Source organism: Paraburkholderia phymatum (assembly GCF_038900715.1).
GTDB lineage: Bacteria > Pseudomonadota > Gammaproteobacteria > Burkholderiales > Burkholderiaceae > Paraburkholderia > Paraburkholderia phymatum_A.
Map to the genome: position 1 here is coordinate 55,301 of NZ_JAYMRZ010000021.1, position 101,978 is coordinate 157,278.

100 protein-coding genes, 1 tRNA gene, 1 pseudogene and 1 riboswitch (1 of these 103 cut by a window edge) are annotated in these 101,978 nt (G+C 63.5%); of the genes and pseudogenes, 63 read left to right on the top strand and 39 right to left on the bottom strand.

Annotated elements, in window-relative coordinates; genetic code table 11:
- The 4 genes from VSR68_RS31130 to VSR68_RS31145 all read left to right on the top strand — a co-directional run.
- Positions 1-269, top strand: partial view of a type IV pilus secretin PilQ gene (locus VSR68_RS31130; RefSeq protein ID WP_342943478.1) — the 3' end only. 1,381 nt of this gene lie to the left of the window's left edge; 269 of the gene's 1,650 nt are visible here — the last part of the coding sequence; the start codon falls outside the window, past its left edge; its stop codon occupies positions 267-269.
- A 138-nt stretch (positions 270-407) separates the two neighbouring features.
- Positions 408-959 (top strand): shikimate kinase, encoded by a 552-nt coding sequence (locus VSR68_RS31135; protein ID WP_342943479.1) that lies wholly within the window; start codon positions 408-410, stop codon positions 957-959.
- Between the two features lie 16 nt (positions 960-975).
- Positions 976-2,058, top strand: a complete 1,083-nt coding sequence (gene aroB / locus VSR68_RS31140) for a 3-dehydroquinate synthase (protein ID WP_428983631.1) — start codon at positions 976-978, stop codon at positions 2,056-2,058.
- Between the two features lie 57 nt (positions 2,059-2,115).
- Positions 2,116-3,318, top strand: a complete 1,203-nt coding sequence (locus tag VSR68_RS31145) for a deoxyguanosinetriphosphate triphosphohydrolase (RefSeq protein WP_428983632.1) — start codon at positions 2,116-2,118, stop codon at positions 3,316-3,318.
- Between the two features lie 323 nt (positions 3,319-3,641).
- On the opposite strand, the gene VSR68_RS31150 is transcribed toward VSR68_RS31145, so the two are convergent.
- Positions 3,642-4,025 carry a DUF883 family protein gene (locus tag VSR68_RS31150; protein WP_342943481.1) on the bottom strand — a complete coding sequence of 128 codons (384 nt, stop codon included), beginning with the start codon at positions 4,023-4,025 and terminating at the stop codon, positions 3,642-3,644.
- Between the two features lie 373 nt (positions 4,026-4,398).
- Complete coding sequence (locus VSR68_RS31155; protein WP_342943482.1) at positions 4,399-5,121, bottom strand: OmpW/AlkL family protein; 723 nt, start codon at positions 5,119-5,121, stop codon at positions 4,399-4,401.
- A gap of 185 nt (positions 5,122-5,306) precedes the next feature.
- On the opposite strand from VSR68_RS31155, the gene VSR68_RS31160 reads away from it, so the two are divergent.
- From VSR68_RS31160 to thpR, 4 genes are all read left to right on the top strand, one after another.
- Positions 5,307-6,014, top strand: coding sequence for a transposase (locus VSR68_RS31160; RefSeq protein ID WP_342943483.1), 708 nt, complete (start codon positions 5,307-5,309; stop codon positions 6,012-6,014).
- 322 nt (positions 6,015-6,336) lie between these two features.
- Complete coding sequence (locus VSR68_RS31165; protein WP_342943484.1) at positions 6,337-11,040, top strand: glutamate synthase-related protein; 4,704 nt, start codon at positions 6,337-6,339, stop codon at positions 11,038-11,040.
- A gap of 115 nt (positions 11,041-11,155) precedes the next feature.
- Complete coding sequence (locus VSR68_RS31170) at positions 11,156-12,622, top strand: glutamate synthase subunit beta (RefSeq protein WP_342943485.1); 1,467 nt, start codon at positions 11,156-11,158, stop codon at positions 12,620-12,622.
- 438 nt (positions 12,623-13,060) lie between these two features.
- Positions 13,061-13,693, top strand: a complete 633-nt coding sequence (gene thpR / locus VSR68_RS31175; protein WP_342943486.1) for an RNA 2',3'-cyclic phosphodiesterase — start codon at positions 13,061-13,063, stop codon at positions 13,691-13,693.
- A gap of 162 nt (positions 13,694-13,855) precedes the next feature.
- Here the strand turns inward: thpR and VSR68_RS31180 are convergent.
- Both VSR68_RS31180 and VSR68_RS31185 read right to left on the bottom strand, forming a co-directional pair.
- Positions 13,856-14,234, bottom strand: a pseudogene (locus tag VSR68_RS31180) (SDR family oxidoreductase).
- Positions 14,231-15,964: an ABC transporter ATP-binding protein/permease gene (locus VSR68_RS31185; protein WP_342943487.1), complete on the bottom strand. Its 1,734-nt coding sequence runs from the start codon at positions 15,962-15,964 to the stop codon at positions 14,231-14,233. Before VSR68_RS31185 ends, VSR68_RS31180 begins: the two are co-directional and overlap by 4 nt.
- Before the next feature lie 320 nt (positions 15,965-16,284).
- Positions 16,285-16,395: riboswitch (TPP riboswitch) on the top strand.
- A 222-nt stretch (positions 16,396-16,617) separates the two neighbouring features.
- Here VSR68_RS31185 and VSR68_RS31190 point away from each other — a divergent pair.
- The 29 genes from VSR68_RS31190 to tatC all read left to right on the top strand — a co-directional run bounded on the left by VSR68_RS31190 (position 16,618) and on the right by tatC (position 39,123).
- Complete coding sequence (locus tag VSR68_RS31190; protein ID WP_342943488.1) at positions 16,618-17,778, top strand: FAD-dependent oxidoreductase; 1,161 nt, start codon at positions 16,618-16,620, stop codon at positions 17,776-17,778.
- A 9-nt stretch (positions 17,779-17,787) separates the two neighbouring features.
- Entirely contained in the window at positions 17,788-17,985 is a 198-nt protein-coding gene (gene thiS / locus VSR68_RS31195) for a sulfur carrier protein ThiS (RefSeq protein ID WP_342937040.1), read from the top strand.
- Positions 17,986-18,225: 240 nt separating this feature from the next.
- Positions 18,226-19,062 (top strand): thiazole synthase, encoded by an 837-nt coding sequence (locus VSR68_RS31200; RefSeq protein WP_342943489.1) that lies wholly within the window; start codon positions 18,226-18,228, stop codon positions 19,060-19,062.
- Entirely contained in the window at positions 19,059-20,156 is a 1,098-nt protein-coding gene (gene thiE / locus VSR68_RS31205; protein WP_342943490.1) for a thiamine phosphate synthase, read from the top strand. The genes VSR68_RS31200 and thiE overlap by 4 nt, the downstream gene beginning before the upstream one ends.
- A gap of 109 nt (positions 20,157-20,265) precedes the next feature.
- A complete protein-coding gene (locus VSR68_RS31210) occupies positions 20,266-21,087 on the top strand; it encodes an ABC transporter ATP-binding protein (protein ID WP_342937043.1) in 822 nt (273 codons plus the stop codon).
- Complete coding sequence (gene mlaE / locus VSR68_RS31215) at positions 21,084-21,851, top strand: lipid asymmetry maintenance ABC transporter permease subunit MlaE (protein ID WP_342943491.1); 768 nt, start codon at positions 21,084-21,086, stop codon at positions 21,849-21,851. The genes VSR68_RS31210 and mlaE overlap by 4 nt, the downstream gene beginning before the upstream one ends.
- Positions 21,852-21,959: 108 nt before the next feature.
- Positions 21,960-22,514 carry an outer membrane lipid asymmetry maintenance protein MlaD gene (mlaD, locus tag VSR68_RS31220; RefSeq protein ID WP_342943492.1) on the top strand — a complete coding sequence of 185 codons (555 nt, stop codon included), beginning with the start codon at positions 21,960-21,962 and terminating at the stop codon, positions 22,512-22,514.
- A 12-nt stretch (positions 22,515-22,526) separates the two neighbouring features.
- Positions 22,527-23,504 carry a VacJ family lipoprotein gene (locus tag VSR68_RS31225; RefSeq protein ID WP_342943493.1) on the top strand — a complete coding sequence of 326 codons (978 nt, stop codon included), beginning with the start codon at positions 22,527-22,529 and terminating at the stop codon, positions 23,502-23,504.
- Positions 23,505-23,642: 138 nt separating this feature from the next.
- Complete coding sequence (locus VSR68_RS31230) at positions 23,643-24,275, top strand: ABC transporter substrate-binding protein (protein ID WP_342943494.1); 633 nt, start codon at positions 23,643-23,645, stop codon at positions 24,273-24,275.
- Positions 24,272-24,592 carry an STAS domain-containing protein gene (locus tag VSR68_RS31235; RefSeq protein ID WP_342943495.1) on the top strand — a complete coding sequence of 107 codons (321 nt, stop codon included), beginning with the start codon at positions 24,272-24,274 and terminating at the stop codon, positions 24,590-24,592. Before VSR68_RS31230 ends, VSR68_RS31235 begins: the two co-directional genes overlap by 4 nt.
- A gap of 281 nt (positions 24,593-24,873) precedes the next feature.
- Positions 24,874-25,800, top strand: coding sequence for an ABC transporter ATP-binding protein (locus VSR68_RS31240; RefSeq protein WP_342943496.1), 927 nt, complete (start codon positions 24,874-24,876; stop codon positions 25,798-25,800).
- Positions 25,797-26,552 carry an ABC transporter permease gene (locus VSR68_RS31245; protein ID WP_342943497.1) on the top strand — a complete coding sequence of 252 codons (756 nt, stop codon included), beginning with the start codon at positions 25,797-25,799 and terminating at the stop codon, positions 26,550-26,552. Before VSR68_RS31240 ends, VSR68_RS31245 begins: the two co-directional genes overlap by 4 nt.
- Before the next feature lie 11 nt (positions 26,553-26,563).
- Entirely contained in the window at positions 26,564-26,803 is a 240-nt protein-coding gene (locus VSR68_RS31250; protein WP_087736373.1) for a BolA family protein, read from the top strand.
- 235 nt (positions 26,804-27,038) lie between these two features.
- Positions 27,039-28,301 carry a UDP-N-acetylglucosamine 1-carboxyvinyltransferase gene (gene murA / locus VSR68_RS31255; protein WP_342943498.1) on the top strand — a complete coding sequence of 421 codons (1,263 nt, stop codon included), beginning with the start codon at positions 27,039-27,041 and terminating at the stop codon, positions 28,299-28,301.
- The gene (hisG, locus tag VSR68_RS31260) at positions 28,298-28,996 is read left to right on the top strand and encodes an ATP phosphoribosyltransferase (protein ID WP_342943499.1); all 699 of its coding nucleotides are present in this window, start codon (positions 28,298-28,300) and stop codon (positions 28,994-28,996) included. The genes murA and hisG overlap by 4 nt, the downstream gene beginning before the upstream one ends.
- Positions 28,997-29,050: 54 nt before the next feature.
- Positions 29,051-30,373, top strand: a complete 1,323-nt coding sequence (gene hisD / locus VSR68_RS31265) for a histidinol dehydrogenase (protein WP_342943500.1) — start codon at positions 29,051-29,053, stop codon at positions 30,371-30,373.
- 164 nt (positions 30,374-30,537) lie between these two features.
- Positions 30,538-31,608: a histidinol-phosphate transaminase gene (hisC, locus tag VSR68_RS31270; RefSeq protein WP_342943501.1), complete on the top strand. Its 1,071-nt coding sequence runs from the start codon at positions 30,538-30,540 to the stop codon at positions 31,606-31,608.
- Between the two features lie 56 nt (positions 31,609-31,664).
- On the top strand, positions 31,665-32,252 hold the full coding sequence (gene hisB, locus VSR68_RS31275; RefSeq protein ID WP_087736369.1) for an imidazoleglycerol-phosphate dehydratase HisB: 588 nt from the start codon (positions 31,665-31,667) through the stop codon (positions 32,250-32,252).
- Between the two features lie 43 nt (positions 32,253-32,295).
- Positions 32,296-32,916 (top strand): MarC family protein, encoded by a 621-nt coding sequence (locus VSR68_RS31280; RefSeq protein WP_152764661.1) that lies wholly within the window; start codon positions 32,296-32,298, stop codon positions 32,914-32,916.
- Positions 32,913-33,554: an imidazole glycerol phosphate synthase subunit HisH gene (gene hisH / locus VSR68_RS31285; RefSeq protein ID WP_342943502.1), complete on the top strand. Its 642-nt coding sequence runs from the start codon at positions 32,913-32,915 to the stop codon at positions 33,552-33,554. Before VSR68_RS31280 ends, hisH begins: the two co-directional genes overlap by 4 nt.
- Positions 33,555-33,752: 198 nt before the next feature.
- Positions 33,753-34,505: a 1-(5-phosphoribosyl)-5-[(5-phosphoribosylamino)methylideneamino]imidazole-4-carboxamide isomerase gene (gene hisA, locus VSR68_RS31290; protein ID WP_342943503.1), complete on the top strand. Its 753-nt coding sequence runs from the start codon at positions 33,753-33,755 to the stop codon at positions 34,503-34,505.
- A gap of 157 nt (positions 34,506-34,662) precedes the next feature.
- Positions 34,663-35,436 (top strand): imidazole glycerol phosphate synthase subunit HisF, encoded by a 774-nt coding sequence (hisF, locus tag VSR68_RS31295; RefSeq protein ID WP_342943504.1) that lies wholly within the window; start codon positions 34,663-34,665, stop codon positions 35,434-35,436.
- Position 35,437: 1 nt separating this feature from the next.
- Complete coding sequence (gene hisI, locus VSR68_RS31300; protein WP_342943505.1) at positions 35,438-35,848, top strand: phosphoribosyl-AMP cyclohydrolase; 411 nt, start codon at positions 35,438-35,440, stop codon at positions 35,846-35,848.
- A complete protein-coding gene (locus VSR68_RS31305) occupies positions 35,845-36,219 on the top strand; it encodes a phosphoribosyl-ATP diphosphatase (RefSeq protein ID WP_152764655.1) in 375 nt (124 codons plus the stop codon). The genes hisI and VSR68_RS31305 overlap by 4 nt, the downstream gene beginning before the upstream one ends.
- Positions 36,220-36,329: 110 nt before the next feature.
- The gene (locus VSR68_RS31310; protein WP_090871810.1) at positions 36,330-36,725 is read left to right on the top strand and encodes a DUF4870 family protein; all 396 of its coding nucleotides are present in this window, start codon (positions 36,330-36,332) and stop codon (positions 36,723-36,725) included.
- 46 nt (positions 36,726-36,771) lie between these two features.
- Positions 36,772-37,137, top strand: a complete 366-nt coding sequence (locus tag VSR68_RS31315) for a histidine triad nucleotide-binding protein (RefSeq protein ID WP_152764651.1) — start codon at positions 36,772-36,774, stop codon at positions 37,135-37,137.
- 323 nt (positions 37,138-37,460) lie between these two features.
- Positions 37,461-37,697 (top strand): Sec-independent protein translocase subunit TatA, encoded by a 237-nt coding sequence (gene tatA, locus VSR68_RS31320; protein ID WP_087736360.1) that lies wholly within the window; start codon positions 37,461-37,463, stop codon positions 37,695-37,697.
- Between the two features lie 58 nt (positions 37,698-37,755).
- Complete coding sequence (tatB, locus tag VSR68_RS31325) at positions 37,756-38,304, top strand: Sec-independent protein translocase protein TatB (protein ID WP_342943506.1); 549 nt, start codon at positions 37,756-37,758, stop codon at positions 38,302-38,304.
- Between the two features lie 42 nt (positions 38,305-38,346).
- Entirely contained in the window at positions 38,347-39,123 is a 777-nt protein-coding gene (gene tatC / locus VSR68_RS31330; RefSeq protein ID WP_342943507.1) for a twin-arginine translocase subunit TatC, read from the top strand.
- A gap of 186 nt (positions 39,124-39,309) precedes the next feature.
- Here the strand turns inward: tatC and VSR68_RS31335 are convergent, their stop codons facing one another.
- A complete protein-coding gene (locus tag VSR68_RS31335) occupies positions 39,310-40,524 on the bottom strand; it encodes a Do family serine endopeptidase (protein WP_152764645.1) in 1,215 nt (404 codons plus the stop codon).
- Between the two features lie 20 nt (positions 40,525-40,544).
- Between VSR68_RS31335 and VSR68_RS31340 the strand changes: the two genes are divergently transcribed.
- The 8 genes from VSR68_RS31340 to VSR68_RS31375 all read left to right on the top strand — a co-directional run bounded on the left by VSR68_RS31340 (position 40,545) and on the right by VSR68_RS31375 (position 46,985).
- A complete protein-coding gene (locus tag VSR68_RS31340) occupies positions 40,545-41,291 on the top strand; it encodes a Nif3-like dinuclear metal center hexameric protein (protein ID WP_342943508.1) in 747 nt (248 codons plus the stop codon).
- Positions 41,292-41,510: 219 nt separating this feature from the next.
- Positions 41,511-42,128, top strand: a complete 618-nt coding sequence (petA, locus tag VSR68_RS31345) for a ubiquinol-cytochrome c reductase iron-sulfur subunit (protein ID WP_342943561.1) — start codon at positions 41,511-41,513, stop codon at positions 42,126-42,128.
- Positions 42,128-43,510 (top strand): cytochrome bc complex cytochrome b subunit, encoded by a 1,383-nt coding sequence (locus tag VSR68_RS31350; RefSeq protein ID WP_342943509.1) that lies wholly within the window; start codon positions 42,128-42,130, stop codon positions 43,508-43,510. Before petA ends, VSR68_RS31350 begins: the two co-directional genes overlap by 1 nt.
- 23 nt (positions 43,511-43,533) lie before the next feature.
- Positions 43,534-44,286 carry a cytochrome c1 gene (locus tag VSR68_RS31355; protein WP_342943562.1) on the top strand — a complete coding sequence of 251 codons (753 nt, stop codon included), beginning with the start codon at positions 43,534-43,536 and terminating at the stop codon, positions 44,284-44,286.
- 95 nt (positions 44,287-44,381) lie between these two features.
- Positions 44,382-44,993, top strand: a complete 612-nt coding sequence (locus VSR68_RS31360; protein WP_006052302.1) for a glutathione S-transferase N-terminal domain-containing protein — start codon at positions 44,382-44,384, stop codon at positions 44,991-44,993.
- Positions 44,994-45,063: 70 nt separating this feature from the next.
- The gene (locus tag VSR68_RS31365) at positions 45,064-45,540 is read left to right on the top strand and encodes a ClpXP protease specificity-enhancing factor (protein WP_342943510.1); all 477 of its coding nucleotides are present in this window, start codon (positions 45,064-45,066) and stop codon (positions 45,538-45,540) included.
- Between the two features lie 19 nt (positions 45,541-45,559).
- Positions 45,560-45,635, top strand: a tRNA-Thr gene (locus VSR68_RS31370).
- A gap of 225 nt (positions 45,636-45,860) precedes the next feature.
- Positions 45,861-46,985, top strand: a complete 1,125-nt coding sequence (locus tag VSR68_RS31375; protein ID WP_342943511.1) for a class I SAM-dependent methyltransferase — start codon at positions 45,861-45,863, stop codon at positions 46,983-46,985.
- A 134-nt stretch (positions 46,986-47,119) separates the two neighbouring features.
- Here the strand turns inward: VSR68_RS31375 and VSR68_RS31380 are convergent, their stop codons facing one another.
- Positions 47,120-48,391 carry a TIGR03862 family flavoprotein gene (locus tag VSR68_RS31380; protein WP_342943512.1) on the bottom strand — a complete coding sequence of 424 codons (1,272 nt, stop codon included), beginning with the start codon at positions 48,389-48,391 and terminating at the stop codon, positions 47,120-47,122.
- Between the two features lie 459 nt (positions 48,392-48,850).
- Between VSR68_RS31380 and VSR68_RS31385 the strand changes: the two genes are divergently transcribed.
- Complete coding sequence (locus VSR68_RS31385; protein WP_342943513.1) at positions 48,851-49,066, top strand: DUF1059 domain-containing protein; 216 nt, start codon at positions 48,851-48,853, stop codon at positions 49,064-49,066.
- A gap of 128 nt (positions 49,067-49,194) precedes the next feature.
- On the opposite strand, the gene VSR68_RS31390 is transcribed toward VSR68_RS31385, so the two are convergent.
- A complete protein-coding gene (locus tag VSR68_RS31390) occupies positions 49,195-49,515 on the bottom strand; it encodes a DNA-binding protein (protein WP_087736351.1) in 321 nt (106 codons plus the stop codon).
- Positions 49,516-49,919: 404 nt separating this feature from the next.
- Between VSR68_RS31390 and VSR68_RS31395 the strand changes: the two genes are divergently transcribed.
- The gene (locus VSR68_RS31395; RefSeq protein ID WP_342943514.1) at positions 49,920-50,750 is read left to right on the top strand and encodes an SAM-dependent methyltransferase; all 831 of its coding nucleotides are present in this window, start codon (positions 49,920-49,922) and stop codon (positions 50,748-50,750) included.
- 21 nt (positions 50,751-50,771) lie between these two features.
- Here the strand turns inward: VSR68_RS31395 and VSR68_RS31400 are convergent, their stop codons facing one another.
- Both VSR68_RS31400 and VSR68_RS31405 read right to left on the bottom strand, forming a co-directional pair.
- Positions 50,772-51,332 (bottom strand): DUF1415 domain-containing protein, encoded by a 561-nt coding sequence (locus tag VSR68_RS31400; protein ID WP_428983633.1) that lies wholly within the window; start codon positions 51,330-51,332, stop codon positions 50,772-50,774.
- 56 nt (positions 51,333-51,388) lie between these two features.
- Positions 51,389-52,021 carry a TetR/AcrR family transcriptional regulator gene (locus VSR68_RS31405; protein ID WP_342943516.1) on the bottom strand — a complete coding sequence of 211 codons (633 nt, stop codon included), beginning with the start codon at positions 52,019-52,021 and terminating at the stop codon, positions 51,389-51,391.
- Positions 52,022-52,176: 155 nt separating this feature from the next.
- Here VSR68_RS31405 and VSR68_RS31410 point away from each other — a divergent pair, with 155 nt between their 5' ends.
- Together VSR68_RS31410 and VSR68_RS31415 are read left to right on the top strand one after the other, a co-directional pair.
- Positions 52,177-53,463, top strand: a complete 1,287-nt coding sequence (locus tag VSR68_RS31410; protein WP_342943517.1) for an MFS transporter — start codon at positions 52,177-52,179, stop codon at positions 53,461-53,463.
- Between the two features lie 261 nt (positions 53,464-53,724).
- Positions 53,725-54,318: a nitroreductase family protein gene (locus tag VSR68_RS31415; protein ID WP_342943518.1), complete on the top strand. Its 594-nt coding sequence runs from the start codon at positions 53,725-53,727 to the stop codon at positions 54,316-54,318.
- Positions 54,319-54,388: 70 nt separating this feature from the next.
- On the opposite strand, the gene VSR68_RS31420 is transcribed toward VSR68_RS31415, so the two are convergent.
- Positions 54,389-55,858, bottom strand: coding sequence for an MFS transporter (locus VSR68_RS31420; protein WP_342943519.1), 1,470 nt, complete (start codon positions 55,856-55,858; stop codon positions 54,389-54,391).
- A 272-nt stretch (positions 55,859-56,130) separates the two neighbouring features.
- Between VSR68_RS31420 and VSR68_RS31425 the strand changes: the two genes are divergently transcribed.
- Positions 56,131-57,399 (top strand): Hsp70 family protein, encoded by a 1,269-nt coding sequence (locus tag VSR68_RS31425; RefSeq protein ID WP_342943520.1) that lies wholly within the window; start codon positions 56,131-56,133, stop codon positions 57,397-57,399.
- 92 nt (positions 57,400-57,491) lie between these two features.
- Here VSR68_RS31425 and VSR68_RS31430 read toward each other — a convergent pair whose 3' ends face one another.
- Positions 57,492-57,695, bottom strand: a complete 204-nt coding sequence (locus VSR68_RS31430; RefSeq protein WP_012402098.1) for a cold-shock protein — start codon at positions 57,693-57,695, stop codon at positions 57,492-57,494.
- A gap of 525 nt (positions 57,696-58,220) precedes the next feature.
- Between VSR68_RS31430 and VSR68_RS31435 the strand changes: the two genes are divergently transcribed.
- Positions 58,221-59,813, top strand: a complete 1,593-nt coding sequence (locus VSR68_RS31435) for an APC family permease (RefSeq protein WP_342943521.1) — start codon at positions 58,221-58,223, stop codon at positions 59,811-59,813.
- A gap of 84 nt (positions 59,814-59,897) precedes the next feature.
- Here VSR68_RS31435 and VSR68_RS31440 read toward each other — a convergent pair whose 3' ends face one another.
- The 7 genes from VSR68_RS31440 to VSR68_RS31470 all read right to left on the bottom strand — a co-directional run bounded on the left by VSR68_RS31440 (position 59,898) and on the right by VSR68_RS31470 (position 66,058).
- The gene (locus VSR68_RS31440) at positions 59,898-60,683 is read right to left on the bottom strand and encodes a class III extradiol ring-cleavage dioxygenase (protein WP_342943522.1); all 786 of its coding nucleotides are present in this window, start codon (positions 60,681-60,683) and stop codon (positions 59,898-59,900) included.
- Between the two features lie 165 nt (positions 60,684-60,848).
- Entirely contained in the window at positions 60,849-61,448 is a 600-nt protein-coding gene (locus VSR68_RS31445; RefSeq protein ID WP_342943523.1) for a UbiX family flavin prenyltransferase, read from the bottom strand.
- Between the two features lie 25 nt (positions 61,449-61,473).
- Entirely contained in the window at positions 61,474-61,785 is a 312-nt protein-coding gene (gene grxD / locus VSR68_RS31450) for a Grx4 family monothiol glutaredoxin (protein WP_342943524.1), read from the bottom strand.
- Positions 61,786-61,886: 101 nt separating this feature from the next.
- Complete coding sequence (prmC, locus tag VSR68_RS31455; RefSeq protein ID WP_342943525.1) at positions 61,887-62,735, bottom strand: peptide chain release factor N(5)-glutamine methyltransferase; 849 nt, start codon at positions 62,733-62,735, stop codon at positions 61,887-61,889.
- A 9-nt stretch (positions 62,736-62,744) separates the two neighbouring features.
- Complete coding sequence (prfA, locus tag VSR68_RS31460; RefSeq protein ID WP_342943526.1) at positions 62,745-63,827, bottom strand: peptide chain release factor 1; 1,083 nt, start codon at positions 63,825-63,827, stop codon at positions 62,745-62,747.
- A 140-nt stretch (positions 63,828-63,967) separates the two neighbouring features.
- Positions 63,968-65,257 (bottom strand): glutamyl-tRNA reductase, encoded by a 1,290-nt coding sequence (gene hemA / locus VSR68_RS31465; RefSeq protein ID WP_342943527.1) that lies wholly within the window; start codon positions 65,255-65,257, stop codon positions 63,968-63,970.
- A 54-nt stretch (positions 65,258-65,311) separates the two neighbouring features.
- Complete coding sequence (locus VSR68_RS31470) at positions 65,312-66,058, bottom strand: response regulator transcription factor (protein ID WP_342943528.1); 747 nt, start codon at positions 66,056-66,058, stop codon at positions 65,312-65,314.
- A gap of 195 nt (positions 66,059-66,253) precedes the next feature.
- Here VSR68_RS31470 and VSR68_RS31475 point away from each other — a divergent pair, with 195 nt between their 5' ends.
- From VSR68_RS31475 to VSR68_RS31490, 4 genes are all read left to right on the top strand, one after another.
- Positions 66,254-66,514: a hypothetical protein gene (locus VSR68_RS31475; protein WP_342943529.1), complete on the top strand. Its 261-nt coding sequence runs from the start codon at positions 66,254-66,256 to the stop codon at positions 66,512-66,514.
- A 20-nt stretch (positions 66,515-66,534) separates the two neighbouring features.
- The gene (locus VSR68_RS31480; protein ID WP_342943530.1) at positions 66,535-68,349 is read left to right on the top strand and encodes an aminopeptidase P family protein; all 1,815 of its coding nucleotides are present in this window, start codon (positions 66,535-66,537) and stop codon (positions 68,347-68,349) included.
- Between the two features lie 110 nt (positions 68,350-68,459).
- Positions 68,460-69,011: an isochorismatase family protein gene (locus VSR68_RS31485; protein WP_342943531.1), complete on the top strand. Its 552-nt coding sequence runs from the start codon at positions 68,460-68,462 to the stop codon at positions 69,009-69,011.
- Complete coding sequence (locus VSR68_RS31490) at positions 69,008-69,631, top strand: HAD family phosphatase (RefSeq protein ID WP_342943532.1); 624 nt, start codon at positions 69,008-69,010, stop codon at positions 69,629-69,631. Before VSR68_RS31485 ends, VSR68_RS31490 begins: the two co-directional genes overlap by 4 nt.
- Before the next feature lie 32 nt (positions 69,632-69,663).
- Here the strand turns inward: VSR68_RS31490 and VSR68_RS31495 are convergent, their stop codons facing one another.
- From VSR68_RS31495 to ychF, 7 genes are all read right to left on the bottom strand, one after another.
- Positions 69,664-70,812: a DUF748 domain-containing protein gene (locus tag VSR68_RS31495; protein ID WP_342943533.1), complete on the bottom strand. Its 1,149-nt coding sequence runs from the start codon at positions 70,810-70,812 to the stop codon at positions 69,664-69,666.
- A 98-nt stretch (positions 70,813-70,910) separates the two neighbouring features.
- Positions 70,911-72,578, bottom strand: coding sequence for an energy-dependent translational throttle protein EttA (gene ettA, locus VSR68_RS31500; protein WP_342943534.1), 1,668 nt, complete (start codon positions 72,576-72,578; stop codon positions 70,911-70,913).
- A 928-nt stretch (positions 72,579-73,506) separates the two neighbouring features.
- On the bottom strand, positions 73,507-74,595 hold the full coding sequence (locus VSR68_RS31505; RefSeq protein WP_342943535.1) for a sn-glycerol-3-phosphate import ATP-binding protein UgpC: 1,089 nt from the start codon (positions 74,593-74,595) through the stop codon (positions 73,507-73,509).
- A 103-nt stretch (positions 74,596-74,698) separates the two neighbouring features.
- Complete coding sequence (gene ugpE / locus VSR68_RS31510; protein ID WP_342943536.1) at positions 74,699-75,544, bottom strand: sn-glycerol-3-phosphate ABC transporter permease UgpE; 846 nt, start codon at positions 75,542-75,544, stop codon at positions 74,699-74,701.
- Positions 75,541-76,425, bottom strand: coding sequence for a sn-glycerol-3-phosphate ABC transporter permease UgpA (gene ugpA, locus VSR68_RS31515; RefSeq protein WP_342943537.1), 885 nt, complete (start codon positions 76,423-76,425; stop codon positions 75,541-75,543). The genes ugpE and ugpA overlap by 4 nt, the downstream gene beginning before the upstream one ends.
- An 84-nt stretch (positions 76,426-76,509) precedes the next feature.
- Positions 76,510-77,835 (bottom strand): sn-glycerol-3-phosphate ABC transporter substrate-binding protein UgpB, encoded by a 1,326-nt coding sequence (gene ugpB, locus VSR68_RS31520; protein WP_342943538.1) that lies wholly within the window; start codon positions 77,833-77,835, stop codon positions 76,510-76,512.
- Positions 77,836-78,105: 270 nt separating this feature from the next.
- The gene (gene ychF, locus VSR68_RS31525; protein ID WP_342943539.1) at positions 78,106-79,200 is read right to left on the bottom strand and encodes a redox-regulated ATPase YchF; all 1,095 of its coding nucleotides are present in this window, start codon (positions 79,198-79,200) and stop codon (positions 78,106-78,108) included.
- A gap of 277 nt (positions 79,201-79,477) precedes the next feature.
- Between ychF and VSR68_RS31530 the strand changes: the two genes are divergently transcribed.
- From VSR68_RS31530 to VSR68_RS31550, 5 genes are all read left to right on the top strand, one after another.
- Positions 79,478-80,164, top strand: a complete 687-nt coding sequence (locus VSR68_RS31530; RefSeq protein ID WP_342943540.1) for a hypothetical protein — start codon at positions 79,478-79,480, stop codon at positions 80,162-80,164.
- A 302-nt stretch (positions 80,165-80,466) separates the two neighbouring features.
- Entirely contained in the window at positions 80,467-81,639 is a 1,173-nt protein-coding gene (locus VSR68_RS31535) for a UbiH/UbiF family hydroxylase (protein WP_342943541.1), read from the top strand.
- 196 nt (positions 81,640-81,835) lie between these two features.
- Positions 81,836-82,561, top strand: a complete 726-nt coding sequence (locus VSR68_RS31540; RefSeq protein ID WP_342943542.1) for a DsbC family protein — start codon at positions 81,836-81,838, stop codon at positions 82,559-82,561.
- A gap of 128 nt (positions 82,562-82,689) precedes the next feature.
- On the top strand, positions 82,690-84,480 hold the full coding sequence (locus VSR68_RS31545; protein ID WP_342943543.1) for a M61 family metallopeptidase: 1,791 nt from the start codon (positions 82,690-82,692) through the stop codon (positions 84,478-84,480).
- 165 nt (positions 84,481-84,645) lie between these two features.
- Positions 84,646-85,242, top strand: coding sequence for an FMN-dependent NADH-azoreductase (locus VSR68_RS31550; protein WP_342943544.1), 597 nt, complete (start codon positions 84,646-84,648; stop codon positions 85,240-85,242).
- Positions 85,243-85,581: 339 nt separating this feature from the next.
- Here the strand turns inward: VSR68_RS31550 and VSR68_RS31555 are convergent, their stop codons facing one another.
- The 8 genes from VSR68_RS31555 to rpe form a co-directional block, all read right to left on the bottom strand.
- A complete protein-coding gene (locus tag VSR68_RS31555; RefSeq protein WP_342943545.1) occupies positions 85,582-86,391 on the bottom strand; it encodes a uracil-DNA glycosylase in 810 nt (269 codons plus the stop codon).
- 87 nt (positions 86,392-86,478) lie between these two features.
- A complete protein-coding gene (locus tag VSR68_RS31560; RefSeq protein ID WP_342943546.1) occupies positions 86,479-87,117 on the bottom strand; it encodes a CYTH domain-containing protein in 639 nt (212 codons plus the stop codon).
- A 27-nt stretch (positions 87,118-87,144) separates the two neighbouring features.
- Positions 87,145-87,930: an indole-3-glycerol phosphate synthase TrpC gene (gene trpC / locus VSR68_RS31565; protein WP_342943547.1), complete on the bottom strand. Its 786-nt coding sequence runs from the start codon at positions 87,928-87,930 to the stop codon at positions 87,145-87,147.
- A gap of 51 nt (positions 87,931-87,981) precedes the next feature.
- Entirely contained in the window at positions 87,982-89,010 is a 1,029-nt protein-coding gene (gene trpD, locus VSR68_RS31570; protein WP_342943548.1) for an anthranilate phosphoribosyltransferase, read from the bottom strand.
- 26 nt (positions 89,011-89,036) lie between these two features.
- On the bottom strand, positions 89,037-89,624 hold the full coding sequence (locus VSR68_RS31575) for an aminodeoxychorismate/anthranilate synthase component II (RefSeq protein ID WP_342943549.1): 588 nt from the start codon (positions 89,622-89,624) through the stop codon (positions 89,037-89,039).
- Between the two features lie 12 nt (positions 89,625-89,636).
- The gene (gene trpE / locus VSR68_RS31580; RefSeq protein ID WP_342943550.1) at positions 89,637-91,130 is read right to left on the bottom strand and encodes an anthranilate synthase component I; all 1,494 of its coding nucleotides are present in this window, start codon (positions 91,128-91,130) and stop codon (positions 89,637-89,639) included.
- Positions 91,131-91,520: 390 nt separating this feature from the next.
- Complete coding sequence (locus VSR68_RS31585) at positions 91,521-92,261, bottom strand: phosphoglycolate phosphatase (RefSeq protein ID WP_342943551.1); 741 nt, start codon at positions 92,259-92,261, stop codon at positions 91,521-91,523.
- Position 92,262: 1 nt separating this feature from the next.
- Entirely contained in the window at positions 92,263-92,946 is a 684-nt protein-coding gene (rpe, locus tag VSR68_RS31590) for a ribulose-phosphate 3-epimerase (protein ID WP_087732413.1), read from the bottom strand.
- A gap of 308 nt (positions 92,947-93,254) precedes the next feature.
- Between rpe and apaG the strand changes: the two genes are divergently transcribed.
- Positions 93,255-93,629 (top strand): Co2+/Mg2+ efflux protein ApaG, encoded by a 375-nt coding sequence (gene apaG / locus VSR68_RS31595; RefSeq protein WP_342943552.1) that lies wholly within the window; start codon positions 93,255-93,257, stop codon positions 93,627-93,629.
- Positions 93,630-93,653: 24 nt separating this feature from the next.
- Here apaG and VSR68_RS31600 read toward each other — a convergent pair whose 3' ends face one another.
- A complete protein-coding gene (locus VSR68_RS31600; RefSeq protein ID WP_342937595.1) occupies positions 93,654-93,824 on the bottom strand; it encodes a hypothetical protein in 171 nt (56 codons plus the stop codon).
- On the opposite strand from VSR68_RS31600, the gene mltA reads away from it, so the two are divergent.
- Complete coding sequence (mltA, locus tag VSR68_RS31605; RefSeq protein ID WP_342943553.1) at positions 93,745-94,977, top strand: murein transglycosylase A; 1,233 nt, start codon at positions 93,745-93,747, stop codon at positions 94,975-94,977. The two genes, VSR68_RS31600 and mltA, sit on opposite strands and share 80 nt — an antisense overlap.
- Positions 94,978-95,102: 125 nt before the next feature.
- Here mltA and paaK read toward each other — a convergent pair whose 3' ends face one another.
- The 5 genes from paaK to paaN form a co-directional block, all read right to left on the bottom strand.
- Positions 95,103-96,407, bottom strand: a complete 1,305-nt coding sequence (gene paaK / locus VSR68_RS31610; RefSeq protein ID WP_342943554.1) for a phenylacetate--CoA ligase PaaK — start codon at positions 96,405-96,407, stop codon at positions 95,103-95,105.
- A 77-nt stretch (positions 96,408-96,484) separates the two neighbouring features.
- Positions 96,485-96,946, bottom strand: coding sequence for a hydroxyphenylacetyl-CoA thioesterase PaaI (paaI, locus tag VSR68_RS31615; RefSeq protein ID WP_342943555.1), 462 nt, complete (start codon positions 96,944-96,946; stop codon positions 96,485-96,487).
- A gap of 1 nt (position 96,947) precedes the next feature.
- On the bottom strand, positions 96,948-97,739 hold the full coding sequence (paaG, locus tag VSR68_RS31620) for a 2-(1,2-epoxy-1,2-dihydrophenyl)acetyl-CoA isomerase PaaG (RefSeq protein WP_342943556.1): 792 nt from the start codon (positions 97,737-97,739) through the stop codon (positions 96,948-96,950).
- 43 nt (positions 97,740-97,782) lie between these two features.
- Complete coding sequence (pcaF, locus tag VSR68_RS31625) at positions 97,783-98,985, bottom strand: 3-oxoadipyl-CoA thiolase (RefSeq protein WP_342943557.1); 1,203 nt, start codon at positions 98,983-98,985, stop codon at positions 97,783-97,785.
- 138 nt (positions 98,986-99,123) lie between these two features.
- Entirely contained in the window at positions 99,124-100,815 is a 1,692-nt protein-coding gene (gene paaN / locus VSR68_RS31630) for a phenylacetic acid degradation protein PaaN (RefSeq protein WP_342943558.1), read from the bottom strand.
- 136 nt (positions 100,816-100,951) lie between these two features.
- Here paaN and VSR68_RS31635 point away from each other — a divergent pair, with 136 nt between their 5' ends.
- Positions 100,952-101,728 carry an enoyl-CoA hydratase gene (locus VSR68_RS31635; protein WP_342943559.1) on the top strand — a complete coding sequence of 259 codons (777 nt, stop codon included), beginning with the start codon at positions 100,952-100,954 and terminating at the stop codon, positions 101,726-101,728.
- The last annotated feature ends 250 nt before the right edge of the window (positions 101,729-101,978 follow it).

The following is a 101,978-nucleotide window of genomic DNA, read 5'->3' on the forward strand; positions in this document are numbered from 1 at the left end:
TCGATGTCGCGAAGGACAGCGTCGGCGAGCAGACGGCGTCCGGTCCCGCGATCAACACCAAGCACGTGCAGACGCGCGTCGAGGTGGAGGACGGCGGGACGGTGTCGATCGGCGGAATCTACGAGGCCGACGACCGCGATGATGTGACGCGCGTGCCGCTCCTGGGCAAAATACCGCTTCTGGGCGCACTTTTCCGTCACCGCGCTCATCGCGATCTGACCAGCGAGCTCGTCGTTTTCATCACGCCGAGGGTTGTGCAGACGAATTGACGGATCGGCGGGCAAAGGGCCACGGGCGGGGGCCGAACGCAGGACGGGGCGCAAGCGCGCGGGCCGTCAGGCTCGACAAGGCAGGCGCTTTGCCAGTAAGCTGCCGCACGAACTACACCGGATTAGCCAGAGGATAAGTTGCAAGCGCGGGACGCACACGCCAACGTTTTTTTCGTAGGGCTCATGGGGGCGGGCAAAACCACCGTGGGCCGGGCCGTGGCGCGCCGGCTGGATCGCCCGTTCTTCGATTCCGACCACGAAATCGAGGCGCGCACGGGCGCGCGCATCCCCGTGATCTTCGAGCTGGAAGGCGAAGCGGGCTTTCGCGACCGAGAGGCGCAAGTGATTGCCGAGCTAACCGGCCGCGAAAACATCGTCCTCGCGACGGGCGGCGGCGCGGTGCTGCGCCCTGAAAACCGCGAAGCGCTGCGCCAGCACGGTATCGTCGTCTATCTGCGCGCGAATCCGCACGACCTGTGGCTGCGCACGCGCCGCGACAAGAACCGGCCGCTCTTGCAGACCGAAGATCCGAAAGGGCGCCTCGAGGCGCTCTATGAAGTCCGCGATCCGCTCTACCGCGAATGCGCCGATTTCGTGATCGAAACGGGCCGTCCGTCGGTCAACGGGCTCGTCAACATGGTGCTGATGCAGCTCGAGATGGCGGGCGTCGCCAGGTCTCCTGCGTCATAATGACGAGATGACCTCCATGATTACCGTCAACGTCGAACTGGGCGAGCGCGCCTATCCGATCCACATCGGCGCCGATCTGATCGGCAAGACTGAACTGTTCGCCCCGCACATTCGCGGCTCGTCCGTCACCATCGTCACCAATACGACTGTCGATCCACTGTACGGCGACGCGTTGCGCAAGGCGCTCGCGCCGCTCGGCAAGGACGTGACGACGGTCGTGCTGCCCGACGGCGAAGCGCACAAGAACTGGGAAACGCTGAACCTGATTTTCGACGCGCTGCTCGGCGCGCGCGCCGATCGCAAGACCACGCTGATCGCGCTCGGCGGCGGCGTGATCGGCGATATGACAGGTTTTGCCGCCGCCTGCTACATGCGCGGCGTGCCGTTCATCCAGGTGCCGACGACGCTGCTGTCGCAGGTCGATTCGTCGGTGGGCGGTAAGACGGGCATCAATCACCCGCTCGGCAAGAATATGATCGGCGCGTTTTACCAGCCGCAAGCGGTGATCGCAGATATCGGCGCGCTGCGTACGCTGCCCGCGCGCGAACTCGCGGCCGGCATCGCGGAAGTCATCAAGACGGGCGCAATCGCCGACGCAACATTCTTCGAGTGGATCGAGGCGAACGTCGAAGCGCTCAATCGTTGCGAGCCACAGGCGCTCGCGGAAGCCGTCAAGCGTTCGTGCGAAATAAAGGCATCCGTCGTGGCTGCCGACGAACGCGAAGGCGGTTTGCGCGCGATCCTCAATTTCGGTCACACGTTCGGTCATGCAATCGAGGCGGGCCTCGGCTATGGTGAGTGGCTGCACGGCGAAGCAGTCGGTTGCGGGATGGTGATGGCAGCCGATCTGTCGGTGCGGCTCGGTCATCTGGACGAAGCCGCGCGCGAGCGACTCGTTGCCGTCATCAAGGCCGCGCATCTGCCGACCCGGGCACCCGCGCTCGGCGCGTCGCGTTATGTCGACCTGATGCGCGTCGACAAGAAAGCGGAAGCGGGCGAAATCAAGTTCATCCTGCTGAAGCGTTTCGGCGACACACTGATCACGCGCGCACCAGACGACGCCGTGCTACAGACGCTCGACGCCAGCGTCGGCGCCTGACGCGACGCGCAGTCAGCGCAACGGCATGAGGGCGTCGCTTCGGATTCGGAGACATCGGTGAGTGAAATACGCAGCGACAATCTGATCGGATCACGTGACGTCACGGGCGCAGCGTCGTTGCCCACCATCGGCGCGCTCGAAGCGCATCTTGCGCCGTATGCCGCGCACTCTTCGCAGTCGCGCGGCCGGCGCCATTACGAACCGCCGCCGAGCGCGCGTACCGAGTTTCAGCGCGATCGCGATCGCATCGTCCACTCCACGGCTTTTCGGCGGCTCGAATACAAGACGCAGGTATTCGTGAACCACGAGGGCGACCTGTTTCGCACACGGCTCACGCACAGTCTCGAAGTCGCGCAGATCGCGCGTTCCGTCGCGCGCAATCTGCGCGTGAACGAGGATCTCGTCGAAGCGATCTCGCTTGCGCACGATCTCGGACACACGCCGTTCGGCCACGCGGGGCAGGACGCGCTCAACGAATGCATGCGCGAGTACGGCGGCTTCGAGCACAATCTGCAGAGCCTTGCTGTCGTCGACGACCTCGAAGAGCACTATGGCGCATTCGATGGCCTGAATCTGTGCTTCGAAACGCGCGAAGGCATCCTCAAGCATTGTTCGCGCGAAAACGCGCGGCGTCTGGGCGAATTGGGCGAGCGTTTTCTGCAAGGACGCCAGCCGTCGATCGAAGCGCAGATTGCGAATCTCGCCGATGAAATCGCGTACAACAATCACGACGTGGACGACGGTCTGCGCTCGGGATTGCTCACCATCGACCAGCTTGCCGAAGTCGAGCTATGGCGCACGCATGACGAGGCGGCGCGCCGCGACTATCCGAACATCGAAGGGCGCAGGCTGATTCACGAGACGGTTCGCCGCATCATCAACACGCTGATCGTCGATCTGATCGACACGACGACGCGCAACATCGCGCGCCATGCGCCGGCATCGCTCGACGATGTGCGGCGTGCGCCGCCGCTCGTCGCGCACAGCGCAGCCATCGCCGCGCAGGCCACGGCGCTCAAGCAGTTTCTGTTCAAGAACCTGTATCGGCACTATCGGGTGATGCGCATGGCGAGCAAGGCGCGGCGCGTGATCATCGGTCTTTTCGATGCGTTCATCGACGACCCTCGATTGTTGCCGCCCGATTACCAGACAACGGATGCAGCGAAGCAGCCGCGACTGATCGCGCATTACATCGCGGGCATGACGGATCGGTACGCGTCGAAGGAATACCAGCGGCTCTTCGTCGTCGACGGTAATTGATGCCATACGTGCGCCGCGTTTGACACGCGATGCTCAACGTGTGTCGGCCTCGAAGGCGATGCAAGACGCTCACGCGCAAAGCACAAAGGGAGTCCACGCGCTGCGCAATATACGTTGCGCGCACGCACACGCGCGATCACAACGGATCGCAACGAGTCAAGTCAACACACATCAACACGTGGGCCCGCACAACCGCGCACCGGCGCGCGGCTGTGCATAAGCGTCCCGTTTTCTACAGCGATCCAGGTCCTGCCGATCCAATCGCCTGACCGTTCAGCCAGGTCCGTTCAGTGAGCGCATCCGCATTTACATCGGCACGCACATCAACGCATGCCGCCTCGTGCGATGAGCGCTCCCGCGATCAGCGCGACGCCGCCGACGAGCGCGATCGTCCGCCACGGATTTTCATGCACGTAGTCGTCGGCATCGTGAAACGCTACTTGTGCGCGGTCGCGCATCGCGTCGCGTGTGTCGTTCAGGCGTGAGCGCGCATCGTCGAGGCGTTTGCGGAATTGCGTCTTGATAGCCTCGGCATCCGCCTGCGTGCCGTCACCGAGTGAATTCTCGAGTTCCGTCATCAGTCTGCGCAGTTCACTGGCAATGTCTTCAGCGGCATGCCGGCTATGGCGCGCGATTCGGCGCGCACGACGCCCCGTCGTTGTCCAGGATTCGCCGATGGCATCTCGCGTATTAGGTAGTGCTGTCATGGTCGCTCCGTCGATGAGGGTGTTTCAACATGCCCGCAACACAGCGCGGGAAGTCTCCTCTGACGCAACTTCGGTGCCCGCCTGGCGCGAGGCTCACAACCTGCGCCATAACATGCATCGACGACGCGCTTTGCGTCAGATGATGCGCACGGCATGCGGCAGAAATTGCGTCGACAGGCCTTGCGCGTCAGTCAAATTTACAACGAGTCGCGCGCGCGAGCAGACATGGTCGCAAGTGGGGAAACGATGTCGCGATACGCCGGAGACGAAGCCATGTCCATACGAGTATCGTGATGGGATTGAAAGCAAAACGCCGTCACGGTTTAACGTGACGGCGTTGTTCAAGCCCGAAAATCTCGACTAACCTGTTGTGTTAGAAGCGGTATCCGATGTTCACGTACGTGACGATCGGGTTCAGCCGGATCTTCGTTTCGGATTGCACGGTCAGCGGGCCGACGGGTGTGCTTGCCGTGGTGTTCAGCTTGGCAGTCGTGCTGAGCGGCAGGTACGAGATCGAGAAGCCGGCGAACCAGTGATCGGTGAACGCGTATGTGAAGCCGGCATTAAACACGGGCTCCCACGAACTATCCGTGGTCACCGTGGTCGGACCATGCAGGACGTTGTTCTGGAAAGAGCCGTTCGTGATGTGCTCGTCGGTGAACCAGATGCGGCTCACGCCGATGCCGACATATGGGCGGAACTTCGCTTGCGGCTGATTGAAGTAGTACTTCAGCAGCAGTGTCGGGCTCCACTGTTTGGCCGAGCCGATCTTGCCGTACTGCGCAAATGCGCCTGTGCCTTTCAGATCGAATTGCGGCGGAATGCCGATGTCGAACTGGGTGGCGATGTGGTCGGTAATGAAATAGCCGGCCGTGAAACCAAGGGTGTCGCCATCGCCGAGCGAGGCGCCAGAGTTAGGTACCGTGATGTTGACGGGCGAACCGCCGACGTTTGTCTCTCTCAACGGCTGACTGCTGGACTGCGGCGCGACATGGAACCACCCAGTTGTGACGTAGATACTACCGGCCGATTGCGCGTGCGCTGCCGTTGTTATGCAAGCTAGCGTCGCGATCCCCAAGGCCTGTTTTAATTTCATTTGTGCTCCTCCAGAAAAGGCCCGCTAATTATGACCACAACGTTTCAAACAAACCATGGCGCCCGTTAGAGCGTTCTGCCTGGGCTTTATGCTGTTTCCGGCAGACCCGCATTGCGCGTGAGGCCGCGCCGGCGCAGCTTTTCGGACCTTCGGGTATGTACCAACGCGACTTTGGATAATCCAGCATGGCACGGCTTGCACGTCTTTATGTCCCCGACCAGCCGCAGCACGTGATCCTGCGCGGACTCGACCAGCAGCCCGCATTCGTCGACGACCAGGATTACGAACTGTTCATCGATTGCCTGAAGGCGGCTTCGCGCGATCACCATCTGTCCGTTCATGCATACGCGCTGATGCCAGGCGCGGTGCAACTGCTCGTCACGCCCACCGACGAATCAAGCTTGCCGAAAGCAATGCAGGCAGTCGGCCGGCGCTACGTCGCGCACTTCAACCGTCGTTACTCGCGACGCGGCACGTTGTGGGAAGGCCGTTATCGCGCGACGGTCATCGAAGGCGAGAAGTACTTCCTGCTCGCGAGCCGCGTCGTTGAAATGTCGCCGCTGCGCAACCAGCTGGTGAGCACGCCCGAAGACTATCGCTGGTCCAGTTATCGGCATCACATCGGCCTGACCTTAGACAGTCTCATCACCGACCATCGTTTGTACTGGTCACTCGGCAATACGCCGTTCGAACGGCAGCGCGCTTACCGCGAACTGTGCGAGCAACCGCTCGACGAACGCGAAGCGAGCCAGCTCCAGCAGGCCACGCTCAAGGGCTGGGTGCTCGGCAGCGACTCATATCGGGAGTGGGCGGCGCGCGCGGCGAACCGGCGCGTGTCGCCGCTGCCGCGTGGCCGGCCGCGCAAGGTCCGCGAGACGCCGCAAACCCAATAAAGCCTTTGTGGATCAAGGGTTTGTCGGCAGCAAGAGAAAGCGAACGGCATTTGCGAATGCCGTTTTCTTTTGCCCTGTTTTGATGTGGAACCAATTAATTTGAAGAAAAATGCACCACATTGATAATAGGGGCCCGACCATCAGATTTTGTTTGCTATTCCTTTGATTCGTCGCGTATATTTCGACTTCCGGCGTCCGAATGTGCAACTGCAATATCGCGCATGTCGCACGACTAAGCGGCCGCCCGCGCAGTTGAGCTTGAAACTGCGGGCAACAAGAAAATGGATTAACGGCCCCACGGCCCCTGACAGACGGTGTCCCCATGAACGACCACCAGCAGCCGATTTCCACGGTTCCCGCCGCGCAGGGTCTTTACGACCCGCAGAACGAGCACGACGCATGCGGCGTCGGCTTCGTCGCGCATATCAAGGGCAAAAAGAGCCACGAGATCATCCAGCAAGGCCTGAAGATCCTCGAGAACCTCGATCACCGGGGCGCCGTCGGCGCCGATCCGCTGATGGGCGACGGCGCGGGCATCCTGATCCAGATTCCGGATGCGTTCTATCGCGAGGAAATGGCGAAGCAGGGCGTGACGCTGCCGCCCGCCGGCGAATACGGCGTCGGCATGATCTTCCTGCCGAAGGAGCATGCATCGCGTCTCGCGTGTGAACAGGAGCTGGAGCGCACGGTGAAGGCCGAAGGCCAGGTCGTGCTCGGCTGGCGCGACGTTCCCGTCGACCACAACATGCCGATTTCGCCGACCGTGAAGGCGAGCGAGCCGCTGATCCGCATGATCTTCATCGGCCGCGGCAAGGACATCATGGTGACGGACGCGCTCGAGCGGAAGCTGTACATCATCCGCAAGACGGCGAGCCACCGCATTCAGGCGCTCAAGCTCAAGCACGGCAAGGAATACTTCGTGCCGTCGTGCTCGGCGCGCACGGTTGTCTACAAGGGTCTGCTGCTGGCAGGCCAGGTCGGCGTGTACTACCGCGACCTGCAGGACGAGCGCGTCGTGTCGGCGCTGGCGCTCGTGCACCAGCGCTTCTCGACCAACACGTTCCCGGCGTGGGAGCTGGCTCACCCGTACCGGATGATCGCCCACAACGGCGAAATCAACACGGTGAAGGGCAACGTCAACTGGCTGAACGCACGCACGGGCGCGATCGCGTCGCACGTGCTCGGCGACGACCTGCCGAAGCTGTGGCCGCTGATCTATCCGGGTCAGTCGGATACGGCGTCGTTCGACAACTGTCTCGAACTGCTCGTGATGGCGGGCTACCCGCTCGTCCACGCGGTGATGATGATGATTCCGGAAGCGTGGGAACAGCACACGCTGATGGACGACAACCGCCGCGCGTTCTACGAATACCACGCCGCGATGATGGAGCCGTGGGACGGCCCCGCCGCGATCGCGTTCACCGATGGCCGCCAGATCGGCGCGACGCTCGACCGTAACGGCTTGCGTCCGGCGCGCTACATCATCACCGACGACGATCTCGTGATCATGGCGTCGGAAGCGGGCGTGCTGCCGATTCCCGAATCGAAGATCGTCAAGAAGTGGCGCCTGCAGCCGGGCAAGATGTTCCTGATCGACATGGAGCACGGCCGCATCATCGACGACAAGGAACTGAAGGACAACCTCGCGAACGCGAAGCCGTACAAGAGCTGGATCGACGCCGTGCGCATCAAGCTCGACGAAATCGAGCCGAGCGCGGAAGACGTCGTCACGGAGCGCCGTGAAGCGGCTGCGCTGCTCGACCGCCAGCAGGCGTTCGGCTACACGCAGGAAGACCTCAAGTTTCTGATGGCGCCGATGGCGCAGGCAGGCGAAGAAGCAGTCGGCTCGATGGGCAACGACTCGCCGCTCGCCGTCATGTCCAACAAGAACAAGACGCTCTATCACTACTTCAAGCAGCTGTTCGCGCAAGTGACGAACCCGCCGATCGACCCGATCCGCGAAAACATGGTGATGTCGCTGGTGTCGTTCGTCGGTCCGAAGCCGAACCTGCTCGACACGAACAACATCAACCCGCCGATGCGTCTCGAAGTGTCGCAGCCGGTGCTCGACTTCAAGGACATCGCGAAGATCCGCGCGATCGATCAGTACACGGGCGGCAAGTTCAGCTCGTACGAGCTGAACATCTGCTATCCCGCTGGCTGGGGCAAGGAAGGCATCGAAGCGCGCCTTGCGTCGCTGTGCGCGGAAGCCGTCGATGCCGTCAAGTCCGGCTACAACATGCTGATCGTGTCGGACCGCAAGACGGACCGCGACAACGTCGCGATTCCGGCGCTGCTCGCCACGTCCGCAATTCATACGCACCTCGTGCAGCAAGGTCTGCGCACGAGCACGGGCCTCGTCGTCGAGACGGGCTCGGCGCGTGAGACGCACCACTTCGCGTTGCTCGCGGGCTACGGCGCGGAAGCCGTGCATCCGTACCTCGCAATGGAAACGCTCGCGCAGATGGCCGCGGGCATGAAGGGCGACCTGTCGGCGGAGAAGGCTGTCTACAACTTCACGAAGGCAGTCGGCAAGGGCCTGCAAAAGGTCATGTCGAAGATGGGCATTTCGACGTACATGTCGTACACGGGCGCGCAGATTTTCGAAGCGGTCGGTCTCGCCGAAGACCTCGTGAACAAGTACTTCAAGGGCACGGCGTCGAAGGTCGGCGGCATTGGTCTGTTCGAAGTGGCCGAAGAAGCGATTCGCCTGCATCGCGAAGCGTTCGGCGAGAGCCCCGTTCTCGCGAACATGCTCGACGCGGGCGGCGAGTACGCGTATCGCGTGCGCGGCGAAGACCATATGTGGACACCCGATGCGATCGCGAAGCTGCAGCACTCGGCGCGCAGCAACTCGTATCAGACGTACAAGGAATACGCGCATCTGATCAACGACCAGACGAAGCGTCACATGACGTTCCGCGGCCTGTTCGAATTCAAGGTCGATCCGTCGAAGGCGATTCCGCTCGACGAAGTCGAATCGGCGAAGGAAATCGTCAAGCGCTTTGCGACGGGCGCGATGTCGCTCGGCTCGATCTCGACGGAAGCGCACGCGACGTTGGCTGTCGCGATGAACCGTATCGGCGGCAAGTCGAACACGGGTGAAGGCGGTGAAGACGAAAACCGCTATCGCAACGAACTGCGCGGCATCCCGATCAAGAACGGCGACACGATGAAGACCGTCCTCGGCGATGAGGTGGTCGTCGACATCCCGCTGAAGGACGGCGATTCGCTGCGCTCGAAGATCAAGCAGGTCGCGTCGGGCCGTTTTGGCGTGACGGCGGAATACCTCGCGTCGGCGGACCAGATCCAGATCAAGATGGCGCAAGGCGCGAAGCCGGGCGAAGGCGGCCAGTTGCCGGGCCACAAGGTGTCGGAGTACATCGGCAAGCTGCGTTACTCGGTGCCGGGCGTCGGCCTGATTTCGCCGCCGCCGCACCACGACATCTACTCGATCGAAGACCTCGCGCAGCTCATTCACGATCTGAAGAACGCGAACTCGTCGGCGAGCATTTCGGTGAAGCTCGTGTCGGAAGTGGGCGTCGGCACGGTCGCTGCGGGTGTCGCGAAGGCGAAGGCCGATCACGTCGTGATCGCGGGCCACGATGGCGGCACGGGCGCATCGCCGCTGTCGTCGATCAAGCACGCAGGCACGCCGTGGGAACTGGGCCTCGCGGAAACGCAGCAAACGCTGGTGCTGAACCAGCTGCGCGGCCGTATCCGCGTGCAGGCCGACGGCCAGATGAAGACGGGCCGCGACGTCGTGATCGGCGCGCTGCTTGGCGCGGATGAATTCGGCTTTGCGACGGCGCCCCTCGTCGTCGAAGGCTGCATCATGATGCGCAAGTGCCACCTGAACACGTGCCCGGTCGGCGTCGCGACGCAAGACCCCGTGCTGCGCGCGAAATTCCAGGGCCAGCCGGAACACGTCGTGAACTTCTTCTTCTTCATCGCCGAGGAAGTGCGCGAAATCATGGCGCAACTGGGCGTGCGCAAGTTCGACGACCTGATCGGCCACAGCGAATTCCTCGATATGAAGAAGGGCATCGAGCACTGGAAGGCGAAGGGTCTCGACTTCTCGCGCGTGTTCTATCAGCCGAACGTTCCGGCGAGCGTCGCGCGTCTGCACGTCGAATCGCAGGATCACGGTCTGGACCGCGCGCTCGATCACACGCTGATCGAAAAGGCGAAGGCCGCGATCGAGAAGGGCGAGCACGTGTCGTTCATCCAGCCGGTGCGCAACGTGAACCGTACGGTCGGTGCGATGTTGTCCGGCACGATCGCGAAGAAGTACGGCCACGACGGCCTGCCCGACGACACGTTGCACATCCAGTTGAAGGGCACGGCGGGCCAGAGCTTCGGCGCGTTCCTCGCGAAGGGTGTCACGCTCGATCTCGTCGGCGACGGCAACGACTATGTCGGCAAGGGCCTGTCAGGCGGCCGCATCATCGTGCGTCCGACCAACGATTTCCGCGGCAAGTCCGAAGAGAACATCATCATCGGCAACACGGTGATGTATGGCGCAATCGAAGGCGAATCGTTCTTCCGCGGCGTCGCGGGCGAGCGCTTCTGCGTGCGCAACTCGGGCGCGACGGCAGTCGTCGAAGGCACGGGCGACCACGGCTGCGAATACATGACGGGCGGCACGGTCATCGTGCTCGGCGAGACGGGCCGCAACTTCGCGGCGGGCATGTCGGGCGGCATCGCTTACATGTACGACCCGGACGGCACGTTCGCCGCGAAGTGCAACAAGTCGATGGTCGCGCTCGAGCCGGTGCTGCAACAGGCCGAGCAGGAACGCACGGTCGACAAGGCGCTGTGGCACACGGGCCAGACCGACGAAGCGCTGCTCAAGGGGCTCATCGAACGTCACTTCCAGTTCACGGGTTCGCCGCGCGCAAAGGCGCTGCTCGAAAACTGGGATGCGTCGCGCCGTCAGTTCGTGAAGGTGTTCCCGACCGAATACAAGCGCGCGCTGGGCGAAATGGGCGCGAAGAAGGCCAGCAAGGAAGTGCTCGCGGCCTGATCGTTTCCCGATAAACCCGCTCACGACATAACGAAGCGCACTCGCCGCCTGCGAACGAAAACGCAGGCGGCGGGCGCCGATCCCCTCACCGATTCAGATAGACATAGAGAACCACATGGGCAAGGCAACCGGTTTTCTCGAGTTCGAACGCCGCCACGAGGCGTACGAAGCACCCCTCACGCGCGTGAAGCATTACAAGGAATTCGTCTCGGCGCTGACCGACGACGAAGCGAAGATTCAAGGCGCCCGTTGCATGGACTGCGGCATCCCGTTCTGCAACAACGGCTGCCCGGTGAACAACATCATCCCGGACTTCAACGATCTGGTGTTCCGCCAGGACTGGAAGAACGCGATCGAAGTCCTGCACTCGACGAACAACTTCCCCGAATTCACGGGCCGCATCTGCCCGGCGCCGTGTGAAGCGGCGTGTACGCTCGGCATCAACGACGACCCGGTCGGCATCAAGTCGATCGAGCACGCGATCATCGACAAGGCGTGGACCGAAGGCTGGGTCGCACCGCAGCCGCCGAAGCACAAGACGGGCAAGAAGATCGCGATCGTCGGTTCGGGCCCGGCGGGTCTCGCCGCCGCGCAGCAACTCGCGCGCGCCGGTCATGACGTGACGGTGTTCGAAAAGAACGACCGCATCGGCGGCCTGCTGCGTTACGGCATCCCCGATTTCAAGCTGGAGAAGTGGCTGATCGACCGCCGCATGCGCCAGATGGAAGCCGAAGGCGTGACGTTCCGCGCGAACGTGTTCGTCGGCAAGGACGCGATTCCGGCGCACATCGCCAACACGGCGAAGGAAACGATCACGCCAGACCAGTTGAAGGAACAGTTCGACGCGGTGATCCTGACGGGCGGCTCCGAAACGCCGCGCGATCTGCCCGTGCCGGGCCGCGAACTCGCGGGCATCCACTACGCGATGGAGTTCCTGCCGCAGCAGAACAAGATCAACGCGGGCGACAAGGTGGCCGATCAACTGCTCGCGAAGGGCAAGCATGTCGTCGTGATCGGCGGCGGCGATACGGGTTCCGACTGCGTCGGCACGTCGAACCGTCATGGCGCGAAGGGCGTCACGCAGTTCGAGCTGCTGCCGCAACCGCCGGAAGAGGAAAACAAGCCGCTCGTGTGGCCGTACTGGCCGGTGAAGCTGCGCACGTCGTCGTCGCATGAGGAAGGCTGCGAGCGCGACTGGGCTGTCGCGACGAAGCGCTTCGAGGGCAAGAACGGCAAGGTCGAGAAGCTGATCGCGGCGCGCGTCGAGTGGAAGGACGGCAAGATGCAGGAAGTGCCGGGCTCCGAGTTCGAAATGAAGGCCGATCTCGTGCTGCTCGCGATGGGCTTCACGCAGCCGGTTTCGCCCGTGCTGGAGGCGTTCGGCGTGGACAAGGATGCGCGCGGCAACGTGCGCGCGTCGACGGAAGGCGACAAGGCCTATTACACGTCCGTCGACAAGGTGTTCACGGCAGGCGATATGCGCCGTGGCCAGTCGCTCGTCGTGTGGGCGATCCGCGAAGGCCGCCAGTGCGCGCGTTCCGTCGATGCGTACCTGATGGGGCACTCGGAGCTGCCGCGTTAAGTGTCGCGTTCGGGCGTGGCCGCGCGGCATGCATCGCGCGGCTCGCTGTTCCCAATGCGCTATGCGTGGGACGGGAGTACGTGCTCTGCACGGGGGCTGGAGTCAGTGCTAAAGCACTAACTCCGGCCGACCGCTCTGCGTGGGACCGGAGTAAGCGCTAAAGCGCCAACTCCGGCCGACAGCTAAAGCGCCAACTCCGGTCGACCGCTCTGCATGGGACCGGAGTCAGTGCTAAAGCACTAACTCCAGCCGACAGCTAAAGCGCCAACTCCGGTCGACAGAGGACAGAGTAAGGGGAGACAGACGCGGACGCATTAAACCGTACCGCACAGCAGTCGAAGCAGGACAAAAACCGGGCGCTCGCAAGAGCGACCCGGTTTTTTCTTTGCATCAGGCGATAATGTGTCGATGAGCGGGAAAGCGTACGGAGACAGAACGATGCAACGCACCGATCCGCAGCCTGATCCAGAAGAAAGCGCAGACGCGGCATTCGACAATGCGTCCGCGAACGGCGCGCCGGCCGGGCAGGACACGCAGCAAGACTATCAGCGCTGCTTCATCGCGCTCGTGCCCGATGCCGCGACGCGCGATGCGCTCACGTCGATCGCCGTTCCATCGACGGCGCGCCGCGTGCCTTACGAACAACTGCATCTGACCGTGACGTTCATCGGCGTGCTGCCGCACGAGAAAAGCGCGGCGCTGATCGACGCACTGACGCGCGAGACGGTGCCGCTGCAACTCACCCCCGTCACGAAGATCGAGCATTGGCCGCGCGCATCGCATCCGCGTCTGACGGTCGCGACGCTCGCGATGTCCGATGAGTTCGTCGCACTGGACTGGCGCGTGCGCTCGTCGATGATCGCGCTCGGCTTGCCCGTCGATGCCCGCACTTTCCGGCCACATGTGACGCTCGCGCGATATCGGCACGACGCAGCGGCCGTCGGTCCCGCAACCGAGTTGCAAGGCGAACTGATGGCGCAGTTCGATTCGCTGACGCTGTATTCGAGCACATTGGCCCGCAACGGCGCGCGCTATCGGTCGCTGGCGAGCGTGCCTGTCGTCTACGCGTGAAGTGCGGCGCGGGCCGCGACGCAATCCGTTCGAGCGCCGTCACGCGCGTGTCGAAGCGAAAGCACACGCCGTTCGCGACTTTGCGCGGAAAACGCATCGACGGGCGTAGAGGGTGCGTTTCGAGACGAACGAACAAGCAGGCGTTCCCACGCGGCACTTCGATCAGCCGAGCGTCAGCCCGCCGTCGATATGAATCACTTGTCCAGTGATATGACGCGGCTCGTCGGAGAGCAGAAATGCGATCAGCGCGGCGATGTCGGCGGCTCGGCGATCTTCCCGAGCGGCGTTACTTCGGCCGCGCGTGCTCACGCGGCCGCATTGTTCGCGCTCGGCCCGCGCCGTAGACCGTCGAGCACGTTGCGCCGCTCGATGCGCAGGTGGCCGCGACCTGCTCCAGCCGTTCGCGAGATGCCGCGTCCGCGCCGCGCGCATGCGGCATCAGCGCGACACGCGGCGCGGCAATCCGCCGGGCGAGCGCGGCGCCGATCCCGGCGCCCGCGCCAGTGACGAGCATCACGCGATCGAACGGCGCGTCGCTCATGCGGCCACGCGCTCGACGGCGCGCTCGACGAACAGCGTCTGATCGTGGAACGATTCGAGCGTCTTGCGATGCGCGACGCTGACGATCGCCGCATTCGGCAGACGCTCGATCAGCGCGTTGTAGATGATGCTTTCGTTGTCCGGATCGAGCGCGCTCGTCGCTTCGTCGAGGAACAGGAAATCGGGCTTTTGCAGCAACGCGCGCGCTGCGGCGAGGCGCTGCTGCTCACCCGGCGACAGCGACCGCTCCCAATGCGCCGCTTCGCCGAGACGGTCCGCGAACTCCGCCAGGCGGCAGACGGTGAGCACTTCGCGGCACGCTTCATCGGAGAACGCGGACGCCTCCGACGGATAGCAGAGCGCGGCCTTCAGCGTGCCGATGGGCAGGTAGCTTCGCTGCGGAACGAAGAGCAGCTTCGCGCCGGCGGGCATCTCGATCGTGCCTTCGCCGAACGGCCACAAGCCCGCGAGCGTGCGCATCAGCGTGCTCTTGCCCGCGCCCGACGGACCGCGCACGAGCCAGCGCGACTTCGGCGCGATGCGGAACGAGCCGATGTTCGCCATTGCTTCGCCGTTCGGGCGCTGAAGGCCCAGGTTCGTCACGTCGAGCGAATCGGTGTCGGTGAGGTGAATGTTGATGCCGCCGTGCGCGGTGCCTTCGACCACCGATTCATGCAGATGCTGCGAGCGCATCACGCGATTGAATTCCCGCAGACGGTTGACCGTGGCGCGCCATTCGGCGAGCGAATCGTAATTGTTGATGAACCACGAAAACGAATCGCTGACCGTGCCGAACGCGCCCGTCAGCTGCTGATAGACACCGAACGAGATGCTCTTCGAAAAATACTTCGGCGCGGCCGCGATATACGGAAAGACGATGGCCAGTTGCGAGTAGCTGATCACGACGATGTTGAAGCGCCGCGTGAAGCGCATGATCAGACGCCAGTTGTCGCGGATATGACCGAACACGCCCTTGAGCGCGCGCTCTTCCGACGGCTCGCCCTGGTACAGCGCGATCTGGTCGGCGTTCTCGCGGATGCGGATCAGCGAGAAACGGAAATCTGCCTCGACGCGCTGCTGCTGGTAGTTGATCGACACGAGCGGGTGGTTCACCTTGTGCGTGACCCACGAGCCGAGCGCCGCGTAGATCAGCGCGACCCACACCATGTAGCCGGGGATCGACATCTGCGTGCCGAGGAGGTTGAACGACAGCGCGCCCGACAGGTTCCACAGGATCACGATGAACGAGAACAGCGTGACGGTGGTCGACAGCAGGCCCAGCGACAGATTCAGCGTCGTGCTGGCGAGCCCTTGCAGGTCGGCGGACACACGCTGGTCGGGGTTGTCGGCGAGGCTGTCGCGTTCGATCCGGTAGTACGCGCGGTCGCCGAGCCATTCGTTCAGATAGCGGTTCGTGAGCCATTGCCGCCAGCGGAATTCGAGCATCTGGCGGAAGTACGTGCGGTACGAGCCGAGCAGGATCAACGCGAGCGCGATGACGGTGAACTGCAGCAGCGAATACTTGAAGACGGGGTAGTTGTATTGCTGGATCGCGTCGAAGAACGTGCGCTGCCAGGTGTTGAACCAGACGTTGGCCGCGACCATCGTCATGTTCATCGCAATGACGAGCGCGAGGAGTCCCCACGCTTTCCATTTGTCCTCGGAGACCCAGTAGGGCTTGATGAGACCCCACGCGGTGATGTCCGCGGAGCTGGTCGAGTTGTTGGCCATATGCGTCCTTTCAAACGGTCGTCGCGAGTGGCGGCGCGGTGCCTTCGAAATGCGGTTTTGTGTCGCGCTTCGTCGCGGTGCGGCTCGGGCTGCGATTGTCCCGGCAGCGGCTTAATCTGAACTTAAGCAGACGATGCGCAGCGCCGCGAGTTCACCGCCCGTAGCCGGGCAGCGGCCTGACAGCGGGGCGTGACTCCGTCCGCATTGACGCGTGCCATTGTGCCAGACGCGGCGAATACCACGACAAATCGAAAATAAGCCCCGGCCGATTGCGTTCCTTCCGGGTTTGCGGCGCGCGCGGCTTTTATGGTCTAATGGTCCGGACGAAACAGGGGTGCTTCGTGCGCAAGCAGTCGTTGCAGCGAGGCTGAGAGAGACCCTTCGCACCCGATCCGGGTAATACCGGCGCGGGAAGTTTTCGGGAAGTTTTTCCTGGAAGTTCTCCTTCCGCTGGGCGGCGTTCCCGTTCAACCGTGAACGCCCATGCCCGGCCGGCCTCGCCCGCCGGTTTCGTCCTTGGGTACGTGCGCACGTCTGCCGTACGGAAAGGATTCGATGACCGCTCATTCTTCAGTTATTTGCTTCGTTGGCCCGGCTTCCGCCGGTTGCTTCGTCATGCGTGCGCCGTTTGCGGCGCGCCGGGGAGCCGCGCGATGACGATCTCTGCTCAACCGGATTTCGCCGTGATCGGCGGCGGGCTGTGCGGGCGTCTCGTCGCCTGGCAGCTTGCGGGCGACGGGTATCGCGTCGCGCTGTACGAGCGCGGCGATGCGTCGGGCTCGCAGGCGGCCGCGTGGGTCGCTGCGGCCATGCTCGCGCCGCTCGCCGAGGCGGCCAGCGCCGAACTGCTGATTACGCGGCTGGGCGCGGCGTCGCTGGAAACGTGGCCGACGCTGCTCGACCAGTTGCCCGAGCGCGTGTTTTTCCAGCGCACCGGCTCGCTGATCGTCTGGCATCACAGCGATCGCGCCGAAGCGCCGCTGTTCGAGCGCCGCCTGCGCGCGAATGCGCCCGCCGAACTGCTCGACGGCGGCCTCGTGGCGCTGGCGGGCGCCCAGATCGGCGCGGCCGAACCGGCGCTCGGCGGCCGTTTCAACCAGGGCTGGCTGTTGCCGCACGAGGGACAGCTCGACAACCGTCAACTGCTGGCTGCGCTCGCGGCGGGCCTCGCGGCGCGCGGCGTCGAGACGCACTGGAACACGACCGTTAACGACAACGCGCTACCGGCCGCGCGCATCACGATCGATTGCCGCGGGCTCGGCGCGAAGCCGGTCATGCCGACGCTGCGCGGCATTCGCGGCGAGGTCGCGCGCGTGCGCGCGCCCGGCATCGGCCTGACGCGCCCGGTGCGGCTGCTGCATCCGCGCTATCCGCTCTATATCGCGCCGAAGGAGAACGATCTGTACGTGATCGGCGCGACGGAAGTGGAGGGCGAGGACATGTCGCCCGTCAGCGTGCGCTCGGCGCTCGAATTGCTGAGCGCGGCGTTCTCGGTCCACCCCGCTTTCGGCGAGGCGCGCATTCTCGAACTGAATTCGCAGTGCCGGCCGACGCTGCCCGACCATCGTCCCGCCCTGATGTGGGACGGCGCGCGCACGCTGCGCGTGAACGGGCTGTACCGGCACGGATACATGATCGTCCCCGAAGTCGCAGGCGAAGCGGTGCGCTTTGCATCGGCGCTGCTGGATGGCCGCGTCGCCGATGAAGACGCTTTCGCCGACTGGCGCAGCAACGCGCGTTGGAGCGAGCTGTTCCAGCTGGATCGCGGGCAGGTCCATGGCGATGCCCAGCCGGCCGCCTCTCTCAACGTTTGAACGAAAGACATGGATATCCAGATCAACCAGAAGCCGCTGTCGCTGCCCGAGGGCGCGACGGTCGCCGATGCGCTCAACGCTTTCGGCGCGCGGCCGCCGTTCGCCGTCGCGCTGAACGGCAATTTCGTCGCGCGCGCGCAGCATGCCGCGCGCGCCTTGCAGGCAGGCGACAAGCTCGACGTCGTGCACCCCGTCGCGGGCGGCTGACGACGGGCGAGACGCCGCCCTGCCTGCCGCAAGTGGCATGAGCAGGTGGCACAGCCAGGTGCCACGAGCAGGTGACACAGGCAGGTGACACAGGCAGGTGACACAGGCAGGTGACACAGGCAGGTGACACAGGCAGGTGACACAGGCAGGTGGCACAGGCAGATGCCACAGGCAGATGCCACAGGCAGGTGCCACAAGCAGGCGAGACACAAGCAGCTGACACAAGCCAAGGACACACGCATGAACTCACACGCGAACCCATCCGCGCTGGCCCCCGCCGACGCGCTCACGCTGTACGGCGAAACCTTCCAGAGCCGCGTGCTGCTGGGCACATCACGCTATCCGTCGCTGCAGTCGCTGTCGGATTCGATCGCGGCGGCGAAACCGGGCATGGTGACGATCGCGCTGCGCCGGCAGATGAGCGAGGGCGGCGCGGAAGCCGGTTTCTTCGATCTGATCAAGCGCCACGGCGTGCCGCTGCTGCCGAACACGGCGGGATGCCAGACGGTCGGCGAGGCGGTCACGACGGCGCACATGGCGCGCGAGATCTTCGAGACCGACTGGATCAAGCTCGAGCTGATCGGCGATGACTACACGCTGCAGCCCGATCCCGTCGGCCTGATCGAAGCGGCCGCGCAACTGGTCAAGGATGGCTTCAAGGTGCTGCCGTATTGCACCGAAGACCTCGTGATCGGCAGGCGCCTGCTCGATGCCGGCTGCGACGCGCTGATGCCGTGGGGCGCGCCCATCGGCACCGGGAAAGGCGTGCTGAATCCGTATGGCTTGCGCGTGCTGCGCGAGCGTCTGCCCGGCGTGCCGCTGATCGTCGACGCGGGGCTCGGCGTGCCGTCGCATGCGAGCCAGGTGATGGAGTGGGGCTTCGACGGCGTGCTGCTGAACACGGCAGTGTCGCAGGCGACGCACCCCGAGACCATGGCGCGCGCGTTCGCGCTGGGCGTCGAAGCGGGCCGCGAGGCTTATCTGGCCGGCCCGATGGCCGAACGTGAAACCGCCCATGCGAGCACGCCCGTCGTCGGCATGCCGTTCTGGCACCAGGATGGGAGCGCCGCAGCATGACCGAAACCCTGAAACTCGGGGGCCGCGACCTGTTCTGGCCGCCCGCCGACGAACTCACGGAAGCGGTCGAGCGCATCCGCGCGCGTCTCGGCGACTGGCCCCCGACGCACGTCAACTGGCGCATCTGCCTGACGGCGCCCGATGACGCGAACGGCGGCGATCTGATCGTCGTCGCCGATCTGCAGCAGCACGGCGAGCAGATCGCGCGCTGGATGACGCAGGGTGCGGGCGTGATCGAAGCGGCCGCGGGCCGCGCGGTGCTGCACCTGGGCGGCGTGCGCTATCAGCTCGAAGGCCATCTGGCCGAAGACTGGATTCCCGCGCTCGCGGCGTTTCTCGATTGCGGCTTCGATCCGCATGATGCGCTGGTGCTCGCGCTCGCATGGCGCGACGGCGATGAGACCCAATCCGACGATGCATGGCCGTGCGATCTGTCGCGCTTTCCGCGCGTCGCCGGTTTGCCCGACGCGCCCGCGCAACCGTTCGCCGCGTGCCCGGACGCGCTCGGCCTCTATTCCGTGCTGCCGACGGCGGAGTGGGTCGAACGCGTAACCGGCTTCGGCGTGAAGACGGTGCAGTTGCGCCGCAAGACGGCCGAACCCGACGAGCTGAAAAAGGAAATCGCGCGCTCTGTCGCGGCGGGCCGCGAGCACGACGCACAAGTGTTCATCAACGATCACTGGCAGGCCGCCATCGACGCGGGCGCTTACGGCGTGCACCTCGGCCAGGAAGACGTGCACACGGCCGACCTGCACGCGCTCGCGGCAGCGGGCGTGCGCCTCGGCCTCTCGACGCACGGCTACTACGAGATGTTGGCGGCGCTGCATTTCCGTCCGAGCTACATCGCGCTTGGCGCCGTGTTCCCGACCACGACGAAGGCGATGCCGACGGCGCCGCAAGGTCTCGCAAGGCTCGCGCGCTACGTGAAATTGCTGGATCGCGTCGTGCCGCTCGTCGCGATCGGCGGCATCAGCGGCGATGTGCTGCCGCAAGTGCTCTCGACGGGCGTGAAAAGCGCGGCCGTGGTGCGCGCTGTGACGGAAGCCGCCGATCCCGCTGCCGCGGTTGCATCATTGCAGCAGGCCTTCGCGTAGTCCAAAGGTTGGGAGAAGGGTTCGAAAGGTTAAATCGTGGCGCCGTCAAGGCAGGGTTTGCACGAAGGCCCTATAATTCGGCCTTCCGTGTAAAAGGACTGACCGTTACGTGCCATCCTCTTCCGAGACCCTTCTCGAGCTGCGCGACGTCGACTTCGGCTATGGCGAGCGCCTCGTCCTGTCAAACCTGAATCTGCGCTTCAAACGCGGCCAGGTGGTCGCGGTCATGGGCGGATCGGGGTGCGGAAAGACCACCGTGCTGCGGCTGATCGGCGGCCTCGTGCGCGCGAAGCGCGGCCAGGTGCTGTTCCACGGACAGGACCTCGGCGCGCAGACGCGCGACGGCCTGTACGCGCTGCGCCGCAAGATGGGCATGCTGTTCCAGTTCGGCGCGCTGTTCACCGACATGTCGGTGTTCGAGAACGTCGCCTTCGCGCTGCGCGAGCACACCGATCTCCCCGAAGAACTGATCCGCGACCTCGTGCTGATGAAGCTGAACGCGGTCGGCCTGCGCGGCGCGCGCGATCTCGCGCCATCGGAGATTTCGGGCGGCATGGCGCGCCGCGTCGCGCTTGCCCGCGCAATCGCGCTCGATCCCGAACTGATGATGTACGACGAGCCGTTTGCCGGTCTGGACCCCATCTCGCTCGGCGTCACCGCGAATCTGATCCGCGCGCTGAATCAGGCGCTCGGCGCCACGTCCATCCTCGTCACGCACGACGTTCCCGAATCGTTCGCGATTGCCGATTACGTCTACTTCCTCGCGAATGGCGGCGTTCTCGCCGAAGGCACCCCCGCAGAACTGCGCGAGTCGACCGATCCCACCGTGCGCCAGTTCATCGACGGCGCGCCCGACGGTCCGTTCAAGTTTCACTACCCGAGCAGCACGCCGCTCGCAGCGGATTTCGGCATTGGCGGAGGCCGCGCATGATCAGCACCATCGGTCGTACCGTCCTCTGCGGACTCGGTCAGACGGGTTATGCAACTCGCATGTTCGTGCGCCTCGTGCTGGAATTTTTCCCGCTGCTGCGCCGTCCGCGTCTTGTCACGAAGCAGATCCACTTCGTCGGCAATTATTCGCTGGTGATCATCGCAGTGTCGGGGCTGTTCGTGGGCTTCGTGCTTGGGCTGCAGGGCTATTACACGCTCAACCGCTATGGTTCCGAGCAGGCGCTCGGCTTGCTCGTCGCGCTGTCGCTCGTGCGCGAACTCGGGCCCGTCGTGACGGCGCTGCTGTTTGCGGGGCGTGCGGGCACGTCGCTGACGGCTGAAATCGGCCTGATGAAGGCGGGCGAGCAACTGACGGCAATGGAAATGATGGCCGTCGATCCGCTCAAGGTGGTCGTCGCGCCGCGCTTGTGGGCGGGCATCATCGCGATGCCGGTGCTCGCGGCGATCTTTAGCGCCGTCGGCGTGCTGGGCGGCTACATCGTGGGCGTGCTGATGATCGGCGTCGATGCGGGCTCGTTCTGGTCGCAGATGCAAAGCGGCGTCGATGCATATCGCGACGTCGGCAACGGCGTGATCAAGAGCATCGTGTTCGGCTTCGCGGTGACGTTCATCGCCCTCTACCAGGGCTACGAAGCGAAAGCCACGCCGGAAGGCGTGTCGCGCGCGACGACGAAGACGGTCGTCTATGCGTCGCTCGCGGTGCTCGGTCTCGATTTCCTGCTGACCGCTCTGATGTTCAGCTAGGCGGTATTCAGCCAAGACTTTGCGCGGTGTGAACCGCGATGCGGCGCGCAGATCGAACGGCGCCGCACGGGTGTCACGCCGCTGCGACAGATTCTCTTTGGGATGACGATGAAAAAAACTGCTCTCGATTTCTGGGTCGGTCTGTTCGTGGTGCTGGGGTTCATCGCGCTGCTGTTCCTCGCGCTGAAGGCCGGCAACATGAGCTCGCTGTCGTTTCAGGCGACGTATCCCGTCAAGCTGAAATTCGACAATATCGGCGGACTCAAGCCGCGCGCGCCCGTCAAGAGCGCGGGCGTGACGGTGGGCCGCGTGGCGTCGATCGGCTTCGACACCAACTCATATCAGGCGGTCGTGACGCTCGATATCGACAAGCAATATCAGTTTCCGAAGGACACGTCCGCGAAGATTCTGACGGCGGGCTTGCTGGGTGAGCAATACATCGGTCTCGAGCCGGGAGGCGACAGCGAAATGCTGAAAGCCGGCGACACGATCACGATGACCCAGTCGGCCATCGTCCTGGAGAATCTGATCGGGCAGTTCCTCTATAGCAAGGCGGCGGATTCGGGGGCCGCCAAACCCGGTGCGTCTGCTGCGGCGCCCGCGCCCGGAGCGCCGGCTCCCGCGGCTCCGGCTGCGGCTGCTTCGAGCGCGTCCGGTCAATAAGGAGAACAAGAAATGACGACGACACGCCGACGTGTCGCGGCGCTCACGCTCGCCGCGACGATGCTCGCAGGTTGTGCAACCGTTCAGAATCCGACGAAGGAAGATCCGCTCGAAGGTTTCAACCGCACGATCTTCACCTTCAACGACACGGTCGACCAGTACGCCGTGAAGCCCGTCGCGAAGGGCTACGTGTTCGTGACGCCGCAGCCGGTGCGCGATAGCGTGACGAACTTCTTCTCGAACATCGGCGACGTGTACATCGCCGCGAACAACCTGTTGCAGCTGAAGATCGCCGATGGCGTGTCGGACATCATGCGGATCGTGATCAACACGGTCTTTGGTGTCGGCGGCCTGTTCGACGTCGCGACGATTGCGAAGCTGCCGAAGCACGACAACGACTTCGGCCTGACGCTCGGTCATTACGGCGTGCCGTCGGGACCGTATCTCGTGCTGCCGCTGTTCGGGCCGAGCACGGTGCGTGACGGCGTCGGCATGGTGGGCAACTACTTCATTAATCCGCTGACTTACGTGAAGCCCGACAGCGTGAGCTGGGCGCTCTATGGCCTGAACCTCGTCAACGTGCGCGCGAACCTGCTGGGCGCGAGCGACGTGCTCGAAGGCGCGGCGCTCGACAAATACTCGTTTGTGCGGAATGCGTACCTGCAGCGCCGCCGCTATCTGCTGTCGGATGGGAGCGCGGCGACGGGCCTGCCGGACTACGGCAACGAAGCGCCGCCGCCGAAGTACGAAGACGTCGATGGCGGCGCAGCGGCGGCAGCGCCGGCGGCTGGCGCCGCGCCGGGCGCGGGAGCGGCCGCGAAGCCCGCTGCGCCCGCGTCCGCGCCGCAAGCGGCTTCGGGCGCGACGGCAGGCGGCGCCGAACCGGCCTCGGGCGCGCAGCCGACGTCTCCCGAGGTGCCGCCGACCGTCCCCGGCGGCCAGATCGTGCCGCCCGCGCATTTCGGCTATCCGTCGCTGAAATTGCGCTAATGTCAGACAATTGAGAGTCGCCCGTTGGGCTACCGTAACACTCGGATACGACTCTCGCAGTTTGCACGTGGATTGCGGCTGAACTCGCGTGGTATCGTCGCCTCCAAGGTTAAGCTTATTTTTTTGGCAGGACTGGAAATGAAAAAATTCTTCTTCTTTATCCCGTTTTTTGCAGCTCTTTTTGCGTTCGGCGGCGCAGCGTCCGCACAAGCTGTCGATACGAGCAATCCCGACGTGATGGTCAAGACGGTCACGCAGCAGGTGATCGACGCAGTGCGCGCCGACAAGACGATCCAGACCGGGAACATCTCTGCCGTCACGAAGCTCGTGAACGAAAAGATCCTCCCGTACACCGACTTCCGCCGCACGACGCAGCTGGCGATGGGCCGCAACTGGCGCACCGCGACGCCGGAGCAGCAGAACGCCGTCGTCGAGCAGTTCAAGACGCTGCTGATCCGCACTTACTCGGGCGCGCTCGCGCAGGTGAAGGACCAGGAGATCCAGTACAAGCCGTTCCGCGCGAGCCCGGAAGACACCGACGTCGTCGTGCGCTCGGTCGTGATGAACAACGGTTCGCCCGTCGAGCTCGACTACCGTCTGTACAAGACGGCGCAAGGCTGGCGCGTGTATGACCTGAACGTGCTCGGCGCATGGCTGATCCAGGCGTACCAGCAGCAGTTCAACGAGCAGATCCAGAAGAACGGCGTCGACGGTCTGATCCAGTTCCTCACGGCACGCAACCAGCAACTGGCGAACGGCAAACAGTCGTGAACAACTTTTCGACCGCGCCGGTGACGACGTCGTCGGCCAATACGTCGGCCAATACGTTCGAAACAGGCGCCACGCTGACCCACGCGAGCGCGAAAGCCGCGCTCGCGGCGGGTCTTGCGCGCATCGGCGGCGGCGCGACGGCTGTCGATTGCGCGCCGCTCACGCAGTTCGATTCGTCGGCGCTCGCCGTGCTGCTCGCATGGCAGCGCGCGGCGACCGCCCGCGGCACGCCGCTTTCCATCGTCAACCTGCCTGCGGGACTGTCCAGTCTCGCGCAAGCCTACGGCGTCGACACTCTGCTATCGGCACGACATTGACGCTCGCGCGTCGGCGAGCATCGCGCAGCGTTTCACCGTTCGCGCCGGCTCGCGTTCTCCTCCAGGGCAAGCCGGCACTTGCGACTTTTGCCCTATAATCAAACGTTTTTTGGCGCCTGGCCGTTTCAGTTTGCAATGCGAAAACGGTTGGCAGCCGGTTCGTAGCGGCTCTCACGGCTGTTCGGGCGGTGGCCGCGCACCGGGCCCCAATTCCGTTTTCCCAGCTTTCGCGCCCTTGGCGGGCGATCTACAGGCGCTGTCGATGTCGACGGCGCACAGTCATGTCAGCGATCGAAATTCGTAACGTCAAGAAGCGCTACAAGGATCTGCAAGCGCTCAAAGGCGTCAGCTTTACCGTCGAGCAAGGCGAGTTCTTCGGGCTGCTCGGTCCGAACGGCGCCGGCAAGACCACGCTCATCAGCATTCTCGCCGGTCTCGCGCGCGCCGATGAAGGCAGCATCGCGGTTCACGGCCACGATGTCGTCGACGATTTCCGCCTCGCGCGCCGCGCGCTTGGCGTCGTGCCGCAGGAACTCGTGTTCGACCCGTTCTTCACCGTCCGCGAGACGCTGCGCCTCCAGTCGGGCTACTTCGGCCTGCGCAACAACGACGACTGGATCGACGAAGTGATGGCCAATCTCGATCTCACCGAAAAAGCCGACGCGAACATGCGTGCGCTTTCGGGCGGGATGAAGCGCCGCGTGCTGGTCGCGCAGGCGCTCGTCCACCGGCCGCCCGTGATCGTGCTCGACGAGCCGACGGCCGGCGTCGACGTCGAACTGCGCCAGACGCTGTGGAAATTCATCTCGCGCCTGAACCGCGAAGGCCACACGATCGTGCTGACCACGCACTATCTGGAAGAAGCCGAATCGCTGTGCGACCGCATCGCGATGCTGCGGCGTGGCGAAGTGGTCGCGCTGGAACGCACGAGCACGCTGCTTCAACGTTTCGCGGGCACGCAGCTTTTCATCCGCTTCGCGCAAGGCGTTCTGCCCGCCGAACTGCGCTCGCTCGAAGTCGATCCGGGCGCCGTCAACGGGCGTCAGCATCTGCTGCGCCTGTCGAGCTATGACGACGTCGAGCGCATCCTCGCGCAATGCCGCGCCGCGGGCTGCACATTCGAGGAAATCGAAGTGCGCAAGGCCGACCTCGAGGACGTATTCCTGCAGGTGATGAACGGACCGGAAATGGTCGAAGGACTGGCATGAGCGGCTTCCGTACCCTGCTTTACAAAGAGCTGCTGCGTTTCTGGAAAGTGTCGTTCCAGACGGTGCTTGCGCCTGTCATCACGGCGCTGCTGTATCTGACGATCTTCGGCCACGCGCTGCGCGATCACGTGCAGGTCTATCCGGGCGTGCTGTACACGAGCTTCCTCGTGCCGGGCCTCGTGATGATGAGCGTGTTGCAGAACGCGTTCGCGAACAGCTCGTCGTCGCTGATTCAATCGAAGATCACGGGTAATCTCGTGTTCGTGCTGCTGCCGCCGCTGTCGCACTGGGAGATGTACGCCGCCTACGTGCTCGCGGCCGTCGTGCGCGGGATGTGCGTCGGCTTCGGCGTGTTCATCGTGACGATCTGGTTCATTCCCATGAGCTTCACGGCGCCGCTCTATATCGTCGCATTCGCGGTGCTCGGTTCGGCGATTCTCGGCACGCTCGGTCTGATCGCCGGAATCTGGGCGGAGAAGTTCGATCAGCTCGCCGCGTTCCAGAACTTTTTGATCATGCCGCTCACTTTCCTCTCGGGCGTGTTCTACTCGACGCATACGCTGCCGCCTGTGTGGCGCGAAATCTCAAGGCTGAATCCGTTTTTCTACATGATCGACGGCTTTCGCTACGGCTTCTTCGGCATGTCGGATATCGATCCGCTGTGGAGCCTCGCGATCGTCGGCGGTTTCTTCGTCGTGCTGGCCGTGCTGGCAATGCGTATGCTCGCGTCCGGCTATAAGCTGCGTCACTGACAGGAGCACTCATGCTACCCACTCCCGAACAGGTCAAGAACTACATCGCGGCTGCCCTTCCTTGCGAGCATCTCGAAGTCGAAGGCGACGGCCAGCATTTCTTCGCGACCATCGTGTCGCCGAACTTCGAAGGCAAGCGACTGATTCAACGGCATCAACTCGTGTATGCGGCGCTCGGCGACCGCATGCGCGAAGAAATTCACGCGCTCAGCATGAAAACGCTGACGCCTGCCGAATGGCAAAGCGCCTGACCAGGCGTGTAGCCGAGGGCGAAAAAAACAGGCTGTCTGTCGGGGGGCAGCGCTCAACAACCCGGCTGCAAGAAAGAGCGGAACAACAAGCTGCACAATAAGCTTCGGATGTAGCACCCAATCAGTTGGAACATTAGTGCGAATTACAAATGAGAGTCGCGACGCCGCGTTTGGCGCCGCAGCAACCGCCCATAAGACGCCCGTTGGCGGACGGGCAGATCAGGAACAAACAGGCATGGACAAACTCGTGATTGAAGGCGGGCAGAAGCTCGCCGGTGAGATCGTCGTTTCGGGTGCAAAGAACGCGGCGCTGCCGATTCTCTGCGCTGGCTTGTTGAGCGCGGAGCCGGTTCACCTCGACAACGTGCCCGATCTGCAGGACGTGCGCACGACGCTGAAGCTGCTCGGCCAGATGGGCGTGCGCGCGGAAAGCGGCGACGGCAAGGTGTCGCTCGATGCGTCGAAGGTGGACAACCTCGTCGCGCCGTACGAACTCGTGAAGACGATGCGCGCGTCGATTCTCGTGCTCGGCCCGCTCGTCGCGCGTTTCGGCGAGGCGAAGGTGTCGCTGCCGGGTGGCTGCGCGATCGGCGCGCGTCCCGTCGACCAGCACATCAAGGGCCTGCAGGCAATGGGCGCCGAGATCAATATCGAGCACGGCTTCATCGAAGCGCGCGCGAAGCGTCTGAAGGGCGCACGCATCATCACCGACATGATCACCGTCACAGGCACGGAAAACCTGCTGATGGCAGCCGTCCTCGCGGAAGGCGAAACGGTCATCGAAAACGCGGCGCGCGAGCCGGAAGTCGGCGATCTGGCGAACCTGCTCGTCGCGATGGGCGCGAAGATCGACGGCATCGGCACCGACCGCCTCGTCATTCAGGGCGTCGACAAGCTGCACGGCGCGCGGCACACGGTCGTGCCGGACCGCATCGAAGCGGGCACGTTCCTGTGCGCGGTCGCGGCAGCGGGCGGCGACGTCACGTTGCGCCACGTGCGTCCGCAGATTCTCGAAGCCGTGACGGACAAGCTGCGCGACGCAGGCGTGTCGATCGAAGAGGGCGACGACTGGATGCGCGTGCGCATGAACCAGCGTCCGAAGGCCGTGTCGTTCCGCACGTCCGAGTACCCGGCGTTCCCGACCGACATGCAGGCGCAGTTCATGGCGCTCAACGCGCTGGCGGACGGCACGTCGCAAGTCGTCGAGACGATCTTCGAAAACCGTTTCATGCACGTGCAGGAGCTGAACCGTCTCGGTGCGCACATCACGATCGACGGCAATACGGCGCTCGTCAACGGCGTCGAGAAGCTGTCGGGCGCGAAGGTGATGGCCACCGACCTGCGCGCGTCGGCGAGCCTCGTGATCGCAGGCCTGTGCGCGGACGGCGAAACGCTGATCGACCGCATCTACCACCTCGATCGCGGCTACGACCGGATGGAATCGAAACTCACCGCAGTCGGCGCGAAGGTGCGCCGCATCAAGGGTAGTCAGGCATGAGCGAATTGCCGCAAACGTCGTCGTCGCCAGCAGCGGGCAAGCCGCTGACGCTCGCGTTGTCGAAGGGCCGCATCTTCGAGGAAACGGTGCCGCTGCTCGCGGCAGCGGGCATCGAAGTGACGGAAGACCCTGAAACGTCGCGCAAGCTGATTCTTCCGACCACCGATCCGAACCTGCGCGTCATCATCGTGCGCGCGACGGACGTGCCCACGTATGTCGAATACGGCGCCGCCGATTTCGGCGTCGCGGGCAAGGACGTGCTGATCGAGCACGGCGGCAGCGGCCTTTACCAGCCGATTGATCTGAATATCGCGCGCTGCCGGATGTCGGTGGCCGTGGCGGCCGGCTTCGACTACGCGAACGCGGTGCGCCAGGGCGCGCGCGTGCGCGTCGCCACGAAGTACGTGGAAACCGCGCGCGAGCACTTCGCGGCCAAGGGCGTGCACGTCGATCTGATCAAGCTGTACGGCTCGATGGAGCTCGCGCCGCTGGTGGGCCTCGCCGACGCGATCGTCGACCTGGTCAGCTCGGGCGGCACGCTGCGCGCCAACAATCTAGTCGAGGTCGAAGAGATCATGCAGATCTCGTCGCGCCTCGTCGTGAACCAGGCGGCGTTGAAGCTCAAGCGCGCCGCGCTGGCACCGATCCTCGACGCGTTCGAACGCGCGTCGCAACGCACCGACGCACCGGCCTGACGAAAGCTCTCGATTCGCGGCTCACTCGCGCGCCTTACCGAAACGGATACCAGCATGTCTATCAAGATTCGCAAACTCGATTCCAGCACTGAAGATTTCCAGAAGTCGCTGCATGCGGTGCTCGCGTTCGAAGCGAGCGAAGATGAAGCGATCGAGCGCTCGGTCGCGCAGATCCTGGGCGATGTGAAGGCGCGCGGCGATGCCGCCGTCCTCGAATACACGAACCGTTTCGACCGCCTGAACGCGCGGGATGTCGCCGCGCTCGAACTGCCGATGGCCGAACTGGAAGCGGCGCTGGAAGGGCTCGAGCCGAAGCGCCGCGCGGCGCTCGAAGCGGCGGCGGCGCGCGTGCGCGGCTATCACGAGAAGCAGAAGATCGAATGCGGCAGCCATAGCTGGCAGTACACGGAAGCCGACGGCACCGTGCTCGGCCAGAAAGTGACGCCGCTCGACCGCGCCGGTATCTACGTGCCGGGCGGCAAGGCGGCGTATCCGTCGTCGGTGCTGATGAACGCGATTCCGGCGCGCGTCGCCGGCGTGCGTGAAATCGTCATGGTCGTGCCGACGCCGGACGGCGTGAAGAACCCGCTCGTGCTGGCTGCGGCGCTGCTGGGCGGCGTTGATCGCGTGTTCACGATCGGCGGCGCGCAGGCCGTCGGCGCGCTCGCGTATGGTACGCAGACCATCCCCGCCGTCGACAAGATCTGCGGGCCGGGCAATGCGTATGTCGCGTCGGCGAAGCGCCGCGTGTTCGGCACGGTCGGCATCGACATGATCGCCGGTCCGTCGGAAATCCTCGTGCTGTGCGACGGCACGACCGATCCGCGCTGGGTCGCGATGGACCTGTTCTCGCAGGCCGAGCACGACGAACTCGCGCAATCCATTTTGCTGTGCCCGGACGACGGCTTCATCGCGCGCGTCGAAGAGGCAATCGACGAACTGCTGCCGGCGATGCCGCGCCGCGACGTGATCCAGGCTTCGCTCGAAGGGCGCGGCGCGCTGGTGAAGGTGCGCGACATGGAGCAGGCCTGCGCGATCGCCAACGACATCGCGCCGGAGCACCTCGAAATTTCCGCGCTGGAGCCGCAGCAGTGGGCGCAACAGATTCGCCATGCGGGCGCGATCTTCCTCGGCCGCTATACGAGCGAAAGCCTCGGTGACTACTGCGCGGGGCCCAATCACGTGCTGCCTACGTCTCGTACCGCACGTTTCTCGTCGCCGCTCGGCGTCTATGATTTCTTCAAGCGTTCGAGTCTGATCGAAGTGAGCGCGGACGGCGCGCAGACGCTCGGTGAAATCGCGGCCGAGCTCGCATACGGCGAAGGCCTGCAGGCGCATGCGCGCAGCGCCGAATACCGGATGAAGAACATGGGCTGATCCTGCGGCGAGTTTGCTGCGTCGGACGGGCATCACGCGTGCTCTCTCCGATGCAGACGCCGTTGCGAAAGCAATAGAGAACGACAGAAAACTCAACCCGGGCGGCCGGCGAGCCGCCCCATTTGCGCTATGGCCTGCCGGAGAGGGTGGCCGCGCTCCACGCCATGACGACACCTCAAGACATCATTCGCCGCGATGTGCTCGCGATGACGAGCTATCCTGTTCCCGACGCAACGGGCCTCGTGAAGCTCGACGCGATGGAAAATCCGTTTCCGCTGCCCGAAGCGCTCGCCGCGCAGCTCGGCGAGCATCTGGCGGGCGCCGCGCTGAACCGCTACCCCGCGCCGCGCCCCGAGGCGCTGCTCGACAAGCTCAAGCGCGTGATGAACGTGCCGGCGAACTGCGAGGTGCTGCTCGGCAACGGTTCGGACGAACTGATCAGCATGATTTCCGTCGCGTGCTCGAAGGAGGGCGCGAAGGTGCTCGCGCCTGTGCCGGGCTTCGTGATGTACGCGCTGTCGGCGAAGCTGGCGCATATGGAGTTCGTCGGCGTGCCGCTCAATGCCGATTTCACGCTCGACACGGATGCGATGCTCGCCGCGATCGCCGAGCATCGGCCCGCCGTCATCTATCTCGCGTATCCGAACAACCCGACGGGCACGCTGTACGACGCCGCCGACATGGAGCGCATCATCGTTGCGGCGAACAAGAGCCTCGTCGTGATCGACGAGGCGTATCAGCCGTTCGCCCAGCACAGCTGGATGCCCCGCGCGGGCGAGTTCGACAACGTCGTCGTGATGCGCACGGTGTCGAAGCTCGGGCTTGCAGGCATCCGGCTCGGCTATATGGCGGGCCGCACGGAATGGGTCAACGAGTTCGACAAGGTGCGCCCGCCGTACAACGTCAACGTGCTCACGCAGGCGACGGCCGATTTCCTGCTCGATCACATCGAAGTGCTCGACGCACAGGCCACGCAACTGCGCGACGAACGCGCGAAACTTGCGCAGGCCGTGGCCGCGCTGCCGGGCGCCGAAGTGTTCCCGAGCGCGGGCAATTTCCTGCTCGTGCGCGTGCCGGACGCGTCGGCGACCTTCGAAACCCTGCTCACATCGCGGGTTTTGATCAAAAACGTGAGTAAAATGCATCCATTGCTCGCGAATTGCGTGCGTCTGACGGTCGGTTCGCCGGAAGAAAACGCGCAAATGCTCGCGGCGCTGAAACTCGTGCTGAACTGAACCCGCTTCAGCACTTCTCAACCCCACACTTTCAAAGTCAGATTCGAGGAATTGCCATGCGCCTTGCGGAAGTCGTTCGCAACACCAGCGAAACGCAGATCCGTGTGAAGATCAACCTGGACGGCACCGGTCAGCAGAAGCTGGCCACCGGTGTGCCGTTCCTCGATCACATGCTCGACCAGATTGCCCGTCACGGGCTGATCGATCTGGACATCGAAGCGCATGGCGATACGCATATCGACGACCACCATACCGTCGAAGACGTCGGCATCACGCTGGGCCAGGCCATTGCGAAAGCGGTTGGCGACAGGAAGGGCATTCGCCGCTACGGCCATTCGTACGTGCCGCTGGACGAAGCGCTGTCGCGCGTCGTGATCGACTTTTCCGGCCGTCCGGGCCTCGAATTCCATGTGCCGTTCACGCGCGCGCGCATCGGCACTTTCGACGTCGATCTGTCCATCGAGTTTTTCCGCGGCTTCGTGAATCATGCGGGCGTCACGCTGCATATCGACAACCTGCGCGGGCTGAACGCGCATCACCAGATGGAAACGGTGTTCAAGGCCTTCGGCCGCGCGCTGCGCATGGCCGTCGAACTGGACGAACGCGCGGCGGGGCAGATTCCGTCGACCAAGGGCAGCCTCTGAGCGACAGAACCGGACCGGCCGCGCCGCGCGCGTCCGGCTTGCGATGGATATCCTCAAGTCGTTTATTTCGCTGCTGGCGCTGATCAATCCCGTCGGCGCCATACCGTTCTTTCTGAGCCTGACGTCGCAGCAATCGGCCGCCGAGCAGCGCCGCACGATCCGGATCGCATCGATTTCGGTGTTCTGCGTGATCGCCGTGACGACGCTGCTGGGGCAGCAGATCATCAGCTTCTTCGGCATTTCGGTCGGATCGCTTGAAGTTGGCGGCGGCATCATCATGTTGCTGATGTCGATCAACATGCTGAACGCGCAGATCGGCAACGCCCGCTCGACGCCCGAAGAGCGTCACGAAGCCGAGCTGAAGGACAACGTCGCCGTCGTGCCGCTGGCGATTCCGCTGCTCACGGGGCCGGGCTCGATCAGTACGGTCATTGTCTATTCGGCCAGCTTTCATCATTGGTACGACCGCGTTAGTCTGATCGTCATCGGCGCCGTGATTGCGGCGCTCTGCTTCGGGTCGCTGAGTCTTGCCGAACCGATCGCCCGCTGGGTCGGCCGGACGGGCATCAATATCGGCACGCGGTTGATGGGTTTGATGTTGTCGGCGCTGGCGGTGGAGTTCATCGTCGACGGATTGAAGGCGTTGCTGCCTAACTTGAAATGAAAACTTCGATTGCGATTGTGGATTACGGAATGGGCAACCTGCGCTCGGTCGCGCAGGCGTTGAAGAAAGCTGCGCCGGAAGCGGACGTGGCGATCGTCGACAAGCCCGAAGCCATCCGTTCGGCAGACCGCGTGGTGCTGCCGGGCCAGGGTGCGATGCCCGACTGCATGCGCTCGCTCGGGGAATCCGGTTTGCAGGATGCCGTCGTCGAAGCGTCGCGCACGAAGCCGCTGATGGGCGTGTGCGTCGGCGAGCAGATGCTGTTCGACTGGAGCGCGGAAGGGGACACGAAGGGCCTCGGCCTCCTGCCCGGCAAGGTCGTGCGCTTCGAGCTGGACGGCCAGTTGCAGGACGACGGCTCGCGCTTCAAGGTGCCGCAAATGGGCTGGAACCGAGTCCGTCAGGTCGTGCCGCACCCGTTGTGGGACGGCGTCCCCGACAACGCGTTCTTCTATTTCGTGCACAGCTATTACGTCGTGCCTGAGAATGCGTCGCACACGTCGGGCGAGACGGTGTACGGCGTGCCCTTTACCTCGGCAGTGGCGCGGGATAACATTTTTGCGACCCAATTCCACCCGGAAAAAAGCGCCGACGCGGGTTTGCGCGTGTATCGCAACTTCGTGCACTGGAATCCCTGATCCCTGTCGTCAGCGTCTTGAACCGTCCATGTTTCTCTTCCGGTCCAACTGCTTCGCTCACATGCATATGCATACGCTGCCCGTTGGCAAGCTCACCGAAAGACATGTACTAAACTAGCGGAACGGCCTGGCGTGGGCCACAGCCGGATTTCCCGCCAGCCGAACTTCAACTTTCTTCCCAGATACCACCCGATTGCTATGCTGCTGATCCCCGCCATCGACCTGAAAGACGGTCAGTGTGTACGCCTCAAACAAGGCGATATGGACCAGGCGACGATTTTCCACGAGGAACCGCAGGTGATGGCCCGGCATTGGGTCGACCGTGGCGCGCGGCGCCTGCACCTCGTCGACCTGAATGGCGCGTTTGCCGGCAAGCCGAAGAACGAAGACGCGATCAGAGCGATCATCGAGGAAGTCGGCGGCGAGATTCCCGTGCAGCTGGGCGGCGGCATTCGCGATCTGAACACGATCGAGCGCTATCTGGACGACGGCCTCGAGTACGTGATCATCGGCACGGCGGCGGTGAAGAATCCGGGCTTCCTGCTCGAAGCGTGCACGGCGTTCGGCGGACATATCATCGTCGGCCTCGACGCGAAGGACGGCAAGGTGGCCACCGACGGCTGGAGCAAGCTGACGGGTCACGAAGTGGCCGATCTCGCGCGCAAGTTCGAGGACTACGGCTGCGAATCGATCATCTACACGGACATCGGTCGCGACGGCATGCTCCAGGGCATCAACATCGAAGCGACGGTGCGCCTGGCGCGCGCGGTGAAGATCCCTGTGATCGCGAGCGGCGGCCTGTCGAACATGGGCGATATCGAAGCGCTGTGCGAAGTGGAAGGCGAAGGGATCGAGGGTGTGATCTGCGGCCGCGCGATCTACTCGGGCGACCTCGACTTTTCCGCCGCGCAGACGCGCGCGGACCGTTTGCGCGAATCGGACGACGCCTGAGCGTGGGGCGTTCCGCGCATACGGACGCGCCCGATATGTGTGCGCACCTTGCGCAGCGTCCCGCGCGCCGGCCCGAAGTCGGACTTTTTCCGCTCTCCTGCGAATCGCGAATGGATGAGCGTCCTCACCAGCGGTATTGGCAAGAACTCGCAAGATCATGGCTTTAGCTAAACGCATCATCCCCTGTCTGGACGTCACGGCTGGCCGCGTGGTCAAGGGCGTGAATTTCGTCGAGCTGCGCGACGCGGGCGACCCCGTCGAAATCGCACGCCGCTATGACGAGCAGGGCGCGGACGAACTCACGTTCCTCGACATCACGGCCACGTCCGACCAGCGCGACCTGATCCTGCCGATCATCGAAGCGGTGGCCTCGCAGGTGTTCATTCCGCTGACGGTCGGCGGCGGCGTGCGCGCTGTCGAAGACGTGCGGCGCCTTCTGAACGCGGGTGCCGACAAGGTCAGCATGAACTCGTCGGCGGTCGCGAATCCGCAGCTCGTGCGCGACGCGACGGACAAATACGGCTCGCAGTGCATCGTCGTCGCGATCGACGCGAAGCGCGTGTCCGCGGACGGCGAGACGCCGCGCTGGGAAGTGTTCACGCACGGCGGCCGCAAGAACACGGGCCTCGACGCAGTGGAGTGGGCGCGCCAGATGGCCGACTTCGGCGCGGGCGAAATTCTGCTGACCAGCATGGACCGCGACGGCACGAAGAGCGGTTTCGACATCGCGCTGACACGCGCCGTGTCGGATGCGGTGCCCGTCCCCGTGATCGCGTCGGGCGGCGTCGGCTCGCTGCAGCATCTCGCCGACGGCATCACGCAAGGCCGCGCGGATGCCGTGCTGGCCGCGAGCATCTTCCACTATGGCGAGCACACGGTCGGCGAGTGCAAGCGCTTCATGGCCGATCAAGGCATTTCGGTGAGGTTGTAACGTGATCAATCCGTCTGAAGTCAGCTGGCTCGACAAGGTGAGTTGGGACGCGAACGGCCTCGTGCCGGTGATCGCGCAGGAAGCGTCGACGAACGACGTGCTCATGTTCGCGTGGATGAACCGCGAAGCGCTGTCGAAGACGATCGAAACGGGCCGCGCGGTCTACTTTTCGCGTTCGCGGCAGCGCCTGTGGTTCAAGGGCGAAGAGTCGGGCCACGTGCAGCAGGTGCGTGAGGTGCGCCTCGACTGCGACGAAGACGTCGTGCTGTTGAAGGTCGAGCAGGTATCGGGCATCGCGTGCCATACCGGCCGGCATTCGTGCTTTTTCCAGAAATTCGAAGGCTCGGCCGATTCGGGCAACTGGGTTGCCGTCGATCCCGTGCTGAAAGATCCCGAACACATCTACAAATGACGCAAAATTCTCAATCGACGGGCGACACGCTTCAGCGCCTGGCCGCCGTCATCGACAGCCGCAAGGGTGGTGATCCCGACGTTTCTTATGTGTCGCGTCTTTTCCATAAAGGCGACGACGCGGTGTTGAAGAAGATCGGCGAAGAAGCCACGGAAGTCGTACTCGCCGCGAAGGACGTGCGCCTCGGCGCGGAACGCAAGGCGCTCGTCGGCGAAGTGGCGGACTTGTGGTTTCATTGCCTCGTGATGCTGTCGCACTTCGATCTGAATCCCGCCGACGTGCTCGCCGAGCTGGAGCGTCGGGAGGGGCTCTCCGGCATCGAGGAAAAGGCCTTGCGCAAGAGCCGCGAACGCGAGCGCAACGGCGACTGAGCCTGTCCGATTCAAGTCACGGCAGGCTCGGGGCCGGAATCGGCGAGACAACGCGACGCAGCACCGGCACAGCAACAGTATCCAGTCGCACCCTCGAGGAGGACGCATACATGGAACAGTCGCAGGGCGGATATCCGCCACCGTCGTATCAGAGCGCAATCGAAATCGACCGGCAGCGCAGCCTGCGCACGCTGACGCATATCATCTACGCGCTCTACGCCGTCTACTGGCTGACGGGCGGGATCTCGGTGCTGATCGCGATCATCCTCAACTACATCAAGCGGCCGGAGACAATCGGCACACCGTACGAAGCGCACTTCGACTGGCAGATCCGCACGTTCTGGATGGGACTGCTCGGGCATCTGATCGGCGTCGCGCTCTTTATTGTGCTGATCGGCGTGCCTATCCTGTGGGCTGTCGCGATATGGACGTTGTACCGTATCATCAAAGGCTGGTTGTTCCTGTACGACAACAAGCCGCTGACGAATCCGCGCAGCTGGTTCTGACAATCGCCGAATGCGGCGCACGCTGCGTTCGGCGTCCATCGAGACCATGAGCCACGATCCGAACTGCCTTTTCTGCAAGATCGCCGCGGGCGAGATCCCGTCGACGAAAGTTCACGAAGACGACGAGTTCGTCGCGTTCCGCGATATCCGCCCAGCAGCTGAAACGCATGTACTCGTGATACCGCGCAAGCACATCGAAACGCTGTCGAATTGCACCGAAGGCGATGCCGCTCTGCTTGGTAAAATGTTGATATTGGTTGCGCGTCTCGCCGAACAGCTGGGTGTCGCGTACAAGGGCGGCCAGACGGGCTTCCGCACGGTCATCAACACGGGACCGGGCGGCGGGCAGGAGGTCTACCACCTGCACGCCCATTTGCTCGCGGGGCCGCGTCCGTGGTTGCGGATGGGGTGAACGCGGGGCGAACGTGGGCCGCTCATGCTGCCGCACATTCGGCGCTGACCCAGACAGTATTAATTCGCCACCCAGGCATTTTGACTGCACACAATGGCGAAACCCGGAGCCGAAGTCGCTGTTTTATGTAGGGATGTAACGACAGCGACCCGCAGACGTGCTCATAATGAGCAAGGGTCCAGGCTAACGGGCGCCGACACGAATTCCGCCTGGTCGGCAGGTTTTACACACGGGGCGCATTCGGAAACCCGCGCTTCGATTCACGCCGCAAGGCACACGATTGCCGTCGCCAGGCACGACGGCGGGGGTTAAGGAGATTTTTCATGGGTTCGTTGAGTATTTGGCATTGGCTGATCGTTCTGCTGATCGTCGCACTGGTGTTCGGCACCAAGAAGCTGCGCAATATCGGCAGCGATCTGGGCGGCGCGGTGAAGGGCTTCAAGGAAGGAATGAAGGAAAGCGAATCGCCTGAGGCGCAGCAGCGTGACCAGCTGTCGCGCTCGAACACCGTCGATGTCGACGCGAAGGAAAAGGCGCCGCATTCCGGCGATTCCCGCTAATCCGGCGCAAGCCACACGCTTGCGCTGACGAGGCGCGCACTGACGGGAAGCTCAATCCATGCTGGACCTCGGTTTGACCAAGATGGCGTTGATCGGCGTTGTCGCGCTGGTCGTGCTCGGACCGGAGCGGCTGCCGCGCGTCGCGCGGACGGCCGGTGCGCTGTTCGGCCGCGCGCAGCGCTATATCAATGACGTGAAGGCCGAAGTCACGCGCGAAATCGAACTCGACGAATTGCGCCGCATGAAGACGGACTTCGAATCGGCGGCGCAAAACGTCCAGTCGTCGATTCACGAGAATCTGCGCAAGCACGAAGCCGAACTGAACGAGGCGTGGGCGCAGGGTACGTCGGTGTCGCCGAGCATTGCAGGCGGCGCGACGGAAAGCGAGGCGTCCGCCACGGCGGATTTTTCCGCCGCATCGGACGGCACGTCCTGGCGCAGCCACAGCGCGTCCGCAGCAAAACGCAAGAACTGGCGCGTCAAGCAGACAGCCACGCCGACCTGGTACAAACGCGCCACGTTGCGGCGCACGCGTGTCCAATCGGGCGCGGCGCGCGTTGCGCAGCATACGCCCGTCAGTCTGCGCCGACCGACACGCTTCTTCTGATCTTCCGATGTCTCGCGCATCAATCTCCTACCGAGGGCCGGTGTGAGCGACCCCCAAAACCAGAACGAAGGCACTGAAGAGACCTTCATCTCGCATCTCGTCGAGCTGCGCGACCGCATCATTCGCGCCGGCATTTCGGTGATCGTCGTGTTCGTCGGGCTTGTGTATTGGGCGCCGGATATCTTCCGGCTGCTTGCACGTCCGCTCATGACCAATCTGCCGAAGGACGGCAAGATGATCGTCACCGACGTCACCGGCTCGTTCTTCGTGCCGATGAAGGTGACGATGCTCGTGGCCTTCGTGATCGCGCTGCCGTTCGTGCTGTATCAGATCTGGGCGTTCGTCGCGCCCGGTCTCTATCAGCACGAGAAGAAGCTGGTCGGGCCGCTCGTCGGCAGCAGCTATACGCTGTTTCTGTGCGGGATGGCGTTTGCGTACTTCGTCGTGTTTCCGACCATCTTTCGCGTGATGGCGCATTACAACGCGCCGCTCGGCGCGGAAATGACAACCGACATCGACAACTACCTGAGCTTCGTGCTGACGATGTTCATTGCGTTCGGCGTGACGTTCGAAGTGCCGATCGTCGTCGTGCTGCTCGTGCGGATGGGCGTGCTGACGGTGAAGAAGCTCAAGGAGATCCGGCCGTATGTGATCGTCGGCGCGTTCGTCGTGTCGGCTGTGGTAACGCCGCCGGACGTGTTCTCGCAGCTGATCCTCGCGATTCCGCTGATCGTGCTCTACGAAGCGGGGATCATCGCGGCGCGTATCTTCGTGAGCAAGCCAGTGACCACGGAGAACGAAGAAAAGGCGGCGAGCTGACGGCCGGTTGTACCGACAAAGGCTCTTCCGGCCGAGTGAACCGCAGTCGCAAGTGAAAGGCGTACATTGACCGGACAGCAAAAAGGGCAGTGCTCCATCGGAGACTGCCCTTTTTCTTTGCGTTGCCGCCGGCTTCGCGGCTGTGGACCGCGTCATATCGCCGCGGCGGGTGGTTTCGGAGCAGGCTTAGCCGCCGTCGTCGCCCTGATCGTCGCCTTCGTCGGACGGCTGCTTCGGCGGCGGCGGGCGCTTGCCGATCATCACCGTCAGATCCATTTCCTTGTTCTTGCGCACCAGATGCACTTTCGCGCCCGTGCCGGGCTTGATCTGCGCGATGACGTTCAGCAGGCGCGTCGTATCGGTGATGTCCTGGCCGTTGACCGATACGAGAATGTCGCCGGGCTTGATGCCCGCCTTGTCGGCAGGGCCGCCTTTCAGCACGCCCGCGACGATCGCCCCCGATTTCTGGTCCAGCCCGAACGATTCGGCGATCTCAGGCGTCACGTCCTGCGGCTCGACGCCGATCCATCCGCGAGTCACGGTGCCCGTCGTGATGATGCTTTCCAGCACGCTGCGCGCCGTCGACACGGGAATGGCGAAACCGATGCCGAGCGAGCCGCCCGAGCGCGAGTAGATGGCCGTGTTGATGCCGAGCAGATTGCCGTTCACGTCGACGAGCGCGCCGCCCGAGTTGCCGGGATTGATCGGCGCGTCGGTCTGGATGAAGTTTTCGAACGTGTTGATGCCGAGATGATTGCGGCCGAGCGCGCTGACGATGCCCATCGTCACCGTCTGCCCGACGCCGAATGGGTTGCCGATCGCGAGCACGACGTCGCCCACGCGCGTCTGGTCCATGCGGCCGAGCGTGATGGTCGGCAGATTGGTCATGTTGACCTTGAGCACGGCCAGATCGGTTTCGGGATCGACGCCGATCACCTTCGCGTCCGTCGTGCGGCCGTCGGCGAGCGCGATTTCGATCTGATCAGCGCCGTCCACGACGTGCTGGTTCGTTAGAATGTAACCTTCCGAACTCACGATAACTCCCGAGCCCAGGTTGGCTGCGGGTTGCTCTTGCTGCTTGCGGTTCCGGTCGCCGAAGAAGTAGCGAAAGAGAGGGTCTTTGGCGCGCGGATCGGGCGGAAGCGATCCGTCCTTGCTGGAAAACACGTTGACGACGGCGGGCATCGCCTTTTGCGCCGCGTCGGCATAGGAATTTTGCACAGCGCCGCCGTTGCCGATCCCGGGTGCTACCTCTCGCAGCGCGACGATCGGCTCGGCCAGTTGCTTGCCGAACTGCCCTTGACGTTGCAGCCATTGCGGTTTGAGGGTCGCAATGATGAACATCAGCGCCAGCAGCACGGTCACCGCCTGGGCGAAGAACAGCCAAAAGCGTCTGAGCATCTGAAAAATTAGAGGGATATATGGATCGGATCGAACTCGAATTGTACTTGAACAATCTCCTTGAAACTCCGCGCTTCAAGGACTATTGCCCGAACGGCCTGCAGGTCGAGGGACGGCGCAAGATCGACAAGATTGCGACAGGTGTGACCGCGTCGCTGGCCTTTCTGGAGGCCGCGCTGGAGTGGGGCGCCGATGCCGTGCTGGTCCATCACGGCTACTTCTGGCGCAACGAGCAGCCGCAGATCACCGGCCGGAAATACCAGCGGCTCAAGGCGCTGATCGCCAACGATTTGAATCTGTTTGCCTTCCATTTGCCACTCGACGATCACCCCGTCTACGGCAACAACGCGCAACTCGGCGCGAAGCTCGGACTGATCGGTGACTCGCGTTTCGGCGAGAACGATATCGGCTGGATGACCACGCTGCCAATGCCGATCACGCTCGCTCACTTTGCCGCACAAGTCGAGCATACGCTTGCTCGGGCTCCCCTGGTGCTCGGCGATCCCGACCAGGAACTACGGCGCGTCGCATGGTGTACGGGCGCCGCGCAAGGCTATTTCGACGCCGCGATCGAAGCGGGCGCCGACGTTTATTTGACGGGCGAAATTTCCGAGCCGATCACGCATATGTCGGCGGAAAGCGGCGTCGCGTTTCTCGCCGCCGGCCACCACGCGACCGAGCGCTACGGCGTGCAGGCGCTCGGCGCGCATCTGTCCGAACAGTTCGAGATCGAACACCTCTTTATTGATATTCATAATCCAGTGTGAATAACAATCCGATTACGCGACAAAAAGGCTTTAAAAACGGAGGAAATGCTTAATAAAGGCCGCAAAAAAGTTTGCGATCCGTGCGGGGAAACCCTGATTTATCAATCACTTCGCACGGTTTTTGGCAATCGGCCCTTGTAAATGCTGACTCCATTCGAGCAAACTAGCGGCGGTAGAGCCGACGTGAAGGAAAAATCCAACTCAGAAGTGGGGCGTGTGATGCGAGACAAGGAAGATGAACGCGTCGATGGCAGCCGCCGTAGCTGGCTGATTGCGACGACCGTAGCAGGTGGCATCGGAGGAGTCGCCACCGTCGTACCCTTTGTTAGTTCGTTTGCACCATCCGAAAAGGCCAAGGCGGCGGGAGCTCCCGTCGAAGTCGATATTTCCAACCTGAAGCCCGGCGACATGATGACCGTCGCATGGCGCGGCAAGCCCGTCTGGATCATCAACCGCACCGACAAGATGCTGGCCGATGTCCAGAAGGCCGACAAAGAAGTCGCCGACCCCGAAACCAAGAACCCTTTTTCGCTGCCCGAACCGGACTACTGCAAGAACGAGTTCCGCTCGCGGACCGATCACAAGAATCTTTTCGTTGCCGTCGCGGTGTGCACGCACCTGGGCTGCACGCCGACGCCCCGCTTTCAGGAGGGCGCGCAGCCGAATCTGCCCGACAACTGGCCCGGCGGCTTCCTCTGCCCGTGCCACGGCTCGACCTATGACATGGCCGGCCGCGTCTTCAAGAACAAACCTGCGCCGCAAAACCTCGATATCCCGCCTTACATGATCACCGGCACCACGCTCGTGATCGGCAAGGACGAGAAAGGAGAAGCGTAATGGCGACAACCGAAAAAGAGTTGGAAGCGACGGGGCTGACCGGCTGGATCGATCGCCGTTTTCCGATGACGGCGACCTGGAAAGCGCACGTCTCCGAGTACTACGCGCCGAAGAACTTCAACTTCTGGTACTTCTTCGGCTCGCTTGCGCTGCTGGTGCTGGTCAATCAGATCGTCACCGGCATCTTCCTGACGATGAACTACAAGCCCGACTCGATGACGGCGTTCGCATCGGTCGAGTACATCATGCGCGAAGTGCCGTGGGGCTGGCTGATCCGCTACATGCACTCGACAGGCGCATCGATGTTCTTCGTCGTCGTGTATCTGCACATGTTCCGCGGGTTGCTGTACGGCTCGTATCGCAAGCCGCGCGAACTCGTGTGGATCTTCGGCTGTGCGATCTTCCTGTGCCTGATGGCGGAAGCGTTCTTCGGCTATCTGTTGCCGTGGGGCCAGATGTCGTACTGGGGCGCGCAGGTGATCGTCAATCTGTTCTCGGCGATTCCGTTCATCGGTCCGGACCTGTCGCTGTGGATTCGCGGCGATTACGTCGTGTCGGATGTCACGCTGAACCGCTTCTTCGCGTTTCACGTGATCGCGATTCCGCTGGTGCTGCTGCTGCTCGTGGTCGCGCACATCGTCGCGCTGCATGAGGTGGGGTCGAACAACCCGGACGGCATCGAGATCAAGGCGAAGAAGGATTCGAACGGCATTCCGCTGGATGGCATTCCGTTCCATCCGTACTACTCGGTGCACGACTTCATGGGCGTGTGCATCTTCCTGATGGTGTTCGCGGCGATCATCTTCTTCGCGCCGGAGATGGGTGGCTATTTCCTCGAAGCGAACAATTTCATTCCGGCAAATCCGTTGCAGACGCCCCCTGAAATCGCGCCCGTCTGGTACTTCACGGCGTTCTACGCGATGCTGCGCGCGACCACGGACCCGTTCAAGATCGTGTTGATGATCGTGATCGGCCTGCTGGGCCTGTTCGCGCTGGTGCGGGCGCGCGGCAAGTGGAAGCTCGGTCTGCCCGTGCTCGCGGTCCTCGTGATTCTGGCGATGGCGTTCACCGAGTCGAAATTCTGGGGCGTGGTGGTGATGGGCAGCGCGGTGGTGTCGCTGTTCTTCCTGCCGTGGCTCGACCGGTCGCCTGTGAAGTCGATCCGTTACCGGCCGTTCTTCCATAAGGTGTTTTACGCGATCTTCGTGCTGGCCTTCCTGACGCTGGCGTTCCTCGGAACGAAGCCGCCGTCGCCGGCCGCGACGCTGATCGCGCAGATTTGTGCGCTGATCTACTTCGCGTTTTTCCTTGGCATGCCGTTCTGGACGCCGCTTGGCAAGTTCAAGCAGCCGCCCGAACGAGTGCGGTTCAAACCCCACTAACTGCGAGCCAGGAGAAAACGAAGATGAAAAAATTGCTTTCGAAGCTCGCGCTGCTCGGCGCAACGGCGCTGGCGCTGTCCACGGCACCCGTTCGCGCGGATGAAATCCCGCTCGACCGCGCGCCCGACAACACCGAAAATATCGCCTCGTTGCAGCACGGCGCTCAATTGTTTGTAAACTACTGCCTGAATTGCCACAGCGCGAACCTGATGCGCTACAGCCGATTGCAGGATATCGGCATTTCGCAGAAGGAAATTGAAAAGAACCTGTTGTTCACGACAGATAAAGTCGGCAATACGATGACGGTCGCAATGCGCCCCGACGACGCGAAAGCGTGGTTCGGCGCGACGCCGCCGGATCTGTCCGTGGAAGCGCGCGCAAAGAACCGCGACTGGCTGTACACGTATTTGCGCGGTTTCTACCGCGATGACACACGGCCGACAGGCTGGAACAATATGGTGTACGAAAACGTGAGCATGCCTCACGTGCTGTGGCAGCTTCAGGGGCAACGAACGGCGAAGTTCGAAGACGAAGTCGACGAAGAGACGAAGGAAAAGGTCAAGAAATTCGTGGGCTTCCAGCAGGTGACGCCGGGGACGATGTCGCCGGTGGATTATGATTCTGCTGTGGCCGACCTCGTGTCGTACCTTTCATGGATGTCCGAACCGACGCAGAAAACCCGTCGTCAGCTTGGCGTGTGGGTGCTGCTGTTCCTCGGCGTTCTGAGCTTTTTCGCCTGGCGACTGAACGCCGCGTACTGGAAAGATATCAAATAGTCACACCGTGACGGGTGTGGGGCCGGCGCAAGGGAAGACCTGCAGGACGGTTTTCCCGCTCGCTGGCCCTTTAAGTTTTTTGAGGAAACGCAAACATGATGGTTCTGTATTCCGGCACTACTTGCCCGTTCTCCCAGCGCTGCCGGCTGGTGTTGTTCGAAAAGGGCATGGACTTCGAAATCCGCGACGTCGACCTGTTCAACAAACCGGAAGACATCGCCGTGATGAATCCGTATGGTCAGGTGCCGATTCTCGTCGAACGGGACCTGATCTTGTATGAATCGAACATCATCAACGAGTACATCGACGAGCGCTTCCCGCATCCGCAACTGATGCCCGCGGACCCCGTCCAGCGTGCCCGCGCCCGCCTGTTCTTGCTGAACTTCGAGAAGGAGCTGTTCGTCCACGTCGGCACGCTCGAAAACGAGAAGGGCAAGGCCGCGGAGAAGAATCACGAGAAGGCGCGCCTCGCGATCCGCGACCGCCTGACGCAACTCGCGCCGATTTTCCTGAAGAACAAGTACATGCTCGGCGAAGAGTTCTCGATGCTCGACGTCGCGATCGCGCCGCTGCTGTGGCGTCTGGATCACTACGGCATCGAACTGTCGAAGAACGCCGCGCCGCTGATGAAGTATGCCGAGCGTATTTTCAGCCGTCCGGCCTATATCGAAGCGCTGACGCCGTCGGAAAAGGTGATGCGCCGCTGAGTTTGAGATTGGCTTCGGGTGGGGCGCGTGGCGCTTCGTTTCACGCGTCTGCCCGGCACGAGGACAGTTGATGCAAGAGATTTCCACGAAGCCGTACCTGCTGCGCGCGCTCTACGAATGGTGTACCGATAACGGCTATACGCCGCATATCGCGGTGCGTGTCGATAACCAGACGCGCGTACCGCGCCAGTTCGTGCGTGACAACGAGATCGTGTTGAACATCAGCTTCGAGGCGACGAGCCAGCTGCAGATGGGCAACGAGTGGATCGAATTCCACGCGCGCTTTTCTGGCAAGTCGCACAAGATCGAGGTGCCTGTCGCGAACGTGCTCGCGATCTACGCGCGGGAGAATGGGCAAGGTATGGCGTTCCCGGTCGAATCGGCAGGCGGCGAGGCGACGGATTCCGAAGACGACGAAACCGTGATCGCTGACGAGCCGGAAGCGGCCGCGGCGGCGGAAAAAGTCAGCGAAACGGATGAAGAACCGCGTCCCGACGACGATGGAACGAAAGGCGGCGGCAGAGGCCACCTCAAAGTCGTGAAATGAAGTAGAATCGCGGTCTTATGCCGGCTTAGCTCATCTGGTAGAGCAGTTGATTTGTAATCATCAGGTGGCGGGTTCGAGTCCTGCAGCCGGCACCAGTATGACCAAAGGGTTGCAGACATTTCGTCTGCAACCCTTTTTCTTTTTGGGACTCCCCAGCCCTGGCTGATCTCCGACACGCTGCAAGTGCGTCGAATACTTGCCTGCCGCGTTCGCCTCGGCGTTGGCCCGCATCGATGTGGCGTTCGTTCAATACAATACGGGCATTGAAACGAGAGCATGCGGCGCGTAAATGCTTGCACCGCCTTCCGCGTCACAGACCTATGACCGATTTTCCCACCTTGACCTGGCCCGAAGCCGACGGCCCGCACTCCGCGCGTTGGCGCTCCGAAGCCGCGGTCCCGCCCGCCAAGCGCGTCGTCATTGTCGACGATCGCACGACGGCCGATGCTGCCTATCGCCTCGCCTGTGAGGGCACCGCGCTGCTGTGGCGCGGCGATTTCCAGAATGCACGCCAACTGTTGCAGGCGATGACTCGCCGGCTGGAGCGCAAGCCGCGCAAGCAGGCCGCCAGTCCGCTGGATGCGTTCAACCTCCACCGGCAAGCGCAGTCGCAGCGCGCACGCACGCTCGGCATGGTGCTGATTCCGCTCGATCGCGACTATACGATCCCGTTGCGCCGCGCGCCCAATGTTCACGAGGCGTGCGAAGAAGTCTACGGACCGCCGACACAGGACCCGTCAATCGTTTCGTTGCGCGAACTGCTTGGCCTGATCGGCGCGCACGAATGGCGCAAGAAGGGCGTCGAGATTCCCGCGCTTCAGGAGCGCATTCATCCGCACTACGGCGTGTTCTCGCCGGTGCGCGGCGAGTATGTAGATCTCGTCGCGCGCACGCCGTTGCCGTCGCTCGAAAAGGCGTTCGATATCGGCGTCGGCACGGGCGTGCTGTCGGCGGTTCTCGCGAAGCGCGGCGTCAAGCGTATCGTCGCGACCGATCAGGACCCGCGCGCGCTGACATGCGCGAAAGAAAACCTGACGCGCCTCGGCTATGACAGGCAGGTCGAGATCGTCGCAGCGGATCTGTTCCCCGAGGGACGCGCGCCGCTCGTCGTCTGCAATCCGCCGTGGGTGCCGGCGCGTCCCGCATCGCCGATCGAGAACGCGGTGTACGACTATGAGAATCGGATGCTGCTCGGTTTTCTGAACGGACTTGCCGATCATCTCGAGCCGCAAGGCGAAGGCTGGCTGATTCTGTCCGATTTCGCGGAACATCTCGGCATGCGCACGCGCGACTGGCTGCTCGCCGCAATCGACAAAGCGGGTCTTACCGTCGTTGGGCGCGAGGACATCAAGCCGCGTCATCCGAAGGCGACAGACACGACGGACCCGTTGCACACGGCGCGCGTCGCCGAGGTCACGTCGCTGTGGCGGCTCAAAGCCAAATGAAGCGCTGATTGCGCAAGCGGGCGCACGCAGACGGAAGCTGCCGCAAACAGACGGAAGCGGGCGCAAACGGAAGCGACCGCAAGCAGACGGAAGCGCGCGCAAGCAGACAAAAGCGGCCGCAACCGAGCCAAAGCTCAGCGCTTCAACGCCTCGACATAATCCAGCGCGCCGCGCCCCGCGACGAGTCCGCTCGCGAAACAGGCCGTCAACAGATAGCCGCCCGTCGGCGCCTCCCAGTCGAGCATCTCGCCCGCGCAGAACACGCCGGGCAACTGCCTCACCATCAACGCGCGATCGAGCGCTTCGAATGGAACGCCGCCCGCGCTGCTGATTGCTTCGTCGATCGGGCGCGTGCGCGCAAGCCGAAGCGGCAGCGACTTGATCGCGTGAGCGAGCTTTGCGGCATCGGTGAAATCGTTCTTTGACAGGCATTCGTGCAGCAAGCCGAGCTTCACGCCCGCAATGCCGATGCGGCTATGCAGGTGACTCGACATCGAGCGCGAGCCGCGCGGCCGCGTCACTTCATCGATCACGCGCTGCGCCGTCAAGCCAGGCGCGAGATCGAGCCGTATCGTCGCGCCGCCTTCGGCGAGCAGGCGGTCGCGAATCGTCGACGAGAGCGCATACACGAGACTCCCTTCAATCCCCGTCGACGTCACGACGAACTCACCTTGTCGATGCTGTACAACGCCGTCCACGCCTTCGACGCTGATCGACACCGACTTCACCGGCTGGCCCGCGTAGCGCTCGCGGAAGTAGTCGCTCCAGTCGGCGTCGAAGCCGCAGTTCGTGGGCAACAGCGGCGCGACCGGGACATCGCGCGCTTTCATCAGCGCGACCCACGCGGCATCGGAGCCGAGGCGCGCCCAGCTGCCGCCGCCGAGTGCGAGCACCACGGCGTCGGCGGCGACGTCCAGCTCGCCTGCGGGTGTCGCAAAGCGCAGGCTGCGCGCGTCGTCGGACGAAGACGACCAGCCGGTCCACTTGTGCCGCATATGAAAGCGCACGCCCGCTTCCCTCAGCCGATGAAGCCACGCGCGCAGCATCGGCGCGGCTTTCATGTCGGCCGGAAACACGCGCCCCGAACTGCCGACGAACGTCTCGACGCCAAGCTCATCGAGCCACGCGCGCAGCGCATGCGGTCCGAATGCGTCGAGCAGCGGCGCGATGTCCGCGCGGCGCTTGCCGTAACGATCGAGAAATGGCTCGATCGGCTCGGAGTGCGTGATGTTCATGCCGCCTTTGCCCGCCATCAGAAACTTGCGGCCGACGGACGGCATGGCGTCATACACATCGGCGCGCACGCCGCCGCGCGCCAGCGCTTCGGCGGCCATCAGCCCCGCTGGGCCGCCGCCGATAACGGCAACGCGGACATGATCCTGGACGTGATCGGGCGAGTTCGACATCGGCTTGAGGCGGTGACGGAGTGAGTGAGAAGCGCGGCAAAGCGCGCGGCGCGAAGGCCGGTATTGTCCCACCGGCCTGGGAACGCGGCAAACCGGCAGCAGACCGGCCGCAGACCGGCAGCAGACCCGCCGCAGACCCGCCGCAGACCAGTCGCAGACCAGCCGCAGACCAGCCGCAGACCCGCCGCAGACCCGCCGCAAACCCGCCGCAAACCCGCCGCAAACCCGCCGCAAACCCGCCGCAAACCCGCAGCAAACCCGCAGCAAACCCGCAGCGGCCTCGCGCGGCGACCCACGCGACCTATACTTTTCTCACATCCCTTCCGTTCCGGCGCACTTCGCGCCGTCCTGTCGCGCACGACTCACGCATTCGCCGCTGCCCACAGCTTCGCCGATCGATAAGGCGAGGCCGCGCCAGCACACGCGTCGCGCGCGATATTTTGGTCTGAGGAGACTGTCATGGGTCGCAAATACATCGATTGCCGCGAATTCCCGAGCGACATCAACTGCACAGTCACGCTATCCGCCGATTCGGAAAGCGAACTGCTCGAAGCCGCCGTCGGCCACGCAGTCCAGGCGCACAAGCACAGCGATACGCCAGAACTGCGCGAGCAATTGAAGTCGATGTTCCACGATGGGACGCCGCCGCTCGGCGGGCCTGCCGCCGCTGCATAGCGTATGTGTGGACTCAGGCGCGGCGTTCGGATCATTGCGCCCACCTGGCGAGAAAATACATGCAGCCGCAAGCGGGGCGCAGGCAAGAAGCAAGCGGCTGCGCGACGTGCCGCGCAGCCGGTGACGGACTAGCCAGGATAGGCTTCGTCGACCTTGAGTCCCGCGAGTTTGAAGATCACGCGCAGCGTTTGAGGCTTGATGTCGCGACGCGACGCGAGTGTCGTCATCACGAAGTCCAGCACTTTCGCATATTTGAGCAGCGTCAGGCACGTCTCGAGATCGACGCTGCCGTCGCGCATGGCTTCCGCGAGGTGCAACATCTCGACGGAGATGTCGCGCGCCATTTCGAGTTCCAGTTGCTGCTTTTCCGTCCATTCGGGCGTGGCCAGCAGTTTCGCCATGAGCTCCTGAAACTTCCGCTCGGCGTTTCCGTTGGGTGTGGTATCCATTTGCCGCCTCATGAGATCTGAGCGCGCTTCGTTGCAGTCCCGACGCACTTCAGGTTACGTAACGTTCGAACCATGTTGCCGTTCGACCCTCCCCACGCGTACCGGCGGTTTTTCGACGCCGCAGCGGCCGGTCGCTTGTCTCTTGTCATGCGTCCTGCGCCCTCAGGCGCACCGTATGGCTTGCCTCGGGTCCGCGACGGACGGTTCCTGCACGCGATACGCTTGCCCCGCAGATCCAGAGTCAGCCGCTTTGCTGCACGAACTGTTCCTGGCGGGGCGCGTTATCGCCGTCGACGCGGAAGAACCGGGACCGTCCACCGCGCTTTGGGTAAACTGACAGACACTTTTCCCTTTTTCCGTCACCTGACGCACGTTCGCGATGCAATCGGTGGCGCGCTTATTCGATGTCTAGCAAAACTTACGAAGTCCGTCCCAATCAGTCGATCGAACTGCTGAAAGAACTCCATATCCTGACGCGCGACGGCAAGATGAACCAGGACAGCCGCCGCAAGCTCAAGCAGGTTTATCACCTGTTCCAGTTCATCGAGCCACTGCTCCAGGACCTGAAAGAGACGAAGGGGGAACTGACCCTCGTCGATCATGGCGCGGGCAAGTCCTACCTTGGCTTTATTCTCTATGACCTGTTCGTCAAGGAACTGCGGGATAACTCGCACATCTACGGCATTGAGACGCGCGAGGAACTGGTTACGAAGTCCGAAGAGCTTGCCGCCCGCCTTGGCTTCAAGGGGATGTCGTTTCTGAATCTTTCCGTAGCAGAGTCGATTGTTTCGGACAAACTGCCGGTGAACGTCGACATTGTCACGGCCTTGCACGCGTGCAACACGGCCACGGACGACGCGATCCGCTTTGCGCTGGAAAAGCACGCGAAGTACATTGTCGTCGTGCCGTGTTGCCAGGCGGAAGTGGCGGGCGTGCTGCGTAAGAACAAGGGCAAATCGCTCGGCAGCGCGCTGACGGAGATCTGGCGGCATCCGCTGCATACGCGCGAGTTCGGCAGTCAGATCACCAATGTGCTGCGCTGCCTGCAACTGGAAGCGCACGGCTATCAGGTCAACGTGACGGAACTGGTCGGCTGGGAGCACTCGATGAAGAACGAGCTCATCATCGCGACCTATAAGGACTTGCCGCGCCGTCGTCCGACGGAACGGCTCAACGAAGTGATGGAAACGCTCGGCATCGGCGAGTTGCGCGAGCGTTTTTACGTCGAGGCTTGAGATGCAGCGGACGCTAGCCCGTCAGTCCTTGGCGGGCTCGCTCATCCACTCGCGCCAGCCGTCCGGGCCGAGGCGCCGCATGGTTTCCTCGTTGCGTTCGTAGATGTCGGCGGCGTCCGGAAAGGCGTCGACCGCGCGCGCGATGCTCGCTTCACGCAGCAGATGCAGGATCGGCCACGGCGAACGGTTCGTGTAGTTCTCGATATCGTCGGGGCCGCTGCCCTCGAACTGATAATGCGGATGAAAGCTCGCGATCTGCAGCGTGCCTTCCAGCCGCAACTGTTTCAGCATCCGGTCCGCGAAGAACAGGCAGTCGTTGTACTCGAGAAAATCGGCGAGCGCGTGCGGGATGATCAGCAGCGTCGTGTCGATGTCGGCGGGATCGGATTCCGCCAGCGTGCGCAGTTCGGTTTCCAGATCGGCGAGCACGCCTTCCGTGTCCGTTGCTTCGCTGATCGCGTAGCGAATCTGGTTCTTCACGTGCACCGCTTTCGCAAACGGACACAGATTCAGCCCGATGACGGCCCGTGTCAGCCAGTGGCGGGTGGCGTCGAGAATGGTGTCGTGTGATTCGGCAGGCATCGAAGGCATTGTGAGGCGGGCGGTAAAGCGGAGTTCAAACCGCGGAATTCAAACCGCTATTTTACCGGCGCTTTTCCGCATGCCTGTGCGACAAGCTGCACAGCGACGAGCGGCGCGACCTTGATCGGCCCGCAGCCCGGACCATACGTCTGGCTCGATGCATAAACGCCTTCGATCAGCAGCGCAAGCGCGTTCGCGAGTTCACCCGGATCGCGCGCGCCCGCGGCGGCGCAAAGCTCGTTCAAGCGCTGCATCAGCCTGGTCTTGTTGTTCAGCACGCATAGCCGGGCCGGATGCGAAGGGTCCGGAAATTCCGCCGACACATTGACGAACGGGCACCCGCGATAGTCGTCTTTCGACGCACGTCCCGACAGGTCCTCGAAATACTGCGCGATCTGCTTCTTCGGGTCGCCGGGATGTTTCGCGATGCTCTCGTCGAAGCGTTTGAAGAAATGCCGGTCCGACTGTTCGAGATAAGCGACCACCAGATCGTCTTTCGACGAGAACTGGCGATACAGGCTCATCTTGTTGACGCCCGCGCGCTCGACGACGGCGTCGACGCCCACCGCCCGCACGCCTTCCCGGTAGAACAGGTCGGCGGCGGCGCGTAGCAGGTGCTGCTGCGCTTCGGAACCGGCCGTCTGCGTGCGGCGGCTCGGCGCGGATTTGGTGGTGTCGGAATGGGCCATGGTCTTGTGATCCACGAGTAAGACGCCTTGACATGTTACCGATCGGTAACTAAGATCGCAAGACTGATTGTGACAGAGCGGTCACAAGTCCTTTACGAAGCTGGTAAGAATCCGTTCCGCGATGCATCGAGTACGGCGAACCGATTGGAGAACCGATGAACTGGGCAGCAAGAATGATACGTGGGCGTTTCCACTACGGCTGGCTGGCCGTGGCGGTGGTCTTTCTGGTGTTGCTCGCGGCGGCCGGCACGCGCGCGACGCCGAGCGTGATGATGGTGCCGCTCGAACAGGATTTCGGCTGGAGCCGCGCAACGATTTCGCTGGCGATTTCGGTGAATATCGCGCTGTATGGCTTGATGGGCCCGTTCGCGGCGGCAGCGATGCAGCGCTTCGGCGTGCGCCCGACCATTCTGGTGGCGCTCGGCACGATGGCGGCGGGCGTCGGCCTGTCGTCGCTGATGACGCATCCGTGGCAGATGATTCTCGTGTGGGGCGTGATGGTCGGCGGCGCGACGGGCGTGGCGGCGCTGACGCTGTCGGCGACGGTCGTCAACCGCTGGTTCACGACGCATCGCGGTCTCGTGATGGGCATACTCACCGCCAGTTCGGCGACGGGCCAGCTCGTGTTCCTGCCGCTGCTCGCGGCGATCGCGCAGCATCACGGCTGGCGGCCCGTCGTATGGACGGTCGCGGCAGCCGCGGCCGTCGTGCTGCCGCTCGTCGCGTTCCTGCTGCCGGAGCGTCCCGCCGACATGGCGCTGCGTCCGTACGGCTCACCCGCCGACGCGCCCATCCGCTCCGACATGAGCAAGCAGAACCCGCTTGCAATCGCATTCGGCACGCTGGCCTCGGCAAGCAAGACGCGCGACTTCTGGCTGTTGTTCTTCAGCTTCTTCATCTGCGGCGCGAGCACGAACGGCTATGTCGGCACGCACCTGATCGCGATGTGCGGCGACTACGGGATGACGGAAGTGCAGGGCGCATCGCTGCTCGCGGCAATGGGCATCTTCGATCTGTTCGGCACGACGCTGTCGGGCTGGCTGTCGGACCGCTTCAACGCCCGCGTGCTGCTGTTCTGGTACTACGGGCTGCGCGGGCTGTCGCTGATCTATCTGCCACACGCGTTCGGCATCGACTTTTTCGGACTGCCGCTTTTCGCCGTGTTCTACGGCCTCGACTGGATCGCCACCGTTCCGCCGACCGTGCGCCTCGCCACCGATGTGTACGGCAAGGACTCGGCGCCTGTCGTGTTCGGCTGGGTCGTCGCGGGGCACCAGCTCGGCGCGGCGTTCGCGGCGCTCGGCGCGGGCATGCTGCGCGCGAGCCTCGGCACATACACGGTTGCGTCGATGATCTCGGGCGGCTTGTGCCTCGTCGCGTCGATCATCGTGCTGCGGATCAATCGCGGCGAACAGCGCGTGGCGAGCCAGGCCGCCGTCTGACGTTTGCGTCGCGGCGTCTGCTTGCGTCCTCCCGTCGTCCCTTTTAGACGCCGCGTTTCGATGCAGAAGCAACCGGTTCGACCCACCTCATAGCGCGTCGCGGGCGAAGAGCCGCGGCGCGCTTTTCTCATGCGCTCGCGAGATCTGCATCTGCGTGACGCGCGAAGAGCGAAGAGCGAAGCGGGATCGGGACACCTCGGTTATTCTAGTGGGCCGTCGGGCTGCGGCCCGCCATTCATGAATTTCGACCGAGAGATGCGCATGACCAACAAACCCGCACCCACCGACGTTCCCATTCATGAAGTGATCGCCGGCCGCTGGAGCCCGCGCGCGTATTCGAGCGAGCCAGTGAGCCGCGAGCATCTGCGCGCGGTCCTCGAAGCGGCGCGCTGGGCGCCTTCGTCGTACAACATGCAGCCGTGGCGCTTCGTCGTGTTCGATCGCTCGACGGACGAAGTAGCGTTCAAGAAAGCATTCAACACACTCGTGCCGTTCAATCAGGCCTGGAACGCGAATGCGCCGGTGCTGATCTGCGTGACGACGCACACGCTGACGTCGAAGGGCGAAGTGAACCGCTGCGCGCCGTATGACGCGGGTGCGGCGGCGATGTCGCTGGTCTTGCAGGCGCACGCGCTCGGACTCGCCGCGCATCAGATGAGCGGCTTCGACGTGAACGCATTCCGCAAGGCGTTCGCGGTGCCCGACGACGTCGAAGTGATCGCGATGATTTCGCTTGCGCACTACGGCGATATCGACAAGCTAGATCCTGTGCTGCGTGAGCGCGAGAAGTCGGCGCGCGCGCGTCTGCCGCTCGGCGACATCGCCTATGCGGGTGCGTGGAACAAGGCGTTCTGACCGATCCGCAAAGCGCTTTCGCACGATGATCCGACGCGGCCCAAGGGCCGCGTTTTTCATGGGCGTGCGACTACTCGCTGTCGACGGCGGAGAGCGGCGTCGCGACGGTTTCGAGCGACCGCCGTTCCGCGTCGACGCCCCAGATCGCGGCGATTAGCGCGGCGGCGAGCATCAGCGCCGAACCGACCAGATAGCCGGAAAAGACTTCGCTGCGCTGGTGCGTGTCGATCAGACGGCCGAAGAAGGCGGGCCCCGCAATCCCGCCGAGCGCCGTTCCGAACGCATAGAACACCGCAATCGCGAGCGCGCGGATTTCGAGCGGGAACGATTCGCTGACGGTCAGATACGCCGAACTCGCGGCCGCAGAGGCGAAGAAGAAAATCACCATCCACGAGATCGTCTGCGTCGTCACGGAAAGCATTTCCTTTTCGAACATATAGCCGCTGACGGTCAGCAGGATTCCCGACAGCGCGTAGGTCGCGGCGATCATCTTGCGGCGGCCGATCACGTCGAACAGCCTGCCGATTAACAGCGGCCCCGTGAAATTGCCGAACGCGAACGGCAGGATGTACCAGCCGATGTGCTCGCCCGGCACGTGATAGAAGTCGGTCAGCACGAGCGCGTAGGTGAAGAAGATCGCGTTGTAGAAGAACGCCTGCGCCGTCATCAGCGACAGCCCGACCAGCGCGCGGCGCCTGTGCAGCATGAACAGCGTGTGGAAAACCTCGCGCAGTGTCGTGCGCTCGCGAGCCCGCAGAAGCAGGCGGTTCAGGCTGTCGTCGGCGAGCGTGTGATTGTCGGCGCGAAAGCGTGCTTCGATGCCTTCGACGATCGAGCGCGCCTCTTTCTCTTCGCCGTGCGTCAGTAGCCAGCGCGGGCTTTCGGGTATCCAGACGCGCATCGGCAGAATCGCCAGCGCGAGCGCCGCGCCGATGAAAAAGCACGCGCGCCAGCCCCAGTCGCCGGGCAGCAGATGAGGATCGAGCAGAACCAGCGAGCCGAACGCGCCCAGCGCCGCGCCGATCCAGAACGTGCCGTTGATCGCGAGATCGGTGTGGCCGCGCACGCGGGCGGGCGTGAACTCCTGGATCGTCGAATTGATCGCCGTGTATTCGCCGCCGATGCCCGCCCCCGTCAGAAAGCGAAAGACGAGAAAACTCGCGAGATTCCACGAAAAAGCCGTCGCCGCCGTGGCCGCGAGATACAGCGCGAGCGTGATGAAAAACAGCTTGCGCCGCCCGAGCCTGTCGGTCAGCCAGCCGAAGCCGAGCGCGCCCAGCACCGCGCCGGCGATATACGCGCTGCCCGCGAGGCCGACGTCCGCGTTCGAGAGCCGCAGCACCGCGCTCGACTTCAGCGCGCTCGCCACCGAGCCGGCGAGCGTCACCTCCAGGCCGTCGAGCAGCCACGTCACGCCGAGCGCGACGACGATCAGCGTGTGAAAGCGCCCCCAGGGCAAGCGGTCGAGCCGCGATGGGAGATCGGTCTCGACGATCATCGTCGAGTCGCTGCGAACCGTGGCGGCGGAGGATTCCTCCATCGAGTCTCCTGAAGTCTCGTCTGAATGTCCGAATGTGATCCGTCGAGTGATCGGAAGGTTCTGCAAGCCGGCATTCCGACGGGGTATCCTGTCGGATTCTTCCGTGCGCGGCGCGACCCTTCGATGGAGCAAATTGCATTCCGCGACGCTTGCAAGGCGAGCGGTGCGCTAACGGTTGCTGTCGGGTCGTTGTCGGTTGATGGTGTCACCGCTTTCATGTTACAAAGCCCGTCCTCTTTCTGTGCGCGCCAGCGCGAGCGGCGTTTCCTGCCATGACCTATTGCGCGATTGACTTCGGCACGTCTAACTCGGCAGTTGCCGTCCCGGTCGGCGGCCCGTCGGCTGAACAGGCTGTGTTGAAGCTGGCGCCCGTCGAAGGCGCGTACACGACGCTGCCCACCGCCGTCTTCTTCAACACCGACGAAAACACGCGCGAGTACGGCCGCGCGGCTCTGGAGGCGTATATCGACGGCTTCGACGGCCGCCTGATGCGCTCGATGAAGAGCATTCTCGGCTCGCCGCTTGCCGAGAACACGACCGATCTCGGCGATGGCAGCGCGATCAAGTACACCGACGTCATCGCGATCTTCGTCACGCATCTGAAGCGCTGCGCGGAGCAGGCGGCGGGCACGTCGGTCAGCCGCGCGGTGCTCGGGCGCCCGGTCTTTTTCGTCGACGACGATCCGCGCGCCGATCTGCTCGCGCAACAGCAGCTGGAAGCGGCGGCGCGTTCGGTCGGGCTGCAGGAGATTCACTTCCAGTACGAGCCGATCGCGGCCGCGTTCGACTACGAGGCGCATCTGACGCAGGAAGGGCTCGTGCTGGTCGCGGATATCGGCGGCGGCACGTCGGACTTCTCGCTGGTGCGCGTCGGCCCGGAGCGGATGACGCGCCTGGAGCGCAAGGACGACGTGCTGGCGCACCACGGCGTGCACGTCGCCGGAACGGATTTCGACCGGCGTGTCGAGTTGGCGACGATCCTGCGCGAGCTCGGCTATCAGTCGCTCGATCCCGAAGGGCGCGAAGTGCCGAACCGCGTCTATTTCGACCTCGCGACGTGGCATCTGATCAACACGATTTACACGCCGAAGCGCGTGTCGGAACTGGGGCTGATGCGGCACCTTTACTCGGACACGCGCCATCACGACCGGCTGATGCGCGTCGTCGAGCAGCGCTTTGGCCATGCACTCGCGGCGCACGCGGAGGAAGCGAAGATCGGCGTTGCGGCGGGCGGCGAGACGCTGATCGATCTGGAGATCGTCGAGGAGGACTTGCGCCTTGCTTTCGACGAAGCGCAACTGATCGCCGCCGGCAAGGACGAGACGCAGCGCATCGTGCAGGCTGCGCGCGAAACGGTGCAACGGGCGGGCGTCGGGCCGCGCGACGTCGATGCGCTGTACTTCACGGGTGGATCGACGGGGCTCGCGTTTCTGTCGAGCGTGCTCGCGGCGGCGTTTCCCGATGCGCGTCCAGTTTTCGGCGACCGGCTCGCCAGCGTCGCAACCGGTTTGGGCATTCACGCGCGACGTCTATTCCGATAAAGATCTCAGACAGCGCGCCGTTAATCGCATTGAGTAATAAACAAAAAACCCCGCCAAGGCGGGGTTTTTTGCGTTCCAGAAGGAGGCGAAGCTTAGGCCGGCTTGATGTTAGCGGCTTGCTTGCCCTTCGGGCCCGTCTTGACGTCGTAGGTAACCTTTTGGTTTTCCTGCAGCGTCTTGAAGCCTTCGACGCGGATTTCCGAGAAATGCGCGAACAGGTCTTCACCGCCGGCGTCCGGCGTGATGAAGCCAAAGCCCTTTGCGTCGTTGAACCACTTGACGGTACCGGTTTCCATATTACTTTTTCCTAAAAATGGTGAACAAGGCCGAAGCCAAAAAAAAGGCCGTAGCCCGAGGGTGCATGAAAATCAAGGAAGGGTAATGGGACCAACCGGAGTACCGTTGATGGGCGAACTACGAAAGACCAATTCACTCGCCGCTTGAAATCCTGCCTGTCCTTTATACGGGCATTTCGAGAGAAGGTCAACCGCAATCTTTAAATCCCCATATAGGACGGGGATATCAGCGCCGCACGGTTTGTCTTACAAAGCTTGCTATGTTCTTGATTTTTTTATAGGGCGCTTACGGTTTTTGACTGCAATCGCGCGGTGCAACCGTTAAACTACGCCCCGCGCGCGACGGGTTGCACCTTGCATAACCCGAACCCGGACTCGCGCCCGCCCGCCGTATGCCCTAGTCTTTTGGATGACCTCCAGCCGTCTCTCGTGGCACGCGGCATCGGCGTGCTTTCAGATAGTTACCATCTTGCATGGGACGGGAGCAGGTGCCAACGCCTGACCCCCGTCGACACAGGAGAAGACGTGAATAGTTCTATTCAACGGCACATCGGCCCATTCGCGCTGATGCTGACGGGGCTCGGCTCGATCATCGGATCGGGCTGGCTGTTCGGCGCCTGGAAGGCAGCCAAGATTGCAGGTCCTGCCGCGATCTGCGCGTGGGTGATCGGCGCTGTCGTGATTCTCGCGATCGCGCTGACGTATGCCGAACTCGGGTCGATGTTCCCCGAGTCGGGCGGCATGGTGCGCTACGCGCGCTATTCGCACGGCGCGCTGGTGGGCTTCATCAGCGCATGGGCCAACTGGATCGCGATCGTGTCGGTGATTCCGATCGAGGCCGAGGCCTCCATCCAGTACATGAGCACGTGGCCGTACGAGTGGGCGCACAACCTGTTCATCAACGGCTCGTTGACGACACCGGGGTTGCTGCTGTCGGCGGTGCTGGTGGTCATCTACTTCCTGCTGAACTACTGGGGCGTGAAGGTCTTTGCGCGCGCCAACACGGCGATCACGATCTTCAAGTTCATCATTCCGGGCCTGACGATTCTCGGCCTGATGATGAGCGGCTTCCACAAGGAAAACCTCGGCGAGGTGGGCACGTTCGCGCCGTATGGCTGGTCGGCGGTGCTGACAGCTGTGGCGACGAGCGGCATCGTGTTCGCGTTCAACGGTTTCCAGAGTCCCGTCAACCTGGCGGGCGAGGCGCGCAATCCGGCGAAGAGCGTGCCGTTCGCGGTGATCGGCTCGATCCTGCTGGCGCTGGTGATCTACGTGCTGCTGCAGATTGCGTACATCGGCGCGGTGAGCCCGGCGGACGTGATGAAGGGCTGGAACCAGTTCAACTTCAAGTCGCCGTTCGCGGAGCTGGCGATCGCGCTGAACCTGAACTGGCTGGCGATCCTGCTGTACGTCGACGCGTTCATCAGCCCGAGCGGCACGGGCACGACCTACATGGCGACGACCACGCGCATGATCTACGCGATGGAGCGCAACAACACGATGCCCAAGATGTTCGGCAGCGTGCATCCGCTGTACGGCGTGCCGCGTCCGGCGATGTGGTTCAACCTGCTGGTGTCGTTCATCTTCCTGTTCTTCTTCCGCGGCTGGAGCTCGCTGGCGGCGGTGATCTCGGTGGCGACGGTGATCTCGTACCTGACGGGCCCGATCAGCCTGATGTCGCTGCGCCGCTCGGCGACGGACCTCGAGCGCCCGCTGCACATTCCGGGCATGGGCGTGATCGCGCCGTTCGCGTTCGTGTGCGCGTCGCTGATCCTGTACTGGGCGAAGTGGCCGCTGACGGGCGAGATCATCCTGCTGATGATCGTCGCGCTGCCGGTGTTCTTCTACTTCCAGGCGAAGTCGGGCTTCACGGGCTTCAACCAGGATCTGAAGGCGGCGTGGTGGCTGGTGGCGTACCTGCCGGGCATGGCGATCCTGTCGCTGATCGGCAGCAAGCAGTTCGGCGGGATGGGGCTGTTGCCGTATGGCTGGGACATGCTGGTCGTGATCGCGTTCTCGCTCGTGTTCTATTACTGGGGCGTGCATACGGGCTATCGCACCGGGTATCTCGACGAGCGTGAAGCGCAAGACGAGATTCTCGAAGGCATTGGCGCCTGATCGCCGCGAATTGCCTGATTCGCCATAAAGCAAAAGCCCGCCAGAATCCTGGCGGGCTTTTTTTCGTCCCGGCGATGGCGGCGCTTACGCGTTGCCGAACACGTAGTTCGTCATCGCCAGCGAGCGCTGGAACGTTCCGAGCGATTGAATGCCGAGCTCATAGTCGTCGGCTGCTGCGCCGAGCGCCGCGAATACCGGCAACAGGTGCTCGTCGGTCGGATGCATGAACGCGGCGTGCGGCGCCTGGCGTCGATAGTCGAGCAGCGCGTCGATATCGCGGGCGGCGAGGCGCGTCTCGAACCAGTCGGTGAATTCGGTGACGCGCGGATCGGCATCCTCGGGCCGCGCCGAAAAATCCGCCTCGCGCAGATTGTGCGTGATCTGCCCGGAACCGACGATCATCACGCCCTCGTCCTGCAGCGGACGCAGCGCGCGCCCCACGCGGAAGTGATGCGCGGGATCGAGCCGCGGCTGGATCGACAACTGGGCGATCGGCACGTCGGCATGCGGGAACATCAGCAGCATCGGCACCCACGCGCCGTGATCGAGACCGTGCGGTTGCGTCGCCGTCGGCATGCCCTGTTCGTCGAGCAATTCCGCCGCGCGTCGCGCGACGTCGGGCGCACCGGGCGCTGGGTACTGGATCTCATACAGCTGACGCGGAAAGCCGTAAAAGTCGTGAATCGTCTCAGGCGCGTCCGATGTGCTGGCGGCGGGCTGCAGCGTGCCCCAATGCGCGGACAGCATCAGAATCGCCTTCGGGCGCGGCACTTCGGTGGAAAGCGAGGCGAACTGCTCGCGCGGCATCGACGGATCGATCGGCAGCGTCGGCGCGCCGTGCGACAGAAAGAGGGAAGGCAAGCGGGTCATGGCGGTGCGGGCCGTTGAGGCCGGAAAGGTTTTGTTGATTCGAATATAAAGCGGCACTCGCGATTGATAAACGGCTCAACGTGGATTTGATTGTCTCGCCGCTGTTGTGAATCGAGTCGAATGGTCGACACGCGCGGACCGCGACGTGAGACAACCGCGCCCGGCTTATTGCGCCGGGCTATTCAGCCCTTGCCACGCCGGCGCGAGCGCCGGGCCCAGCGCAAACAGATCGAGCACACGCGCGACGGTGTCGTCGACCATCTGGTCGATCGTCGTCGGCCGGTTGTAGAAGGCGGGCAATGGCGGAAAGATCACGCCGCCCATTTCGGTAACGGCCGTCATGTTGCGCAGATGCGCGAGATTGAACGGCGTTTCGCGAACCATCAGCACGAGTCGTCGACGCTCCTTGAGCGTGACATCGGCGGCGCGCGTGATGAGATTGTCGGAGAGTCCGTGAGCAACGCTCGCGAGCGTTTTCATCGAGCAGGGCGCGACGATCATGCCGTCCGTCGCGAACGAGCCCGACGCGATGCTTGCGCCGACGTCGCGCACGGAATGAACGACATCCGCGAGCGGATGCACGTCTTCACGCGGCAACTGGAGTTCGTGCTGGATATTGAGCCACCCTGCGCTGGAAATCAGCAGGTGGCTTTCGACGCCGCCGAGCTTGCGCAGCGTTTGAAGCAGCCGGACGCCGTAGATCGCGCCCGTCGCTCCCGTAATGGCGATGATGAGACGACGTGGCGCCGCTGCGCGAGGTTCCATGGCGTGCGGCGCCCGTCTGCGTGAATCAGGCTGCGGCGAACAGTTGCTGCAGTTCGCCCGACTGATACATCTCCATCATGATGTCCGAGCCGCCGACGAATTCGCCGTTGACGTACAGCTGCGGGATGGTCGGCCAGTTCGAGTATTCCTTGATGCCCTGGCGGACGGCTTCGTCTTCGAGGACGTTGACCGTCTTGAACTGATCGACGCCGCATGCCTTCAGGATTTGCACCGCACGGCCCGAGAAGCCGCACATCGGGAATTGCGCGTTGCCTTTCATGAAAAGCACGACGGGGTTTTCGTCGACGATTTGCTTGATGCGTTGTTGCGTGTCCATGACTGACCTTGCGGTTCCGGTATGTGTTGGGGGTAGAGTCAAATGATAGCGGATTTCGCCGATGCCGGCCGGTGGCGGAATCGACGTGATTTCGTCGCGTGTCAGCCCGGCCAGCGCCCGCCGCTGATGCGCTCGATGCCCGCCAGATCGCACTCGGAACGGACATCTGCGAAACCTTGCGCGGTGAGAATCGCGCGGACGGCTTCCGCCTGATCGTAGCCGTGTTCCATCCACAGCACGCCGTCGGGCGCCAGCCTCGACGGCGCGCCCGCGACGATCGCGCGGATCGCCGATAGCCCATCGGCCTCGTCGGTGAGCGCGCTGCGCGGCTCGAAACGCAAATCGCCTTGCGACAGATGCGGATCGCCGCTCGCGATATACGGCGGGTTGCTGACGATCACATCGAACGTAAGCGACGCGTCGAGCGCACCGTACCAGTCGCCTTGCGCGATCTGCACGTCGCCGCCGGGGCGCTTCGGCTCGAGCAGCCGGACCGCATTGCGCGCGGCAACGGCCAGTGCTTCCGCCGAGCGGTCGACGGCCCAGACACGCGCATCCGGACGCGACCACGCAATCGACACGGCGATCGCGCCCGTGCCCGTGCCGAGATCGAGCACGCGGGCGCGCGCGGCGCGCGCTTCGAGCGCGTGCACGGCCGTTTCGACGAGCAATTCGGTTTCGGGGCGGGGAATGAGCACATCGCGCGTGACGTCGAAATCGAGCCCGAAGAATTCACGCGATCCGATGAGCTGCGCAATGGGCTCGCCATCGACGCGTCTCGCCTGAAGCTCCCGAAATGCCGTGACTTTTTGCGGATCGAGTGCGACGTCGGCGCGCGTGATCAGTTCCGTGCGGCGCCAGCCGAGCGCGTGGCCGAGCAGAATGCGCGCTTCGAGCGCAGGCAGCGGCGATGCGCGCAGCAGCGTGGCGACGGTATCGGCTGTATTCATGCGTGCGGCTCAGTCCGCGTCGCCGAGCGACGCCAGCAATTCCGCCTGATGCTCGGACACGAGCGCGGCGATCAGTTCGTCGAGATCGCCTGCCATGATCGCTTCGAGGCGATACAGCGTCAGGTTGATCCGGTGATCGGTGAGACGGCCTTGTGGAAAGTTGTAGGTGCGAATGCGCTCCGAGCGGTCGCCCGAGCCGATCAGGCTCTTGCGCGTCGCGGCTTCCTTCGCGTGCTGCTCGTGGTACTGCTTGTCCTTGATGCGCGCAGCGAGCACCTTCAGCGCGCGATCCTTGTTCTTGTGCTGCGAGCGGTCGTCCTGGCATTCGACGACGATGCCCGTCGGCAGGTGCGTCACGCGCACGGCCGAATCGGTCTTGTTGATGTGCTGACCGCCCGCGCCGGACGCGCGGAACGTGTCGATGCGCAGATCGGCGGGATTGATTTCGACCTCGCCGATTTCGTCCGCTTCCGGCATCACCGCGACCGTGCACGCCGACGTGTGGATGCGGCCCTGGGTTTCCGTCGCCGGCACGCGCTGCACGCGATGGCCGCCGGACTCGAATTTGAGCTTCGAGTACGCGGCGTCGCCCGCGATCCGCACGATCACTTCCTTGTAGCCGCCCAGATCCGATTCGCTCGCCGACATCATCTCGACCTGCCAGCGGTTGCGTTCCGCGTAGCGCAGGTACATGCGCAACAGATCGCCCGCGAACAGCGCGGACTCGTCGCCGCCCGTGCCCGCGCGAATTTCGAGGAAGATGTTGCGGTCGTCGTTCGGATCTTTAGGCAGCAGCATCTTTTGCAGCTCGCCTTCGAGCTTTTCCATCTGATCGCGCGCCGTGCGAATTTCCTCTTCCGCGAAATCCTTCATCGATGCGTCCGACAGCAGTTCCTGCGCCGTCGCCGCATCGTTCAGCGCCTGGCGCCACAGACCGTAATGCTCGACGAGAGGCTGCAACTCCGCGTGTTCGCGCGTGAGTTTGCGGTATTGGTCGATGCTCGACGTGACGTCTTCGCGGCTCAACAGGTCATTCAGTTCGGCCAGCCGGGTAGTGAGCTGGTCGAGCTTGGCTTGCATGCTCGTTTTCATTGGGGCGTTCGGAGCGGACTCCGGAAAGGACGGCTAAATTCGGGATTCGGGACGAAATCGGGACGAATGCCCGGGATACTGCGGATAACGCACCGTGCGAGCCTGGGCGGCAACACGCGATGTGTCGGCGTGGAGCGCCGCTAACGCTCCGTCGAAGAGTGAGCGTGTTTGTAGAAGCCGCCCATCAGCTCGATTAGCTGATCGCGGTTTTCGCTGCTGGCGCGATTGAGCGCGTGCGTCGGGCCGTGGATCAGCTTGTTCGTCAGCGCCTGCGACAGCGCTTCGAGCACGACTGCGGGATCGTCGCCGCGCGCGAGCATCTTCTGGGCTTTCTCGACTTCGGCGCGGCGCAGCGCGTCGGCCTGCGTATGCATGTGGCGGATGACGGGCACGATGCTGCGCGCGTCGAGCCACTGCATGAAATTCTGCACGCGCGTCTCGATGATCGTTTCGGCTTGCGCGACGGCAGCTTGCCGCGACGCATTGCCTTCGCGGACAATCGCGCCGAGATCGTCGACGGTGTACAGGAACACGTCTTCGAGCTGGCCGACTTCCGGTTCGATGTCGCGCGGCACGGCGAGATCGACCATGAAGATCGGCCGGTGACGGCGCGCCTTCACCGCGCGCTCGACGGCGCCGAGGCCGATGATGGGCAGCGTCGACGCCGTGCACGACACGATGATGTCGAATTCGTGCATGCGGGCGGGCAAGTCGGAGAGGGGAATCGCGCGGCCGTTGAAGCGGCCGGCGAGACGCTCGCCGCGTTCTGCCGTGCGATTCGCGACAACCAGTTCACGCGGCTGCTGCGCGGCGAAGTGCGTCGCGCACAGCTCGATCATTTCGCCCGCGCCGATGAACAGCACGCGCTGGTTCGCCACCTTGTCGAAAATGCGCTGCGCGAGGCGCACAGAGGCCGCCGCCATCGAGACAGATTGCGCCCCGATTTCCGTCGTGGTCCGCACCTCTTTCGCGACGGCGAACGTGCGCTGGAACAGCTGGTTCAGGTACGTGCCGAGCGCGCCGGCTTCGGAAGCCGTGCGCACGGCATCCTTCATCTGGCCGACAATCTGCGTCTCGCCGAGCACCATCGAGTCGAGCCCCGACGCGACGCGAAACGCGTGGCGCACGGCTTCGGACTGCGGCAGCGCGTACACGTGCGGCGCGAGTTCGTCGACGGCGATGTTGTGGTACTTCGACAGCCAGTGGACTGCCGCTTCGCGGGCGGCGTGGTCGTCGGTGGCGCAGTACAGCTCGGTGCGGTTGCAGGTCGACAGGATCGCCGCTTCCGGCGCGGCACGGGCCGTGCGACCGAGGAAGATGTCCTTGAACGTCGACAGTGCCGGCTTGATCTGTTCGAGCGGAAACGCCACGCGCTCGCGCAAGGCGACGGGCGCGGTGTGGTGATTGATTCCGATCGTTAAGAGTTGCACGGGGGCGCTACGGCCTTGCAAGGCGACGTATTGGGGCTATGGTTAGGCCCAATATTATAGCGTTTCCACGAATCTTTCATTGGCGGGGGCCTTATCCGCGCCATCCGCCTTTTCTACAGGAATCTGGTCCAGACGGTAGCCGTACCCGTACAGCGGAACCAGCGTGTAGCCGAATTCCGGCCGCAATTCGAGCTTGGTCCTGATGCGCGACGCATGGGTATCGAGCGTGCGCGACCTAACGTCGCGGCGGCGCGACCAGACAGTTTCGAGGATGTGCGCGCGCGAAACGGCCCGCGACATGTTCGTGAACAGCAGCAGCGCGAACTGGAGTTCTTTGGGCGTCAGCGCGACGCTCTGGCCCCGAAAGGTGACGACCGAGCGGCCTGCATCGAACGCGTATTCGCCGAACAATTCCCGAGCGCGGTTGCGTGGGCGGCGGATGCCGGCGCGGCGCATCAGCGCGTCGATGCGCGCCAGCATTTCAGGACCGCGCGCGGGCTTCGCGAGACAATCGTCGGCGCCCGCCTGCAATGTCGCAACCAGTTCGCTTTCGCGCGGCGACGTCATCAGCACGACGACGGGCAGACCGGGCAACACCTCGCGCACGCGCGCGATCACGTCCTCGGCGGCTGCGTCGCCGCAAAACGCGTCGGTGACGAGAAGATCGAAAAATTCGCGAGCAGCGCCCGCCAGAAACGGCGCGCTGGCGGAAAAATGGTGACAGGCATGCCCACCGGCAAACAGTAGCCGGCCGACGATTTCCGCATGCCGCAGGTCGGGCTCAATAAGGGCGATTCGCATGGGACGAAGGACGGGACGCAGCGGCCTGGCGCGGGGGCTTTCGGCTTGCGTAACCTTGCCCCGGGCCCCTAAACTCAACCGCTACGCAGAAAGCCGTGCTGACCTTCTAGTGAAAGAGAAAAAAATGCTAGCCATCGATAAAACAGCTGCCTATCAGAAAAGTCTTAAATTGATGATCGGCGGCGGGGTGCGTTGATGGGCTGGCCCGGGCTGATCCTCCTTGGCGCCGCCGTCGGTCTGGTCAGCTGGTGGCTGCATCCGCTGCGGCGCGCGAGCCGCGTGAGCCTGTGGGTGGCGCTCCTCGTCGGCGTGGCGGGGGCGGCCATCGCGCACATGGCTGGCAACGTCGTCCAGCTCTTCCATGACGGCGATACGCTCGAATGGCCCGTCTGCACCGCTTTCGCTCTCGTTGCCGTTGCCGTTGCCGTGACGGTCGGCTTGTTATCCCGTCGATGAACTCTTTGCAGGTGAAACCGATGAACGTACGACTCCCCGAAACTGCCTCGATCCCCGAGCGCATTGCACAACTGCGCAGCGCGATGACGCAGCAAGGGCTCGCCGCCTGGCTCGTGCCGTCGGCCGATCCGCATCTCTCCGAATATCTGCCGGGCCGCTGGCAGGGCCGCGAGTGGCTGTCCGGGTTCACCGGCTCGGTCGGCACGCTGGTCGTGACGGCCGACTTTGCCGGCCTGTGGGTCGACAGCCGCTATTGGGTGCAGGCCGAGGCGCAACTGGCGGGCACGGGCATTCAGCTGATGAAAATGTTCGGCGGCCAGCTGACGGCGCCGCACATCGACTGGCTCGCGCAGAACGTGGCGGCGGGCGCGACGGTCGGTGTCGACGGCGCGGTGCTCGGCGTCGCGGCGGCGCGCGCGCTGAGCGATGCGCTGACGGCGCGCGGCGTCAAGCTGCGCACCGACGTCGATCTGCTCGACACCGTCTGGCCGCAGCGTCCGGAATTGCCGACGGGCGCCGTCTACGAGCACTCCGCGCCGCACGCGAGCGTTTCGCGTGCGGAAAAACTGGACCGGATTCGCCGCGCAATGCAGGAAAAGGGCGCGCAGTGGCACTTCATCTCGACGCTCGACGATCTCGCCTGGCTGCTGAATCTGCGCGGCGCTGACGTGAACTACAACCCGGTGTTCGTCGCGCATGCGCTGATCGGGCTGGAACGCGCGTCGCTTTTCGTGACGGACGGCAAGGTGCCCGCGGAGCTGGCGGAGTCGCTGGCGCGCGACGGCATTCGCGTCGAGCCCTACGCCAAGACCGCCGATGCGCTCGCCGCGCTGCCGGGCGGCCAGACGCTTCTGATCGACCCGCGCCGCATCACGTTTGGCTTGCTGCAATCGGTGCCGGCGTCGGTGGAAATCGTCGAGTCGGTGAATCCGTCGACCTTCTTCAAGTCGCGCAAGACGGAAGCCGAAGCCGCGCACGTGCGCGCGACGATGGAGCAGGACGGCGCGGCGCTTGCCGAATTCTTCGCGTGGTTCGAGGGCGCGCTCGGCCGCGAAAAGATCACCGAACTGACGATCGACGAAAAGCTGACGGCGGCGCGCGCGCGCCGGCCGGGCTTCGTCACGCTGAGCTTCGCGACGATCGCCGGTTTCAACGCCAACGGCGCGATGCCGCACTATCGCGCGACGCCCGCGTCGCATTCGACGATCGAAGGCAACGGCCTGCTCCTGATCGACTCGGGCGGCCAGTACCTGAGCGGCACGACCGACATTACGCGCGTCGTGCCCATCGGCACGATCAACGACGAGCATCGCCGCGACTTCACGACGGTGCTGAAGGGCACGATGGCGCTCTCGCGCGCGAAGTTTCCGCGCGGCATCCGTTCGCCGATGCTCGACGCCATCGCGCGCGCGCCGATCTGGGAAATGGGCGCTGACTACGGGCACGGCACGGGGCATGGTGTCGGCTATTTCCTGAACGTCCACGAAGGTCCGCAGGTGATCTCGCACTACGCGCCCGCCGAAGCATGGACGGCGATGGAAGAGGGCATGATCACGTCGATCGAGCCGGGCATCTATCGTCCGGGCAAGTGGGGCATTCGCATCGAGAATCTGGTGCTCAACCGTCCGGCGCAGAAAACCGAGTTCGGCGATTTCCTGGAATTCGAAACGCTGACGCTGTGCCCGATCGACACGCGCTGCATCGCGCTGAACCTGCTGCGCGACGACGAGCGCGCGTGGCTCAACGCGTATCACCAGAAGGTGCGCGCGCGCGTGTCGCCGCATGTATCGGGCGACGCGAAGGCGTGGCTCGAAACGCGCACGCAGCCGATCTGACGCGCAGGACGCCGCCGCGGCAGCGTGTTTGCGGCGGCGTCTCGCGCATCGGCGCCGCCGTGTTCTCTGCAAAAAATCGCCGCAAAAATAACGTGAATAGCGAGGCTCGCATGTCCGGTGTTGCCGTCATCGTCATCGACGTCCAGCAGATGTTCTTCAACGGTCCGTCGGCCGCTTATCGCGCCGGCGATGTGATCGACGGCATCAACCGGCTCACGTCGGCTGCGCGCGATGCGAATGCGCCAGTGTTTTTCGTGCAGCACGAAAGCGATGCGAATGGGCCGCTCGCGCGCGGCAGCGATGCGTGGCAATTGCCCGCCGCGCTCGTTCGCGAGCCGCAGGACCGTTCCATCTTCAAGACTGTCGGCGATTCGTTCCAGGACACGCCGCTTGCCGCGCAGCTTCAACAAGGCGACATCGACAGCGTGATCCTATGTGGCTACGCAACGGAGTTCTGCGTTAATGCCACGGCGCGGCGCGCCGAACTGCTCGGCCTGCGCACGACGGTCGTGTCCGACCTTCACACGACCCAGGACAAGCCGCACCTCGCCGCCGACAAGATCGTCGAGCACCAGAACTTCGTCTGGGCCCATTCGTCGATGACGGGCAAGCGCGTCAAGGTGCGTCCGCTCGCCGACATTCTGCAAACGGAGTTCGCATGACCATCAAGGCAGTCGTGTTCGATTTCGGCGGCGTGCTGATCGACTGGAGCCCCGAGTATCTGTACCGCGCGCTGATCCCCGACGACGCCGAGCGCCGCTGGTTCCTGACCAATGTCTGCACGATGGACTGGGTGGTCCGCCAGGACGGCGGCCAGCCGATCGCGGAAGGCACGGCGGAGCTGATCGAAAAGTTTCCCGAGCACGAGCCGCTGATTCGCGCGTTCTACGAGCGCTGGCACGAGATGGTCGCGGGCGTGCTCGACGACGGCGTCGCGACCGTCGAGAAACTCGAAGCCGCGAACGTGCCGCTCTTCGGCCTGACGAACTGGTCGGACGAGACGTTTCCGTATGCGTGGGAGCACTATCCGGTGCTGCGCCGCTTCAAGGACATCGTCGTGTCGGGCCGCGTGAAAATGGTCAAGCCCGATCCGGCGATCTTCGATGAAATGCTGCGCCGGATTCGCGCGCATCTGCCGGATGTGCAGCCGCATGAACTCGTCTTCATCGACGACAACGTCAAGAACGCCAACGCGGCAGCCGAACTCGGCTGGCACGGCGTGCATCACACGAACGCTGATGAAACGGAAGCCAGGCTGCGAGCGCTAGGGTTGCCTGTCTGAGCGTGAACAGAGCGCTGCTGACGAAGCGAGCCTCATTGCCCGAGCAGATTCTTCAACGCGTTGCCGAGTCCCTTCACCGTTTCACCCGCGCCCTTCGCGACGCCTTCTGCGCTGACGCCCAGCGCTTTCGCGAAGTTCGCGCGCAGCTCGGTCATCAGGCTTTCGTTGAGCTTGAACTTCGGGTCGCGCAAATTGCCGTCGATCGTGAAGTGCAGCGTGATGTCGTCGCCATGCTTCTTGAGCGCGGCCACGGCGGCGCGGGTCGGAATCTGCATGAACGTATCGAGCGGATCGCCCGTGTCGGCCAGTTGCAGACGATGCAGCGTGATCGTGCCCGGCGCGTGGATGTGATAGCTGGTCACGCTCGCCTGCATGTTCAGGTCGAGCGTGCCGCCCGTTACCTGGGTCTTCGCGCCCGCCTTCTTCAGCAGATACGGATCGAGCGTGACGACATCGACGCCGCGCAGCGTCGTGGTCGTCTGCGAGTCCTTGCTGGCGATTTTCATCCAGCCGTCGAACGTCACCTTGCCGGTGTGCGCCGGACCCTTGATCGAGCCCCGGACTGACAGGCTGGTCGGTTCGGTGAGATCGGGCAGATGGATGTGGTCGACGCTGGCGCTCGCATCGCTGACGATCACCTTGTACGGCGGCTTGCTGACCGATTCGTCGTAGAAGACGAACTGGCCGTCCGCGAACGCGATGTGCTCGATGAGCTTTTCGGCGGGCAAGGGCGGCCGGCTCGACGCTGCGCCGCTTGCCGCGCTCGCGCCACTGGCCGCGTTCGCGGGCTGGCTCACCGATTGCCGCAGCTTCGGCAGCAGTTCGAGACGACCGCTCGCCGTTCGCACCAGGGCGAGACTGAAGCCGCGTACCACGACGCTTTTCATATGCACGCGATGCGCGAGCAGATCGCCGACATCGGGCGTCATCGTGATCTGCTCGGCCGTGAGCGAGTCGGCAGTCGGCCAGTCGTTGGGCGCCGTCAGCCGCACGCGGTTGAGCGTGATCGACGTGAGGCCGACGTCGATGCTTTGCGCGCTGCCGACCGGCGCGAGCGCCTCGACGACGCGCTCTTTCACTTCATGTTGCACGAAATACAAGCCGCCGAGCGCGACCACGACGAGCAGCACGATCACGCCTGCGAAGGCCACCACCACGCGCTTGCCCGTCGATATCGCCATGCCGTCTCCTCGTCTGCGTGTGACGAGCCAGCAAACCATATGCCGTTCGCATCGAGCCGCGCGAGCGGTCCGTGTGCGGACGGCGGCACAGCGAACGCTTAACGCGTGATCGGCTTGTAACGCAGACGCTTCGGACGCGCCGCTTCTTCGCCGAGACGCGCGCGCTTGTCAGCTTCGTATTCCTGGTAGTTGCCGTCGAAGAACGTCACTTGCGAATCGCCTTCGAACGAGAGGATGTGCGTCGCGATACGGTCCAGGAACCAGCGGTCGTGCGAGATCACCATCACCGAGCCGGCGAATTCGAGCAGTGCGTCCTCGAGCGCGCGCAGCGTTTCGACGTCGAGGTCGTTCGACGGCTCGTCGAGCAGCAGCATGTTGCCGCCCGCGATCAGCGTCTTCGCCAGATGCAGACGGCCGCGCTCGCCGCCCGACAGGTTGCCGACGATCTTCTGCTGGTCGCCGCCCTTGAAGTTGAAGCGGCCGATATACGCACGCGACGGCGTTTCGTACTTGCCGACCGTCAGCACATCGGCGCCGCCGGAGACGGCTTCGAACACGGTCTTCGAGCCGTCGAGCGCGTCGCGGCTCTGGTCGACGTACGCGAGCTTGACGGTCGGGCCCTTGATGATTTCGCCCGAATCCGGCTGTTCCTTGCCCGTCAGCATGCGGAAGAGTGTCGACTTGCCGGCGCCGTTCGGCCCGATGATGCCGACGATCGCGCCCGCCGGAATCTTGAAGCTGAGATTGTCGATCAGCAGGCGATCGCCGTACGACTTGCTGACGTTCTTGAACTCGATCACTTCATTGCCGAGGCGGTCGCCGACGGGAATGAAGATTTCCTGCGTTTCGTTGCGCTTTTGATATTCCTGGCTGTTCAGTTCCTCGAAGCGGGCGATACGCGCCTTCGACTTCGCCTGACGGCCCTTCGGATTCTGGCGCACCCACTCCAGTTCCTTCTTGATCGCCTTCTGACGCGCCGATTCGGATGCCTCTTCCTGTTTCAGGCGGTCTTCCTTCTGATCGAGCCAGCTGCTGTAGTTGCCTTTCCACGGAATGCCGTAGCCGCGGTCGAGTTCGAGAATCCACTCGGCGGCGTTGTCGAGGAAGTAGCGATCGTGCGTCACGGCGACGACGGTACCCGGGAAGCGTGTGAGGAACTGCTCCAGCCATTCGACGGATTCGGCGTCGAGGTGGTTGGTCGGTTCGTCGAGCAGCAGCATGTCGGGCTTTTCGAGCAGCAGCTTGCACAGCGCGACGCGGCGTTTTTCGCCGCCCGACAGATGCTCGATCTTCGCGTCCCACGGCGGCAGGCGCAGCGCGTCGGCGGCCACTTCGAGCTGCTGTTCGGCGCTGCCGCCGTCGGAGGTCGCGAGGATCGCTTCGTACTTCGCCTGCTCGGCGGCGAGCGCGTCGAAGTCGGCGTCCGGTTCCGCGTACGCAGCGTAGATTTCGTCGAGTTTCTTTTGCGCGTTGAACACGTCGCCGAGACCTTCTTCGACGGCTTCGCGCACCGTTTTTTGCGGATCGAGCTGCGGTTCCTGCGGCAGATAGCCGATGTTCAGGTTCGGCATCGGCGTGGCTTCGCCTTCGATGTCCTTGTCGACGCCGGCCATGATCTTGATCAGCGTGGATTTACCTGAGCCGTTCAGGCCGAGGAGGCCGATCTTCGCGCCGGGGAAGAACGACAGCGAAATGTCTTTCAGGATTTGACGCTTGGGCGGCACGATTTTGCCGACCCGGTTCATGGTGAAGACGTATTGGGCCATTTGCTTGAATTGGGCGTTGAGTGAATACGGCACTAAGCGTGCCGGCGCCCGGGCGGGCGGATGTGTCATTGTACTTGGGTGTTTGAGGGCTTTCTCTTTCTGTCTGCGACGCTGTTTGTTTTTGCCTTTTGCGTTGGCATCCGCGATTGCGTGGCTATTTTCAGCGTGCCGCTGGCATCCGCGTTGCGTTGGTTTGCTTTGCTCTTCGCTGGCATCCGCGTTGCGCCTCGCGGCGCGGGCGTTGCCCCTGTGCGGGGCGGCACTCACTTTCTTTGCCGCCGCAAAGAAAGTAAGCAAAGAAAGCGGGCTCACACCGCCAGCGCTTGACATTTACCCACGGGCTCTCGACGTCCCCGTGTTTCACGCGGGCAGTGTGCTGGCCTGTGTTCGTCGCCAACGCTCCGGCTAAACGCCTCACCCGCTTCATGCACGTGCGGCACGGCCAAGGGTATCGAACGTTTCAGAGCCGCATGCCGGTAGTGAACGGAGGTTGCTGTGTCATAGAGGGCAACGCCCGCACTTGTAGCTGCATCGCGTAACGAGGGTGTCTTGTGCGGCGCGAATGCCTACACACAGTTTGCCGCAAAGGGGCCGGGGATATTCGATGTCGCGAGCCGCGATGCGGGTGCATGAAGCAGGTGAGACGTTCAGGCAAAAACGCTGGCGACGAACACAGACCAGCACACTGTCGCGTGAAACATGGGGACGTCGAGAGCCCGTGGGTAAATGTCAAGCACTGACGGTGTGAGCCCGCTTTCTTTGCTTACTTTCTTTGCGGCGGCAAAGAAAGTGAGTGCCGCCCCGCACAGGGGCAACGCCCGCGCCGCGAGGCGCAACGCGGATGCCAGCGGCACGCTGAAAATAGCCATGCAATCGCGGATGCCAGCGAAAAGACAAAAAACAAAAGCGTCGCAGACAAATTAAAACCTCAGTTCAACCGCCTGCCATCTTCCTCATCGAAGAAGTGAAGATGCTGCGCGGGCAACGCGACCTGAAGCACTTCACCGGCATCCGGCCGGTGCCCATGCGGCAGCCGCACGGTGACGTCATGCTGTCCCCAGCGCCCGTGCGCAAGATTGTCCGCGCCGAGCAGTTCGCACGAATCGACGGCAAGCGTCGCGGCGGGCGCGCCGGGCTGCCCGGGCGTCATGTGCTCGGGACGGATGCCGAGCACGCACACGCGGCCCGCCGCCACTTCGCGGCCGATGCACGGCACGTCCACAAGCGGCAGCGTCGGCCCTTCGCCCGCGACTTCGAACGAAGCACCGTCGTCGGCGATCCGGCCGTCCAGCAGATTCATCCCAGGCGAGCCGATGAAGCCCGCCACGAAAATCGTCGCGGGCCGCTCGTACACTTCCGTCGGCGCGCCGATCTGTTCCGCGTGGCCGCGATTCATCACGATCACGCGCTGCGCGAGCGTCATCGCTTCGATCTGATCGTGCGTCACGTACAGGCTCGTCGTCTTGAGCCGGCCGTGCAGGCGCTGGATTTCGAGCCGCATTTGCACACGCAGCCGCGCGTCGAGATTCGACAGCGGCTCGTCGAACAGAAACGCGGCCGGCTCGCGCACAATCGCGCGGCCCATCGCGACGCGCTGTCGCTGGCCGCCCGACAGCTCGCGTGGCTTTCTCGCCAGCAGCGGTTCGAGTTCGAGAATCTTCGCCGCCGTCAGCACGCGCGCTTCGATCTTCGATTTCGGCAACCCGGCGATCTTCAGCGCGTAGCCCATGTTCTGCGTGACCGTCATGTGCGGGTAGAGCGCGTAGTTCTGAAACACCATCGCGATGTTGCGATCTTTCGGTTCGAGAGCGTTGACGACCTTCCCGTCGATTGCAATCTCACCCTCGGTGACGGCTTCGAGGCCCGCGATCATGCGCAGCAACGTCGACTTGCCGCACCCCGACGGCCCGACCATCACGACGAACTCGCCGTCGCGCACGTCGGCGTTGATGCCGTGCAGGACGTTCTGCTTGCCGTCGTACGATTTCTTCACTCCTTTCAGCGTCAGTGCGGACATGGTTTTTATCCTTGTATTTCAGCACTCGTTTTTCGGGCTCATCTTTGAGCCTCATTTTCGGCATTCATTTTTCGGCCTCATTTTTCAGCCTCATTTTTCAGCCTCATTTTTCAGCATCAATGAGGCCGCGCACGAACCAGCGCTGCATCGCCAGCACGACGACGAGCGGCGGCAACATCGCGAGCAGCGTCGCGGCCATCACGAGATGCCATTCGGTCGCCGTGTCGCCGGAAGCGATCATGCTCTTGATGCCGACCACGGCCGTCGTCAACGACTGCTGGCTCGTGATCAGGATCGGCCACAAGTACTGGTTCCAGCCGTAGATGAACGTGATGACGAAGAGCGCCGCGAGATTCGTCTTCGACAGCGGCAGCACGACGTCCCAGAAGAAGCGCAGCGGACCGGCGCCGTCGATGCGCGCGGCTTCCATCAGCTCGTCGGGCAGCGTGAGAAAGAACTGGCGGAACAGAAACGTCGCGGTGGCGGAGGCGATCAGCGGCAGCGTGAGCCCGGCGTACGTGTTGCTCAGATGCATCGACGACACGACCTGCACGGTCGGAAAGATGCGCACTTCGACGGGCAGCATCAGCGTGACGAAGATCAGCCAGAACGCGGCGCTGCGGCCGGGAAAGCGGAAGAACACGATCGCGAAAGCCGAGACGATCGACACGGCGATCTTGCCGATTGCAATAATGAGCGCCATCACGAGACTGTTGAGCAGCATCGCGCCGAACGGGCTCGCGGCGTTGCCCGTGCCGTGCGTCCAGATGTTCGCGAGGTTCTCGAACAGATGCGTGCGCGGCACCAGCGAAAGCGGCACGCTGAACACTTCGTGCTCGTCCATCGTCGCCGCGCAGAACGCGACGTAGACGGGAAACACGACCAGCAGCACGCCGACGATCAGCACGGCGTGGCAGAAGAGGTCGAAGCCGCGGCGATTCTCGATCATGAGTATTGAACCCTCCGCTCGATGAAGCGGAACTGCACGACAGTCAGCCCGACGACGATCACCATCAGCACGACCGATTGCGCGCCCGAGCTGCCGATGTCGAGTCCCTGGAAGCCTTCGGCGAAGATCTTGTAGATCAGCGTGCGCGTGGACTGCGCGGGGCCGCCGCCCGTTGCGGCATCGATGATCGGGAAGGTGTCGAAGAACGCGTAGACGAGATTGACGACGAGCAGAAAGAACGTCGTCGGCGACAGCAGCGGCAGCGCGACGCCGAAGAAGCGCCGCACGGGACCGGCGCCGTCGATCGCGGCTGCTTCGATCAGCGAGCGCGGAATCGCCTGAAGCCCCGCGTAGAAGAACAGGAAGTTGTAGCTGACCTGCTTCCATACCGATGCGAGCACGACGAGGAACATTGCCTGACCGGGATTGAGCGCGTGATTCCACACGATGCCCGCCTTGCCGAGCGCGAAGCTCACGAGACCGATGCTCGGGTTGAACAGGAACGACCACAGCACGGCCGCGATCGCGGGCGCGACGGCGTATGGCCAGATCAGGAGCGTCTGATAGGCTTTTGCGCCGCGCGTCACGCGGTCGGCGCAGGCGGCGAGCAGCAGCGAGATCGCGAGCCCTGAAACGGTGACGAGCGCGCAGAAGATCAGCGTCGTTTCGAACGACGACAGGTACAGCGGATCGGCGAACAGCTGCCTGAAATTGCCGAGTCCGACGAATTCGCTCGACGTGCCGAACGCGTCCTGAGTTTGCGTCGATTGCCAGAGCGCTTCGCCTGCGGGCAACAGGAAGAACAGCAGCGTAATCGCGAGTTGCGGCGCGACGAGCAGATAAGGCAGGAAGCTGGTGCCGAAGCGGGAGCGCTTGTCCATCGACGTCCTTCCCAACGGTGAGCGAATCAGGCGCGCTTCGTCGCTTTACTTCGCGCAGCGGCGAAGGCGCGCCACTCGTGCGGATCAGCTGCCGGCCTTCTCGAAGCGGCGCAGCAGATCATCGCCACGCGACACCGACGAATCGAGCGCAGCTTTAGGCGTCTTCTTGTCGGCCCAAACCTGTTCGAGTTCTTCGTCGATGATCGTGCGGATCTGCGGCATGTTGCCCAGACGCAGGCCCTTCGTGAACGGCAGAGGCGGCTTGTTGAGCATCTGCTTGCTGGCCGTGTCGCTGCCGGGGTTCTTCTCGTAGAAGCCCTGTTGCTGCGTCAGTTGATAAGCGGCTGTGGTGACGGGCAGATAGCCCGTGTCCTGATGCCATTTCGCGGCGACGGGCGGCGAGCTGAGGTAGGCCAGGAACTTCGCGACGCCCTTGTAGACGGCCGGGTCCTTGCCCGACAACACCCACAGGCTCGCCCCGCCGATGATCGCGTTCTGCGGCGCGCCCTTCACGTTCGTGTCGTACGGCATCATGCCCGTGCCGAAATTGAACTTCGCGTACTTGCGGATCGTCGCGAGCGAGCCGGATGAATTCGTGATGATCCCGCAGTCGCCGCTATAGAACTTCGATACGGGTTCGTCCTTGCGGCCTGCGTAGGTGAACGTGCCTTCCTTGGCCATCTTCTGCAGGAACGCGATGTGGGCGATCTGCAGCGGCTTGTTGAATGCGAGCTGCGCATCGGCGCCGTCGAAGCCGTTATTTTCCGTCGCGAACGGCGCGCCGTGCCACGCACTGTAGTTCTCGAGCTGAATCCAGCTTTGCCACCCCGACGAATAGCCGCACGACAGGCCCGCTGCTTTCAACTTCTGCGCATCCTGCTCGACTTCGGCCCAGGTCTTCGGCGGCGCGTTGGGATCGAGACCGGCTTTCTTGAAGGCGTCCTTGTTGTAGTAGAGGACGGGCGTCGAGCTGTTGAACGGCATCGAAATCAGATGGCCCGTTTTCGAGTCGCTGTAATAGCTGGCGATGGTCGGCACGAAGGCTTTCTCGTCGAGTGTCATGCCTGCCTGCTTGAACACATCGGACACGGGGACGACGGCTTTCCTGGCCTGCATCATCGTCGCCGTGCCGACTTCATAGACTTGCAGGAGCGCGGGCGCATTGCCGCTGCGATACGCAGCGATGCCGGCGGCCAGCGTCTGGTCGTAGGTGCCTTTGAAGACGGGGACGATCTTGTAGTCGCTCTGCGATGCATTGAAGTCGTTGGCGATCGCGTTCAGGCGTTCGCCGAGCGCGGCTTCCATCGCGTGCCAGAACTGGATTTCGGTGGCGGCATGCGCGCCTTGATGGACGCCCAAGGCCAGAACGGCCGCGGCGGACAGCGAACGAAACAGCGGCTTGCAATGCATCGAGAGTCTCCTTTTTTGTCGAACGCGCGTTGCGCGGTGCGCGATTCTAGTTCTGGTCGATGACAGGAAAGCGTCGGTGATTTTTCTAAATGCCAGGTCCGTGGTCGAAAGGGCAATTTAACATCGAAGAATGGTGCGAGAAAGCGCGATTACCCGAAGCGCCGATTGATGTTCGCACAACGAGGGCGAAAAAAAGCCGCGTCGATACGCGGCTTTTCTCTGCATCTGGCATCTCGCGTCGTGCGGCGAGATGCATTTGACAATCGTTCGTCAGACGTTGAACAGAAAATTCATCACGTCGCCATCATGCACGACGTACTCCTTCCCTTCGGCGCGCATCTTGCCCGCTTCCTTCGCGCCTTGCTCGCCCTTATACGTGATGAAGTCGTCGAAGCCGATGGTCTGCGCGCGGATGAAGCCGCGCTCGAAGTCCGTATGAATCGCGCCAGCGGCTTGCGGCGCCGTGTCGCCGACATGAATCGTCCACGCGCGCACTTCCTTCACGCCCGCCGTGAAGTACGTTTGCAGGCCCAGCAGCTTGAAGCCCGCGCGAATCACGCGGTTCAGGCCCGGCTCGTGCATGCCCATGTCGGCGAGAAACACTTCCTTGTCTTCATCGTCGAGATCGGCGATTTCGGCTTCGATCGCTGCGCACACGGCGACAACGGGCGCTTTTTCCGTCTCAGCGTACTTGCGCACGGCATCCAGATGCGGATTGTTCTCGAAGCCGTCTTCCTTCACGTTCGCCACGTACATCGCCGGCTTGGCCGTGATCAGACAGAACGGCTTGATCAGCAGACGCTCTTCGTCCGTCAGGTCGAGCCCGCGAACCGGCTTCGCCTGGTCCAGTTGCGCGCGAACCTTTTCCAGCACGGCGGCGAGCTTCACCGCTTCCTTGTCGTTGCCCGACTTCGCGGCCTTCGCGTAGCGCGTGAGCGCCTTTTCGACGGTCGCCAGATCGGCGAGCGCGAGTTCGGTGTTGATCACTTCGATATCCGACACCGGGTCGATCTTGCCCGCGACGTGAATCACGTTTTCGTCTTCGAAGCAGCGCACGACATGCGTGATCGCATCGGTTTCGCGGATGTTCGCGAGGAACTGGTTGCCGAGGCCTTCGCCCTTGCTCGCGCCGGCGACGAGGCCCGCGATATCGACGAATTCCACGACGGCGGGCAGGATGCGTTCCGGCTTGACGATTTCCGCGAGCGCCTTCAGACGCGCGTCCGGCACCTCGACCACGCCGACGTTCGGCTCGATCGTGCAGAACGGATAGTTTTCGGCGGCGATGCCCGCCTTGGTCAGCGCGTTGAACAGGGTGGACTTGCCGACGTTAGGCAGGCCGACGATGCCGCATTGGAGGCTCATGGAAAACCTTTCAGATCAGTGTTTACGGCTTTGCCGGTGCGCCTCGCACAGCCCGGCGAGAGCGGGATCAGGAAAGCCGCAAAAAGAAATTGGGGACGAGACAGGCAGTACGCATTCGGGCGTTTGGACCACGATTCTGTACCGGATTTTGTGCTCGAAAAACGGCAATTGTAACGCTTTCGGACGCCTTGATCGGAGCGGATGGAGCGGGTGGGAAGCGTGCCGAGAGATCGGGCCGACGTATAAAGAATCTGTCGAATGTGGCCGATATAGCGCAGTGACAGGGCAATTGACCATGTCAGGCCGAACAAATAACGCTACGGGGGATGCAATGAGGTGGATCAAGGCTGTAACCGTTCTTGCGACGGTTGGCCTGTTTTCAGGCTGCGCGCACAACGTGCAAGTTTCGTCGCAGTCCGGCGCGGCGGAAGTGATGAGCACGCGGGTAAAGCAGGACAAGGCGTACATGGTGTTCAGTGACAACCTTGCGACTGCCGGAAAAGATGTGAAGCCCGGGTTTGCATGCGGGGCTCATAGCTATCCGATGTATATCGGGGAAACGTTGGAAAGCTCACTGTCGAAGACGGTCGAAGCCGCTTTCCCGAAAGCTGTCAGAAACGGCGGCGCAATTCCCGCGGCAGGTGACGGCCTTGTGTTCAAGTTCGATCTGTCCGAATTCGATCCGCGCATTCGCTTTACGCCCGGCTTCTTCGTCCCGACTGCGGATGCGAACGTCGACATTGCCATTCACGCACGGGTGTCGGACAAGGGTGGCAAGGAACTGATCGCAACGACGTTCCGCGGACAGGGCCATTCGAGTCAAGACGGCTCGTGCGGCGTGGGGGCAGACGCACTCGCAGAAGCGGGCAAGAAAGCCATCGCCAATGCGATGGAAAACTTCGTCGACAAGGTGATCAACACCGGCGTGCTCGATACGGTGACGACGACAGCTGCAAGCAAATAGCAATCTGATGCGGTCCGTGGGCCAGGCGATTCGTACATGACCGGCTGTTTGCGCGGCCGGTCGTGGAGCACCGCCCTTATTGCCGCGCTGAGGTGGCGTCGTCTGCCTGGGGCCTCACGGACCTGCCGATACACGTTCTGGCGACGAACGGAGTCCCGGCCAATTGTCTCCCGCTGCACGTCTACGCGTGCGCCCGACGTGCATCAACCATCGGCCCAACAAGGCGCAAACCCAACGCCCAAACCCGGCCGTACCCCGTCCCGCTGGTCCGTCCCCGACACCCCCGCAGCTATAATGCCCGGATGAACGCTCACCACTCATCCTTCGACGTCGCCGTGATCGGCGGAGGGCTCGTCGGCAAGACCGCGGCGCTTGCGCTCACGCAATGCGGGCTGCGCGTCGCGCTGCTCGCACAGCATTGCCAGCCGCTGCCCGGCGACGCCGTGTTCGACTCGCGCATCTACGCGCTGTCCGCGAGTTCGCAGGCGCTGCTCGAGCGTCTGCGCGTGTGGCAGGCGCTCGACGCATCGCGGCTCTCGCCCGTCTACGACATGCGCGTCTACGGCGATGCGCACGCCGAGCTGCATTTTTCGGCGTTTCAGGCGTCCGTGCCGCAGCTTGCGTGGATCGCGGAATCGTCGCTGATCGAACACGCGCTCGACGCCGCGCTGCGCTTTCAGCCCAATCTCACGTGGCTCGATACGCGCGCGCAAGGGCTCGACGTAAAAACGGGCGGCGCGACGATCGGCCTCGCGAACGGCAATGTGCTCGAAGCGGACCTCGTCGTCGGCGCGGATGGCGCACATTCGTGGGTGCGCGCGCAGATCGGCTCGAAGACGAACCGGCGCGACTACCGGCAGACAGGCGTCGTCGCGAACTTCAAGGCCGAGCGGCCGCACGGCGAGACCGCGTATCAATGGTTTCGCGACGGCGAGATCATCGCGCTGCTGCCGCTGCCGGACGGCCACGTGTCGCTCGTCTGGTCGGCGCTGACCGATCACGCGAATACGCTCATCAGACTCGATCCGGCGCAGCTTGCGGCGGAAGTCGAACGTGCGACGATGGGCGCGCTCGGCAAGCTCGAATGCGTGACGCCCGCTCAAGGTTTTCCGCTCGCGCTGCAAACCGTCGACCGGCTGGTTGCGCCGCGCGTGGCGCTCGTCGGCGATGCCGCGCATCTGATCCATCCGCTCGCCGGTCAGGGGATGAACCTCGGCTTGCGCGACGTGGCTGCGCTGGTGGACGTGATCGCGAAGAAAGAGGCGTTCCGCGACCTCGGCGACACGGTGCTGCTGCGCCGCTACGAACGCTCGCGCAGCGAGGACATCCGCGCGCTGACCATCGCCACCGACGGCCTTCAGCGGCTGTTTTCGCTGCCGGGCAACATCGCGCGCGCGGTCCGCAATACGGGGATGGCGTTCGTCGGCGGGCAGCAACTGGTCAAACGCTGGCTGGTGTCGGCGGCGCTGGGCTGAAACGCCGGGCATGTACGTTGCGCCTCGATCGGCGGGGCGCATGTGTGACAGGATAGGTCACGAGGCATACCATCCGTAACGCGGCTCCCGATGCGACGCAAGCGCGATCGGGAACACGGGCGGAACATAAACACGGGCGCCGCAGACGGCAGAAGGCCGCAAACGTCGGCGCCAAAATCGAATCAGGAGTAGCAGCATGAAGCAACGTATCCGCATCGCCGCGCTGGCGCTGGCCGTCGTGACGGCCGCGCTCGGCTGTTCCGCGCAGGCCGACCAGACCACCGACAAGCTCAAGGCAACGCTGCAATCGCGCCTCGCCGAAGCGTCGATCAAGAGCGTGACGAAGTCGCCGATCGCCGGTCTGTACGAAGTGAACATCGGCTCGCAGATCATCTACAGCGACGCGACGGGCGACTATCTGCTGCTCGGCGACATGGTCGATTCGAAGACGCGCAAGAACCTGACGGAGGCGCGTCTGTCGGAGGTCAATCGCATCGACTTCGCAAACCTGCCGTTCGGCGACGCCGTGAAGGTGGTGAAGGGCAACGGCAGCCGCAAGATCGCCGTGTTCTCCGATCCGAACTGCCCGTATTGCAAGCAGCTCGAATCGACGCTCAAGTCGATGGATAACATCACCGTCTACACGTTCCTGTATCCGGTTCTGTCACCGGACTCGACGGTGAAGTCGAAGTCGATCTGGTGTTCCGCCGACCGCGCGAAGGCCTGGGAAGCGTGGATGCAGGACCGTCGCGCGCCGACCGCGCCGGGCACTTGCGACACAGCTGCCATCGACAAGAACCTGAAGCTCGGCCAATCGATGAACGTGAGCGGCACGCCGACCATCTTCCTCGCCGACGGCCGCCGCCTGCCGGGCGCCGTGCCCGCAGAGGAACTGGACAAGGCGTTGACGTCGGCGCGCTGAGCGAGGCGCATCGCCCGTCCGAATCTGTCTGAACAAGGAGGCGCGCGGCGCCTCCAATCACATGCAGCACCGTTGCTGCCCGTTTGAACCTTCCGAATCCCTCCCCGAGTTTTCACACACGAGCGCCGATGAAGCCGATCCGCTACACCATCGTTCCGAAGCAGCCCGCCGCCCATATTTTCGAAGTCACCGTCACCGTCGCCGAACCCGATCCGTCGGGCCAGCGCTTCATGCTGCCTGTCTGGATTCCGGGCAGCTATATGGTCCGCGAATTCGCGCGCAACATCGTCACGCTGCGCGCGTTCAACGATGCGGGCCGCAAGGTGCGCATCGAAAAGACCGACAAGCAGACGTGGCAGGCCGCGCCCGTGAAGGGCTCGCTGACGCTGCGCTACGAGGTGTACGCGTGGGACATGTCGGTGCGGGCCGCGCATCTGGATGACACGACGGGCTTCTTCAACGGCACGAGCGTGTTTCTGTCGCCGCTCGGTTTCGAGGACGCGCGGTGCGTCGTCGATATCCAGGAGCCGGCGGGCCCGCAGTTCCGCAACTGGCGGGTCGCGACGGCGCTGACGGAAGCGCGCGGCACGAAGCGCTACGCGTTCGGCGAGTACACCGCGCAGAACTACGACGAGCTGATCGACCATCCCGTCACGCTCGGCGAATTCGCGCTCGCGACCTTCAAGGCGCACGGCGTGCCGCACGACATCGTGATCGCGGGGCGCGTGGTCGGGCTGGATATGGCGCGGCTGTCGGCGGATTTGAAGCGTGTGTGCGAAGCGCAGATCGCGCTCTTCGAGCCGCGCTCGAAAAAAGCGCCGATGGACCGCTACGTCTTCGTGACCCAGGCCGTCAGCGATGGCTACGGCGGGCTCGAGCATCGCGCATCGACGGCGCTGATCTGCAACCGTTCGGATTTGCCCGTCGTCGGCCGCGACGAGATGACGGACGGCTATCGCACGTATCTGGGCCTGTGCAGCCACGAGTACTTCCACACGTGGAACGTGAAGCGCATCAAGCCCGCGCCTTTCGCGCCGTATGACCTGACGCAGGAAAATTACACGTCGCTGCTGTGGCTCTTCGAGGGCTTCACGTCGTACTACGACGATCTGATGCTGGTGCGCAGCGGTCTTATCAAGGAAGCCGAATACTTCACGCTGCTCGGCAAGACGATTGGCGGCGTGCTGCGCGGCAGCGGGCGTCTGAAGCAGACGGTCGCCGAAAGCTCGTTCGACGCATGGGTCAAGTATTACCGTCAGGACGAGAACGCCTCGAACGCGATCGTCAGCTACTACACGAAGGGCTCGCTGGTCGCGCTCGCTTTCGATCTGACGATTCGCGCGCAAACGCAGAACCGCAAATCGCTCGATGACGTGATGCGCCTCCTGTGGCAGCGCTACGGACGCGACTTCTATCGCGGCAAGGCAAACGGCATCGAAGAGTCGGAGGTCGAGGCGCTGTTCGCGGAAGCGACGGGCGCCGATCTGTCCGACCTTTTCGCCGAAGGCGTGCGCGGCACGCGCGATCTGCCGCTCGAAGCGCTGCTCGAACCGTTCGGCGTGACGCTCGAGGCCGACGTCGACGCGAAGGCGAAGCCGTCGCTCGGCGCGCGCGTGCGCAACGGCGCGGATTGCTCGCTCGCGGCCGTCCACGACGGCGGCGCGGCGCAGAAGGCGGGCCTTTCGGCAGGCGACGTGCTGATCGCGATCGACGGGCTGCGCGTGACGGGCTCGAATCTCGACGCGCTTCTGTCGCGCTATGTGCCCGGCGCCAAAGTGGAAGTGCACGCGTTCCGGCGCGACGAGTTGCGCGTCGCGCAGGTGAAGCTCGACGGGCCCGACGTGTCGCGCTACAAGCTCACGCCGAACGACAGGCGCGCGTCGGCGAGCTCGGCGCGCAAGCGCTGGCTGGGGAAATAACGGCGCGCCACCGCTTGCCGGCGACTGCCGCCGGCTCGCTACCAGACGGCGGATTGTTCTATCGATGCAACAATCCGTCGCCGCCGCGGTACTTTTTCCGCGCCGGGTAAAAAAACACAATGGCTCCACTCGCGCAACACAGCGCGCCCCTCACTGGAGTCACAGATGACCACGATCCTGCAAATCAACTCGTCGGCTCGCTCGCAAGGCGCTCAGTCGACGCTCCTCGCCAACGAACTGACGGCAAAGCTGCAACAATCGAACCCGGGCGCGCGAGTCGTCGTCCGCAACCTGCACGAAGAAGCGCTGCCGCACCTCGACGACGCGATCCTCGGCGCATTCTTCACGCCGGCCGAGCAGCGCACGGCCGAGCAGCAAGCGATTTCCTCGCGCAGCGAAGCGCTGATCGCTGAACTGCAAGCCGCCGACATCGTCGTGATCGGCGCGCCGCTGTACAACTTCGGCATCTCGTCGCAACTGAAGACGTACTTCGACTTCATCGCACGCGCTGGCATCACGTTCAAGTACGGCGCTAACGGTCCGGAAGGCCTCGTGAACGGCAAGAAGGTGTTCGTGGTTTCGGCTCGCGGCGGCAAGTACGTCGGCACGCCGGGCGACACGCAGACGCCTTACCTGAAGACGTTCCTCGGGTTCCTCGGCATGACCGACGTGAACTTCATCTACGCCGAAGGCCTGAACATGGGTCCGGACGCGGCGACCGCGGCACTGGCGGGCGCACGCGAAGCGATCGCCGCAGCGTAAGCACTCGACGGGTTCGCACGGCGAGCCTTTCGGTAGCCTGTTCGTCGACGGGATGCGGGTATCGGCCGTATCGCACCGGCAAACGAAAACGCCACGGAACACAATTCCGTGGCGTTTTGTTTTTGACGGCAGGCAACGGGCCCGCTTCGTGCGATGCACGAAAGTCGGCTGTTTCTCCCTTTTTTGATATGGATGACTAACTAAATTGCGCAAGAAGTGCGCTTGCGCATTGGCTGTAGTCAGCAGCAAGGGAGTGTAGAAGCGGGCGCCGCAGGCAAGATCGCCCGCGGCAAAAAATCTCAATCCACCGACAGCGGAGGCATCCTCTTCCGTCGGACGCTATGCGAAAACTTCGCCGTTTTCCGGCAAACGCCAGTCGATAGACGCGCGACCGTGCCCTTCGAGAAACTCGTTGGCGAGCGCGAAGTGCCGGCAGCCGAGGAACCCCCGGTGTGCGGACAGCGGCGACGGGTGCGGCGCTTCGAGCACGCAATGCGACTTGCCGTCGAGCAGCGCGCGCTTCGCTTGCGCATGCGCGCCCCACAGCATGAAGACGAGGTTGTCGTGGCGCATCGCAAGCTCGTGGATCAGCGTGTCGGTGCATTTTTCCCAGCCGCGCTTCGCGTGGCTCGCAGCGCGATCGCGTTCGACGGTCAGCACTGTGTTGAGCAGCAGCACGCCCTGTTTGGCCCAGGCATCGAGGCAGCCGTGCTGCGGCGTTTCATAGCCGAGGCTCGCGGCAATTTCCTTGAAGATGTTCCGTAGCGACGGCGGCGGACGTACCGACGGCGGCACCGAAAACGCGAGCCCATGCGCCTGCGGCGTGCCGCGGTCTTCGCCGTGATACGGGTCCTGGCCGAGAATCACGACTTTGACGTCGTCGGGGCTCGTCAGGCGCAGCGCGCGGAATACGTCGGCGGGATAGACGGTCTTTCCGGCCGCACGCTCGCCGTCGACGAAACGACATAGCGGCGCATAGGTGTCACTGTCGATGAAAGGCTTCAGGTGCGCGCGCCATGCGGGCGGCAACGCGTCGAACTGCGATTCGAGCGTCTGGATATCGGCGGCGGGAGAGGGCGCGGCGTCGGCGTCGTCGGCGAACAGGGACGGCTGCGCCGGCTGGATGGGGGAGCGTTTTGCGGAATTCATGGCGGGCTAGTGTGGCAGCAAACGCCTGAGCGCTCAAGCATCGCTGCGTGCGCGCTTCGCTTTGCGGCTCGCGCGCGGTGAGCCGCGTTACCGGGAGCTGCCGCCTTCGCGCAGACGATAACCGCGCTGCGCCTTGCTGACGTCGTCGGGGCGCAGGCCGTGAATCGCTTTCGCCAGTTCCGCCGACAACGCGTGCAGCGCGCCCGCATCGCCGTGCTTCAGCTCCAGCTCGATCTCGCAGATCGGCGCGCGGCGCGTTTCGCCGTTCACGTCCGCGCGGATCTCGCCCTGGTCGATCGCCGCTTCGACGTCAGCGGCCTCGATCCTTACATGCCATAGCGTCCGTGAAAAATTGGTGCTGAAAAGCGGGATCAGTTCGTCGCGCGCGTTGCGCAGCGCTTCTTTCGACGGCTCGTCGTCGCAGGCATCGAGCAGCACGTCGACTTCGAGCGCATTGCCTTTGACAGGCATTTCCCATTCGTGCCGGTTGTGCAAACCGCCTGTCGACGTGCCGACCGTCTTGTACGTCTGCAGCCAGCCGTCCGGCGTGCGGCGCACGCGCACCGCACTTTTTGCGCGCGCGAGCGTCAGCGCCGGCGTGTCGAAGTAGCTGTTTTCCAGCGCGATCGTGCGGCCCGCGCGGCCGGTGCGCTGGATGAACCATTGCGTCGCCGCGCCAACCTGATCCGCCGGCAGCGACAGCTTGATTTCCTGTTCCATGCCCATCGCGTGCTTCGCTCCCGAACTCGCTGATCAGAAGAACATTCGCGCAAGTTCCGCGCCCGGCTCTTCCGCGCGCATGAACGCCTCGCCGACGAGGAACGTGTTCACGTCCATCGCGCGCATCCGCTCGACGTCGGCGCGCGACAAGATGCCCGATTCGGTCACGACGATGCGGTCCTTCGGGATCATGTCCAGGAGGCCGAGCGTCGTTTCGATCGACGTTTCGAACGTGCGCAGATTGCGATTGTTCACGCCGATCAGCGGCGTTTTCAGCGTGAGCGCTTCGACCAGCTCGTTCTTGTCGTGCACTTCGACCAGCACGGCGAGGCCGAGCGAATGCGCGTACGCTTCGAGGTCCTGCATCTGCGAGGTTTCGAGCGCGGCGACGATCAGCAGGATTGCGTCGGCGCCCATCGCGCGCGCTTCGAGAATCTGATACGGATCGACGATGAAGTCCTTGCGCAAAACGGGCAGCGTGCAGGCGGCGCGCGCCTCTTCCAGATACTGCGCGTTGCCCTGGAAGAACTGCGCGTCGGTGAGCACGGATAGACACGCCGCGCCATGCTTCGCGTACGAGCGCGCGATGTCGGCGGGCACGAAATGCTCGCGCAGCACGCCTTTCGACGGGCTCGCTTTCTTGACTTCGGAGATCACGGCTGCGAGGCCGGCCTCATGCTTCGCGCGAATCGCACCGACGAAATCGCGCAGATCGCGCGCCGACGCCTGCAGGCGCAATTCTTCGAGCGGCGCGCTTTGCTGCGCGATGCGCACTTCTTCGCGCTTGACGTCGATGATGCGGTCCAGAATGTCGCTCATATGAATCCCGTTGCCTCGTGAAAGCCTGGTTAATGCCTGATTAGCGCGTGGTCATTGCTTGAATCGCTGCGTGAAGCGGACCAGTTCGTCGACCTTCGCGCGCGCCTTGCCGCTGGCGATGGCTTCGCGGGCCTGTTGAATGCCGTCCGCGATCGATGCCACGACGTTCGCCGCGTACAGCGCCGTGCCCGCGTTCAGCGTGACGATCTCGCGCGCGACGCCCGGCTTGTTGTCGAGCGCTTCGAGCAGCAGCGTCTTCGATTCGTTGGCGTCGGCCACTTTCAGTGTGCGGTTCGACACCATCTGCATGCCGAAGTCCTCCGGGTGAATCTCGTACTCGCGCACTTCGCCGTCGCGCAGTTCGCCGACGAGCGTCGCCGCGCCCAGCGATACTTCGTCCATGCCGTCCATACCATACACGACCAGCACGTGGCTTGCGCCGAGACGCTCCATTACGCGAACCTGAATGCCGACGAGATCCGGGTGAAACACGCCTTGCAGCTGGTTCGGCGCGCCGGCGGGGTTCGTCAGCGGACCGAGGATGTTGAAGATGGTCCGCACGCCGAGTTCGCGGCGCACGGGCGCGATGTTCTTCATCGCCGGGTGATGGTTCGGCGCGAACATGAAGCCCATGCCCGTTTCGGCGATCGATGCGGCCACCTGTTCCGGTTGCAGGTCGATATTGACGCCGAGCGCTTCGAGCACGTCGGCGCTGCCCGACTTGCTCGACACGCCGCGATTGCCGTGCTTCGCGACCTTCGCGCCCGCCGCCGCCGACACGAACATCGTCGCCGTCGAGATGTTGAACGTGTGCGATCCGTCGCCGCCCGTCCCGACGATATCGACGAAGTTCGAGTTGTCCTCCACGTCGACGTGACGCGCGAACTCGCGCATCACCGTGGCGGCCGCCGTAATTTCGCCGATGGTCTCTTTCTTGACGCGCAGCCCCGTGATGATCGCGGCGGCCATCACGGGCGACATGTCGCCGCGCATGATGAGGCGCATCAGGTGCAGCATCTCGTCGTGGAAAATCTCGCGGTGCTCGATCGTGCGCTGCAGCGCTTCTTGTGGCGTGATCATGGTGATGTCTCCTTGTTGTGCGCTGCTTATGCGGTGCGGAGTGCAGCCTTCGACTGCTTCACGAAGTTTTCAAGCAGTGCGTGGCCGTGTTCCGACAGGATCGATTCCGGATGGAACTGCACGCCTTCGACGGGCAGCGTCTTGTGACGCACGCCCATGATTTCGCCGTCGTCGGTCCATGCGGACACTTTGAGACAATCGGGCAGCGATTCGCGCTCGATCGCGAGCGAGTGATAGCGCGTGACGGTGAAATGCTTCGGCAGGTCGGCGAATACGCCTTTGCAATCGGTTTCGATCTGGCTCACCTTGCCGTGCATGATCGTCTTCGCGCGCACGACGCGGCCGCCGAACGCTTCGCCGATCGCCTGATGACCGAGGCACACGCCGAGAATCGGATACTTGCCTGAGAATTCGCGCAGCACGTCGAGCGTGATGCCCGCGTGTTGCGGATTGCTCGGTCCCGGCGACAGACAAATGCGCTCGGGGTTGAGCTTCGCGATTTCGTCCAGCGTGATTTCGTCGTTGCGATAGGTCCGCACGTCTTCGCCGAGTTCGCCGAAGTACTGGACCAGGTTATAGGTGAACGAGTCGTAGTTGTCGATCATCAGCAGCATGGTCAGTCTCCGTCAGAAGTCGCTATCGAGGCCGTCTTGCACTTGCTCGGCGGCGCGCAGCACGGCGCGCGCCTTGTTCTCGGTCTCTTGCCATTCGGATTCGGGCACCGAGTCGGCGACGATGCCCGCCGCCGCCTGCACATACAGATTGCCGTTGGCGATCACGCCCGTGCGGATCGTGATCGCGAGGTCCATCTCGCCTGTGAACGACAGGTAGCCGACTGCGCCGCCGTACAGGCCGCGCTTCACGGGCTCCAGTTCATCGATCAGTTCCATCGCGCGCACCTTGGGCGCACCCGACAGCGTGCCCGCCGGGAACGTTGCGCGCAGCACGTCGAAATTGGTCATGCCCGGCTTCAGCTTGCCCTCGACGGAACTGACGATGTGCTGCACGTGCGAGTACTTTTCGATCACCATCTTGTCGGTCACGGCCACCGAGCCGATCTGCGCGATGCGGCCCACGTCGTTGCGCGCGAGATCGATCAGCATCACGTGCTCGGCGATTTCCTTCGGGTCGTTCAGCAGTTCGGTCGCGAGTTCGGCGTCGCGCTCGGGCGTGTTGCCGCGCGGACGCGTGCCCGCGAGCGGACGGATCGTGACGATCCGGTCTTCGCCGCGCTTTTCCTGGCGCACGAGAATTTCCGGCGACGCGCCGACCACGTGAAAGTCGCCGAAGTTGTAGTAGTACATGTACGGCGACGGATTCAGCGAACGCAGCGCGCGATACAGCGACAGCGGGTTGTCGCGATACGGCTTCGTCAGGCGCTGACCAACCTGCACCTGCATCAGTTCGCCGGCGGCGATGTATTCCTTCGCCTTGCGCACGGCGGCGAGATAGTCGTCCTTCTTGAACTCGCGATAGATATCGGTGCGCACGCTCGCCGACGTGACGGGCGGCTGCACGGTCGTGCGCAGGCGCTGCTTCAGTTCGCGCAGACGCTGCTTCGCGCGCGTGTACGCTTCGGGCGTCGTCGGATCGGCGTAGATCACGAGGTACAGCTTGCCTGCAAGGTTGTCGATGACGGCGACTTCTTCCGTCAGCAGCAGCTGGATGTCGGGCAGGTTCAGATCGTCGGGCGGGGCCGTGTGCGCGAGCTTTTTCTCGATGTAGCGCACGGCGTCATAGCCGAAGTAGCCGGCGAGACCGCCCGCGAAACGCGGCAGGCCCGGACGCAGCGCGACCTTGAAACGGCTCTGGAACTGCTGGATGAATTCGAGCGGATCGCCGTCGTGTGTCTCGACGACCTTGCCGTCCTTCACCACTTCCGTCGCGCCGTTGCGCGTGCGGACCAGCGTGCGCGCCGGCAGGCCAATGAACGAGTAGCGTCCGAAGCGTTCGCCGCCCACCACCGACTCCAGCAGAAACGAGTTCGCGCCGTTGCGCTCGGTTTGCGCGAGCTTCAGGTACAGCGAGAGCGGCGTTTCGAGGTCGGCGAGCGCTTCGGCGATCAGCGGGATGCGATTGAAGCCCTCGTTTGCGAGGGACTGAAATTCGAGTTCGGTCATGTTCCGATCCTGTTCGTGCGTCCGGCCGCGGCGGGCGTCGGACAAAGCGGGGCTGCGTTACCGGTCGAATGTGCTCGTCACAGGTGATGAAACCGGCGCGCGCTTTCCCGACGACGCTTGCACGGCTTCACAGCACGACGATAGTACGCAAGGTACGCGACGGCTAGCGGAAACGCGGTGCAGCGAAGTTAAGCCGGTCGATTGACGATCGCGGCAGTTCGGGAAAAGCGCGTGAGCGCAGCGAAGTAAAAAACGGGTGCCGAAGACGAGCTTCGGCGTACCTCAGGGCGAGGTATCAGCGCGACCAGCGACGCCAGGGCCAGGCTCCCCGGTCGATCGTGCTCAGACTCCGTTTTTTATTCAGAAACATGAGGAAGACTTGGTTAAAAGTCAGGGATTAGATGCTGCCGATTGTACTGCATTGTGCGCTGCGATCGCCTTGGCGGCGCCCAACAGCGACGCAACTATACCATCGGATTTTATGGTTTGAACAGATTCGCCGTGATTGTAGCCATATGGGACGGTCAGCGTCGCCATGCCGGCTGCGCGGCCCGCGAACGCGTCGTTCTGCGAATCGCCGATCGCGACGGCCGCTTTGGGCTCGACGCCCAGCGCTTCGCAGGCGGTGAGCATCGGCAGCGGATCGGGCTTTTTCGCCGCGACGCTGTCGCCGCCCAGCACGACGCCGAAGTAGCGCAGCAGACCATATCGCTCGAGCAGTTGCGTTGCGAAGCGATGCGGCTTGTTGGTCACGCACGCGAGCTTGAGGCCCGCGTCGCGCAACGCGATCAGGCCCGCCTCGACATCGGGATAGAGCCGCGTATGCAGACCATTGACCTTCGCGTACTCCTCCTGATAGATCGCGAGCGCCTCGTCGAAACGCGACTGCGCCAGTTCAGTCTCGAAGCGCGGCGCGAGCACGCTGCGGATCAGGTGCTCGGAGCCCTTGCCGACGTAGTCGATCACTTCTTCGCGCGTGGTTTCTTCGGCGTCGAACTGCGCGAGCATGCCGTTCAGCGACGCCGTGAAGTCGTCGGCCGTATCGACCATCGTGCCGTCGAGGTCGACGATGGCCGCTTGCAGCTTGCCGGCCGGGAACGTGGGAGCGGGGTAACGGGATGTCGCGTCCATCTCAGCGCCCGACGGAAGCCAGCGCGCCGCGCATCTGGTCGATCACCGACTTGTAGTCGGGCTTGCCGAAGATCGCCGAGCCCGCGACGAACGTGTCCGCGCCGGCGGCCGCGATTTCCGCGATGTTGTCGACTTTCACGCCGCCGTCCACCTCGAGATGAATCTCGCGGCCGGTCTTTTCCTTGTAGGCGTCGATGCGCGCGCGCGCTTCGCGCAGCTTGTTCAGCGCCTCGGGAATGAACGACTGGCCGCCGAAGCCCGGATTCACCGACATGATCAGCACCAGGTCCAGCTTGTCCATCACGTGGTCGATGTAATTCAGCGGCGTGGCGGGATTGAACACGAGGCCGGCCTTGCAGCCGTGGTCGCGGATCAGCGACAGCGTGCGGTCGATGTGATCCGAGCCTTCCGGATGAAAGCTGATCACGTTCGCGCCGGCCTTCGCGAAATCGGGCACGATGCGGTCGACGGGGCGGACCATCAGATGCACGTCGATAGGAACCTGCACGTGCGGACGGATCGCTTCGCACACGAGCGGGCCGATCGTCAGGTTGGGCACGTAATGGTTGTCCATCACGTCGAAGTGGATCCAGTCGGCGCCGGCAGCGACGACGTTGCGGACTTCTTCCCCGAGCCGCGCAAAATCGGCGGACAGGATGCTGGGAGCGATGCGGAATTGGGTCATGGCTGTGGGGAGGGCGGGAGACGGAAAGCCGTTATTTTAGCGCCGCCACGCGCGCTGCGGCCCTGGGCGAGACGCATCGGCGGGATCGCCGGCTGCGCCGCTCGACGGCCTGTCCGTGTCCTGTCCCCGTCGCGTCCCCGCCTTGTCCGTTCGGCCGACGCGGTTGCGAGCGTGCGCGGCATGAAGCAGAATGCCAAACCATGTCAATCCCTCTGCGGGTGCGCCGCGATCAGCGCGAGAGCCGCCTGCAGACGGTCTCGCGCGGTCGATAGCCCGCGTTGCTCACCATCGGAATCAGGCGAATCAGCATGAGCCAGTACGAATTTAGCGTCTCTTCCCAAGTCCGATACATCGCCGAAGAGTCGGACCCGGAGCATCGAAAGTACGCGTTCGCCTATACGCTGAGCATTCGCAACACCGGCCAGGTGACGGCGCAATTGATCGCGCGACACTGGATCATCACGGATAGCGAAAATCGCGTTCAGGAAGTGAAAGGGCTGGGCGTCGTCGGGCATCAGCCGCTGCTGAAGCCCGGCGAGCAGTTCGAATACACGAGCTATGCGGTGATCGCGACGCCCGTCGGCACCATGCGCGGGGAATATTTCTGCGTTGCCGAGGATGGCGAGCGCTGGGAGGCGCCCGTGCCGGAATTCGTTTTGCGCATGCCGCGCACGCTGCATTGAACTGAAGGTGCCGCGCGCGGTCGGTCAGCGACGCGGTTGTTGCTGCGGCGGGACCGGTTTCGCGTCCTGCTTCTGGCGTGCGGCTTTCTTCTTGCCGGACGCCGTCCACACAACGATGAAAATCAGCAGGAAGAGCGCGAGGAGCGACTCCAGCGCGAAGATGAGCATCGGGTATTCGTCGAACAGATCAGACATGGCAGTTTCCATCAAGAACAATCATTGTATGCGCTTTGCCAGTCGGGCCGCCGCTTGGGCGGGGGCGCTGTCGGTTGCCGTGTTGCTTGCGTCGTGCGGGGGAGGCGGCGCGCTGCGGCCGTCCGTTTCGCCGCCAACGGGCGCCGCGGTCATCCCCGGCCAGATGGCCGCCCAGCGACTGACGGCCGTTGCGTGGCGACAGGTGCCGGGCTGGCAGGACGATTCGCTGATCGGCGCGGCGGCGGCGCTGCGGCAGAACTGCGTGCGCCTCGCGAGCCAGCCGACGTGGCGGCGCGCATGCGCGGCGGCCTTGCTGCTCGACGACCTCGACGTGGCCAGCGCGCGCACTTTCTTCGAAACCTACTTCACGCCGTTTCAGTTTGCCAATACCGACGGAACCTTGGACGGCCTCGTGACAGGCTACTACGAGCCGCTGCTGCGCGGCTCGCGCGTGCGTCATGGCGTGTATCAGACTGCCTTGTACCGTTGGCCCTCGGCGTATCGTCCGGGTGCTCCTCTGCCGGCGCGCGCGCAACTCGAGCGCTCGGGCGTGCTGAACGGCAATGAGCTCGTCTGGGTGGACGACCCCATCGAGGCGTTCTTCCTGCAGGTTCAGGGCTCGGGACGCATCGTGATGGAAGACGGCAGCGTGATGCGCGTCGGCTTCGGCGGGACGAACAACCAGCCGTACAAGTCGATTGGCCGGTGGCTGCTTGACCAACGCGAACTCACGCCCGCACAGGCAACCATGCAAGGCATCAAAGGCTGGGCTCGCGCGAACCCGACGCGCGTGGATGCGTTGCTCGATACGAACCCGCGCTTCGTGTTCTTCCGCGAGATGCCTTCGAACGAGCCGATGCCGTCGGGCGGCGCCGATGGTCCGATTGGCGCGTTGGGCGTGCCGCTGACGCCCGAGCGGTCGATTGCCGTCGATCCTTCGTCGATTCCGCTTGGCACGCCAGTGTTCCTGCAGACGACTCGTCCGATGACCAATGCGCCGATGAATCGCCTGGTATTCGCGCAGGATACGGGCACGGCGATCAAGGGCGGCGTGCGTGCAGATTACTTCTGGGGCCTCGGCGATGAAGCCGGCGATCTGGCGGGCAAGATGAAACAGGCCGGACGGATGTGGCTGCTGCTGCCCAATTCGTAAGCGCTGTTCTTCTGTTGAGCTTCGGTTTTTGCTCTTGGGTTTTTGCCGATGAATGGCCCGACGGCGGCTCATGCTGCCGTCGGGCTTTGCTTATGCGCTACGTCTCAGCACGGTAACGTCGACGGTCAGGCGTTCGCTTTGCGCTTGTCCACCACGCGACGCGCCTTGCCCACCGAGCGCTCGATTCCGTTGACACCTAATATGACGACATTCGCAGTCACGCCGATCATTGCCTTGATGTCATACGCGAGCGCCTGTTTCGCGGCGCTCAGCGCGGCCGTATCCGGCGCGGTCTCCGGACACGGTTCGACATTCAGCGTCATCACGTCGAGCGGTCCTTCCTTGGTCAGCACGATCTGATAGTGCGGCGCCAGCGCGTGCTGCTTCAGCAGAAGCTCTTCGATCTGCGTCGGGAACACATTGACGCCGCGGATGATCATCATGTCGTCCGAGCGGCCCGTGATCTTTTCCATTCGACGCATCGTGCGCGCGGTGCCTGGCAGCAGACGCGTGAGATCGCGCGTGCGATAACGGATGATGGGCAGTGCTTCCTTCGTCAGCGACGTGAACACGAGTTCGCCAAGCTCGCCGTCCGGCAGCACTTCGCCCGTCTCGGGATTGATGATTTCCGGATAGAAGTGGTCTTCCCAGATCGTCGGACCGTCCTTGGTCTCGACGCATTCCGAAGCCACGCCCGGCCCCATCACTTCGGACAGACCGTAGATGTCCACTGCGTCGATACCCATCCGCTCTTCGATCGCGAGGCGCATGTCGTTGGTCCACGGTTCCGCGCCGAAGATGCCGATGCGCAGCGAGCATTCCCTGGGATTGACGCCTTGGCGTTCCAGTTCGTCGGCGATCGACAGCATGTAGCTCGGCGTCACCATGATGATGTCGGGGCGGAAATCCTGGATCAGTTGCACCTGCTTCTCGGTTTGCCCGCCGCCGAACGGAATCACCGTCAGGCCCGCGCGCTCGGCGCCATAGTGCGCGCCGAGGCCACCCGTGAAGAGGCCGTAGCCGTAACTCACATGCACCTTGTCGCCGCGCCGCGCGCCCGCCGCGCGAATCGAGCGCGCGACGAGATTGGCCCAGTTGTCGATGTCGCGCGCGGTATAGCCGACGACAGTCGGCTTGCCCGTCGTGCCCGACGACGCGTGAATTCGCGAGATCCGCTCCTGTGGCACGGCGAAGAGGCCGAACGGATAGTTGTCGCGCAGATCCTTCTTCGTGGTGAACGGAAAACGCGACAGGTCGGAAAGCGATTTCAGCTCGGACGGATGTACGCCTGCTTCATCGAACTTACGACGATAGACGGGCGAATTTTCGTACGCATGCGTGAGCGACCATTTCAGCCGTTCGAGCTGGAGCGCGGCGAGCTCGTCGCGGCTCGCCTTTTCGATCGGGTCGAGCGGGAGCGGGGTAGTCATCGGGTGTCTCCTTTCTTTCAGAATAGGTTGCCGCGCGAGAGGCGGAGCAGTGATGTGTGGCGCGATCAGGTGCCGCGTCAGTTGTCGATGGGAATCACCGTGCCTTTGATCTGTGCGGACTTGCCGCGAAACATCGCAACGGTCTCGTTTGCTCGATTCGTGACACGAATGTCGTAAATGCCGCTGCGGCCGCTTAGTGTCTGCTCGACCGCTTCCGCCGTGAGGATGTCGCCGCCTTTCACCGGCCGCAGAAACTCGATCGAGCAGCCCGCGGCGACGGTGCTGATGTTGTACGAGTTGCAGGCGAAGGCGAACGCCGTATCGGCGAGCGTGAACATCAGTCCGCCGTGGCAGATCTGATGTCCGTTCAAAAACTCGGGCCGCACGCTCATGCGCATGCGCGCATAGCCTGCGCGTACCTCGACGATTTCGATGCCGAGCGCCTGACTGCAGGCGTCCTTGGCGTACATGGCGTCGGCGGTTGCGCGGGCGAGTTGGTCGGGCGTCATCGTGTTGTTCAGGTCAGGTTGCGTGGACATGTCAGCGGCCCTCGAAGCGCGGCGCGCGTTTTTCGATGAACGCACGGACACCTTCCCCATAGTCATGCGATGCGCCCAGTTCGCGCTGCATGTCGCGTTCGAGATCGAGTTGCTGGTCGAGTGTTTGTGTCGCGCTTGCTCGCATGGCCTGCTTGATCTCGGCGATGGCACGCGTTGGCTGCTGCGCGAGCTGTGCTGCCAGTTTGGCTGCCGTGCTTTGCAGGTCGGCATCGTCGACGGCTTGCCATATGAGACCCCAGTTTTCCGCTTTTTCCGCGCTGAGCTTGTCGCCGGTGATCGCGAGACCCAACGCGCGCGCCATGCCGACGCGCTGCGGCAGGAACCACGTACCGCCGGAATCGGGCACCAGACCGATTTTCACGAATGCCTGAATGAAGCTCGCCGAGCGCGCGGCCAGCACGAGGTCGCACGCCAACGCGAGATTCGCGCCGGCTCCTGCCGCGGTGCCGTTCACGGCCGCGATCACCGGCAGCGGAAGAGCCTGCAAGCGGCGGATCAACGGATTGAAGTGCTTGTCGATCAGGTCGCCCAAATCGGTCATTGCGCCCGGCGTGAAATCGAGATCGGCGAGATCCTGGCCGGCGCAGAAGCCGCGGCCCGCGCCCGTAAGCACAAGCGCTCGGGCGCCTGCTGCTGCGACTGCGTCCAGCGCCGCGCCCAGTTCCTGATGCATCGCGCGCGTGAAACTGTTCAGCTTGTCGGGACGGTTCAGCGTCACAGTGGCGACGCGCGTGGCCGCGTCGATGTCTACGCGGATCGCTTCATATGGCATCGGTTGTCTCCTCGTCTCCATACGGAATTCAGTGTCGCGCCGTTCAGACGCGCTCGATCGCGAGCGCGATGCCCTGGCCGACGCCAATGCACATCGTGCACAGTGCAAAACGTCCATTGATGCGCTCAAGCTGATACAGCGCCGTCGTGATCAGACGCGCACCCGATGCGCCGAGCGGATGGCCGAGCGCAATGGCGCCGCCATTCGGATTCACACGCGGGTCGTCGTCGCGCACGCCGAGTTGACGCAGAACGGCAAGACCTTGCGATGCGAACGCTTCATTGAGTTCGATGACGTCGAACTGGTCGAGCGTCATGTCGAGCTGCTTCAGGAGTTTTTGCGTGGCGGGCGCGGGGCCGATGCCCATGATGCGCGGCTCGACGCCGGCCGTCGCCATGCCGAGCACGCGGGCGCGGCGGCGCAGGCCATATTGGTCTGCGGCGGCCTGATTGGCGAGCAGCAGCGCGCACGCGCCGTCGTTGACGCCCGATGCGTTGCCCGCTGTCACCGATCCATCCGGGCGCACGACGCCCTTCAGCTTGCCGAGCGCTTCGAGCGATGTTTCGCGCGGATGCTCGTCGAGTGTCACGCGAACCGGCTCGCCTTTTTTCTGCGCAATCTCGACGGCGACGATCTCGTGCGCGAGCGTACCGTCGCGTTGCGCGCGCGCGGCCTTCTGCTGGCTGCGTAGCGCGAACGCGTCCTGATCGGCGCGACTCACGTTGAAGTCAACGGCGACGTTTTCTGCTGTCTCGGGCATCGAGTCGACGCCGTAGGCGCGCTTCATCTGAGCATTGACGAAGCGCCAGCCGATGGTCGTGTCATGGATTTCGGATTGCCGCGAAAACGCGGAAGTTGCCTTGCCCATCACGAACGGCGCGCGAGTCATGCTTTCCACGCCGCCTGCGATCATCAAACGCGCTTCGCCGGCCTTGATGGTGCGAGCTGCCGTACCGACTGCGTCCATGCCCGATCCGCACAGACGGTTGAGTGTTGCGCCGGGCGCGTCCGTCGGCAGTCCTGCGAGCAGCGCCGACATGCGCGCGACGTTGCGGTTGTCTTCACCCGCCTGATTCGCGCAGCCGTAGATCACATCGTCGAGCGCGCGCCAGTCCACGCCCGGGTTTCGTTCGATCAGCGCCTTGATCGGAACGGCGCCGAGGTCGTCGGCGCGGACGTCTTTGAGGGCGCCGCCATAGCGGCCGAAGGGAGTGCGGATCGCGTCACAGATAAAGGCGTCAGTCATGTCGGAGTTCCTGCGAAGAGGGGCCGGCGCGGACACCGGCCCATGGACTGCATGTTAGTGCGACGTTTGGTGCGCGATCAGTCGGCCGTAAGTCATAGGCCAAAACGTCGGTCAAACGTCCTATATCGTTCGGCCGACTTACGCCGGAACAGCGTTCGGTTCAACATGAACCCGGCTTTGAACGACGCGGAAGCGATTCGCCACGAAGGCCGCGTCGGCGAGTGCGGCGTTGGCAGCGGGGTTGGCGCCCGTGCCGTGAAAGTCCGAGAACGCAGCCGACTGATTGACGAACACGCCGCCCGTCAGGTTGATGGACAGTGCGACGCCCCCGCGAATCGACGCTTCCTCGGCCGCTTCGATCACCTTGTCGTCGGTGCTGTAGACGGAAAGAGTCAGCGCGCCGTGCTCGGCGGCGATACGTCCGGCCAGATCAAGCGACTGGTCCGTCGAGTCAGTCGCGATCACGAAGGCGATCGGGCCAAACCACTCGCGTGTGAACTGTGCCTCGTCTTTCGCGGCATCGAGTTGCAGAACCAGCGGGGTGCGCACGCGGGCGCCCGCGAACGCCGGGTGTTCTAGCGACTGGCTATCCGCAAGAACACGTCCGAGCTTGCGCGCTTCGTCGAGGCGTTGGGTCACGCTTTCGTTCTGGATCGCGCCGAGCAACTCGACGGCGCGGGCCGGATCGGAGCAGAGTTTCTGGACAGCGCCGGCAAGTGCCTCAGCGACGGCATCGAAAGAGACGGTGCCTTCGGCGGTGCGAATGCCGTCGCGCGGCACGTAAATGTTTTGCGGTGCCGTGCACATCTGTCCGGAGTACAGCGCGAGCGAAAAGGCGATGTTGCGCGTGACCGATTTGAGGTCGTCGGCGGAGTCGATCACGATCTGGTTGACGCCCGCCTTTTCGGTAAAGACCTGTGCCTGGTGCGCGTTGCGCTCCAGCCAGGTACCGTTTTGCGTGCTGCCCGTGAAGTCGATCAGCTTGATTTCCGGGCGGCGCGCGAGGTTCTGGACGAGTTCTCCATCGTTGGGATCGGTCGCGAGCAAGGTCACGACGTTCGGATCGAAGCCGGCTTCACGCAGCACGTCACGGGCGATGCGCACGGTGATCGCGAGCGGAAGGATCGCGCCAGGGTGCGGCTTGACGATGACAGTGTTGCCGGTCGCAAGGTCGGCGAAGAGGCCGGGGTAGCCGTTCCACGTCGGGAAAGTGCAGCATCCGAGCACGAGGGCCGTGCCGCGCGGCACGATGTTGAAGCGCTTTTGCATCGCAAGCGGCGGGTTCTTGCCTTGCGGTTTTTCCCAGTGAGCGTCGGCAGGAATGCGGCGCAGCTGGTCCCATGCGTAGGCGATGGCTTCGAGTGCGCGGTCCTGGGCGTGTGGACCACCCGCCTGGAACGCCATCATGAAAGCCTGGCCGGTCGTGTGCATCACGCTATAGCCGATCTCGAAGCTCAAGCGATTGATACGCGCGAGGATTTCGAGACTCACGCCGATCCACGCTTTCGGACCGGCTTCGCGCCATTTGCGTTGAGCTTGGGCAGCGGCAGCGATCAGTGCATCCGGCTCTGATTTCGGGTAGCGGATGCCAAGCGGAAAACCGAACGGGGATTGCTCTGCACCAACAGTCTCGCCCGTGCTCGGCTGGTCGAGTTCGAACGTCTTGTTCAGATGGGCCTTGAATGCCGCTTCGCCGTCCGCGTTCGCGGTTTCCCCGTACACTTTGGGACTCGGCATTTCCGGGAACGGACTCCAGTAGCCGCGGCTCTCGATGGCGGTAAGAGCTTTCTGCAGCGTGTCTTCGTGCTTCGTAAATAGCGGATGGGTCATGGCGGGCGAGGTGCTCATTGAACGTTAGAGGAAACCTTGTCGATTCATTGACCGACCGGTTGGTTGGTGAATGTTAGCATTATTAGGATGCAGCGCGAGCCCCTCGCGCCTGCAGGTAAACACTTAGGAGAAGTGCATGGCTTTCGAGAACATTCTGGTTGAGACACGTGGCCGCGTAGGTCTTATTACGTTGAACCGTCCGAAGGCGCTCAACGCGCTCAACGACGCTCTGATGGACGAACTCGGTGAGGCGCTGCGTACGTTCGACTCGGATGAAGGTGTTGGCGCGATTGTCATCACTGGGAGTGAAAAGGCGTTTGCGGCGGGTGCGGACATCGGAATGATGGCGACCTATTCCTATATGGACGTCTACAAGGGCGACTACATCACGCGAAATTGGGAAGCCGTCCGATCGATTCGGAAGCCGATCATCGCAGCAGTGGCCGGTTTCGCATTGGGTGGCGGCTGTGAGCTTGCGATGATGTGCGACATCATCTTTGCAGCCGACACGGCAAAGTTCGGTCAGCCGGAAATCAAGCTCGGGATCATGCCGGGTGCGGGCGGCACGCAGCGACTGCCGCGTGCTGTGTCGAAGGCGAAGGCGATGGATATGTGCCTGACGGCCCGGTTCATGGACGCCGCTGAAGCGGAACGCGTTGGTCTGGTGTCGCGTGTGATTCCCGCGGCGACGTTAATCGATGAGGCCATCGCAGCGGCAGCAACGATTGCCGAGTTTCCGATGCCGGCGGTGATGATGGTGAAGGAGTCCGTCAACCGTGCTTACGAGACTACTTTGGCCGAGGGTGTGCATTTCGAGCGCCGGCTGTTCCACTCGTTGTTCGCAACCGAGGACCAGAAGGAAGGGATGGCGGCGTTCGTCGAAAAGCGTAAACCCGTCTTCAAGCATCGTTGATGAAAGTGGTCGAAAAACCGCTTGCAACGGCGCAGGCAAGCGCCTAGAATTCCGCTCTTTCGCGCGGCGGACACCGCGGCGCGAGGGAAGCGGGGAAGGCGGGAGAGCCGGTAGTGATGCGGTTTTCCGGCGAGGTCGGCAGGGACTTCGGTAGTAAAAAACCTGTTGACGAACACCGGAAGGTTCTTCATAATCTCGTTTCTCTGCTGCTGATGCAGCAACGCAGTGAAGGCAAGGCGCCTCCTGCGGA

Bases quoted from the DNA above. Each gene is read 5' to 3' on its own strand.
- mlaE (WP_342943491.1), top strand. From the start codon at position 21,084: ATGATCAGCACCATCGGTCGTACCGTCCTCTGCGGACTCGGTCAGACG.
- VSR68_RS31585 (WP_342943551.1), bottom strand. From the start codon at position 92,261: ATGGACGCGACATCCCGTTACCCCGCTCCCACGTTCCCGGCCGGCAAG.
- VSR68_RS31280 (WP_152764661.1), top strand. From the start codon at position 32,296: ATGGATATCCTCAAGTCGTTTATTTCGCTGCTGGCGCTGATCAATCCC.
- thiS (WP_342937040.1), top strand. From the start codon at position 17,788: ATGGATATCCAGATCAACCAGAAGCCGCTGTCGCTGCCCGAGGGCGCG.
- hisA (WP_342943503.1), top strand. From the start codon at position 33,753: ATGCTGCTGATCCCCGCCATCGACCTGAAAGACGGTCAGTGTGTACGC.
- VSR68_RS31160 (WP_342943483.1), top strand. From the start codon at position 5,307: ATGGCACGGCTTGCACGTCTTTATGTCCCCGACCAGCCGCAGCACGTG.
- hisG (WP_342943499.1), top strand. From the start codon at position 28,298: ATGAGCGAATTGCCGCAAACGTCGTCGTCGCCAGCAGCGGGCAAGCCG.
- prfA (WP_342943526.1), bottom strand. From the start codon at position 63,827: ATGAAAACGAGCATGCAAGCCAAGCTCGACCAGCTCACTACCCGGCTG.
- hisF (WP_342943504.1), top strand. From the start codon at position 34,663: ATGGCTTTAGCTAAACGCATCATCCCCTGTCTGGACGTCACGGCTGGC.
- paaI (WP_342943555.1), bottom strand. From the start codon at position 96,946: ATGTCCACGCAACCTGACCTGAACAACACGATGACGCCCGACCAACTC.
- thiE (WP_342943490.1), top strand. From the start codon at position 19,059: ATGACCGAAACCCTGAAACTCGGGGGCCGCGACCTGTTCTGGCCGCCC.
- pcaF (WP_342943557.1), bottom strand. From the start codon at position 98,985: ATGACTGACGCCTTTATCTGTGACGCGATCCGCACTCCCTTCGGCCGC.
- VSR68_RS31485 (WP_342943531.1), top strand. From the start codon at position 68,460: ATGTCCGGTGTTGCCGTCATCGTCATCGACGTCCAGCAGATGTTCTTC.
- VSR68_RS31150 (WP_342943481.1), bottom strand. From the start codon at position 4,025: ATGACAGCACTACCTAATACGCGAGATGCCATCGGCGAATCCTGGACA.
- petA (WP_342943561.1), top strand. From the start codon at position 41,511: ATGCGAGACAAGGAAGATGAACGCGTCGATGGCAGCCGCCGTAGCTGG.
- VSR68_RS31375 (WP_342943511.1), top strand. From the start codon at position 45,861: ATGACCGATTTTCCCACCTTGACCTGGCCCGAAGCCGACGGCCCGCAC.
- paaK (WP_342943554.1), bottom strand. From the start codon at position 96,407: ATGACTACCCCGCTCCCGCTCGACCCGATCGAAAAGGCGAGCCGCGAC.
- VSR68_RS31635 (WP_342943559.1), top strand. From the start codon at position 100,952: ATGGCTTTCGAGAACATTCTGGTTGAGACACGTGGCCGCGTAGGTCTT.
- ugpB (WP_342943538.1), bottom strand. From the start codon at position 77,835: ATGCATTGCAAGCCGCTGTTTCGTTCGCTGTCCGCCGCGGCCGTTCTG.
- trpE (WP_342943550.1), bottom strand. From the start codon at position 91,130: ATGACCGAACTCGAATTTCAGTCCCTCGCAAACGAGGGCTTCAATCGC.
- VSR68_RS31250 (WP_087736373.1), top strand. From the start codon at position 26,564: ATGCTACCCACTCCCGAACAGGTCAAGAACTACATCGCGGCTGCCCTT.
- VSR68_RS31545 (WP_342943543.1), top strand. From the start codon at position 82,690: ATGAAGCCGATCCGCTACACCATCGTTCCGAAGCAGCCCGCCGCCCAT.
- VSR68_RS31310 (WP_090871810.1), top strand. From the start codon at position 36,330: ATGGAACAGTCGCAGGGCGGATATCCGCCACCGTCGTATCAGAGCGCA.
- VSR68_RS31200 (WP_342943489.1), top strand. From the start codon at position 18,226: ATGAACTCACACGCGAACCCATCCGCGCTGGCCCCCGCCGACGCGCTC.
- VSR68_RS31245 (WP_342943497.1), top strand. From the start codon at position 25,797: ATGAGCGGCTTCCGTACCCTGCTTTACAAAGAGCTGCTGCGTTTCTGG.
- VSR68_RS31240 (WP_342943496.1), top strand. From the start codon at position 24,874: ATGTCAGCGATCGAAATTCGTAACGTCAAGAAGCGCTACAAGGATCTG.
- VSR68_RS31470 (WP_342943528.1), bottom strand. From the start codon at position 66,058: ATGCGAATCGCCCTTATTGAGCCCGACCTGCGGCATGCGGAAATCGTC.
- paaG (WP_342943556.1), bottom strand. From the start codon at position 97,739: ATGCCATATGAAGCGATCCGCGTAGACATCGACGCGGCCACGCGCGTC.
- VSR68_RS31380 (WP_342943512.1), bottom strand. From the start codon at position 48,391: ATGTCGAACTCGCCCGATCACGTCCAGGATCATGTCCGCGTTGCCGTT.
- VSR68_RS31365 (WP_342943510.1), top strand. From the start codon at position 45,064: ATGCAAGAGATTTCCACGAAGCCGTACCTGCTGCGCGCGCTCTACGAA.
- VSR68_RS31550 (WP_342943544.1), top strand. From the start codon at position 84,646: ATGACCACGATCCTGCAAATCAACTCGTCGGCTCGCTCGCAAGGCGCT.
- VSR68_RS31440 (WP_342943522.1), bottom strand. From the start codon at position 60,683: ATGACCCGCTTGCCTTCCCTCTTTCTGTCGCACGGCGCGCCGACGCTG.
- VSR68_RS31505 (WP_342943535.1), bottom strand. From the start codon at position 74,595: ATGTCCGCACTGACGCTGAAAGGAGTGAAGAAATCGTACGACGGCAAG.
- VSR68_RS31395 (WP_342943514.1), top strand. From the start codon at position 49,920: ATGTCTAGCAAAACTTACGAAGTCCGTCCCAATCAGTCGATCGAACTG.
- tatA (WP_087736360.1), top strand. From the start codon at position 37,461: ATGGGTTCGTTGAGTATTTGGCATTGGCTGATCGTTCTGCTGATCGTC.
- ugpE (WP_342943536.1), bottom strand. From the start codon at position 75,544: ATGATCGAGAATCGCCGCGGCTTCGACCTCTTCTGCCACGCCGTGCTG.
- tatB (WP_342943506.1), top strand. From the start codon at position 37,756: ATGCTGGACCTCGGTTTGACCAAGATGGCGTTGATCGGCGTTGTCGCG.
- VSR68_RS31385 (WP_342943513.1), top strand. From the start codon at position 48,851: ATGGGTCGCAAATACATCGATTGCCGCGAATTCCCGAGCGACATCAAC.
- VSR68_RS31495 (WP_342943533.1), bottom strand. From the start codon at position 70,812: ATGGCGATATCGACGGGCAAGCGCGTGGTGGTGGCCTTCGCAGGCGTG.
- VSR68_RS31425 (WP_342943520.1), top strand. From the start codon at position 56,131: ATGACCTATTGCGCGATTGACTTCGGCACGTCTAACTCGGCAGTTGCC.
- rpe (WP_087732413.1), bottom strand. From the start codon at position 92,946: ATGACCCAATTCCGCATCGCTCCCAGCATCCTGTCCGCCGATTTTGCG.
- ettA (WP_342943534.1), bottom strand. From the start codon at position 72,578: ATGGCCCAATACGTCTTCACCATGAACCGGGTCGGCAAAATCGTGCCG.
- prmC (WP_342943525.1), bottom strand. From the start codon at position 62,735: ATGAATACAGCCGATACCGTCGCCACGCTGCTGCGCGCATCGCCGCTG.
- VSR68_RS31420 (WP_342943519.1), bottom strand. From the start codon at position 55,858: ATGGAGGAATCCTCCGCCGCCACGGTTCGCAGCGACTCGACGATGATC.
- ugpA (WP_342943537.1), bottom strand. From the start codon at position 76,425: ATGGACAAGCGCTCCCGCTTCGGCACCAGCTTCCTGCCTTATCTGCTC.
- hisD (WP_342943500.1), top strand. From the start codon at position 29,051: ATGTCTATCAAGATTCGCAAACTCGATTCCAGCACTGAAGATTTCCAG.
- VSR68_RS31410 (WP_342943517.1), top strand. From the start codon at position 52,177: ATGAACTGGGCAGCAAGAATGATACGTGGGCGTTTCCACTACGGCTGG.
- aroB (WP_428983631.1), top strand. From the start codon at position 976: ATGATTACCGTCAACGTCGAACTGGGCGAGCGCGCCTATCCGATCCAC.
- VSR68_RS31185 (WP_342943487.1), bottom strand. From the start codon at position 15,964: ATGGCCAACAACTCGACCAGCTCCGCGGACATCACCGCGTGGGGTCTC.
- VSR68_RS31165 (WP_342943484.1), top strand. From the start codon at position 6,337: ATGAACGACCACCAGCAGCCGATTTCCACGGTTCCCGCCGCGCAGGGT.
- trpC (WP_342943547.1), bottom strand. From the start codon at position 87,930: ATGAGCGACATTCTGGACCGCATCATCGACGTCAAGCGCGAAGAAGTG.
- grxD (WP_342943524.1), bottom strand. From the start codon at position 61,785: ATGGACACGCAACAACGCATCAAGCAAATCGTCGACGAAAACCCCGTC.
- VSR68_RS31560 (WP_342943546.1), bottom strand. From the start codon at position 87,117: ATGGGCATGGAACAGGAAATCAAGCTGTCGCTGCCGGCGGATCAGGTT.
- VSR68_RS31335 (WP_152764645.1), bottom strand. From the start codon at position 40,524: ATGCTCAGACGCTTTTGGCTGTTCTTCGCCCAGGCGGTGACCGTGCTG.
- apaG (WP_342943552.1), top strand. From the start codon at position 93,255: ATGAGCCAGTACGAATTTAGCGTCTCTTCCCAAGTCCGATACATCGCC.
- VSR68_RS31340 (WP_342943508.1), top strand. From the start codon at position 40,545: ATGGATCGGATCGAACTCGAATTGTACTTGAACAATCTCCTTGAAACT.
- VSR68_RS31305 (WP_152764655.1), top strand. From the start codon at position 35,845: ATGACGCAAAATTCTCAATCGACGGGCGACACGCTTCAGCGCCTGGCC.
- VSR68_RS31170 (WP_342943485.1), top strand. From the start codon at position 11,156: ATGGGCAAGGCAACCGGTTTTCTCGAGTTCGAACGCCGCCACGAGGCG.
- VSR68_RS31555 (WP_342943545.1), bottom strand. From the start codon at position 86,391: ATGAATTCCGCAAAACGCTCCCCCATCCAGCCGGCGCAGCCGTCCCTG.
- mlaD (WP_342943492.1), top strand. From the start codon at position 21,960: ATGAAAAAAACTGCTCTCGATTTCTGGGTCGGTCTGTTCGTGGTGCTG.
- paaN (WP_342943558.1), bottom strand. From the start codon at position 100,815: ATGACCCATCCGCTATTTACGAAGCACGAAGACACGCTGCAGAAAGCT.
- VSR68_RS31360 (WP_006052302.1), top strand. From the start codon at position 44,382: ATGATGGTTCTGTATTCCGGCACTACTTGCCCGTTCTCCCAGCGCTGC.
- VSR68_RS31405 (WP_342943516.1), bottom strand. From the start codon at position 52,021: ATGGCCCATTCCGACACCACCAAATCCGCGCCGAGCCGCCGCACGCAG.
- VSR68_RS31600 (WP_342937595.1), bottom strand. From the start codon at position 93,824: ATGTCTGATCTGTTCGACGAATACCCGATGCTCATCTTCGCGCTGGAG.
- VSR68_RS31315 (WP_152764651.1), top strand. From the start codon at position 36,772: ATGAGCCACGATCCGAACTGCCTTTTCTGCAAGATCGCCGCGGGCGAG.
- VSR68_RS31475 (WP_342943529.1), top strand. From the start codon at position 66,254: ATGGGCTGGCCCGGGCTGATCCTCCTTGGCGCCGCCGTCGGTCTGGTC.
- ychF (WP_342943539.1), bottom strand. From the start codon at position 79,200: ATGAGCCTCCAATGCGGCATCGTCGGCCTGCCTAACGTCGGCAAGTCC.
- hisC (WP_342943501.1), top strand. From the start codon at position 30,538: ATGACGACACCTCAAGACATCATTCGCCGCGATGTGCTCGCGATGACG.
- VSR68_RS31480 (WP_342943530.1), top strand. From the start codon at position 66,535: ATGAACGTACGACTCCCCGAAACTGCCTCGATCCCCGAGCGCATTGCA.
- VSR68_RS31400 (WP_428983633.1), bottom strand. From the start codon at position 51,332: ATGCCTGCCGAATCACACGACACCATTCTCGACGCCACCCGCCACTGG.
- murA (WP_342943498.1), top strand. From the start codon at position 27,039: ATGGACAAACTCGTGATTGAAGGCGGGCAGAAGCTCGCCGGTGAGATC.
- VSR68_RS31490 (WP_342943532.1), top strand. From the start codon at position 69,008: ATGACCATCAAGGCAGTCGTGTTCGATTTCGGCGGCGTGCTGATCGAC.
- VSR68_RS31390 (WP_087736351.1), bottom strand. From the start codon at position 49,515: ATGGATACCACACCCAACGGAAACGCCGAGCGGAAGTTTCAGGAGCTC.
- VSR68_RS31350 (WP_342943509.1), top strand. From the start codon at position 42,128: ATGGCGACAACCGAAAAAGAGTTGGAAGCGACGGGGCTGACCGGCTGG.
- VSR68_RS31230 (WP_342943494.1), top strand. From the start codon at position 23,643: ATGAAAAAATTCTTCTTCTTTATCCCGTTTTTTGCAGCTCTTTTTGCG.
- VSR68_RS31355 (WP_342943562.1), top strand. From the start codon at position 43,534: ATGAAAAAATTGCTTTCGAAGCTCGCGCTGCTCGGCGCAACGGCGCTG.
- trpD (WP_342943548.1), bottom strand. From the start codon at position 89,010: ATGATCACGCCACAAGAAGCGCTGCAGCGCACGATCGAGCACCGCGAG.
- VSR68_RS31535 (WP_342943541.1), top strand. From the start codon at position 80,467: ATGAACGCTCACCACTCATCCTTCGACGTCGCCGTGATCGGCGGAGGG.
- VSR68_RS31430 (WP_012402098.1), bottom strand. From the start codon at position 57,695: ATGGAAACCGGTACCGTCAAGTGGTTCAACGACGCAAAGGGCTTTGGC.
- VSR68_RS31155 (WP_342943482.1), bottom strand. From the start codon at position 5,121: ATGAAATTAAAACAGGCCTTGGGGATCGCGACGCTAGCTTGCATAACA.
- VSR68_RS31445 (WP_342943523.1), bottom strand. From the start codon at position 61,448: ATGGAACCTCGCGCAGCGGCGCCACGTCGTCTCATCATCGCCATTACG.
- VSR68_RS31575 (WP_342943549.1), bottom strand. From the start codon at position 89,624: ATGCTGCTGATGATCGACAACTACGACTCGTTCACCTATAACCTGGTC.
- hisH (WP_342943502.1), top strand. From the start codon at position 32,913: ATGAAAACTTCGATTGCGATTGTGGATTACGGAATGGGCAACCTGCGC.
- VSR68_RS31225 (WP_342943493.1), top strand. From the start codon at position 22,527: ATGACGACGACACGCCGACGTGTCGCGGCGCTCACGCTCGCCGCGACG.
- hisB (WP_087736369.1), top strand. From the start codon at position 31,665: ATGCGCCTTGCGGAAGTCGTTCGCAACACCAGCGAAACGCAGATCCGT.
- VSR68_RS31415 (WP_342943518.1), top strand. From the start codon at position 53,725: ATGACCAACAAACCCGCACCCACCGACGTTCCCATTCATGAAGTGATC.
- VSR68_RS31540 (WP_342943542.1), top strand. From the start codon at position 81,836: ATGAAGCAACGTATCCGCATCGCCGCGCTGGCGCTGGCCGTCGTGACG.
- thpR (WP_342943486.1), top strand. From the start codon at position 13,061: ATGCAACGCACCGATCCGCAGCCTGATCCAGAAGAAAGCGCAGACGCG.
- VSR68_RS31190 (WP_342943488.1), top strand. From the start codon at position 16,618: ATGACGATCTCTGCTCAACCGGATTTCGCCGTGATCGGCGGCGGGCTG.
- mltA (WP_342943553.1), top strand. From the start codon at position 93,745: ATGAAAATCAGCAGGAAGAGCGCGAGGAGCGACTCCAGCGCGAAGATG.